The 115,343-nt window shown below is 55.4% G+C and carries 106 protein-coding genes and 4 pseudogenes (2 of these 110 only partly in view); 55 read left to right on the forward strand and 55 right to left on the reverse strand.

Translation table 11 applies throughout. The annotated features are described in order from the left end of the window. From BUB69_RS03375 to BUB69_RS03400, 6 genes are all read left to right on the forward strand, one after another. Positions 1-365, forward strand: partial view of a microcin C ABC transporter permease YejB gene (locus BUB69_RS03375; protein ID WP_024688285.1) — the end only. It extends 700 nt beyond the left edge of the window; the window shows 365 of its 1,065 coding nt (coding positions 701-1,065); the start codon falls outside the window, past its left edge; its stop codon occupies positions 363-365. After that, positions 365-1,387: an ABC transporter permease gene (locus BUB69_RS03380; protein WP_073162355.1), complete on the forward strand. Its 1,023-nt coding sequence runs from the start codon at positions 365-367 to the stop codon at positions 1,385-1,387. The genes BUB69_RS03375 and BUB69_RS03380 overlap by 1 nt, the downstream gene beginning before the upstream one ends. A 1-nt stretch (position 1,388) precedes the next feature. Further along, positions 1,389-2,972, forward strand: a complete 1,584-nt coding sequence (locus tag BUB69_RS03385; RefSeq protein ID WP_073162357.1) for an ABC transporter ATP-binding protein — start codon at positions 1,389-1,391, stop codon at positions 2,970-2,972. A 59-nt stretch (positions 2,973-3,031) separates the two neighbouring features. Continuing rightward, the gene (locus BUB69_RS03390) at positions 3,032-4,447 is read left to right on the forward strand and encodes a sigma-54 interaction domain-containing protein (protein ID WP_073162359.1); all 1,416 of its coding nucleotides are present in this window, start codon (positions 3,032-3,034) and stop codon (positions 4,445-4,447) included. Positions 4,448-4,701: 254 nt separating this feature from the next. Continuing rightward, complete coding sequence (locus tag BUB69_RS03395; protein ID WP_073162362.1) at positions 4,702-6,093, forward strand: GntP family permease; 1,392 nt, start codon at positions 4,702-4,704, stop codon at positions 6,091-6,093. 10 nt (positions 6,094-6,103) lie between these two features. Further along, on the forward strand, positions 6,104-6,862 hold the full coding sequence (locus tag BUB69_RS03400) for a 3-hydroxybutyrate dehydrogenase (protein WP_024688290.1): 759 nt from the start codon (positions 6,104-6,106) through the stop codon (positions 6,860-6,862). Positions 6,863-6,872: 10 nt separating this feature from the next. On the opposite strand, the gene BUB69_RS03405 is transcribed toward BUB69_RS03400, so the two are convergent. After that, a complete protein-coding gene (locus tag BUB69_RS03405) occupies positions 6,873-8,039 on the reverse strand; it encodes a PilT/PilU family type 4a pilus ATPase (RefSeq protein WP_073162364.1) in 1,167 nt (388 codons plus the stop codon). A 111-nt stretch (positions 8,040-8,150) separates the two neighbouring features. Here BUB69_RS03405 and BUB69_RS03410 point away from each other — a divergent pair, with 111 nt between their 5' ends. Further along, entirely contained in the window at positions 8,151-8,426 is a 276-nt protein-coding gene (locus tag BUB69_RS03410; protein WP_073162366.1) for a peptidylprolyl isomerase, read from the forward strand. A gap of 55 nt (positions 8,427-8,481) precedes the next feature. Here BUB69_RS03410 and pgm read toward each other — a convergent pair whose 3' ends face one another. The 5 genes from pgm to BUB69_RS03435 form a co-directional block, all read right to left on the reverse strand. Next, positions 8,482-10,128, reverse strand: a complete 1,647-nt coding sequence (pgm, locus tag BUB69_RS03415; protein WP_073162368.1) for a phosphoglucomutase (alpha-D-glucose-1,6-bisphosphate-dependent) — start codon at positions 10,126-10,128, stop codon at positions 8,482-8,484. Positions 10,129-10,235: 107 nt separating this feature from the next. Beyond that, positions 10,236-12,548, reverse strand: coding sequence for an ATP-dependent DNA helicase (locus BUB69_RS03420; protein ID WP_073163209.1), 2,313 nt, complete (start codon positions 12,546-12,548; stop codon positions 10,236-10,238). A gap of 120 nt (positions 12,549-12,668) precedes the next feature. Continuing rightward, on the reverse strand, positions 12,669-14,075 hold the full coding sequence (locus BUB69_RS03425; protein ID WP_073162371.1) for an aminotransferase-like domain-containing protein: 1,407 nt from the start codon (positions 14,073-14,075) through the stop codon (positions 12,669-12,671). A gap of 94 nt (positions 14,076-14,169) precedes the next feature. Continuing rightward, positions 14,170-15,672: a hypothetical protein gene (locus BUB69_RS03430; RefSeq protein WP_073162374.1), complete on the reverse strand. Its 1,503-nt coding sequence runs from the start codon at positions 15,670-15,672 to the stop codon at positions 14,170-14,172. A 560-nt stretch (positions 15,673-16,232) separates the two neighbouring features. Continuing rightward, on the reverse strand, positions 16,233-17,261 hold the full coding sequence (locus tag BUB69_RS03435; protein WP_073162376.1) for a zinc-dependent alcohol dehydrogenase family protein: 1,029 nt from the start codon (positions 17,259-17,261) through the stop codon (positions 16,233-16,235). Positions 17,262-17,580: 319 nt separating this feature from the next. Between BUB69_RS03435 and BUB69_RS03440 the strand changes: the two genes are divergently transcribed. Together BUB69_RS03440 and BUB69_RS03445 are read left to right on the forward strand one after the other, a co-directional pair. Continuing rightward, complete coding sequence (locus BUB69_RS03440; protein ID WP_024688297.1) at positions 17,581-18,495, forward strand: LysR family transcriptional regulator; 915 nt, start codon at positions 17,581-17,583, stop codon at positions 18,493-18,495. Between the two features lie 153 nt (positions 18,496-18,648). Continuing rightward, positions 18,649-19,917, forward strand: a complete 1,269-nt coding sequence (locus tag BUB69_RS03445; RefSeq protein ID WP_073162379.1) for a tyrosine-type recombinase/integrase — start codon at positions 18,649-18,651, stop codon at positions 19,915-19,917. 417 nt (positions 19,918-20,334) lie between these two features. Here BUB69_RS03445 and BUB69_RS29450 read toward each other — a convergent pair. The 7 genes and pseudogenes from BUB69_RS29450 to BUB69_RS03475 all read right to left on the reverse strand — a co-directional run. Next, positions 20,335-20,853, reverse strand: a pseudogene (locus tag BUB69_RS29450) (methyl-accepting chemotaxis protein); the annotation flags it as partial. A gap of 339 nt (positions 20,854-21,192) precedes the next feature. Beyond that, positions 21,193-22,443: pseudogene (locus BUB69_RS29455) on the reverse strand (cache domain-containing protein); the annotation flags it as partial. Between the two features lie 149 nt (positions 22,444-22,592). Continuing rightward, positions 22,593-24,029 carry an NAD(P)(+) transhydrogenase (Re/Si-specific) subunit beta gene (locus BUB69_RS03455; protein ID WP_073162384.1) on the reverse strand — a complete coding sequence of 479 codons (1,437 nt, stop codon included), beginning with the start codon at positions 24,027-24,029 and terminating at the stop codon, positions 22,593-22,595. Further along, positions 24,029-24,349, reverse strand: coding sequence for an NAD(P) transhydrogenase subunit alpha part 2 (locus BUB69_RS03460; protein WP_003220416.1), 321 nt, complete (start codon positions 24,347-24,349; stop codon positions 24,029-24,031). The genes BUB69_RS03455 and BUB69_RS03460 overlap by 1 nt, the downstream gene beginning before the upstream one ends. A 15-nt stretch (positions 24,350-24,364) precedes the next feature. Continuing rightward, on the reverse strand, positions 24,365-25,486 hold the full coding sequence (locus tag BUB69_RS03465; RefSeq protein ID WP_073162386.1) for a Re/Si-specific NAD(P)(+) transhydrogenase subunit alpha: 1,122 nt from the start codon (positions 25,484-25,486) through the stop codon (positions 24,365-24,367). A 685-nt stretch (positions 25,487-26,171) separates the two neighbouring features. Then, positions 26,172-26,774 (reverse strand): NAD(P)H:quinone oxidoreductase, encoded by a 603-nt coding sequence (wrbA, locus tag BUB69_RS03470; protein WP_073162389.1) that lies wholly within the window; start codon positions 26,772-26,774, stop codon positions 26,172-26,174. A gap of 133 nt (positions 26,775-26,907) precedes the next feature. After that, complete coding sequence (locus BUB69_RS03475; protein ID WP_073162391.1) at positions 26,908-27,606, reverse strand: pirin family protein; 699 nt, start codon at positions 27,604-27,606, stop codon at positions 26,908-26,910. Between the two features lie 357 nt (positions 27,607-27,963). Here BUB69_RS03475 and BUB69_RS03480 point away from each other — a divergent pair, with 357 nt between their 5' ends. Then, the gene (locus tag BUB69_RS03480) at positions 27,964-28,515 is read left to right on the forward strand and encodes a cytochrome b (RefSeq protein ID WP_073162393.1); all 552 of its coding nucleotides are present in this window, start codon (positions 27,964-27,966) and stop codon (positions 28,513-28,515) included. 263 nt (positions 28,516-28,778) lie between these two features. Here the strand turns inward: BUB69_RS03480 and BUB69_RS03485 are convergent, their stop codons facing one another. The 18 genes from BUB69_RS03485 to BUB69_RS03570 all read right to left on the reverse strand — a co-directional run bounded on the left by BUB69_RS03485 (position 28,779) and on the right by BUB69_RS03570 (position 49,851). Then, entirely contained in the window at positions 28,779-30,359 is a 1,581-nt protein-coding gene (locus BUB69_RS03485) for an aldehyde dehydrogenase (NADP(+)) (RefSeq protein ID WP_073162395.1), read from the reverse strand. A gap of 92 nt (positions 30,360-30,451) precedes the next feature. Continuing rightward, entirely contained in the window at positions 30,452-32,206 is a 1,755-nt protein-coding gene (locus BUB69_RS03490; protein WP_073162398.1) for an FAD-dependent monooxygenase, read from the reverse strand. 151 nt (positions 32,207-32,357) lie between these two features. Continuing rightward, on the reverse strand, positions 32,358-33,617 hold the full coding sequence (gene mhpT, locus BUB69_RS03495; RefSeq protein ID WP_073162400.1) for a 3-(3-hydroxy-phenyl)propionate transporter MhpT: 1,260 nt from the start codon (positions 33,615-33,617) through the stop codon (positions 32,358-32,360). Between the two features lie 177 nt (positions 33,618-33,794). After that, positions 33,795-34,814, reverse strand: a complete 1,020-nt coding sequence (dmpG, locus tag BUB69_RS03500) for a 4-hydroxy-2-oxovalerate aldolase (RefSeq protein WP_064595055.1) — start codon at positions 34,812-34,814, stop codon at positions 33,795-33,797. Positions 34,815-34,824: 10 nt separating this feature from the next. Beyond that, the gene (locus BUB69_RS03505; RefSeq protein ID WP_073162403.1) at positions 34,825-35,760 is read right to left on the reverse strand and encodes an acetaldehyde dehydrogenase (acetylating); all 936 of its coding nucleotides are present in this window, start codon (positions 35,758-35,760) and stop codon (positions 34,825-34,827) included. A gap of 25 nt (positions 35,761-35,785) precedes the next feature. Next, a complete protein-coding gene (gene mhpD, locus BUB69_RS03510) occupies positions 35,786-36,580 on the reverse strand; it encodes a 2-keto-4-pentenoate hydratase (RefSeq protein ID WP_073162405.1) in 795 nt (264 codons plus the stop codon). 113 nt (positions 36,581-36,693) lie between these two features. After that, on the reverse strand, positions 36,694-37,563 hold the full coding sequence (locus tag BUB69_RS03515; RefSeq protein WP_017138687.1) for an alpha/beta fold hydrolase: 870 nt from the start codon (positions 37,561-37,563) through the stop codon (positions 36,694-36,696). A gap of 72 nt (positions 37,564-37,635) precedes the next feature. Beyond that, a complete protein-coding gene (locus BUB69_RS03520) occupies positions 37,636-38,583 on the reverse strand; it encodes a 3-carboxyethylcatechol 2,3-dioxygenase (RefSeq protein WP_065896227.1) in 948 nt (315 codons plus the stop codon). A 271-nt stretch (positions 38,584-38,854) separates the two neighbouring features. Further along, the gene (locus tag BUB69_RS03525) at positions 38,855-39,973 is read right to left on the reverse strand and encodes an alcohol dehydrogenase catalytic domain-containing protein (RefSeq protein ID WP_073162408.1); all 1,119 of its coding nucleotides are present in this window, start codon (positions 39,971-39,973) and stop codon (positions 38,855-38,857) included. Between the two features lie 65 nt (positions 39,974-40,038). Further along, positions 40,039-41,004 carry a VOC family protein gene (locus BUB69_RS03530; RefSeq protein WP_073162410.1) on the reverse strand — a complete coding sequence of 322 codons (966 nt, stop codon included), beginning with the start codon at positions 41,002-41,004 and terminating at the stop codon, positions 40,039-40,041. A 56-nt stretch (positions 41,005-41,060) separates the two neighbouring features. Further along, the gene (locus tag BUB69_RS03535) at positions 41,061-41,378 is read right to left on the reverse strand and encodes an NIPSNAP family protein (protein WP_017138683.1); all 318 of its coding nucleotides are present in this window, start codon (positions 41,376-41,378) and stop codon (positions 41,061-41,063) included. A 20-nt stretch (positions 41,379-41,398) separates the two neighbouring features. Further along, positions 41,399-42,298, reverse strand: coding sequence for a 4-hydroxy-tetrahydrodipicolinate synthase (gene dapA, locus BUB69_RS03540; protein ID WP_073162413.1), 900 nt, complete (start codon positions 42,296-42,298; stop codon positions 41,399-41,401). A 47-nt stretch (positions 42,299-42,345) separates the two neighbouring features. Beyond that, positions 42,346-43,098, reverse strand: coding sequence for an SDR family oxidoreductase (locus BUB69_RS03545; RefSeq protein ID WP_073162415.1), 753 nt, complete (start codon positions 43,096-43,098; stop codon positions 42,346-42,348). Continuing rightward, entirely contained in the window at positions 43,095-44,873 is a 1,779-nt protein-coding gene (locus BUB69_RS03550) for an acetolactate synthase catalytic subunit (protein WP_073162418.1), read from the reverse strand. Before BUB69_RS03550 ends, BUB69_RS03545 begins: the two co-directional genes overlap by 4 nt. Before the next feature lie 186 nt (positions 44,874-45,059). After that, positions 45,060-46,400 carry an MFS transporter gene (locus tag BUB69_RS03555; protein WP_073162420.1) on the reverse strand — a complete coding sequence of 447 codons (1,341 nt, stop codon included), beginning with the start codon at positions 46,398-46,400 and terminating at the stop codon, positions 45,060-45,062. A 49-nt stretch (positions 46,401-46,449) separates the two neighbouring features. Then, positions 46,450-47,724 carry an OprD family porin gene (locus BUB69_RS03560; RefSeq protein ID WP_084537040.1) on the reverse strand — a complete coding sequence of 425 codons (1,275 nt, stop codon included), beginning with the start codon at positions 47,722-47,724 and terminating at the stop codon, positions 46,450-46,452. 74 nt (positions 47,725-47,798) lie between these two features. After that, a complete protein-coding gene (locus tag BUB69_RS29460) occupies positions 47,799-48,299 on the reverse strand; it encodes a flavin reductase family protein (RefSeq protein WP_017138676.1) in 501 nt (166 codons plus the stop codon). An 85-nt stretch (positions 48,300-48,384) separates the two neighbouring features. Next, on the reverse strand, positions 48,385-49,851 hold the full coding sequence (locus tag BUB69_RS03570; RefSeq protein WP_073162425.1) for a 4-hydroxyphenylacetate 3-hydroxylase family protein: 1,467 nt from the start codon (positions 49,849-49,851) through the stop codon (positions 48,385-48,387). Between the two features lie 450 nt (positions 49,852-50,301). Here BUB69_RS03570 and BUB69_RS03575 point away from each other — a divergent pair, with 450 nt between their 5' ends. Then, on the forward strand, positions 50,302-50,979 hold the full coding sequence (locus BUB69_RS03575) for a GntR family transcriptional regulator (RefSeq protein ID WP_073162427.1): 678 nt from the start codon (positions 50,302-50,304) through the stop codon (positions 50,977-50,979). A gap of 18 nt (positions 50,980-50,997) precedes the next feature. Here BUB69_RS03575 and BUB69_RS03580 read toward each other — a convergent pair whose 3' ends face one another. The 6 genes from BUB69_RS03580 to BUB69_RS03605 all read right to left on the reverse strand — a co-directional run bounded on the left by BUB69_RS03580 (position 50,998) and on the right by BUB69_RS03605 (position 57,900). After that, entirely contained in the window at positions 50,998-51,804 is an 807-nt protein-coding gene (locus BUB69_RS03580) for a SphA family protein (protein WP_245825254.1), read from the reverse strand. A gap of 158 nt (positions 51,805-51,962) precedes the next feature. Beyond that, positions 51,963-52,478, reverse strand: a complete 516-nt coding sequence (locus BUB69_RS29075) for a cupin domain-containing protein (RefSeq protein WP_245825255.1) — start codon at positions 52,476-52,478, stop codon at positions 51,963-51,965. Between the two features lie 71 nt (positions 52,479-52,549). After that, the gene (locus BUB69_RS03590) at positions 52,550-53,662 is read right to left on the reverse strand and encodes an alcohol dehydrogenase catalytic domain-containing protein (protein ID WP_175561646.1); all 1,113 of its coding nucleotides are present in this window, start codon (positions 53,660-53,662) and stop codon (positions 52,550-52,552) included. 430 nt (positions 53,663-54,092) lie between these two features. Next, positions 54,093-55,460 carry a glutamine synthetase family protein gene (locus BUB69_RS03595; protein ID WP_084537041.1) on the reverse strand — a complete coding sequence of 456 codons (1,368 nt, stop codon included), beginning with the start codon at positions 55,458-55,460 and terminating at the stop codon, positions 54,093-54,095. Between the two features lie 70 nt (positions 55,461-55,530). Beyond that, on the reverse strand, positions 55,531-56,931 hold the full coding sequence (locus BUB69_RS03600) for an aspartate aminotransferase family protein (RefSeq protein WP_073162434.1): 1,401 nt from the start codon (positions 56,929-56,931) through the stop codon (positions 55,531-55,533). A gap of 183 nt (positions 56,932-57,114) precedes the next feature. Further along, positions 57,115-57,900, reverse strand: coding sequence for an SDR family NAD(P)-dependent oxidoreductase (locus tag BUB69_RS03605; RefSeq protein ID WP_073162437.1), 786 nt, complete (start codon positions 57,898-57,900; stop codon positions 57,115-57,117). A 95-nt stretch (positions 57,901-57,995) separates the two neighbouring features. Here BUB69_RS03605 and BUB69_RS03610 point away from each other — a divergent pair, with 95 nt between their 5' ends. Next, complete coding sequence (locus BUB69_RS03610; protein ID WP_073162439.1) at positions 57,996-58,901, forward strand: LysR family transcriptional regulator; 906 nt, start codon at positions 57,996-57,998, stop codon at positions 58,899-58,901. A gap of 242 nt (positions 58,902-59,143) precedes the next feature. Here the strand turns inward: BUB69_RS03610 and BUB69_RS03615 are convergent, their stop codons facing one another. The 4 genes and pseudogenes from BUB69_RS03615 to BUB69_RS03630 all read right to left on the reverse strand — a co-directional run bounded on the left by BUB69_RS03615 (position 59,144) and on the right by BUB69_RS03630 (position 61,461). Further along, a complete protein-coding gene (locus BUB69_RS03615) occupies positions 59,144-59,800 on the reverse strand; it encodes a VOC family protein (protein WP_073162442.1) in 657 nt (218 codons plus the stop codon). Positions 59,801-59,833: 33 nt separating this feature from the next. Further along, positions 59,834-59,998, reverse strand: a pseudogene (locus tag BUB69_RS29080) (transposase domain-containing protein); the annotation flags it as partial. A gap of 113 nt (positions 59,999-60,111) precedes the next feature. Next, positions 60,112-60,537, reverse strand: coding sequence for an IS66-like element accessory protein TnpA (gene tnpA, locus BUB69_RS03625; protein ID WP_084537042.1), 426 nt, complete (start codon positions 60,535-60,537; stop codon positions 60,112-60,114). Positions 60,538-60,594: 57 nt separating this feature from the next. Continuing rightward, positions 60,595-61,461 (reverse strand): LysR family transcriptional regulator, encoded by an 867-nt coding sequence (locus tag BUB69_RS03630; protein WP_058422003.1) that lies wholly within the window; start codon positions 61,459-61,461, stop codon positions 60,595-60,597. Positions 61,462-61,548: 87 nt separating this feature from the next. On the opposite strand from BUB69_RS03630, the gene BUB69_RS03635 reads away from it, so the two are divergent. The 3 genes from BUB69_RS03635 (at position 61,549) to BUB69_RS03645 (ending at position 65,183) form a co-directional block, all read left to right on the forward strand. Beyond that, positions 61,549-62,793 carry an alpha-hydroxy acid oxidase gene (locus tag BUB69_RS03635; RefSeq protein ID WP_084537043.1) on the forward strand — a complete coding sequence of 415 codons (1,245 nt, stop codon included), beginning with the start codon at positions 61,549-61,551 and terminating at the stop codon, positions 62,791-62,793. Between the two features lie 54 nt (positions 62,794-62,847). Next, positions 62,848-64,194 (forward strand): TRAP transporter large permease subunit, encoded by a 1,347-nt coding sequence (locus BUB69_RS03640; protein ID WP_073162450.1) that lies wholly within the window; start codon positions 62,848-62,850, stop codon positions 64,192-64,194. A gap of 311 nt (positions 64,195-64,505) precedes the next feature. Then, complete coding sequence (locus BUB69_RS03645; RefSeq protein ID WP_073162453.1) at positions 64,506-65,183, forward strand: RraA family protein; 678 nt, start codon at positions 64,506-64,508, stop codon at positions 65,181-65,183. A 354-nt stretch (positions 65,184-65,537) separates the two neighbouring features. On the opposite strand, the gene BUB69_RS03650 is transcribed toward BUB69_RS03645, so the two are convergent. From BUB69_RS03650 to BUB69_RS03675, 6 genes are all read right to left on the reverse strand, one after another. After that, positions 65,538-66,296 (reverse strand): SDR family NAD(P)-dependent oxidoreductase, encoded by a 759-nt coding sequence (locus tag BUB69_RS03650; RefSeq protein WP_073162456.1) that lies wholly within the window; start codon positions 66,294-66,296, stop codon positions 65,538-65,540. Between the two features lie 365 nt (positions 66,297-66,661). After that, positions 66,662-68,272, reverse strand: a complete 1,611-nt coding sequence (locus tag BUB69_RS03655) for a gamma-glutamyltransferase family protein (protein WP_073162458.1) — start codon at positions 68,270-68,272, stop codon at positions 66,662-66,664. A gap of 22 nt (positions 68,273-68,294) precedes the next feature. Next, on the reverse strand, positions 68,295-69,074 hold the full coding sequence (locus BUB69_RS03660; protein ID WP_073162461.1) for an amino acid ABC transporter ATP-binding protein: 780 nt from the start codon (positions 69,072-69,074) through the stop codon (positions 68,295-68,297). A 2-nt stretch (positions 69,075-69,076) separates the two neighbouring features. Then, the gene (locus BUB69_RS03665) at positions 69,077-69,853 is read right to left on the reverse strand and encodes an amino acid ABC transporter permease (protein ID WP_073162463.1); all 777 of its coding nucleotides are present in this window, start codon (positions 69,851-69,853) and stop codon (positions 69,077-69,079) included. 12 nt (positions 69,854-69,865) lie between these two features. Continuing rightward, complete coding sequence (locus tag BUB69_RS03670; RefSeq protein ID WP_073162465.1) at positions 69,866-70,675, reverse strand: ABC transporter substrate-binding protein; 810 nt, start codon at positions 70,673-70,675, stop codon at positions 69,866-69,868. 77 nt (positions 70,676-70,752) lie between these two features. Then, entirely contained in the window at positions 70,753-71,421 is a 669-nt protein-coding gene (locus BUB69_RS03675) for a GntR family transcriptional regulator (protein ID WP_073162467.1), read from the reverse strand. A gap of 714 nt (positions 71,422-72,135) precedes the next feature. Between BUB69_RS03675 and BUB69_RS03680 the strand changes: the two genes are divergently transcribed. The 11 genes from BUB69_RS03680 to BUB69_RS03730 all read left to right on the forward strand — a co-directional run bounded on the left by BUB69_RS03680 (position 72,136) and on the right by BUB69_RS03730 (position 81,824). Beyond that, a complete protein-coding gene (locus tag BUB69_RS03680) occupies positions 72,136-72,885 on the forward strand; it encodes a hypothetical protein (protein WP_073162469.1) in 750 nt (249 codons plus the stop codon). A 115-nt stretch (positions 72,886-73,000) separates the two neighbouring features. Next, positions 73,001-73,225, forward strand: a complete 225-nt coding sequence (locus BUB69_RS03685; protein WP_017530164.1) for an AlpA family transcriptional regulator — start codon at positions 73,001-73,003, stop codon at positions 73,223-73,225. A 5-nt stretch (positions 73,226-73,230) separates the two neighbouring features. Then, on the forward strand, positions 73,231-74,076 hold the full coding sequence (locus BUB69_RS03690; protein WP_073162471.1) for a ParA family protein: 846 nt from the start codon (positions 73,231-73,233) through the stop codon (positions 74,074-74,076). 84 nt (positions 74,077-74,160) lie between these two features. After that, complete coding sequence (locus BUB69_RS03695) at positions 74,161-74,370, forward strand: hypothetical protein (protein ID WP_064594984.1); 210 nt, start codon at positions 74,161-74,163, stop codon at positions 74,368-74,370. Between the two features lie 14 nt (positions 74,371-74,384). Beyond that, on the forward strand, positions 74,385-75,974 hold the full coding sequence (locus tag BUB69_RS03700; protein WP_073162473.1) for a ParB family protein: 1,590 nt from the start codon (positions 74,385-74,387) through the stop codon (positions 75,972-75,974). Then, positions 75,971-76,519 (forward strand): DUF2857 domain-containing protein, encoded by a 549-nt coding sequence (locus BUB69_RS03705; protein ID WP_017530160.1) that lies wholly within the window; start codon positions 75,971-75,973, stop codon positions 76,517-76,519. Before BUB69_RS03700 ends, BUB69_RS03705 begins: the two co-directional genes overlap by 4 nt. Beyond that, a complete protein-coding gene (locus BUB69_RS03710) occupies positions 76,516-77,703 on the forward strand; it encodes an STY4528 family pathogenicity island replication protein (RefSeq protein WP_073162475.1) in 1,188 nt (395 codons plus the stop codon). Before BUB69_RS03705 ends, BUB69_RS03710 begins: the two co-directional genes overlap by 4 nt. Positions 77,704-77,924: 221 nt before the next feature. Then, complete coding sequence (locus BUB69_RS03715) at positions 77,925-78,680, forward strand: PFL_4669 family integrating conjugative element protein (RefSeq protein ID WP_073162478.1); 756 nt, start codon at positions 77,925-77,927, stop codon at positions 78,678-78,680. Next, the gene (locus tag BUB69_RS03720; RefSeq protein ID WP_073162481.1) at positions 78,677-79,195 is read left to right on the forward strand and encodes a DUF3158 family protein; all 519 of its coding nucleotides are present in this window, start codon (positions 78,677-78,679) and stop codon (positions 79,193-79,195) included. The genes BUB69_RS03715 and BUB69_RS03720 overlap by 4 nt, the downstream gene beginning before the upstream one ends. Next, positions 79,192-79,647: a single-stranded DNA-binding protein gene (locus tag BUB69_RS03725; RefSeq protein ID WP_073162483.1), complete on the forward strand. Its 456-nt coding sequence runs from the start codon at positions 79,192-79,194 to the stop codon at positions 79,645-79,647. The genes BUB69_RS03720 and BUB69_RS03725 overlap by 4 nt, the downstream gene beginning before the upstream one ends. A gap of 227 nt (positions 79,648-79,874) precedes the next feature. Then, positions 79,875-81,824, forward strand: coding sequence for a DNA topoisomerase III (locus BUB69_RS03730; protein WP_073162486.1), 1,950 nt, complete (start codon positions 79,875-79,877; stop codon positions 81,822-81,824). 60 nt (positions 81,825-81,884) lie between these two features. Here the strand turns inward: BUB69_RS03730 and BUB69_RS03735 are convergent, their stop codons facing one another. Beyond that, positions 81,885-82,142, reverse strand: coding sequence for a hypothetical protein (locus BUB69_RS03735; protein WP_073162488.1), 258 nt, complete (start codon positions 82,140-82,142; stop codon positions 81,885-81,887). Positions 82,143-82,350: 208 nt separating this feature from the next. Here BUB69_RS03735 and BUB69_RS03740 point away from each other — a divergent pair, with 208 nt between their 5' ends. From BUB69_RS03740 to BUB69_RS03795, 12 genes and pseudogenes are all read left to right on the forward strand, one after another. Then, positions 82,351-82,692: a helix-turn-helix domain-containing protein gene (locus BUB69_RS03740; RefSeq protein ID WP_003235829.1), complete on the forward strand. Its 342-nt coding sequence runs from the start codon at positions 82,351-82,353 to the stop codon at positions 82,690-82,692. Positions 82,693-83,603: 911 nt separating this feature from the next. Then, positions 83,604-84,185, forward strand: a complete 582-nt coding sequence (locus tag BUB69_RS03745) for an STY4534 family ICE replication protein (RefSeq protein WP_073162491.1) — start codon at positions 83,604-83,606, stop codon at positions 84,183-84,185. 71 nt (positions 84,186-84,256) lie between these two features. Beyond that, positions 84,257-84,514 (forward strand): hypothetical protein, encoded by a 258-nt coding sequence (locus tag BUB69_RS03750; protein WP_073162493.1) that lies wholly within the window; start codon positions 84,257-84,259, stop codon positions 84,512-84,514. A gap of 120 nt (positions 84,515-84,634) precedes the next feature. Continuing rightward, positions 84,635-85,129 (forward strand): RadC family protein, encoded by a 495-nt coding sequence (gene radC / locus BUB69_RS03755; protein WP_073162495.1) that lies wholly within the window; start codon positions 84,635-84,637, stop codon positions 85,127-85,129. Between the two features lie 52 nt (positions 85,130-85,181). Next, a pseudogene (locus BUB69_RS03760) lies at positions 85,182-85,939 on the forward strand (DUF5983 family protein). A gap of 94 nt (positions 85,940-86,033) precedes the next feature. Continuing rightward, positions 86,034-86,576, forward strand: a complete 543-nt coding sequence (gene pilL2, locus BUB69_RS03765) for a PFGI-1 class ICE element type IV pilus protein PilL2 (RefSeq protein ID WP_073162498.1) — start codon at positions 86,034-86,036, stop codon at positions 86,574-86,576. Beyond that, a complete protein-coding gene (locus tag BUB69_RS03770; RefSeq protein ID WP_073162500.1) occupies positions 86,573-87,244 on the forward strand; it encodes a tropomyosin in 672 nt (223 codons plus the stop codon). The genes pilL2 and BUB69_RS03770 overlap by 4 nt, the downstream gene beginning before the upstream one ends. A 9-nt stretch (positions 87,245-87,253) precedes the next feature. Beyond that, positions 87,254-87,973 (forward strand): TIGR03759 family integrating conjugative element protein, encoded by a 720-nt coding sequence (locus BUB69_RS03775; RefSeq protein ID WP_073162503.1) that lies wholly within the window; start codon positions 87,254-87,256, stop codon positions 87,971-87,973. Next, entirely contained in the window at positions 87,955-88,503 is a 549-nt protein-coding gene (locus BUB69_RS03780; RefSeq protein ID WP_073162504.1) for a lysozyme family protein, read from the forward strand. Before BUB69_RS03775 ends, BUB69_RS03780 begins: the two co-directional genes overlap by 19 nt. Beyond that, the gene (locus BUB69_RS03785) at positions 88,500-89,015 is read left to right on the forward strand and encodes an integrating conjugative element protein (protein WP_073162506.1); all 516 of its coding nucleotides are present in this window, start codon (positions 88,500-88,502) and stop codon (positions 89,013-89,015) included. Before BUB69_RS03780 ends, BUB69_RS03785 begins: the two co-directional genes overlap by 4 nt. A 9-nt stretch (positions 89,016-89,024) precedes the next feature. After that, complete coding sequence (gene traD, locus BUB69_RS03790) at positions 89,025-91,130, forward strand: type IV conjugative transfer system coupling protein TraD (RefSeq protein WP_073162508.1); 2,106 nt, start codon at positions 89,025-89,027, stop codon at positions 91,128-91,130. A gap of 91 nt (positions 91,131-91,221) precedes the next feature. Further along, on the forward strand, positions 91,222-91,953 hold the full coding sequence (locus tag BUB69_RS03795; RefSeq protein ID WP_073162510.1) for a TIGR03747 family integrating conjugative element membrane protein: 732 nt from the start codon (positions 91,222-91,224) through the stop codon (positions 91,951-91,953). Between the two features lie 77 nt (positions 91,954-92,030). On the opposite strand, the gene BUB69_RS03800 is transcribed toward BUB69_RS03795, so the two are convergent. Further along, positions 92,031-93,200, reverse strand: coding sequence for a hypothetical protein (locus tag BUB69_RS03800; RefSeq protein WP_073162512.1), 1,170 nt, complete (start codon positions 93,198-93,200; stop codon positions 92,031-92,033). 210 nt (positions 93,201-93,410) lie between these two features. Here BUB69_RS03800 and BUB69_RS03805 point away from each other — a divergent pair, with 210 nt between their 5' ends. Genes BUB69_RS03805 through BUB69_RS03845 form a run of 9 tightly spaced genes read left to right on the forward strand, consistent with a single transcriptional unit; the run spans position 93,411 to position 100,881 of the window. Then, positions 93,411-93,746 (forward strand): integrative conjugative element protein, RAQPRD family, encoded by a 336-nt coding sequence (locus BUB69_RS03805; protein WP_073162514.1) that lies wholly within the window; start codon positions 93,411-93,413, stop codon positions 93,744-93,746. Beyond that, positions 93,743-93,982, forward strand: coding sequence for a TIGR03758 family integrating conjugative element protein (locus BUB69_RS03810; RefSeq protein WP_073162517.1), 240 nt, complete (start codon positions 93,743-93,745; stop codon positions 93,980-93,982). Before BUB69_RS03805 ends, BUB69_RS03810 begins: the two co-directional genes overlap by 4 nt. A gap of 17 nt (positions 93,983-93,999) precedes the next feature. Beyond that, positions 94,000-94,371, forward strand: a complete 372-nt coding sequence (locus tag BUB69_RS03815; protein ID WP_073162520.1) for a TIGR03745 family integrating conjugative element membrane protein — start codon at positions 94,000-94,002, stop codon at positions 94,369-94,371. Positions 94,372-94,378: 7 nt separating this feature from the next. After that, complete coding sequence (locus BUB69_RS03820) at positions 94,379-94,792, forward strand: TIGR03750 family conjugal transfer protein (protein ID WP_053136445.1); 414 nt, start codon at positions 94,379-94,381, stop codon at positions 94,790-94,792. Further along, entirely contained in the window at positions 94,789-95,430 is a 642-nt protein-coding gene (locus BUB69_RS03825; protein ID WP_073162522.1) for a PFL_4703 family integrating conjugative element protein, read from the forward strand. Before BUB69_RS03820 ends, BUB69_RS03825 begins: the two co-directional genes overlap by 4 nt. Then, positions 95,427-96,239 carry a TIGR03749 family integrating conjugative element protein gene (locus tag BUB69_RS03830; protein WP_073162525.1) on the forward strand — a complete coding sequence of 271 codons (813 nt, stop codon included), beginning with the start codon at positions 95,427-95,429 and terminating at the stop codon, positions 96,237-96,239. The genes BUB69_RS03825 and BUB69_RS03830 overlap by 4 nt, the downstream gene beginning before the upstream one ends. Continuing rightward, positions 96,229-97,746 (forward strand): TIGR03752 family integrating conjugative element protein, encoded by a 1,518-nt coding sequence (locus BUB69_RS03835; protein WP_053136454.1) that lies wholly within the window; start codon positions 96,229-96,231, stop codon positions 97,744-97,746. The genes BUB69_RS03830 and BUB69_RS03835 overlap by 11 nt, the downstream gene beginning before the upstream one ends. Then, complete coding sequence (locus tag BUB69_RS03840) at positions 97,709-98,125, forward strand: TIGR03751 family conjugal transfer lipoprotein (RefSeq protein ID WP_073162528.1); 417 nt, start codon at positions 97,709-97,711, stop codon at positions 98,123-98,125. The genes BUB69_RS03835 and BUB69_RS03840 overlap by 38 nt, the downstream gene beginning before the upstream one ends. Further along, on the forward strand, positions 98,125-100,881 hold the full coding sequence (locus tag BUB69_RS03845) for a conjugative transfer ATPase (protein WP_053136462.1): 2,757 nt from the start codon (positions 98,125-98,127) through the stop codon (positions 100,879-100,881). The genes BUB69_RS03840 and BUB69_RS03845 overlap by 1 nt, the downstream gene beginning before the upstream one ends. A 39-nt stretch (positions 100,882-100,920) precedes the next feature. Here BUB69_RS03845 and BUB69_RS03850 read toward each other — a convergent pair whose 3' ends face one another. Further along, entirely contained in the window at positions 100,921-101,178 is a 258-nt protein-coding gene (locus tag BUB69_RS03850) for a LasR-specific antiactivator QslA (protein WP_073162531.1), read from the reverse strand. Positions 101,179-101,335: 157 nt separating this feature from the next. Between BUB69_RS03850 and BUB69_RS03855 the strand changes: the two genes are divergently transcribed. The 5 genes from BUB69_RS03855 to BUB69_RS03875 all read left to right on the forward strand — a co-directional run bounded on the left by BUB69_RS03855 (position 101,336) and on the right by BUB69_RS03875 (position 105,898). Then, a complete protein-coding gene (locus BUB69_RS03855; RefSeq protein WP_053136465.1) occupies positions 101,336-101,590 on the forward strand; it encodes a helix-turn-helix domain-containing protein in 255 nt (84 codons plus the stop codon). Between the two features lie 105 nt (positions 101,591-101,695). Next, entirely contained in the window at positions 101,696-102,652 is a 957-nt protein-coding gene (locus BUB69_RS03860; protein ID WP_073162533.1) for a TIGR03756 family integrating conjugative element protein, read from the forward strand. Continuing rightward, positions 102,649-104,031, forward strand: a complete 1,383-nt coding sequence (locus BUB69_RS03865) for an integrating conjugative element protein (protein WP_073162536.1) — start codon at positions 102,649-102,651, stop codon at positions 104,029-104,031. The genes BUB69_RS03860 and BUB69_RS03865 overlap by 4 nt, the downstream gene beginning before the upstream one ends. A 3-nt stretch (positions 104,032-104,034) precedes the next feature. Next, complete coding sequence (locus tag BUB69_RS03870; protein WP_073162538.1) at positions 104,035-104,343, forward strand: hypothetical protein; 309 nt, start codon at positions 104,035-104,037, stop codon at positions 104,341-104,343. A 10-nt stretch (positions 104,344-104,353) separates the two neighbouring features. Next, positions 104,354-105,898 (forward strand): conjugal transfer protein TraG N-terminal domain-containing protein, encoded by a 1,545-nt coding sequence (locus BUB69_RS03875; protein WP_073162540.1) that lies wholly within the window; start codon positions 104,354-104,356, stop codon positions 105,896-105,898. A 20-nt stretch (positions 105,899-105,918) separates the two neighbouring features. Here BUB69_RS03875 and BUB69_RS03880 read toward each other — a convergent pair whose 3' ends face one another. Continuing rightward, complete coding sequence (locus BUB69_RS03880) at positions 105,919-106,284, reverse strand: DUF3742 family protein (RefSeq protein ID WP_073162542.1); 366 nt, start codon at positions 106,282-106,284, stop codon at positions 105,919-105,921. Between the two features lie 454 nt (positions 106,285-106,738). Here BUB69_RS03880 and BUB69_RS03885 point away from each other — a divergent pair, with 454 nt between their 5' ends. After that, positions 106,739-107,065 carry a hypothetical protein gene (locus tag BUB69_RS03885; RefSeq protein WP_073162545.1) on the forward strand — a complete coding sequence of 109 codons (327 nt, stop codon included), beginning with the start codon at positions 106,739-106,741 and terminating at the stop codon, positions 107,063-107,065. Positions 107,066-107,198: 133 nt separating this feature from the next. Next, positions 107,199-108,158: an ArdC family protein gene (locus tag BUB69_RS03890; protein WP_073162547.1), complete on the forward strand. Its 960-nt coding sequence runs from the start codon at positions 107,199-107,201 to the stop codon at positions 108,156-108,158. A gap of 130 nt (positions 108,159-108,288) precedes the next feature. On the opposite strand, the gene BUB69_RS03895 is transcribed toward BUB69_RS03890, so the two are convergent. Further along, positions 108,289-108,486, reverse strand: coding sequence for a DUF7740 domain-containing protein (locus tag BUB69_RS03895; protein ID WP_073163219.1), 198 nt, complete (start codon positions 108,484-108,486; stop codon positions 108,289-108,291). 222 nt (positions 108,487-108,708) lie between these two features. Here BUB69_RS03895 and mobH point away from each other — a divergent pair, with 222 nt between their 5' ends. Next, positions 108,709-110,430 carry a MobH family relaxase gene (gene mobH / locus BUB69_RS03900; RefSeq protein WP_073162549.1) on the forward strand — a complete coding sequence of 574 codons (1,722 nt, stop codon included), beginning with the start codon at positions 108,709-108,711 and terminating at the stop codon, positions 110,428-110,430. Between the two features lie 267 nt (positions 110,431-110,697). Here mobH and BUB69_RS03905 read toward each other — a convergent pair whose 3' ends face one another. The 3 genes in view from BUB69_RS03905 to BUB69_RS03915 are tightly spaced (each overlapping or abutting the next) and all read right to left on the reverse strand, a layout consistent with a single transcriptional unit that may run on beyond the window. Further along, a complete protein-coding gene (locus BUB69_RS03905) occupies positions 110,698-113,826 on the reverse strand; it encodes an AAA family ATPase (protein WP_073162551.1) in 3,129 nt (1,042 codons plus the stop codon). Beyond that, the gene (locus BUB69_RS03910) at positions 113,807-114,355 is read right to left on the reverse strand and encodes an ABC-three component system middle component 1 (protein ID WP_073162554.1); all 549 of its coding nucleotides are present in this window, start codon (positions 114,353-114,355) and stop codon (positions 113,807-113,809) included. The genes BUB69_RS03905 and BUB69_RS03910 overlap by 20 nt, the downstream gene beginning before the upstream one ends. Next, a protein-coding gene (locus tag BUB69_RS03915) for an ABC-three component system protein (RefSeq protein WP_245825257.1) crosses the window boundary here: on the reverse strand, positions 114,339-115,343 show its 3' portion. 216 nt of this gene lie beyond the right edge of the window; the window shows 1,005 of its 1,221 coding nt (coding positions 217-1,221); the start codon falls outside the window, past its right edge; it ends in the stop codon at positions 114,339-114,341. The genes BUB69_RS03910 and BUB69_RS03915 overlap by 17 nt, the downstream gene beginning before the upstream one ends.

Raw genomic sequence — 115,343 nt, forward strand, 5'->3', positions numbered from 1 at the left:
TGACCAAGCATTCGTTTCTCAACGAAGTCACTCGTCAGTACGTGATCACCGCCCGAGCCAAGGGCATGAGCGAACGCCGCGTGCTTTACGGGCACGTGTTTCGCAACGCCATGCTGCTGGTGGTGTCGGGTATTCCTCAAGCGTTCATCAGCGTGTTCTTTGCCGGATCGCTGCTGATCGAGGTGATTTTCTCGCTGGACGGCCTGGGGCGCATGAGTTACGAGGCCGCCGTTTCACGAGATTATCCAGTGGTGTTCGGCTCGCTGTTCATCTTTACTCTGTTCGGGCTGCTGATCAAACTGGTGGGTGATATCTGCTACACCCTGGTCGATCCCCGAATCGATTTCAGCGCGAGGAATGCATGATGCACAGCCTTTCTCCGCTGGCACGTCGCCGCCTTGAACGCTTTCGCGCCAACCGCCGGGGCTGGTGGTCGCTGTGGCTTTTCTGCGCGCTCTTCGCCCTGACGCTGGGTGGCGAACTGATCGCCAATGACAAGCCGTTGGTGGTCAGCTACAAGCATTCGCTCTACTTCCCGGTGTTCAAACGCTACACCGAACAGGCGTTCGGAGGCGAGCTGCCCTTCCAGCCGGATTATCGCAGTGAGTATGTGCATGGCCTGATCACCAAAGGTGACGGCTGGATGCTCTTCCCGCCCATTCCGTTCAGCGACGACACTCCGAACTATGAGCTGACCATCCCCGCACCCAGCCCGCCGTCTGCCACTAACTGGCTGGGCACCGATGACCAGGCGCGTGACGTGCTGGCCAGGGTCATTTTCGGGGCGCGGGTGTCGATCCTGTTTGCGCTGGCGCTGACCTTCATCAGCGCCTTGATTGGTATCACGGCGGGCGCGCTTCAAGGCTATTACGGTGGCTGGGTGGACCTGCTCGGCCAACGGCTGCTGGAGGTCTGGTCAGGTCTGCCGGTGCTTTACCTGCTGATTATCCTGTCGGGGTTCGTCGAACCTGATTTCTGGTGGCTGCTGGGCATCATGGCGTTGTTTTCCTGGCTGGCGCTGGTCGACGTGGTGCGCGCCGAGTTCCTGCGCGGACGCAATCTGGAATACGTGAAAGCCGCGCGTGCACTCGGGCTGAGCGACCGAACCGTGATCGTTCGCCACATCCTGCCCAACGCCATGAACGCCACACTGAGCTACCTGCCGTTCATTCTTACCGGTGCCATCTCGACGCTGACGGCGCTGGACTTTCTCGGTTTCGGCATGCCCGCCGGCAGTGCATCGCTGGGTGAGCTGATCGCCCAGGGCAAGCAAAACCTGCAAGCGCCATGGCTGGGTCTGACGGCGTTCTTCGCCCTGGCCCTGATCCTGACCCTGTTGGTGTTCATTGGCGAGGCGCTGCGCGATGCCTTCGACCCGAGGTCCTGAAATGACTGACAACCTGATTGAAATCCGCAACCTGAGCATCGCGTTCAGCGGCCAGAAGGTGGTGAGCAATCTGAGCCTGGATGTCCGTCCGGGCGAGTGCCTGGCACTGGTCGGGGAATCCGGTTCGGGCAAGTCGGTCACCGCGCATTCGATCCTGCAGTTGCTGCCTGAAAGCGGCACTGTCACCACCGGCAGCATCACCTATCGCGGCCGGCAACTGGTCGGCGCGGATGACCGAACCCTGCGTGAACTGCGCGGCAACCGCATCGCAATGATCTTTCAGGAGCCCATGACCTCGCTGAACCCCTTGCACACCGTGGCCAAACAGATCGGTGAAACCCTGCTGCTGCACCGAGGCATGGGCGGTCGTGCAGCGCAGAGGCGCATCATCGAGCTGCTCGAACTGGTGGGCATTCAGCAGCCGCACAAACGCCTGAAGGCCTATCCCCATGAACTGTCCGGCGGCCAGCGACAACGGGTGATGATTGCCATGGCGCTGGCCTGCGAGCCGGAACTGCTCATCGCCGACGAGCCCACCACGGCACTGGACGTCACCGTGCAGCGCAAGATCCTGCTGCTGCTCAAGGAGCTGCAACAGCGTCTGGGCATGTCGCTGCTGTTGATCAGCCATGACCTCAATCTGGTGCACAGCGTTGCGCAGCGCGTCTGCGTGATGCGCGCAGGCGAGGTCGTCGAGCAGGCCGACTGTCAGTCGCTCTTCAAGGCACCGCAACATCCTTACAGCCGCTTGCTGCTCGATGCCGAGCCTGCGGGAGAGCCCCTGCCGCGTGATGCCCGGGAAAAAGTGCTGGAAGTCGACCATTTGAAAGTCTGGTTCTCGCTGACGGGTGGCATCTTCAGGCGACACAAGGAATACCTCAAAGCGGTCGATGACATCAGCTTGAGTATCGAGCGCGGAAAGACCCTGGGCATCGTTGGTGAATCGGGCTCCGGAAAGTCGACGCTGGGCCAGGCGATCCTGCGCCTGCTGGACTCACGCGGCAGCATCCGTTTTCGTGGCCACGCGCTGGACGGTCTTAGCCAGAAGCAGATGCGGCCATGGCGCAAGGAAATGCAGGTGGTTTTTCAAGACCCCTACGGCAGCCTCAGCCCGCGGATGTCAGTGGCGCAAATCGTCGGCGAAGGCCTGGAGATGCACGGCGGGCTGAACCCGGTCCAGTGCGACGTCGAGGTCATACGCGCACTTGAAGAAGTGGGCATCGATCCACAGAGCCGTCATCGCTACCCGCACGAGTTTTCCGGTGGCCAGCGCCAACGCATTGCCATTGCCCGGGCGCTGGTGCTCAAACCTGCGCTGATCCTGCTTGACGAGCCAACCTCGGCGCTGGACCGCACGGTTCAGAAACAGGTCGTGGCGCTGCTACGCGAACTTCAGGAGAAACACGGACTGACCTATCTTTTCATCAGTCATGATCTGGCGGTGGTCAAGGCCTTGGCCCATGATGTAATCGTGGTCAAGGATGGCAAGGTCGTCGAGCAAGGGGCCAGTCACGCGGTGTTCGATTCGCCACAGCACCCCTACACACAGGAGCTGCTGGCGGCAGCGCATCCAGGTTTTATCTGATCGCGTAAAAACGCAGCAGTCTGTGCGGCCAGGCGTCCGCTCCCTGACGGAACATCCCCATGAAAGACAACAATCTGAACGACCATCAGAGCATCCAGCGCCTTGCGATCCGTTCGTTGTTCGAGATCATCGAGCAGTCGAGCGAAGGCACAGTCATAGTCGACAAGGATGCGCGCATCGTCTGGATCAACAAGCGTTATGCGCGACGCTTCGGGCTGCAGGACCCGACCCTGGCCATCGGCCAACCTTGCGAAAACGTGATCCCCGGCAGCCTGCTACGGCAAGTGGCAAGGGATGGACAACCGATTCTGCTGGACATGATGGACACCGCCAGGGACCCGCTGGTGGTCATGCGCCTGCCGATCCATGACGGTTCAGGTGTATTGATTGGCGCCATCGGCTTTGCGCTGTTCGATCAGTTGCAGACGCTCTCGCCGCTGCTCAGTCGCTACCTGAACATGCAGCAGGAACTGGCGAATACGCGCTCGCTGCTCAAGGCGCGTCAGGCCAAGTACAGCTTTGCGCACTTTATCGGTACCAGCGAGGCGTCGCTGGAAGTCAAACGCCGCGCCAGACGCAGCGCCAGCACTCAATCTCCCGTGCTGCTGCTCGGCGAAACCGGCACCGGCAAGGAACTGCTCGCTCATGCCATCCACAATGCCTCGCCCCGCGCCAACAAGCCGTTCGTGAGCATCAACAGCGCAGCCATCCCGGAAACACTGCTGGAGGCAGAGTTCTTCGGCACCGCGCCGGGTGCGTTCACCGGCGCAGACCGTAAGGGCCGCCCCGGAAAACTGAAAATCGCCCAGGGCGGCACGCTGTTTCTGGACGAGATCGGTGACATGCCCATGGCCCTGCAAAGCAAGCTATTGCGTGCGCTGGAGGAGAAGGAATACGAACCTGTCGGCTCCAACGAAGTCCTTCAGAGCGATGTGCGTCTCATCGCTGCCACCTCGACCGATCTGGAAGCGGCGATCAAGCGTGGCGAGTTTCGCGCCGACCTCTATTACCGGTTGAACGTGCTGCCGATCAACGTGCCGCCGCTGCGTGAACGTCTGGAAGACTTGCCAGCACTCAGTGAAGCGATACTCGAAGAGCTACGCAGCCATCACGAGTTGGAACACGAAGCCCTGGGCGTGCTGGCAAGGCATGCCTGGCCCGGCAATATCCGCGAGTTGCGCAACGTGCTGGAACGGGCGGCGCTGCTGAGCGATGAGGCGCTGCTGACGGCCAAAGACGTTCATGCCGCGATAGGCACGTCGACGCCCTTGACCTCACCTCTGCCCAGCGCGAGCAGCCCGATCCTGCAGCAGGAGACATTCAGCGAGGCGCGTCAACGTTTCGATCGGCATGTGATCGAGACCACGTTGCGTCAATGCGCGGGCAGCGTCGTGCAAGCGGCCCGGCAATTGGGGCTTGGACGTTCGACGCTCTACAAGAAGATGGCGATGCTGGGCATCGCCGAGTCTCAATAACGGGATATCAAGTCTCTTTTCAGAGACAACCCTGTAACCTCGTATTTTCAGGTCTCTTCATGCAGTTTTCGGCGCTGCAGCTGCCGCACGGAGAACCTGATGTCTCTCTTTGTGGACAATAGCCTGCTTCGCCGTCCACCCGAATAAAAATTTACCTTTAATTTCAATGCGTTGAACACATGGCACGAAACCCGCTATGTCGATCCCAGGGCACGCTGATGCCCCGTAAAAACAATAACAACAGGAGACACCTGATGAGCGTTCTCATTGCACTGGCAGCGCTGGCGCTGCTGATGTTGGCCGCCTACCGTGGCTACAGCGTTATTTTATTCGCGCCCATTGCTGCGTTGGGGGCCGTGCTGCTGACGGATCCCTCGGCGGTGGCTCCTGCCTTTACCGGCGTGTTTATGGACAAGATGGTCGGCTTCATCAAGCTGTATTTCCCCGTCTTTCTGCTGGGTGCGGTGTTCGGCAAACTGATCGAGCTTTCAGGGTTCTCGCGCTCCATCGTGGCGGCTGCCATCGGCGTACTCGGCACACGTCAGGCCATGCTGGTGATCGTGCTGGTCTGCGCGCTGCTGACGTACGGCGGCGTATCGTTGTTCGTTGTGGTGTTCGCGGTCTATCCGTTCGCCGCCGAAATGTTCAGACAGAGCAACATTCCCAAACGTCTGATTCCGGCGACTATTGCCTTGGGCGCGTTCTCGTTCACCATGGATGCCCTGCCCGGCACGCCGCAGATCCAGAACATCATCCCGACCACGTTCTTTAACACGACAGCGTGGGCGGCGCCCTGGCTGGGGCTCATCGGCACGGTATTCGTGTTCTGCGCCGGCATGCTCTATCTGCAGCGCCAGCGCAACAAGGCCCAGCGTGCCGGTGAAGGCTACGGCACCGAGCTGCGCAACGAACCGGAGACGGCTTCGGATCTGAAATTACCCAATCCCTGGCTGGCGCTCTCACCGCTGGTGGCCGTGGGCATCATGAACCTGCTGTTTACCTGGTGGATCCCACAGTGGTACGGCAAGACCCACACCCTTGCGCTACCGGGAATGGCAGCACCTGTACAGACTGAAGTGGCGAAGGTCACGGCTATCTGGGCTGTCGAGGCTGCACTGCTGGTCGGCATCCTGATGGTGCTGGTCTTCGGTTTCCGCGCCATCCAGTGCAAGCTGGCCGAGGGCACCAAGAGCGCCGTGAGTGGTGCGTTGCTGGCAGCCATGAACACTGCCTCCGAATACGGCTTCGGTGCGGTCATCGCGTCGTTGCCGGGCTTTCTGGTGCTCGCCAATGGCTTGAAGAGCATCCCCAATCCTCTGGTCAACGAGGCGATCACCGTGACACTGCTGGCCGGCATCACCGGCTCCGCTTCCGGCGGCATGAGTATCGCGCTGGCCGCCATGTCGCAGAACTTCATCGCCGCCGCCAACGCCGCAAACATTCCACTGGAGGTCCTGCACCGGGTCGCCGCCATGGCCAGCGGCGGCATGGACACGCTCCCGCACAACGGCGCGGTGATTACCCTGCTGGCCGTGACCGGGTTGACCCACCGCGAAGCGTACAAGGACATCTTCGGCATCACGCTGATCAAGACGCTGGCGGTGTTCGTCGTGATCGCAACGTTCTATGCCACCGGCATCGTGTAAGGAATTATTTATGAGTCTGCAAGGCAAAACCGCACTCGTCACCGGCTCCACCAGCGGCATCGGTCTGGGCATCGCACTGCAACTGGCTAAAGCCGGTGCCGATGTGATTCTCAACGGCTTTGGCGACACAACCGAGGTCATCAGGCAGGTCGAACAGGCAGGCGGCAAGGTCGGGCATCACCCCGCCGACGTCAGCGACCCTGCACAGATCGCGGACATGATCGAGTACGCCGAGCGTGAGTTCGGCGGTGTCGACATTCTGATCAACAATGCGGGCATTCAGCACGTGAGCAGCGTCGAGGACTTTCCTGTCGAACGCTGGGATGCAATCCTTGCCATCAACCTGTCCTCAGTGTTCCACACCACGCGCCTGTGCCTGCCGGGCATGAGCAAAAAGGCCTGGGGCAGGATTATCAACATTGCGTCGGTACACGGGCTGGTGGGCTCGACCGGCAAGGCAGCCTATGTGGCTGCCAAGCATGGCGTGATCGGCCTGACCAAGGTCGTTGCGCTGGAAACCGCATCCACCCAGATCACCTGCAACGCCATCTGCCCCGGCTGGGTGTTGACGCCTCTGGTGCAGCAACAGATCGACAGCCGAGGCGGCACCGAGCAGGCGCGGCACGACCTGTTGGCCGAAAAGCAGCCGTCGCTGGACTTTGTCACACCGCAACAGCTGGGAGAACTGGCGCTGTTTCTGTGCAGCGATGCCGCCGTTCAGGTACGTGGCGCCGCGTGGAACGTCGACGGCGGCTGGCTGGCGCAGTAGTCGTCGGAGCTCAGGCTTTGGACGGCGGCTCGTCGCCGACCAGGCCCCACTCGGACATGTTAGGTTTGCTCGACCCGACGGGGGCGGCAGGCGCAGTGGTCACCTGTGTCGCGCTGCCCTCATCATGCAGTTTGAGGCGCAGGCGAAGGTTGTTCTGCGAGTCGGCGTGCTTCAGGGCCTCCTCTTCGCTGATAGCCCCTTCGACCGCCAGTTGAAACAGCGCGGTATCAAACGTCTGCATGCCCAGACTGCCGGATTTTTCCATGATGCCCTTGAGCTCGTTGAACTCGTTGCGCTGGATCAAATCGCGGATCGTCGGTGTACCCATCATCACTTCCACCGCCGCGCGACGCTTGCCATCCGGGGTCTTGACCAGGCGCTGGGACACGAACGCCTTGAGGTTGTTACCCAGGTCGTGCAGCAATTGCGCACGACGCTCTTCGGGAAAGAAATTAATGATCCGGTCCAGTGCCTGGTTCGCGTTATTGGCGTGCAGGGTCGAGATCGCCAGATGCCCGGTGTCGGCGAACGCCAGCGCATGCTCCATGGTTTCCCGGTCGCGAATCTCTCCGATCAGAATCACATCCGGTGCCTGACGCAGCGTATTTTTCAGCGCAGCCCTGAAGCTGCGGGTGTCGACACCTACTTCACGCTGATTGACGATGGATTTCTTGTGCCGATGGATGAACTCGACCGGGTCTTCGATGGTGATGATATGGCCGCTGGCATTGCGGTTGCGGTAATCGATCAACGCCGCCAGCGAGGTGGATTTGCCCGAACCGGTTGCGCCCACGAACAGCACCAGGCCGTGCTTCTCCATGATCACGTCAAGCAGGATCGGCGGCAAATACAGGTCTTCGAAACGCGGGATGTCCAGCTTGATGTTACGCGCGACGATGGACACTTCGTTGCGCTGCATGAAGATGTTGATGCGGAATCGCCCGATGCCGGCCAATGATACGGCCAGATTCATTTCCAGCTCGCGCAGGAATTCGAGTTTCTGCTCCTCATCCATGAGGCCCTGGGCGATCTTCGCCACGTCACCGGGTTTGAGTGTTTCAGTACCCACTGGCTTGAGCACACCGTTGAACTTGGCGCAGGGCGGCGCTCCGGTGGAAAGATACAGGTCCGATCCGTCCTGGCTGGCCAGAATCTTCAACAACGCCGGGAAATCCATAATCACTACCGTACGAAATCAGGGTGGAAAAACGTTTGCCTGTCGCCTGAGCGCCAGATGCGACAAGGACAGGCATAATGGCAGGCTTTTACAGTTGCTGGGTATCGAGACATGAAAACACAGGCCCGCCATATCCTGGTGAAAACCGCCGAAGAGGCCGAACAGCTCAAGCAGCGTATCGCCAAGGGCGAAGCGTTTGACGTATTGGCCAAGAAGCATTCTAGCTGCCCGTCCGGCAAACGCGGCGGCGATCTGGGCGAAGTGCGGCCTGGGCAAATGGTGGGCGCCATTGATCAGGTGATTTTCAAGAAACCGCTGCGCACCGTGCACGGGCCGATCAAGAGCAAGTTCGGTTACCACCTGGTGCAAGTGTTTTACCGGGATTGACGAAAACGGCCCGCCTGCGCAAATCGCAGGCGGGCCGTCGCCGTGACCTCATGGATTACCTGGCAGCAATCGCGCCGTCCACCAGCACCTGAGCCTCTGCCACCAGACGCTGAAGGTGATCCTCACCCACGAAGCTCTCGGCGTAGATCTTGTAGATGTCTTCGGTGCCCGACGGGCGCGCGGCAAACCAGCCATTTTCAGTCATGACTTTCACGCCGCCGAACGCCTGATCGTTGCCCGGCGCGTTGCTCAGCACCGTCTCGATCTGCTCGCCCGCCAGTTCAGTGGACGTGACCTGATCCGGCGACAGCTTGCTCAGCAATGCCTTTTGTTGCGGATTGGCCTTGGCATCGACGCGGGTCGAGTATGGCTTGCCCAGTTGCTCGGTCATGGTCTGGTAATGCTCGCTCGGATCACGTCCGGTGCGTGCAGTAATCTCGGCCGCCAGCAGCGCGGGAATCAGACCGTCCTTGTCGGTGGTCCAGACCGAACCATCACGACGCAGGAACGAAGCGCCCGCGCTTTCCTCGCCACCAAAACCGAGCGAGCCGTCAAACAGGCCTTGCGCAAAGTACTTGAAGCCCACCGGCACTTCGTACAGGCGACGGCCCAGACGTGCGGTAACGCGGTCGATCATGCCGCTGCTGACCACGGTCTTGCCCACGGCCGCATCCGCGCGCCAGTCCGGGCGATTCTGAAACAAATAATCAATGGACACAGCCAGGTAGCTGTTGGGCGTCATCAGCCCGCCGGTCGGGGTCACGATACCGTGGCGGTCGTGATCCGGGTCACAGGCAAAGGCAACCTGATACCGGTCCTTGAGACCGATCAGGCTCTGCATGGCATGGCTGGACGACGGGTCCATGCGGATCTGACCGTCCCAGTCGACGCTCATGAAACGGAACGTCGGGTCGACGAACTTATTGACCACGTCCAGGTTCAGGCCGTAATGCTCGCCAATCGCGGTCCAGTAATTGACCCCTGCGCCGCCCAGCGGATCGACGCCAAGGCGCAGTCCTGCATCACGAATGGCGTCCATGTCGATGACATTTTTCAGGTCTGCCACGTAGGTATTGACGTAGTCATGACGATGCGTGGTGTCGGCACGCAAGGCTTTTTCATGGCTTATGCGCGATACGCCCTGAATCTTCTCGGCCAACAATTCGTTGGCCTTGTTCTCGATCCACTTGGTGATGTCGCTGTCGGCCGGGCCGCCATTGGGCGGGTTGTACTTGAACCCGCCGCTTTGTGGCGGGTTGTGCGACGGCGTGATGACGATGCCATCGGCCAGACCGGAGGTGCGTCCACGGTTGTAGCAAATGATCGCGTGGGACACCGCAGGCGTCGGGGTGTATTCATCGCCCTGGGAAATCATCACCTGCACGCCATTGGCAGCCAGCACTTCAAGCGCCGTAGCCGCGGCAGGGGTGGACAGCGCATGGGTGTCGGCACCCAGAAACAGCGGGCCATCAATGCCTTTGGCCTGTCGGTACAGGCAGATGGCCTGACTGATGGCCAGAACGTGCCATTCATTGAAGCTCAGTTCGAAAGAGGTGCCGCGGTGCCCGGAGGTGCCGAACGCAACGCGCTGGGTAGCGACCGAAGCATCGGGCTGGCCGGTGTAGTAAGCCGTGACCAGTCTCGGGATATCGACCAGTAACTGCGCAGGTGCCAGCTTGCCGGCGAAAGGACTGAGACTCATACAACCTCCGTGGATAGAAAATGGGATGTAAACAGAAAAAACCGAACAGACCGCAAGCGATGCGGCAGTTTACTGACAGTTCGACAGCGACGCTTGGATATCGATCCTTAAGTCTTTGACTCGGCGAGCCGCCACCAGGCGGGAAACAGTTGCGTCACCTTGCGTTCCGCAAAGCGGTCATCAATCAGCATCACTACGCCTTTGTCACTCTGGCTGCGAATCACACGCCCGGCCGCCTGAACCACTTTCTGCAGGCCGGGGTACAGGTAGGTGTAATCGTAGCCAGCGCCAAACAAAGCCGCCATGCGCTGCTTGAACTGTTCATTGACCGGATTGAGCTGCGGCAGCCCCAGTGTTGCGATAAAGGCGCCAATCAAACGCGCGCCCGGCAGATCGATACCTTCCCCGAATGCCCCACCCAATACGGCAAAACCAATGCCCTGACTGCTTAACGTGAAGCGGTCGAGAAAAGCATGACGCTCGCCCTCGCCCATGCCCCGGGCCTGCTGCCAGAGTGTGATGTGCGGATGGGTAAGCGCCATCAAACCGGCCACCTGCTGCAGATAATCGAAGCTGCTGAAGAACGCCAGGTAATTGCCGGGCCGGGCCTGGAACTGTTCGGCCATCAGTTCGACGATGGGTGCCAAAGAGGCCTGGCGATGGGTGTAACGCGTGGAGATGCGGCTGACAATGTGCACCGCCAGTTGCTCATGATGGAACGGCGACTCCACATCAATCCACACGGTATTGGCGGGGAGCCCGAGTAAATCGCGGTAGTAATGGCTCGGATTGAGCGTCGCGGAAAACAGTACGGTACTGCGCGCCGCCGTCAGACGCGGCTGGATAAAACGCGCCGGCACCACGTTGCGCAGGCTCAGGCGCGACAGGCTACCTTTGCTGCCGATGTCTCGCTTGGCAATATCAAACAGAAAGTGCTCATCGAACAGTTCGGCGATGCGAACAAAGCTGATGGCCTCCAGATAAAAGCCCTGCAGGGCAACGTCCACCGCATGTGGATGCTCGTTGAAATGATCCCCGATGGCCGAGATACAGAGATTGAGGCTGTTGAGGAATTTCTCCGGCAGCCGGGCGTAGGCCTGATAGGCACCCACCTGCTCCTTGTGCAGCGCAGTCCATTGTCGACTGACGCGCTGCAGGGCTTTTTTCACGGGCTCCGGCGCCGTCTGAATCAAGGTCTTGATCGTGCCCTGATCGAGGCTGGCGCTGTACATCTGTCGGGCGCGCTCGACCATGTTATGGGCTTCGTCCACCAGCGTAGCAACGCGCCACTGATTCAACTGGCCGAGACCGAACAACAGCGCGCTCAGGTCGAAGTAATAGTTGTAATCGGCAACCACCACGTCGGCCCAGCGCGCCAGCTCCTGGCTCAGGTAGTACGGACAGACCTGGTGCTGCAGCGCAACCTCGCGCACGCCTGCCTGATCCAGCCAGGGCGACAGCAACGCTGCCGCACGTGCGGCAGGCAAGCGATCATAAAAACCCTTGGCCAGCGGGCAGGAGTCGCCATTACAGGCCTTGTCCAGATGTTCGCAAGCCTTGTCCCGTGCCACCAGCTCCAGCACCCGCAGCCCCAGGTGCGGAGCGCTGTCGCCAATGACCTGCAACGCATCCAGCGCCAGCCTGCGACCGGGGGTCTTGGCAGTGAGAAAAAAGATCTTGTCGAGTTTCTGGACTGGCAGCGCCTTGAGCAGCGGAAACAGCGTGCCGACGGTTTTGCCGATACCGGTCGGCGCCTGCGCCATCAGGCAGCAGCCGGTGCTCACGGCTTTGTAGACAGATTCCGCCAGCGTGCGCTGACCGGTACGAAACGATGCATGAGGAAACGCCAGCGTGCCCAGCGTCTGGTGCAATCCTTGAGTGTGCGCCAGCTCCTGTCGCGCGTGGCTCAGGAACACTGCGCACTGCTGTTCGAAAAACGCATGCAGCGTCTCGGCGCTGAAGGGTTGGCAAATAAGGGTTTCCTGCTCACTGACAATGTTGAAATACACCAGCGCCAGCGTGACCTCCTTCAGGCCTAGCTGCTGACAGAGCAGCCAGCCATAGACTTTCACCTGCGCCCAGTGCAACTGACGATGATTGGCAGGCATGGCGTCCAGCTCGCCGCGATACGTCTTCACCTCTTCGAGCTGATTACGCGCAGGGTCGTAGCCATCTGCCCTGCCCCGAACGGTCAGTTCATGGTAGTCGCCGCTCAACGCCAGCTCGGCCTGATAATCGGCGCTGCGCCGCGAGGCGACCGTACGATGTCCGGCGATGCCTTCCTGTGCGGTCGGCGACGGCGTGAAACGCAGATCCAGATCACCGACCTTGGCCGTGAACTCACACAACGCCCTGACAGCAACAGCATAACGCCTGGTCGGCGCTCCGTCGGGGGCAAGTGTTGAGGAAGGACTGGCGATGGTCAGAGAAGTCACTGCGCGAGGAAACCATGGGTTACAGATACTGGACAGGCGTCCAGTTAACAACCTTGTAACGAACCTGGCAAACACAAATGGATCGGCGGAAGGATGAACGCCTCATCAAGGTGTACGCGCCTGCTCGAATGCAGTCCTCAAGGTGGCAAGCAACCGCTCGGTGTCCTGACTCCAGTCAATGGCGTAACCGATGCGCAGATGCTGTCGATGCCAAGCGTGCGCGCTGAACAACTCACCCGGCGTGATCACGATCCGCTGTCCAAGCAAGTCATCGAATACTCGCCGCATGCTCACCGGACTCAAGCACTCGGCCCAGAATGCGCTGCCCCCCGTCGGTCGTTCATAGCGCAGGATGCCGGCCAGATGACGGTCCAGCGCCTGATTCATTTCCAGCATCCGCTCGGCCAGCGCCAGGACAAGGCTATTGAGGTGCGTATCCATCTGCCCGCTGGCGTACAACCGGGCGATTGCCTTCTGACGCATCGGCGGCAGCTCGAACCCGTGGACCAGAAAATAGCGCTGCCACTCATGCTCGCCGCCCTTGCACAGCACATAACCAAAAGGTGCCTCGGGCCCGAGGGTTTTCGCGAAGCAACCCATGATAATGAGACGACAAGGGTCAATCATGTCGCGCAATCGGCCCTGTTCGCGGGTGAATGACAGATCACCATGACTGTCATTTTCAAGCACCCGAACCTTGTATCGCTCAAGCCGCTCCGCCACGGCTTGCGTGTTGCTCCAGGGCCTGACGCGGCCGCAAACCGGATTGAGCAGCGACGATAGAAGCGCGAGGCTAAAGGTGTGCTCTTCAAGCACCTGATCCAGCACCACCAGATCCACGCTGCCGCTCTCGTCCAGCGGCAGTTCGACAATCCGTATGTCATACGCTTGCAGCAGACGCAGCAGCCCCCATGAACAGGGAGACTCAACCAGCACGTGGGTTTCGCGCAGGCCCAGCGTCTCGATCACGGCCTTGAGCATGCTGGACAGATCCGCGGCTATGTAGACGTCGTCGGCATACCAGCCATGTCCTGCATCTCGGGTATAGCGGGCTGCCAGCGCAGTGCGCAGCTCGACGTCTCCGAATGGCTGAAAACCAGCACTGCCGAATCTGGGATAATGACGCGCCAGCTCCCGCTCCATGGCAATCAGCGGACTGGCCTGAAGCTGCACCACGGTGGGCTCGTCATCACCGATCACCCACATTCCGGGCCGACGTGCGCTTCTGCACATTGCATTCAGAAGATCATCGTCGTGACGATTCGAAGGCCGCTCTACTTCACCGCGCTCGGCAGCAATCGTGTAGTAGCCCGATTTGGGCACGGAACAGATGCGCCCTTCTTTTTCCAGCAACGAATAGGCGCTCTGTACCGTGGAGATCGATACCCTGAGCCGTCGCGCCAACTGGCGCAACGAAGGCAATTTGAAGGGTGACGTTTCTTGCGCGTCGTTGACCAGACGCAACAGATAGCGATACACCGCCTGATAGGCGAAATCCGTTTTGTTTTTCATGGAAAATTACCCGGCACTCAGCCAATAAAAGTCCCAGGCAGTCGCGACATGACAGGTGCCCGCAACGGCAACGATCACGCCGCACACAGCAGGTTCAGCGCCCGGAGACAATCTGCAGAACGGATTCACCGGTTGAGGGGTCGATGGTCATGATACGGCGCTTGTCAGGGTCTGCAGCGCGAATCCTGGCGATGATCGAGCGCTCGTCATTGAAGTCCACGCGCTGCTTGGCATAGAGCTTGCGCGCGCCGTCGATGGTCAGACCGCTGATATCGACCAGCCAATTCAAGACCTGATCAGGTGCGGTCGAGCCGGACAACACCTTGTGCAGGTCCGGCAGCGCGATCAGCATCCCCGGATGACACCGCCGTAAAAACGCTTCAAGCCCTCGCCCGTTGTCCACGAAAGGCGAAAAGAGCATGCAGACCAGTTGGACTTCGTTGAGCCCATAGCCTTCCTGAGCGAAACCCTCGGCCAAGCTTCGACGCACGGCGATACGTTCAGGCCCGTCATAGGCGCTCAAGGCCTGCTCGATAAGCCGAGCCGGCATTCCCTTGGCGCGCATGAGCGAAGTCGCCAGCGTCAGGTATTCGGCAATGCCGTCGGCATAACTGCGCTCCTGAACATACTGCGCCGCCAGTCCGCGCATGTGTGCCATCAATAGCGGGTTTGCGCAGTCGGATTCGCTGAAACTGAATGACAGGTCATCAAAACGAAAATTCAGGAACTCGCTCAGCAGGCCCCAGTGCTCATCCGCTTTGCAACTGACCAGATCGGCAATGCCGATAAGCGCAGGGGCGCTGGACTTGAGGGGTGGGGCAACAGGCCGAACGGGCTTGTCTACGTCAGCCTGTTCTCCATACAGTTCGTGGTAGAAGGCCTGCCCGACATGATCCAGCGCCCTGAGCACGCTGTTGGCGTTATGGTTTTTCCACTGGCCAGTCCCCTGCCCTGTGCGTTGTGCCAAGCGCATGATCCAGGTGATGTACTGCTTCTGGTCCTTGCGCGAATCGCCACTGACCAGCGCATCGACACCCTTGCCCCAAGACGAGGCTCGCCCCAGAAACTCGGCCAGCCCCAGATAGCAGCTGTTGCAGAAAGTCGTGCGTGCATCGCCAGCGGACAGATGCCCGGCCACCAACATATCAGAGCGGTTCTGCTCGCGGCCCGCACTGGAAAACGGTAGGTCCGGCTCAAACGGCTGAGTGTACTGGTTATCGAACACCAGCATCTCAACCCGCGGATCATCGTAGAGAAACAACGCCGCATAACTGCGATCGATGTTATCCATGACGGCAGACGTCATGCCCGCATGGCGCCTGTTGGCCACGCGCAGGTTGAATGTTCCGGGGGCGCGACACGCGATGCTCAACTGCGCCGCCCGCACAAATGCCAGCGTGTAGGCACTGTCCTTGCCACCGCCGAACGCCACCAGCACCTTAAAAGTGGAGATTCGCTCGATGCCGCCTGCGGCAACGATAAGGCGCTGAATCAACAGTTGCAGCGCGGTGCGCTCCGCCCGCGAAAAGTAACTCAGCAGGCGCTGCAATACCTGCTGGTATACATAATTCATTGCCTGTTCATGGATGGCGCTCATTGTGTGCTCCCTGCCCGCTCAACCCGGCAAAACACCGTATTGGCACGGCATTCAACATCGGGCTGATCATCGAATTCATAATCGACCATGACTCATTCCCTGAGTAATAATTACCAAACTATTATCAGTATCCTTGAAACAATTACAAGGCACAGAATGGCGTTAAAAACAGTGCAGTTAAGTTGCCCATTCATCGGCTTTAAACATCGTGTTTATAGGCCGGACCCAAATTCTGAAGACATAGAACCTGCGACGACTGCGTACACAAATCGCTGGAACCCCCTAAAGCCCTGACCTTCAGCGACTGACCATCACGCTGACTGCCTAAATGCGACATTTAGCGTAGGAAAGTTAGTTGGCGGCGCGTCTTTTCTGAAAGCTTGATTAAACACTATTAAACAGCGCCTGACCGACACAACGCGTCATCGCGACAGGTTCAGTGATCCCTGACATGAATCAATAGAGCGATCCTCAGAGAGTGTTGATCATGACCAAAAAAAAGCCTTCCACACAGGGAAGGCTTTCAGAGATTCGTCAACTAGCGAGGCAGGACTGCGTATTCAGTCGGCTTCAACCTCAAGCTCCAGAACCGCCCGCCCGCCAATCGGGCAAGTGTCCATGTAGCGGTGCGCCTGCACGACCTGCTCGAACGGGAAGCTGCGCGTCTGCAAGGGCGCCAGCACCCGGTCGGCTGTCAACTGATTGATGTCCTGCAGGGCTCGTTTGAGCGCTTCCTCGTCCTGGGTAATCCCAAGCTCCGGTTTGCCGGTGAAGTTGCCCAGGCAGTGCACATAGAACTGGATGTTCTTCTGAAACGCCGCGCAGGCCGGAAATGGCGTCTGATTGCCACCTTGCAGACCATAAAGCACCAGGCTGCCACGTGGCGCCAGCACATCCCCCATCAACGACATCTGCGGACCACCCAGGCCATCGAACACCGCATCGACGCCGCGGTTCTCGGTGTACTTGTTGACCGCCATCAGCAGGTCCTGCTCTTCAGTGACGACGACCTTTTCGGCCCCCAATGACAGCAGATAGTCGCGAGCATCGGCCGTCTTGGTGGCGGCAATCACACGAACACCGAGCGCTTTGCCCAGTTGCACGAACGAAGGTCCTGCGCAATGACTGGCATCGGTCACCAGCACATACTGCCCGGCTTTGACCCGCGCCAGATCGACATAGGCAAAATAAGCCACCAGATAAGACGTGTAATGCACGCTGGCCTGAACCGGCGTGAGCACGTCCGGGTAACGAACCAGTGCCTTGCGCGGCAGCACGATGAACTCGCCGTATACCGGGTGCTGGTTGGCATCCGCTGCCGGAAAGCTCGCCACCTTGTCACCGACGCTCAAGTCATCGACGCCTTCGCCGAGCGCTGTGACCACGCCCGCCATTTCATAGCCCACGCCAGCCGGTAGCCGTGCCTGGGTCGATGCAAGATTTTGTCGCCAGAGAACGTCATACCAGCTGACGCCGATCGCCTGGACGCGCACTTGCACCTCGCCGGGTGCAGGCAGCGCGACGGGATGCTCTTCGATCTTGAGCACCTCGGCCGGGCCAAACTGGTGAAAACGGATCATGCGGGACATTGAGAACCTCGCCTCGTAAACCTTGATGCCACAAACTCTATCCGGGCATTGCCGGTAACACTATCAGTGGCTATTAATAGTCGACATGCCTGCCATCGATTGTCTCTTCCAGGCTGCACAGCCTGTAGGACAAAGCCTGAGCGCCGATTGCAAGACTGGCGGCCATTGTTCGCATGTCGACGAAACATTGCAACCCGTGTGGGCATTTAACGCAGGTCAATGATCTTTCTGTTAATTTTTGATTCGTGAAATCAACGTTTGCTCGTACTATCGCACCCTGCTCCCGCTTCCCATCGACAAATGGCCCGAGATCCTTCGTATGAATCGCAACGACCTGCGTCGCGTCGACCTCAATCTGCTCATCGTCTTTGAAACCCTGATGCATGAACGAAGCGTCACGCGTGCTGCGGAGAAACTGTTCCTCGGCCAACCGGCAATCAGTGCCGCGCTGTCGCGCCTGCGCGGACTGTTCGACGACCCGCTGTTCGTGCGCACCGGACGCAGCATGGAGCCCACCGCGCGCGCCACGGAAATCTTCGGCCTGCTGTCCCCTGCACTGGACTCCATCTCGACCGCCGTCAGCCGCGCGTCGGAATTCGACCCGGCCACCAGCACCTCGGTGTTCCGCATCGGCCTGTCTGACGACGTCGAATTTGCCCTGCTGCCGACCCTGCTCAAGCGCCTGCGCTCCGAAGCACCCGGCATCGTGCTGGTGATCAGGCGAGTCAATTACATCCTGATGCCGCCTCTGCTGGCCTCAGGGGAAATCTCGGTCGGCGTCAGCTACACCCAGGACCTGCCTGCCAACGCAAAACGTAAAGTGTTGCGCCGCAGCAAGCCGCAACTGCTGCGTGCCGACTCGATCCCTGGCCCGCTGAGCCTGGACGACTTCTGTGCCCGGCCCCACGCGCTTGTCTCTTTCGCAGGCGACCTGAGCGGATTCATTGACGAGCACCTGGAAAAACTGGACCGCAAACGCCATGTGGTACTGGCCGTCCCCCAGTTCAACGGCCTGGCAACGCTGCTGACCGGCACCGACATCATCGCCACCGTCCCGGACTACGCCGCACACGTACTGACCGCTGCAGGCGGCGTGCGCGCTGAAGAACTGCCTCTTGAAACCCGTACGTTCGAACTGCACATGGCCTGGCGTGGCGCGCAGGATAACGATCCGGGGGAGCGATGGTTGCGGTCGAGGATTCAGATGTTCTTTGGGGACCCCGATAGCCTGTAACGGAATTCCACTAAATTCTATAAAACCATTTAATAACAACAAGTTATTGGATTTTTAAGACCATAGCCGTCTGTCTAAATCCAATGGATTCCACGACTCATGGGGGCATAATTGGGGGCAAATTTCGGTTCCTTAAAAAGGATGCCCCCACCGATGCCCCCAGATAATGCGGTTGTTTTCAAACGAAAACTCAGCGATGCCTTGATCCGCTTACTGACCGAACCTGGCAAACACGCCGATGGCGAAGTTCCTGGCCTCTACTTGGAGGTGAGGGCGTCGAGTAAGGTCGGCAAATCCCCTTCCAAGGTTTGGCGATTGAAGTATCGGCTGCATGGGAAGGAAAACCGCTTCTCCATCGGCGCTTACCCCGACATTAGCCTCAAGGAGGCACGCGACATTGCCCGCGGCGCACGCCGCGACGTGGCTAACCACACCGCTCCGCTCAGGGCCAAGACCGCCAAGATCGAGGCACAGTTGCTCAATGAAGAGCGCACCTTCGCTTACGTGGCCGAGCAATGGTTGGCATTCAAGTCTGCCGAACTGGTGACAAAATCCATCTCGGGCTTTACCGGAGCGCTGAACAACCACATCTTGCCTGCCATTGGCAAAAAACCGATCAGCGAGATCAAGTTGGAGCACATCACTACGATCATCACTGAGTTGCGCCGCCAGCGCACCATGGCCATGGCCCGGCGCGTGCGCACCATCATACGTGCCGTTCTGGGCTTTGCCGAAGGTCGCGGCTGGGTGGAGCGCAACGTGGCACTCAGCAACATTGAGGAGTTGAAGATTCGCCACATCGTGACCAGCAACCCGGCGATCGAAAGGCCATCCGACTTGGGCAGGTTTCTTCTACGCCTTGATGACTGCAACGACGGCAGCGTTGCCACCGCAATGCGCCTGCTGGTCATGTTGCCGGTCCGCCCAGGCGAACTGGTGCAGATGCGCTGGGAAGATGTCGACTTGGCGGGCGCCGATTGGCGTTATGTGGTGAGCAAGACCAAGCATCTGGACAAGAGCAAACACATCGTGCCGTTGCCTGAACAAGCCTTGGTTCTGTTACGCGAGCTACATAAAACCCGCGTGGTGGATGAAGAAGGCAAAGGCTGGGTGTTCGTCTCGCCGGTCTATCCGGGACGTCCCATAAACCCGACCTCCATGCTCAAGTCCTTTCAGCGTATTTGGCCGGAGTACAACATCACTGCTCACGGCTTTCGCGCGACCTACAGAACCATTGCACACGAGCACTTGGGCATCGATCCAATTGTGCTCGAACTATCGTTATCCCACAGAATGCCAGGTGCACTAGGGGCTGTTTATGCGCGTGCGCAACTGCTAGCGCAACGCCGGGAAGCGGCTCAACGATGGGCTGACTATTTAGATCATCTACGGCAAAACGCTTGGCGAGTGACCACAGATTGACGATATACGAAAATCAGGAGATTGGAGCAGGAAACGATACTCGCATCTAACGCCCGCCCCATTGAAATCTAAAGATTTTCTTTTCTTGCCTAAGCAGGGAAGGACTTAATTATAAATTTTATTGAGGTACATCAAGAGCCAAGTACAAGTGACTCCATGCTACGCCATTTAATTCTATTTATCGCCAATCGACGAACTCTCCGTAATTGACGCTCTTTTCGCATCACCACAGAGAGCTATGAATGAGAGAGCGCGGGGACCCTCTGACTGAAAAAAAGGATCAGGATGCGTAAAGATATTCACGGGCTTCTTATTTACGTTATATCGACCTATGTTAGCTGAGCGCCCGCTTGAAGCGGGCCACCCATTAACAAGTATTAATTAAAAGGTCGGCATCCAGCCGTGACTAATAGCTAGTTAGACCTTGAATTGGGTGACTAACCTACACTGCTCAGCCGATAGAGCATTAAGGGTTGATCCCGACTCCAACGCCTTCTTCGCCGCTGTGGCGACTTGATCCGTAATTTGTCCCATTCCTGTTATTGTGAAGTTGATTTCTTCAGCCACCTGGCTTTGCTGTTCTGCAGCTGCAGCAATCTGATTATTCATCTCATTGATGATGTTTACGGACGCCGTGATACCCAAGAAGGTATGCGCGGCCATCTGCGCTTGCTGTAAACATGATTGAGTATGGGTATGACTTTCAAGCATTGATTGGGTCACCGACTGACTCCCGCCCTGCAAACGTTCGATGATTAATCTAACCTCCTCAGTCGCAAGCTGGGTTTTTTGCGCCAAGCTTCTAACTTCATCAGCCACAACAGCGAAACCACGGCCATGATCTCCGGCTCGAGCGGCTTCAATAGCGGCATTGAGTGCGAGCAAATTGGTTTGTTCTGCGATGGCACGGATCGCAGTTACAACAGCTCCGATATCATTGCTGCTTTCTTCGAGTACTCTCACCGTCTTGACAGAATCTTCCATGCGAATAGCGAGCGAGTGAATAGCGGCGACGGCGTCCTCCATCGCTACTTTCCCATCACTTACCGCTTGTTCCGCACGCCCTGTTGCTCTTGCAGCATTCATAGCGTTTGCTGCGACATCCTGCGAGGATGTAGTCATCTCGTTAATTGCTGTTGCAATCTGCTCAACGTCACTCTGCTGACTCTGCATCCCTTTATGAGTTTGCGCCGCCATAGCGGCGCCGTCGGACGTTGAGTCAGCAATCATTTTGGTCGAATCTACGACCTTAATAATTAACATCTGTAACTTCTCTAAAAATACGTTAAACTCTTGAGCAATAAGCCCTAATTCGTCCGCCCGCGAACTACTCAGTCGCCGAGTTAAATCCCCCTCCCCTTTAGCGATATTTTTTATCATCGCCAGCATACTGCGAAGTGGACGAACGATTCCGCGCGCCACGAATCCGACAATCAGAATTCCGAAGCCACTCACCAGTAAACCAACTAATCCCATTGAGCGCGCTTCAGAAATGTAGTGCTGCTCTAAGAGATTTTTTAGATCGCTAACGCTCTTGAAAACGACACTTTCTGGAAGTCGTACCAATAGTGTCCACTTCGTAGCTGTGTTGGCAACGGCAAAACGAATTGCCAGTTGAATCATACCTCGTTGATCAAGATTATACCTCTCATCTGAAGTGCTTAGCGTTGAAAATGAGCTAACCAGTTCTGTTCCAAACATATCGCTAGCAGATTTCCCTACTTTACTAGCGTCCCCAGTGTACGCTACGAAACGGCCGTTGCCGGAAACCAGGGCCATGTCACCCACCCCTCCATACAACTCACGATTTGCTTTTTCGAGGATTTTTTGGACAAACTCCAAATCTAGCGATGCACCAGCAATACCTTTGAATTTATCCTTTACGAGAATCGGAGCGGTAAACGCAGTCAACTGCACTGTTTTCCCGTTAATAGTATAAATTACAGGATCGGTTGCACAGGCAGAGCGACTTTCCTTTGGACACAAATAAAACTCGCCCTCTCTTACACCCGTAGGTAGCAGAGCCTCACTTTCCATAGCATATAGCTTTGATAGAGTGTATTTGCCGCCTTCAGCACGAAACCACAAGGGCAAGAAGCGCTCTAGCTCGCTCAAACCCCTATTAGCACTTTTTTCAAAAATACCTTCTGGTTCCCAGGCTATGTAGGTAGTCACTAGTTGTGGGTTTTGAACGAGCGCATCAAGGGCAAGATCACTGAGCAATTTCCCTTCTGCGTCACGATCACCATCAGGCTTGGATCCAGCCAAAACATTGGCTCTTGCAAGATTTTTTGCGACCGCAATTGGCTGATCCAACTGCCTCTGAATTTCGCTAACTTGATACTTTGAAAGGCCTACCAAGTGCTCTTTAACCTCGCCCCCCAAAACCTCTCGGGTTTTATCGCCGATCCAGTTCTGGGTTTTCTCTCCAGAGATTAGCGCATACAGCACTAATACCGCCACTACGGAGAGAATCGCAGCCCCTGCGTAAAACATAATGTTCAACTGAAGAGATTTTATTTTCATTATTTTCTCACTCTTGCTTACGAAGCTAAAGGCGATATTATTTTTCCACAACTACTAGAGCACATGACCTGAACATTAATTTTTTTCTGACGCCGCGCGCGTCTTCAGTGCACAGGCGTTAGGATGATGGCCATCCTTGGCCATTAGTTTCAATCGACTGCCTTAACCATATCTTCGATGACCTTCTTGGCATCACCGAAGACCATCATGGTCTTGTCCAGGTAGAACAATTCGTTATCCAGACCGGCGTAGCCGCTGGCCATCGAACGCTTGTTGACGATGATCGTCTTGGCCTTGAAGGCTTCGAGAATCGGCATGCCGGCTATCGGTGAGTTCGGGTCGTTCTTGGCGGCCGGGTTGACCACATCGTTCGCGCCCAGCACCAGCACCACGTCGGCTTGGCCGAACTCGGAGTTGATGTCTTCCATCTCGAACACTTGGTCGTAAGGCACTTCGGCCTCGGCGAGGAGGACGTTCATGTGGCCAGGCATACGGCCCGCGACCGGATGGATGGCGTATTTCACCGTGACGCCGTGGTGAGTCAGCTTCTCGGTCAGTTCCTTGAGCGCGTGTTGCGCCCGCGCCACCGCCAGGCCGTAGCCGGGGACGATGATCACGGTATCGGCGTTCGTCATCAGGAAGGTAGCGTCGTCAGCCGAGCCGGATTTGACCGGGCGTGCTTCTTTGGAGCCAGCCGCTGCACCGGCATCCGGCGCATTGCCGAAACCGCCCAGCAGTACATTAAAGAAGGAACGGTTCATCGCCTTGCACATGATGTACGACAGGATCGCGCCGCTGGAGCCTACCAGTGAGCCGGCAATGATCAGCATCGAGTTGTTCAGCGAGAAGCCGATGCCCGCCGCCGCCCAGCCGGAGTAGCTGTTGAGCATCGAGACGACCACGGGCATGTCCGCACCGCCGATCGGGATGATGATCAGCACGCCGAGCACGAAGGCCAGGGCCAGCAGCAGCGCGAAGGCGGTGAGGTTGCCGGTGAACATGAACGCAAGGCCCAGGCCCAGTGTTGCTAGACCAAGCACTAGGTTCAGCTTGTGCTGGCCGCCGAACTGTACCGGCGCGCCCTGGAACAGGCGGAACTTGTACTTGCCCGACAGTTTACCGAACGCAATCACCGAACCGGAGAAGGTGATGGCACCGATGGCTGCGCCGAGGAACAGCTCCAGGCGGTTGCCGGCAGGGATCGAGTCACCCAGGTGTTTGACGATGCCCAGGGATTGCGGCTCGACCACGGCGGCGATCGCAATGAACACCGCGGCCAGGCCGATCATGCTGTGCATGAACGCTACCAACTCCGGCATCTTGGTCATTTCTACGCGCTTGGCCATGATGGAGCCAGCGGTACCGCCGACCAGCAGGCCGACAATCACATAGCCAATGCCAGCGGTTGCCAGCTCGGCCCCCAACTTATAGATGAGGCCGACGGTGGTAAGGACGGCCAGCGCCATGCCGAGCATGCCGAACAGGTTGCCGCGCCGCGAAGTGGTTGGGTGCGACAGGCCCTTGAGCGCCTGGATGAAGCAGATCGACGCGATCAAGTAGAGCGTCGTGACGAGATTCATGCTCATTACTTAGGCGCCTCTTCTTTTGCTTTCGGGGCTTTCTTCTTGAACATCTCAAGCATCCTGCGGGTTACCAGGAAACCACCGAACACGTTGACCGCTGCAAGTGCCACGGCCAGGGTGCCCATGGTCTTGCCCAGTGGCGTGACGGTGAGGGCTGCGGCCAGCATGGCGCCGACGATCACGATCGCGGAAATGGCGTTGGTCACCGCCATCAACGGCGTGTGCAATGCTGGTGTCACGTTCCAGACCACGTGGTAACCGACATAAATCGCCAGCACGAAGATGATCAGGTTGTAGATACCGGGGGAGATAAGCTCTTCCATTGTCTGAATCCCTGCTTAGGCGTTTTTACGGATGACTTGGCCGTCGCGGCACATCAGGCACGCGGCGACGATGTCGTCTTCCAGGTTCACGTCGAACTGACCTTCCTTGGTGAAGACCAGCTTCAGGAAGTCCAGCAGGTTGCGTGCGTACAGCGCCGAAGCGTCAGCCGCGACTTCACCGGCCAGGTTGGTCGGGCCGCAAATGGTCACGCCATTCTCGATCACGACCTGATCGGCCACGGTCAGCGGACAGTTACCGCCCTGGGCTGCCGCGAGGTCGATGACCACCGAGCCAGGCTTCATCTGCGCAACGGTTTCGGCGCTCAGCAACGTCGGCGCCTTGCGGCCCGGGATCAACGCCGTGGTGATGACAATGTCGGCCTGTTTGGCGCGCTCGTGCACGGCTTGGGCCTGACGCTGCATCCAGCTCGCAGGCATGGGCCGGGCGTAACCGCCGACACCAACGGCGCACTCACGCTCCTCGTCGGTTTCGTAAGGCACGTCGACGAACTTGGCGCCGAGGGATTCGATTTGTTCCTTCACCGCCGGACGCACGTCCGAAGCCTCGATCACCGAACCCAGGCGCTTGGCCGTGGCAATCGCCTGCAGCCCGGCCACGCCGGCACCGAGTATCAGCACGCGCGCCGCTTTCACAGTACCCGCAGCGGTCATCAGCATCGGCATAAAGCGTGGGTAATGATGCGCAGCCAGCAACACGGCTTTATAGCCGGCGATGTTGGCCTGGGACGACAGCACGTCGAGGCTCTGGGCCCGTGAGGTGCGCGGCGCCGCTTCGAGGGCGAACGCGGTGATCCCGCACTCGGCCATTTTGGCGATGGTTTCGTTGTTGAACGGGTTGAGCATCCCCACCAGCACCGCGCCGCGCTTGATCAGCGTCAGTTCGGCGTCGCTGGGGGCGACCACTTTGAGAATCAGCTCGGCACCGAACGCATCGTTGGCACTGCCAATGGTTGCGCCTGCCGCTTCATAGGCACTGTCGACGACGCTGGCTTTTAGGCCTGCCCCGCTTTGTACAGTGACCTTATGGCCCTGGCCGATCAGCTTCTTGATGGTTTCCGGGGTGGCAGCCACCCGCGTTTCACCCGTCAGACTTTCGAGAGGAATACCGATTTTCACGTATATCTCCATACCAAGATAAGAACGCACCATGCGACTGGATGAGCAGCCACCGCGTAGATATCTTCTGGTTTAGGTGAACAGGACTAGAGAGGAAGCAGAGGCCTGGCTAGGCAAATATTTTCGAGGGCTTGCGGGGGCAGTTCGATCGACCTTTCGTGCGAAGTGCTGAGGTAATGCAACGCTGGCTCAGCGTTCCATAAAGCACAATACACAGTGGGGGACTTTACTAATGTCGTGAGTATGCAGCGAGCGTTGTGAGACGTCATCTGTAGACACCTTGTACGGCGCAGTTGGAGCGCTCTAGGTTCTCTCTGAAACGCATGAAAAGACGATCCACTCACAGGAGTTGTGTGGAGTGCTGAACCGAGTCCGTTGTCTCGCGAGTGAGACAATCTTTAGCTAAAGAGGATCAGAAACGGCACATCTCTCATACGATCTATTATTTTTATACGCCATGATGATGCACCACTAATATGCTAGCATGCAAGCACGCCATTAAGAAAAAATTGCGGCCGTCCGTCCTCCTCAGCTATCTGATCCAAGCCATTAGGGCGAAGGCATCCACCTCTATTTTGATCGCGTGTAAAGCCTGCGGTTGACTGAAGCTAGCAACCTGCGCCTACGAACACGCTTGAGCTTAAGGCGCATGCTGATTCAGCACGACTAGACTCCGATTGAATCCTTAAGCTTTAACAAGTTTCGAAGCAAGCTTGGCAACGTATTCGCCTTGATGACGAGCGATTTCCAGCTCGCGTGTATCAGGCTGGCGCGAGCCGTCGCCGCCGGCAATGGTAGAAGCACCGTAAGGAGTGCCGCCGCCAACTTGCGACACATCGAACAGCGCAGGCGTGCTGTAGCCCAAGGGAACGATGATCATGCCGTGGTGAGCCAGAGTCGTCCAAGTGGACGTGATAGTCATTTCCTGGCCACCACCGGTACCGGTGGAGGTGAAGACGCTGGCAATTTTGCCAACCAGAGCACCTTTGGCCCACAGACCGCCTGTCTGATCCAGGAAAGTGCGCATCTGTCCGGACATGTTGCCGAAACGGGTCGGGGTGCCGAAGATGATCGCATCATAGTCGCTCAACTCGGATGGACTAGCCACCTGAGCTTGCTGATCGACTTTCCCGTAAGCAGCTTTGAACGCTTCCGGATCCATGGTTTCCGGCACACGCTTGATAGTGACCTCAACGCCGGGCACTCCTCGCGCTCCTTCGGCGACTTGTTGGGCCATGGTCTCAATATGACCGTACATGGAGTGATATAGTACCAGTACCTTTGCCATTTTTACTTCCTCTTGGTTTGGAACGGGGGAATTACCGCCAACAGTCTTGGCGAATAAATTGCTGAGCCAACCCATGCTGGAACCTCTGTCATAGAACTGATCGTGTATGACCTGATTTCGACGGTGGCCCGTCTTATGCGACGTCCACCATCACGATTTCACTGAGTTCAAGCGCGTTGAACTCCAGCAAATTTTCATCTCTTACGGCCGCGCCATCACCCACCTTCAAGGTTTTACCATTCAACTTGATGCTGCCTTGGGCCACGACCAGATACGCTTTGCGATGGTGTTCGATTGCGTAATGGGTGCTCTGGCCTTCTTGCAGTGTCGCCGCCACAAGACGTGCATTACAGCGGATAGGCAACGCATCCTCATCCCCTTCCATTCCGCTGGCCAAGGTAACAAAACGCCCTGCGGAGGCACCGCTGGGAAACGGACGGGTACCCCAGGATGGCGGCATACCGGTTTGGTCTGGCTGGATCCAGATCTGGAAGGTCTTGGTAATACCCGGCTCGAGGTTGTATTCGCTATGGGCGATACCAGTGCCGGCGCTCATGACCTGGACGTCACCAGCAACCGTACGCCCCTTGTTACCCAGGTTGTCCTGATGAGTGATTGCCCCTTGGCTAACGTAGGTGATGATTTCCATGTCTTTGTGGGGATGAGAAGGAAAGCCTGAGTTGGGAGCAATTATGTTGTCGTTCCAGACAAGCAGGCGCCCCCAGTTCATACGATCCGGATCGTAGTAGTTCGCGAACGAAAAGTGATGTTTCGCGTTCAGCCAACCGTGATGATCGCTACCAAGTTGTTCAAATGGGCGCAGCTCAATCATGTCTGTTTTCCAAGTTAAGGCAGGAATTGCCAGACATCATCCATTCAACAACGCATCGAAAAAAGCGCAAATTACTGTCCAATGCGTACAGTATTTTAGATAGTTGATGGGATCAGCAGTTCACTACCCATGCCATGCTGCTAGGCAACAGCTGAGACAGGCAGCCATCGCGTTGCTGACAAGCTGTCTCTGCCAGACACTTGCCGTTAATCACGGACTAGCTCAGTCCCTGAGCCCATGACCCACGGGATCGAAATCTACTTTTTAGATCGATTTGAGCGAAAAATTTCGCTTTTCCAGGCAGGGTTTTATGAAGATAATTTCATCTACAAATATTAGGATTAAAGGTAAGTGGGTATGGCAAAACTTCCAGGCTATACAAGCACAGCTAAGTGGCTTCATTGGGGCATGGCGTTAATTTGGATTTTTGCTTGGTGCGTAGGGATTCTCGCAACCCAATGGCGCGATGAACTCAACGCACATCATGAGTTGACCTTCCTGCATAAAGCGGTAGCCAGTACGATTATCATCCTGGTTGTCGTGAGACTTGGTTGGCGTTTGGCTAACCCTGCCCCAGCATTACCAGAAACCATGAGTCCGCTGATGAAGCGTGGCGCCTTTATAGGCCACGTCCTGCTTTACGTGATTGCTCTGATTGGCCTGCCGCTGTCGGGTTGGTACTGGAGCTCAGTTGCCGGCAAACCAATTATGGTAGCCAGTCTTTTTGCGCTGCCAGCACTTGTTGCTCCGGACCAAGGCCTTTATGACTTGGCCAAAGCGATCCACACCTATACCGCTTGGTTTTGCGGAGCTTTGGTGGGTGGACATGTCCTCATCGCACTCAAGCATCACTTCATAGAACGAGACGACGTGCTCAAAGGCATGTTGCCCAACACGAGAAAAGCATAAAAGAGTGATCGCGTCCGCTAAAGATAGGCGGACGCAATTGCCCTTAATGCTGAAGTTCGGAAGTCTAATCCTGCGTAGCCATTTGCTAAGCAAGCACGCCTGCTCCAGCCTGGCGGTAACAAGGGGGGCCGACAGTCAAACGATACCGAGCAACCTGCTCGCATATCAGTTGATATCTGGCGAAATCACGCAAGGTGACTTGGCTAAAAACTTACGCCTCTGCGGCACGCCAAGGGTGTAGGCGTACCTATAGAGTCAAAGTCTTAGCTTGTGGCAGATGACCACACGCCATCGACCAAACGATTTATGCCCAAGGGATTCGCGTTTTTTAGCGCGTCGGGCAATAGAGCATCTGGATAATTCTGATAGCACACTGGTCTCAGGAATCGATCTATGGCGGCCGTCCCTACTGAGGTTCCCCGAGCATCTGATGTAGCAGGGAATGGCCCGCCATGTACCATCGCATCGCATACCTCGACTCCCGTAGGATAGCCGTTAACAAGAATACGCCCCACCTTCTCTTCGAGCATTGGCACCAACCACTCATGCTCTGAAAGGTCAGAACCTTCGGCGATCAGGGTGGCTGTTAGTTGCCCCCGAATCGCTTTTAAGACAGATCGGAGTTCATGAGTATTTGCGGCTTCCACCAATATAGTGGTCGGCCCAAATACCTCTTCCTGAAGTAAGGAGTCGTCGTCTATCAACAGCGTCACATCGGCCTTGAAAAGTTGGGCTTCAGCCACACCGCCGGTTTGAGGTCTACCAGCAAGATGCGTGACTCCTGAGTGGGCGTGCAGCTTATGGACGCCTTGGCTATAGCTGCTTAATCCTCCAGCGTTAAGCATGGTCTGGGCGGGAGCTTGGCTAAGCCGATGTACTAAATACTCAATGAAGCGCGAGAACTCTGGCGATTTCAAACCGATAACCAAACCAGGATTAGTGCAGAACTGCCCTGCCCCCAGCGTCACTGAATCACCAAGCTCATTGGCGATTGCTGCGCCACGGACCTTAAGTGCCTCAGGAAGTACGAACACAGGGTTGATGCTGGACATCTCGGCGAACACCGGAATAGGCTGGGCACGTTCAGAGGCAATCTTGCAGAGTGCGGTACCACCTGACAGTGAGCCGGTAAATCCCACTGCTTGAACAGCCGGGTGCTTAACCAGGGCTTCTCCGACCCTTGAGCCGAAAATCATATTGAAAACGCCCAGGGGCATTCCCGTGCGCTTTGCAGCACGGTCGATCGCGCAACCCACAAGATCGGCGGTGGCCATATGTCCACTGTGAGCTTTTACGATTACCGGGCAACCTGCTGCTAATGCCGCGGCCGTATCTCCACCGGCTGTTGAAAATGCCAGCGGAAAGTTACTTGCTCCAAATACCGCAACGGGCCCGACCCCAATTCGGTATTGCCGAAGGTCAACTCGAGGGGCGGGCTTACGTTCTGGCAAGGCGTGATCGATACGAGCGCCGAGGTAGTCGCCTCTACCTAAAAGCTTCGCGAACATCCGCATTTGATTGCTCGTACGGGCTCGCTCGCCGTGGATTCGCGCTGCTGGCAATGCTGTTTCCCGGCTCACGAGGGAGATGAAGTCGTCGCCCAGCAAATCGAGCTCTTGTGCGATTGCTTCCAAAAACTCGGCCCTTCGAGATGGCAACAGGTTTCGAAAAATCGGAAAGGCGTCCTGTGCTGCACGTGCCGCTTCGTCCACCTCTTCAGGTGTTGCCTGGAAGAAAACGCAATCCAATTCCTGGCCGGTAGCGGCGTCGATACTGCGTAATGAAGCAGGGCCTTTACCACTCCGAGTTCCTGCGATGAAATTCTTACCAAGGATATGCTGCATACAATCGATTCCCTCACTGTCTCTAGCGATAGCTCTTAAGCATTAGGTCTGCGAAAAGCCGATAAAGGGGGCGCATCACACCCCCTTCAAAATCAGACTGTACCCAGGACTTTCGCCAAAGCATCCTGAAGTTGGGTAATCGCGTCCTCAACGCTCCAAACTGCCTCCGATTGGCGCCATGCAATGTAGCCATCAGGGCGGACAAGGATCGCTCCAGCCTCGTTGATCTCACGTATGCGCTGCCAATCGAAATAGGCGTCAGCAGTACCCTTTTCACCTGTCACGACTGTGCGTAGATAGGGAAGATTGAGTTCCTTCACCGCGCAGACCCAGGCCTGGCCTGAAAGACCGGTGACCAGAGAGAATTTGCCCTTACCTGTGACATCGAGCGTTGACGTTCTCAGTCCGTTTTTGTCGACGAGCCAAGCATGGGGAATCTTCGCACCAGGTCGGGTAGTCGCCTGTAGGAAGAGTTGCTTATCTTGAGCCCAAACCTCCTCGCCCGCGGCCTCGTCAACAACAACTGCATTGGACTCATAGCGCTGATTGAGCTCTACGCCCTGAGCGTTGAACTCGAAATCCTTGAGCTCGAGAGCCTTCTGAAGAAGCTCGCGTGTTTTCGCGCCTTCTGCAGTCGGTTCGCGCATACGCTTCAGCAACTTTTCGACTGTGTCCACACCTTGGTTCATTTTGAAGCATTCTTTGAAAGGCCCGTAATCCACTCGTGATTGGTTGGCCCGCGTTACGATTTGTTTTCCTACGGGCTGACGCTCGAGGGAGTAGGAATCCAACAGGGATTGGTTCGCATAGCCCTTGATAACGTAAGCCAGCTTCCAAGCAAGATTGAAGCCGTCCTGTACCGAAGTATTCGAACCCAAGCCGCTTGATGGCGGATGACGATGCACGGCATCACCGCCGCAATGCACCCGCCCGTTGGAGTAGTAAGAGGCGTATGCCTGATTAACGTACCAGGTACTGTTCCTAACTATCTCTACTTCGAGTTCAGGATCGCCCACAAGAGTACGAATACGCTGCAAAACATGTTCTGGTGAGAAATCAGGTTCGCCTTTCGCCATGTCGAAGCCCCAACCGGCGATCCACTGATTCCAAGGCTTGACCGCGCGAAGCAGGCCCATGCCAATCTCACCAAAGCCAGCAACAGGATTCGCAATCCACTGCAGCACACTCGGGCGGTGGGCAACGTAGCGGCTTAGATCAGCGTTAAAAACGACATAGGCAGTACCTGCCCGAGCCATTTCCCCTTCGATCGGCAGGCCAATTTGCTCGACTATCTTCGAGCGCGCACCATCTGCCCCAACCAGGTAACGTACACGCATCGTGTACTCGCGCTCTGTGAGCAGGTCTTTGAGGGTGACAGTAACGCCGTCCGCATCCTGGACGTGATTGAGGTACTCGGTGTTAAACGAGAATTGCGCGCCACGCTCAGCAGCGTGCTGAACCAAAATAGGCTCCATGAGCGGCTGGACGATATCAGCCATTGGGCATGGGCTGCCTTTGATGTAATCGCCTTTGCGTGCATCACCTGACCCCCAGGATCTCATCCGGGCGATTTCCTCACCAGCCAAACTGGTGGTGATCAGAGCATCTCCCATTTGCTCCCAAGGCGTTGCGTGTTTCTTCACTACATCTTCAACACCCAGGTCACGGAAGACCTCCATGGCGCGCTGATTTGTAATGTGCGCACGAGGGGAGTTGGCAAGGTAATTGAACATGGTGACAACTCGTACTCTGACTCCATATGTGGCGAGAGCGAGTGCCGTGGTAGCGCCGGCAGGCCCTGTACCCACAACCAAAACGTCAGTATCGAAGTGCTGGGAATTGTTCATTATTGTTGTCTCCATTACGACAGGCTTGTAGTTATTGTCTGATAGAGCATCTGGCCCATCCTAGAATCAGCTTCAGGATGGGCCGCGATCACTCTGCACCCTGATAACTAGAATGCTAGCATGCTAGTTATCAGCGGTAAATCAGATTTAACTAGCCGGGCATCTGAGTTTTTAGTGAGTGAATAGGTTCTGCGTTCGGGCCCTGCGTCGCCAGTGCCGTACGATTTTTCACCGCCGACAGATAGCAAAGGGATACGGCCGCCACCACTATCCCTGGCGCACAGGAGAGCATCACTCCAGCAGTGCCAGTGCCAAGTGCAAGCATTTTACCAGCGACCAACGGGCCGCTCATTGCGCCTAGCCTGCCGATTGCCACGGCGGTGCCAACTCCGGTAGCCCTGCCCCGCGCGGGATAGAATAAGGGTGCCAGGGCATACAACACACTTTGGCCCCCCGTGGTAAAAATACCCGCAAGAAAACCAGCAACGAGCATTCCGAGCAATGTAGTCGATACGTACAGACCCATTAGCGCTACGAGAATGCCTATGTAGATAATGATTGACATTACCCAGGTCGGCACCCTATCCATCAGCACCCCGAGCATCAGCGTGCCGATTGTGGCCCCAAGCTGCATCGTGAGGACAACCCAACTCGCATTTTTGCCCGAAAAACCCTGAGCGACCAAAAGGCTCGGCAGCCAGTTGATCAAGATGTAAGTCACCATCAACGTAAAGAAGAAGCTCGCCCACAGCAGTAGCGTAGGCTTAGCATTGCCTTCTGCAAACAGTAGCGTCGAGACCGGTAACGTGTCCGGCATCGCTCCAGAAAAAGCTTTCGATTCAGGAAGGAAAACGCCTAGTAAGGGCACGATCAGCAGAGGAACGATACCGCCGACATAGAAGACCAATTGCCACCCCAGGCCGAAATCGTTAACGCCAATTAGCGCGGCTCCGGCTGCACCCAAAGGTACGCCGCAATACATCATGCTTACTGCAGTGCCACGAAACTTGGGGCCCGCGACCTCTGAGGTCAATGCGATGAGGTTGGGCAGAGAAGCCCCTAGACCCGCACCGGTGAGGAACCGCGCCGCAATGAGCGAGTTGTAGTCCCACGCCTGCGCTGTCACCAGAGAAAAAACGCCAAATAGGGCAACAGAGGCCATGAGCACATACTTGCGCCCATAACGATCAGCTAACCTTCCACCCAGAAAAGCACCTGGCAGCATTCCCAGCACACCCGCACTGAAAACCCAGCCCATATGGAGTTTGTCTATACCGAATGCAGACATCATTCCCTGGGCTGCAATCCCCGGAGCCTGAAGATCCAAACCCTCCATCAGAGCTACCATGAAGCACAGTGTGATAGTGATAACGAGCCCGCCACGGGCTGTGTTATTCGGTAGATTAGACATCACCTGCTCCCCGGTGTGGCGTCGCCAGTACAGCTGTTTTTACGAGGCAGAGATGCGGTCGGAATGAAACACGTTGACGGTCTTTATCAACAATGAATGGTTGGCAGGCGTTCATATCAGTAACCCAATTGTTATTGTTGTCATTGAGCAAAAGGCCGCTTTGAAAGCGGCCAATTCTTAACGTTTCAAGAGATCCAGAGCGACATCGACAATCATGTCTTCTTGACCACCGACCATACGGCGCTTGCCAAGCTCGACGAGGATGTCGATGGTCTTCAAACCATACTTTGCAGCTGCCACCTCGGCGTGTCGCAGGAAGCTGGAATAGACTCCGGCGTAGCCCAGAGCCAAGGTCTCACGATCTACACGTACTGGTCGGTCTTGTAGAGGGCGGACGATATCGTCTGCAGCATCCATCAAGGTGTAAAGATCAGTGCCATGGTTCCAGCCCAATCGCTCAGCTGCCGCGATAAAAACTTCTAACGGCGCGTTGCCTGCGCCTGCACCCATACCAGCAAGACTGGCGTCGACTCGGTCACACCCCTCTTCGACTGCGGTAATGGAGTTAGCTACGCCCAGTGAGAGGTTATGGTGAGCATGCATCCCGGTGTGAGTCTCAGGTTTGAGCACTGCTTTGAAAGCACGGAACCGGTCGCGGATATCCTGCATATTCATGGCACCGCCGGAATCAGCCATGTAAACGCATGTCGCACCGTAGCTTTCCATCAGCTTTGCCTGCTCGGCCAATTTTTCCGGCTCGATCATGTGGCTCATCATAAGGAACCCAACGGTATCCATCCCTAGCTCACGCGCAAACTCGATATGCTGCTTGGATACATCCGCTTCGGTGCAATGGGTGGCCACGCGAACGACACGAGCGCCAGCGTTGTAGGCTGCTTTGAGATCATGGACAGTCCCGATGCCTGGTAGTAACAGGGTCGCGATCTTCGCGTGGGTGATGACGTCAGCTGCAGCCTCGATCCACTCAAGATCGGTGTGCGCCGCAAAACCATAGTTAAAGCTTGAGCCCTGAAGACCATCACCGTGCGCCACCTCGATGGAGTCGACCTTGGCTTTATCCAGCGCCCGGGCAATGTCCTGAACATTCTGGATGCTGTACTGATGACGAATCGCATGACTGCCGTCGCGCAGAGTAACGTCAGATATATAGAGTTTTTTATTCAGATCGATGCTCATTGAATATTCCTCAGACGCTCGTCATTGAATGGGCCATGCGCTCTGCAGTTGCCAACGCGGCGGATGTCATGATGTCGAGGTTGCCCGCGTAGGACGGCAGGTAATGCGCAGCGCCTTCGACTTCCAGAAAAATGGAAATCTTGAGGCCGTGAAATTTTCCTAGCCCAGGAATGTTCAACGGCGCCTGTTCCGAAATCTCATCGAACTGAACCTTCTGCTTCAAGCAATAGCCGGGAACGTATGCTTGTACCGCAGCGACCATCTCCTCAACCGACGCTTCGATCTGGGCTTTATCCGCGGCTTCCGAGAGAACGAACACTGTATCTCGCATCATCAAAGGCGGCTCTGCCGGATTCATTACGATGATGGCCTTGCCGCGAGCGGCCCCACCGACAGCCTCGATAGCCTGAGAGGTGGTTTCAGTGAACTCATCAATGTTCGCACGCGTACCCGGCCCAGCGGACTTGCTAGCGATAGATGCGACGATCTCGGCGTAGTGAACCTTTGCCACTCGCGATACCGCCGCCACCATCGGGATGGTCGCCTGACCGCCGCATGTCACCATGTTGACGTTGAGCGCATTGAGGTTCTGTTCAAGGTTCACTACGGGAATGCAATAGGGCCCGATGGCGGCAGGCGTCAGGTCGATCAAACGGATACCTGGCTTGATGCTACGCAGGAAAGCATCGTTCTTCACGTGAGCACCGGCACTCGTCGCATCAAAGACAAAGTCGATCTCGGGAAATATCGGAAGCTTAGTCAGGCCCTCTACGCCCTCGTGCGTAATGGCGACGCCTAGACGTGCCGCTCGAGCGAGGCCGTCAGAATTAGGGTCGATACCTACCATAGCGCCCATTTCCAGGTACTTCGCATTACGCATGATCTTAATCATCAGATCCGTGCCGATGTTGCCGGAGCCGACAATGGCTACTTTGAGCTTTTTCATGTTTTTTGCTCTCTCAGGTGCGCAATCAACAAGCGCTGAATTCCACCGCGACTTTTCCGATGCCGCTAATCGTTGCTTCAAACCGATCACCGGCAGCCACTTGCACCATCGGCCCTAGGGCACCCGTAAGAATGATGTCACCTGCTTTCAAAGGCTCACCAAGTCGAGCCATAGTGCGAGCTAGCCATACCGCAGCATTCAAAGGATGTCCGAGACATTGCGCGCCGCTACCTACTGAAACTGACTCACCATTTCTAGTCATTTCCATTTCTGCTTCACGCAAATCCAAACCGTCTAATCGCCGTGCTGGGCCGCCCAATACGAAACATCCACTTGAAGCGTTGTCAGCCACCGTGTCGACAAAGCGGATATTCCAGCCTTGAATACGACTACCTACAATTTCGAGCGCAGGAAGCACCCACCCGGTAGCGGCCAGGACATCCGCAAATGTGGTATCCACTCGAGGCAGGTCAGACTCCAAAACCAGAGCGATCTCAGCTTCAATTTTTGGTTGCAGTAGGCTTGCGTAGGGAACGACTTCGTTATCGCCATAACACATGTCGGCGAACAACGTGCCAAAGTCGGGTTGATCGACCCCTAGCTGGGCCTGAACCTGTTTATTTGTTAAGCCGATCTTGCGACCGATGACCCGCCGACCAGCTGCAATGGCGTGGGCCACGTTCAATCGCTGAATGGCGTACGCCGCTTCCCGGTTATCAAGACCAATCTGATCACGTAGAGGCTCAATTGCCTCACCACTGCTTTCAGCCTGGCGCAAAGCTCCCGCTAATTGCTCTAGAGTCTGCTGGGTCACATTCATAAGACACCTCGTAATTGCGCGCTGTACGAATCACCCGATGCTGTGCGTGTGGGACATCGGGGTGTTGGGTGTCGGGACTGAAGGAACCATAGTCACCGACACCAGGTAAGCGATTAATGGGTGAGGAAGTCCAAAACCATGCGGTTGAACTTGTCAGCATGCTCCCACTGCGCCCAGTGCCCGCAGTTGTTGAAAACGTGCAATTCGGAGTTCGAAATACCAGCAATCAAGCGCAGTCCGGTATCCATCGGAACGAAGCGATCGTTACGCCCCCAAATGACGAAGGTCTCGGCTTTGATTTCACCAAGGCGATGGCCGAAGTCTGGAAATTGCTTAGGGTTTGCGTCGATACTTTTGACAAAGTTGTCCAAGTGCTCGCGCTGGCTCAGCATATTATCCAGGCGGCCTTGGAATAGTTCGTCAGTCAGCGCACTGCTGTCGTAGACGAACACCTTCATCATTTTTTTGAGGTTCTCGATATTGGGCTCGCGGTAGACGCTCTGGATCAGCTTGATGCCCTCTGTGGGCATTGGCACAAAGGAACTCGCTCCACCAGTACCACCGCCCATCAAGACCAACTTGCCCACCCGCTCAGGGTTGTCCAACGCAAAAGCGACTGCTGTGTGGCCACCCATCGAATTGCCTACCAGGTGGACGCGGTCAAGCCCAAGTGCGTTGACAAACCCTTTAAGCGCAGCAGCATTAAGATGGGAGCGTGAGCCAGTGCAGACCACGGGATCGCTTTTGCTCCAGCCCGGACAGTCCATCAAAATGACGCGAAAACCTGCGTCTACAAACGTGTCGATGTTGCGATTGAAATTTGCCCAACCGCTGGCGCCAGGACCCGAGCCGTGGAGCATGATGATTGTTTCAGCCCCGTCACCAGCATCGTTATAGTGCAGTTGAAACTCATGTTCGCCTTCTTTGACGCGAACCAGTTTGCTGGTGTTTTCATTGGTGAAGGTTTGCTTGGCAGACGTCATCTCTTCTTCCTCATATGATCAGGAGATGGGCTCTTGCGATAAGACGCAGGAGAGGAAAAAACTCAAATTCGCTTAATCCGCGATTGGACGAGCGCTCAAAGCACCGAAGCCCGCAATCCACTCTGGGATCGGTCGGTAATAGCGGTTACTCGTTTGATAAGAGCCATAAGCCGTCATGGCGGCGAATGCAGCCACCCAGGCTTTGACCTCGTGAGTGGATTTGCCCGCTATGGCTGAGAGTTCGTCATCACCGATGCCATCAAGCTCATGCAAATCGCCGGCTTGAAGGGTGTCGAGAAAATAGCGATCCCATGTCGGGTTTAGCGGATGCAGGGAATTCTGATCATCGATAAAGAGCAGGGCCGCGTTGATAACCCGCTGCGTGCGCGCCTCCCGCTCATCTAGCGGCAGGTTCCTGCCTCCACCTAACAAACGCTCTCGTAAGTGCGAGTTTGCAGTTGCCAGCTCGGGTACCGGGGGCTGATGAGACAAACCGCCAGATCCCAGAAACAGAACACGCTTGTCGGTTTTGGCGGCATAAGCCCCCACTGCTTCACCGAACATTCGAACCCGCTGAAAACTCGGCATGGGGCGCGCAAGGCAATTGATGAAAATCGGAATCGTGGGATACCGATCTAACCCGCCTAGCAGAAAATCGAGTGGTTGGGCGAAACCGTGATCGACCTGCATGCGATAAGAAACTGCAGCATCTACTCCCGCAGCTAACACCGCAAAAGCGAGTTCCTCAGCTTCCCGAGCTGGCACTGAGATGACACCCGCAGCAGATCCAAAATCGCCGATGGCTTCTGCAGCAGTACCGATGCAAAAGGACGGCATGATGTCGTAAAAGAAACCGTTGTAATGGTCAGGAGCAAACAGAATTACAAGTTCAGGATCGAAAGCTTCGATCTGCTGACGGGCCGAATTAATCTCGGCATTAATTTCTGCCAGAACATCGGGGGAAGGGTCGACTAGGCCGACCAGAGGTGTGTGTGACAGACAGTGGAGGAAAACGCTCATAGCCATGCACCTTGTCATGCGCTAAAAAACCCGAAGGTTTTCGGCACACTAACGACGGCCCAAGTCGAATGCAGTGAAGGCTGCATCGATACCCTAAAAAGGGCGAGTAGCGCTCGTCGTCATGCGTACGCTTTTGTTGTTGGTTAAATCATCATGCCCTCTCGCATACTAGCATGCAAGCACAATATTCACCTGCGGCACAGCCATTTTCTCGTCCACGATTGTTCTGGAATCCCTGCGGCCGATGCCGAATCGGCCGCAGGGAGCGCACTTACGCTTGCGGGTTTATAACGAAATTAGTGAATCCACCATGTCGCCCGGCGATGGAATCCAGAGCTTCGTTGATGCGACTCAGCCCAAAACCAGTCGTCTCAAATACCGACAGATCGAGAACGCCTCGCTCCGCCATGTCAGCAAGATCCTGCCCCTGGCCAGCTGTGAACCAATTAGAACCCAGCCACTGAACCTGGGCTGCCATGAGCTTGAACAGATTCATCGGAACCAACTCAGACACACCACCCACATGCACTGCCTGAGCACCACGATGCAAGCAATCGATCGCATCAGTGACGGCGCTTGCGGGCGCTCCCGGCCCCAGGGTGTCGACAACAAGATCAACCCCCGCTCCATTGGTATTAGAAAAGGCCCACTCTGACAAGGAGTTGCCATCAGACGTGGAGAATGTTTCGATTCGCAGAGGGGCTAACTGGCGAACTTGCTCCAGAAGCGCCTTATCCCTGGCGACTGCGAAAATACGAGTGACACCAAGTGCTAGCGCCAATAGCACAGCACCCAAACCAAGAGTCCCGCTTGCACCGTTGACCAACACAGTCATTCCAGGACCCGCGTTACCACGCTTAAGAGCAGCGTATGCCGTTCCCAGATACCCGAACCGCGCAGCCTGATCGAACGTTACATTGTCCGGCAGCTTCACAAGGCTATATTGAGGAGCCGTCATAAACTGCGAGAAGCCACCGTAGGGGTAATGCTTCAAAAGATCATTCGCTTCCGGCGAAAAACCGAAATAGCCCGAGTAGCCGAAGCGCTCGCAGCTCAGGGGATCACCCTTGCGGCAGCAGCGGCACGTGCCACAGAACCGGGCCGGATTTACATAGACCCTGTCGCCCTCTTTAAAGTTGAAAACGCGCTTTCCGACCCCGACAACGGTACCGGCAGGGTCCAAACCGAAAATGGCAGGTAACTTCGGCAGCGGCAGATCTGGAAACCAGGTTGGATAGTTCTTGATCACGTTCCCAAGGTTGGGCACGACACCACAGGATTCTACTCGTACAAGCACTTCATCGCTGTCAGGAGTAGGAATGTCGATTTCGTCCACACTCATCGGGGAACCGATATCGTGAAGCCGAGCGGCACGCATTTTATTAGTCATTTGAATTCTCCATTTTGTTATTGGTAGCGGAGTTATTTTCTACTCATGCTGCACGCTGACACGGATCACTTTCGCGTCGCGTTGTACAACCCTTCAATTACGTTTACGTTGGCACGGGCGCCATCTTGAGCGGCGGCCATCCTGATACGTCTAGCCTCCTCCTGGCCTTCTGGAGGCAGCCAGTTACGATCATGACCCCAGAAACTGGGCCCATGGACAACCTCATAGGGCTCCCAGGTTTCGGGATCGATAACCAGCCCGCCCCAACCGCACTCCACCAGAAATCCGGATGGGCTCTTTGCATAGAACGAAACCACCTGATCGTTCGTATGTCTCCCCAAGGTCGTTGCAATTCGCCCTTCATCCACCAACGCCAAGTCATAAGCTTGTCCGACGTCATCAAGACTTAAGGTCTCAAACATGAGGTGGTGGATACCAACCTTGCCCGTTTCCAGAATTGCCAGACTATGGTGACGTTGGTTTAGATGCAGAAAGATCGCCTTGAACGGTCGCTCGAAATAGTCACTCAGATGAAAACCCAAAAGGTCACGGTAAAACGGCAAGATATCCTTGGCGCTTGGTACGGTGAGTACCACATGGCCAATGCCCATGTCCCCAGTCCGGAAACCTTGCATCGTACGTCCTGGAATGAAGGGCGTTCCTGCCTCAGCCAATCCGTGATAGACCTCAATGCGATTGCCAATGGGATCTGAAAAAACAATCAAGTCCCGAACCTGCCTTTGCTCACAAAGGGAGCGCGACCCGCGATTGACGCGTATCTGTGCCTGCTTCAAACGCATTGCGAATTGGTCCAGAGCCGCAGCGTCGGCAACCTCCCATCCCATGAAGCCAAGGCCGTTGCGGTTCGCTTCGTTGACTGTCAAACGTTGTTTACGGTCATCCATCCTGAAGGACATACCATCACTCACCGTTTCGGTAAGCTGAAGCCCAAGAAAGCGAGAGCCGTAATCCTTCCAACCAGAGGAGTCGGTAGTATCGACTCCCAAATAACCCAGAGCTTTAAGCATCATTTCTGCATTTCCTCTGTCGTCGCTGTTGCATTTACCGCTATAGCGAGTCGCCTCGTTTAGAAATGAGATGGGGAAAATGCAGTGGGTAGCAGGATTTTGCTTTCTTGCTTCTGCATCACGCTAATGGTCGATTTGGATGGATCCGTCCACTCTGGATCAGACCAGAGCGCCTTACGACGGGCTTCACGATCAGCGTAATTTTCGTACGCCCAGAGCTGAACGATTTGATTGAGTTCACCCGTGTCAGTCGTGTAGTAACCAACCAGATTACCTAGATGTTTTTTCTGAATCGGGAAGCGCTCTTTCTCAAAAAACGGCAACCATTCACGAAGTTTTCCAGGCAGAAGCGTGTAGGTCCGCATTTCTACGATCATTGGTTAGATCCTTATTGTAATTAGGTGATGTGATTAACTTTCACGATCCCGGCATCTCGCATCGCAGATGCGAGAACCGGCCTTGCCTTTTCAGAAAGAGGAACCAGCGGTAGTCGGCAGTGGGGCTTGATTAGCCCTAGCTCCCCCAAAGCCCATTTCGTCGGCGATGGACTGCTCTCAATAAACAGTGCTTGGTGAAGAGGCATCAGTTGCAAGTTCAGCGCCGACGCTGCTTTAGCCTCTCCTGCCAATGCGCGCTCACAGAGCTGAGCCATTAGACGGGGGGCAACGTTCGCAGTAACGCTTATCGTCCCCTCCCCTCCAAGCAGCATTAGCGCCGCAGCTGTAGGGTCATCACCTGAATACAAGCTAAAGCCGCTAGGTCTATAGCGAAGAATTTCAGAAGCCCTCTCGATACTGCCGGTAGCATCCTTGATACCAATAATGCTTGGCTCACATGCAAGCTTCAGGGTTAGCTCAAGCCCAATATCTACCCCGGTTCGCGCAGGGACGTTGTAGAGCACGATAGGAAGGTCTACCGCCTGAGCGACGGCTCGAAAATGTTGAAACATGCCTTCCTGCGTAGGACGAACGTAGTAAGGAGCTACATGTAGCGCAGCGTCCGCACCAATTTTCTTAGCGAGCGCCGTCAACTCAATAGCTTCGCTAGTTGAGTTCGCGCCTGCCCCTGCGATAACAGGTACGCGACTAGCCACCTGGCGAACCGCGAAGGCACATACGTCAATGTGCTCCTCGACGGAAAGCATGGCGGACTCGCCAGTAGTGCCCACGACGCAAAGGCCATGTGTTCCCTCGGCAATATGCCATTCAATAAGCCGCGCGAGGGAGTCATAGTCGACGCCTCCGTCCTCGAGCATGGGTGTCACAACAGCGACGATACTGCCAACTGGGCTAACCATCACATACCTCTTCAGAAGCGACTGGCAACACAATCCATCAAGTTCACTTAGAGCTGCGGGGCGCCATATGCCCCGTTCCAAACGGGTGAAATCACCAACTCGTTAACACAGACATGGCGCGGCATATTGGCGACAAACCTAACGGCAGCGGCGATATCCTCAGGTTTGAGCATCTTCGACAAAGCGGCCTCGGTGGGTGGCACTTTGCGGCGCGACATGGCAGGTGTTGCGACCTCCGCAGGAGACAGCGCACAGGCTCGGATACCGTGTTGGTATTCAGAAGCATTGAGGCTTGTAGTCAATGCGATCACCGCGGCCTTGGCCGCGCTATAGGACGGCCCTGGCTTAGCCGATACAAACCGACCGGCCCACGAGGCGATGTTGATTACCAACCCGCTCTTAAGCGCTCGCATCGATGGGAGCACCGCGTCGATCGTGTAGTAGACGCCGTTCAAATTGATCTGCGTGACCTGATCGAAATCTGAACTAGAGAGCTCTCCCCATGCGCGAGCCGCCACGTTCATCCCAGCATTCGCCACTAGGATACTTACCGGCCCGTAGTCAGATTCGATTTGGGCTACAGCACTACGAACCGCATCGAAAGATGTCACATCAACGCTTACAGCAGCAGCGTTCGGACTTAGGGTGTGCAAGCGTTCTAGCGCTTGCGCAAGCGCAGCTTCACCCCTGGCAGAAATCACAACAAAATGCCCGTCTTGTACAAGTGCTTCCGCTATTGCAAGACCGATTCCGCTCGACGCCCCCGTTACCCAGCAAACAGTTCGATTCGTGCTGCTCATGACACACCCCCGACTTCCAGGAACTCATCGCTTCCTGGATTCACGTCACCGCAGAAAAGCGAGAGCGGCGGGAACGCGTGGGGATCAATCATGACGTCCAGCAAAGCAGGAACACCGGCGGCGAGTGCTCGCTCCAATGCACCCGCCATTTCGGCAGGATCACTTACAGTTTCGGCCCAGCAGCCAACAGCCCGAGCAATACCCGCATGGTCTACCGCCTGGAATCTGCAGGCAGTACTGTGCACACCGTAATGCACATGCTCGGCATGAAGCTCATAGCCCAGAATGCTGTTATTCAAAACAATGAGAACCACAGGAATATTCATGCGCCGCGCTGTTTCAAGCTCCGACCAGCAGTGACCGAACCCACCATCGCCCTCAAGGGCGATCACTCGTGCATTGGGATGTGCCACCTTGGCACCCAGCGCCATTGGATAACCCCAGCCCAAACCTGCGAGCCCTCGTGGAGTCAGAAAGCGAGATCCCGCACGGCGGGACGTGAGGAAGCTAGTGACCCAGTTGGTGGAGTAACTCGCATCTGCCACCACGATGTCATCTGGGCGCAGAATCTTGTCCAGTTCGGCCATCAGCGCCTCCGGTCGAAGCGCCCCACTGCGACCACTACCTATTGCAACACGTGCTTCTCGCACACGCGGTCGAGCAGCTTCAATTTCCGCTTTGACCGCTGCAGTCCGTTCAGCGCCATGACTAAAGTCATGCGAGGCCAATGCCTGGATGAGCGAATCAACGGTGAGTCGCGCGTCGCCCAGTAAGCGCACGGAATCATAGTTGCGCCCGATTTCCATCGGGTCGATATCGATATGGACGATCGTCGCGCCGTTTGGAACAATTTTCCAAGTATCCGTCCCATTCTGATTGGTACGAGTACCTACCAGCAGAACCAGATCGGCGTCAGCCAGATGGTGGCCGAGCTCATGACCTGGTGTGCCAGGCCCCATGCAGTTGCCAAAGACGCCCAGAGACAGCGGGCCGGTTTCGTCGGCTGTCCCCTTACCCATATTGGTTGTAGCAACGGGGATACCGCACAGCTCGCTCAAGCGATTGATGCTAGCCGTAGCTCCAGAGAGATGCACACCGCCACCGGCTACGATAATCGGTCGCTTGGCGCCTGCGATCAGCTTTGCAACGTGCTGCACAGCCTCCGGCGATGGAGCGAAGCGATCCAGTGGGAAATGCCCAAGATTGGAGGTGCGCGCCGGACTGGATGTAGCAGGCTTGCGCAGCAAATCCATTGGCAAAATAAGCACAGCAGGTCCTGGTCGGCCGCTGGATGCAGCAGTGAAGGCTTGGTCAATGTAATCGTCCAGTCGGCTGACCTCTGTCAGACGTCTAACCCATTTTGCACAAGACTGAAAAAGGGTGAGGTGGTCAAACTCTTGAAACGCGTTGCGGTCAGTCATGCCCATAGGCACGTCTTGAACGATCGCCACCATTGGAACTGATGCCTTCAATGCTTCCGCCAATGGCGCGACCAAGAGGGTCGCTGCCGGACCATTTTGTGCAGCCACTACACCCACTTTGCCACTCACACGAGCATAGGCATCAGCCATTGCACCGCCTGCGTTTTCGGTACGGTAGCCAACCTGACGGATACCATATTCATGAGCAATAACGAAGAAAGCGGCAGGAATGGCTTGACCGAACACATGAGTGACATCGTGACGGCGCAGTGCAGCGGCAAGGACGTGAGCGGCAGTGGTGTTGGATTCTGTTGCGGCAGCTTGAGACTTATCCGCTTCTTGGGATTGTTTCACTTCGACCTCCTGAGTGCATTGCCCTAAGGCATTTGTGCGGTCCGCGTAGACGAACCTTTTTATTGGAATGCTAGCATGCAAGCTAAGCTTATACGGTTAGCGAGTCAATGCTTGGTACGTGCTAATAACTGAATACATCGCCGCCAAAACCATCGAATTGTTAGATATATACTCCCGGTGTGACTATCAAACAGCAGAAGGCGAGTCGATAGATTTCTTGACCGTTACCACTGCCGGGGACAGTGCAAATAGCGTGAGCACCGCGCCGGTCAGCCCCAACATCGCGATGCCGATAATTCCAAGGTTCAAGCTCCCGGTTACCGTCTTGATGTAGCCCAGAACCGGAGGACTAACGAAGCCTGCGACGTTACCCAGCGTGCTGATGAATGCGATCCCCAATGGGGCCGATTTACGATCCAGATATCCAGGCGGTAGTGACCAAATCAAAGGCCCGCTCGCCCCCGTGCCGAAACTCGCCACGGTGAAGAAGAACAGCATCCAGGGAAGCGTTTGAGCGATGGTTCCTGCCACTAAACCAAAGCTGATCAAACCAAAGCAAAACACGAGATGCCACCGTCGCTCACGTAACACGTCTGAGCTCCAGCTTAGTGCGATAGCCCCCACAAATCCGAAAAGCAGGGGAATCGCAGACAGGAAACCGACATCCACAAGGGAGTTCACACCAGAGTCCTTAACGATCGTGGGAAGCCAAAAAAACAACAGGTAGTTGCTGCATGCCGCGGTAAAGAACAGGTAAGCCACTAAATAGTTAACGGGGTTACAAAGAATGTTCCTCATAACGCCCTTGGAGTGCTGCTCCTCAGGGATTTCGTCCTTTGCCAGGTCTTCCTTCACCAGTCGTTTTTCATCATCCGTCAACCAGGTCGCGTCGTCGGGGCGATCACGCAGTACGAAAAAACATAGGATACCCAGCAAGCAAGCCGGCGCACCTTCGACGACGAACACCCATTTCCATCCTGATAGCCCTCCCACCCCGTCCATATAAGTGATGATCCAACCGCTTAATGGAGACGCAATAGAGCCAGCTACTGCGTTGGCAACAAAAATAACTGCCGTGACACGAGCCCTCATAGATGAAGGAAACCAGAACGTCAGATAGAGAATGATGCCGGGTAGAAAGCCCGCCTCAAAAGCTCCCAGCAGCAGACGCAGGGTGATGAGGTGAGAAACGCTGGTAACAAATGCAGTGGCGACCGTCGCTAGCCCCCACAAGAACATGATGCGCAAAAAAGTCCGTCTGGCGCCCCATCGAGCTAACAGTGCATTACTCGGCATTTCACACAATGCATAGGTAATGAAGAAAGCACCGGCTGCAATCCCGAACCACGTAGCATTGATGCCAAGCTCCTCACTCATCTGCAGCTTGGTGAAGCCTAGATTGATTCGATCAATGAAGGCCACGCCGTAGCAGATAAACAAGAAAGGTATTATGCGCCACCAAATTTTGCGGTAAGCGGTTTTGCGCTTGATCGCTATTTCAAGCTGCAGCTCAGTTGACACGGTCATAACCTTCTCCACTTATTATTTTTAAATTGGGCTGGTACAGGTCGCGCTGCTACCAAAGGCTCATCGTGTAATCGATATTGATTCGCGTTTCATTGTCATCGCGCACGCTGGCGGCGCTAGAGAAGTCATTTCGGTATAGAGAGTGCCTTGCACGCACACTTACGCCCTTTAGGCTGCCTTGAAACGCGTAGCTGAGTTCAAGGTATCGCTCACTTTCAGTAAGACCTTGACCACCGAGAGTGGGCAGCTCGATATTGGAGCCCTTGATGTATCGAGTGGTTGCTTTGAGACCCGGCATGCCGAATGAGGCGAAGTCATAGCTGTAAAGCGCCTGCCAAGAGCGTTCTTTGGGGTTGAGGAACTCAGAACTAAGAAACCCCTCACTTACAACCAGCGGCTCAGTACCCGCCAGATAGGGCATCGCGGTATCACCATTAAGTTGCATGTATCCAGCACCGAAGCTTTGCGCACCGTAGGTATACGTGAACATGATCCCGGTATTCGTATTATCGACCTTACCTGCGCGCCCCTGGCCGCTTTCATCAGTCTGGTAAAACCGAAAATCCGTTTTCAACTTGCCCCCGCCGACTTGCCAAAAATGCTCAAACCCGAGGTAGTTTTTCTGGTAGATATCCTCCAGGTCGGCATAGAAATACTTCAAGTTCAGCGCAGGGGTGATTTGGTAGTCCCCCCCCATGAAAATGAACTTGTCTGACTCTGCGGTGGGTATGAAGCGGCGGTTCGGTGAAGCCACTGACATTTTCTGGTAGTCAGTTGAGTCCCGATAGTTGATGCGATCCAGATACCCTGCATGCAGACTAAATTTATCAATGTCGGTGGATCGGATGTAGGCCCCTCGGAATGTCTGAGGAAGAAGCCTTGTTGGGCTGGCGAAAGCAATGGGGAGAAACGTTGAGATTGAGCCTACCTGCAGCTCGGTCTTCGACACCTTTGCTTTAGCGGTAAGGCCTAACTCTGAATATTCGTCAGGCGCTCTGCGGGTGACCGCATCTCGAGGTAAAAGCCCGGTACCAGAACGATCAGGCGACGAGTCCAGTTTGATGCCCATCATTCCAACTGCATCAAGCCCGAAGCCAACGACGCCAGGCGTGAACCCAGAGGTAAATCTCATTATCCCCCCCTGCGCCCATTCCCGAGCGGCACTCTGTGGGGTTGTTCCTTTGTAATCTCGATCAAAATAGTAGTTACGCAGCGTAACTGTGGCTTTGCTATCTTCAAAAAATCCCTGTGCGCTGGCAATGCCGCAAATCGAAAATGCGATGGGTAACGATGTCCACCCAAGAACGTTTTTATAATTGTTCATCTGACGCCCTATCTTGTTTTTATATTATTCATCGTTTCAGAATTTTGGCACCCATACTGATTTCAACCGTAAGGCTACGCCTCCAATGGAATGTGCTTCCCCCTCCAATGCAGTAAAGGGCCTTTGTCGAAGACACGACTTCTGAGAACCCGACCAATGAAAATTGTGTGATCCCCGCCGACGACCATTTCTTCTACCTCGCACTCCAGCCACGCCAGACAGTTGTCTATGAGCGGTAAACCGTGTAGGCCAGATGTGGATGAGACCGTCGCAAAACGATCTATTGGCTTGCAGAAATTTCTCGAAACATCCTCTTGATCAGAGGCGAGAATATTTATCGCGAAATACTTCGACCTCTGAAACTTCTGGAATGAAAAGGACTCGGTCGTAATGCTCCATTGAATCAGTGGAGGATTAAGAGAAAGAGAGCAAAAAGAACTAGCGGTCATTCCATATGGTCGCCCCTGCTCATCAAGAACCGAAACTACAGTTATTCCCGTGACAAATTGACCCACAGCGCCTCGGAATTCAGTTGTACTAACTCCAGGCGCCACTCCGATATTGAGCTGCGTCATATCCGACCTCGTATAATAAAGTCTTGGATTTTAAGTAAGTAGCTAGCTGCGGACACTTTTGCGCCCGCTTACAGTGTCATCACAGTCACGAGGCCGATTCTGGATTGCCCGCCAACTGCAACGCTTGGTTCACCAGGCGAATAGGATTCGGATCCTTGGAGCTCAGGTAGTTCATGGCAAGGTTTCGTACAGGGTCGCCAGCGTAATAACGCTCGTACTGCACAAGCCTCTGACCGAACGCCTCCCCTGCGAGATCCCAGGCCAACTTAAATAGCTTCACGCGCTCCAGGGACGGCATGCCATCAGCGCCTTGGTAGTAAGCATGCAGATCATCTGCAATTTCCGGCGCCTGGAAGTCCGCAGCGCTCGGCATCAGCATGAAGCCACCTGCACCGATCGTTTGCAGCACCTCAATCACCCGCGGATAGGCAGTAGGCAGCATGGTTCGAATGGCCTGTAGTGGTGCGAGATTAGGCTGGAGTGTTCCACGAGACGTCCGCTGGGCCTCAACCTCTGCACGCACCAACGCACTCTTGACCTGCTCAATATAACCAAGGCATTCGCCCAACATTTGTTGAACGTGAAGGAATTGGTCAGCTTTGATGGAGCGCGCTACGGCCATCGCAAGCCCGACGGAAAACTGCATCTTAACCAATGCACGGGTATTGGTTTGATGTGCCGTGTGATTACGCACGCCGGTAGTGGCGTAGAGACGGTTAGAGAGCTCAACATTTCGGTAGCAGAAAACACGCCCCCAAGGCACAAACACATTGTTGAATACCAGCAGAGAATCGTTTTCTTCAAAGCGCGTTGAAAGCGGGTGATCGAAGCTCGTGCGCCCTTCAACATAGTAAGGGTCGCGACAGATTTGTCGAAGGCCCTCAATGTGGGTCGGCACCGCAAATACCAACGCATGATCTTCGTCACCTGCTTTGAAGGATGGCAGGTTGTACATAACCATTTCGTCTGACACCGGCCCCAGCGTGGCAATCATCCGGGCTCCGCTTACGTAGATGCCTTCAGCACTTTCGCGTACAACCCGAAGGTGCATGTTGCCCATTTGCGAAGACTGCTTAGAACGATCATTTTGCGGCGTAATCAGTGCATGACTTAAGAACAGATCATTGTCACGGATATATTCGTAGTAACGCTCGACGTTGTCAGCGTACTGCTGCCCACCCTCGGCGAAAGTATCGCGTGCCTCCCAGAACGCCAAGAGAGTAACGTTCATAAAATCAGGAGAGCGGCCCATTAGCCCAAAATTGGTTTCAGCCCACACTTTGTATGCTTCACGACGCTTAGTCAGATCCTCGACGTTTTGCGCAGGATGAAACGCCATCCCCGCACGTTGTCCGGTGGAGGGGACAACATAAGTCACCTTATCTTGAAGCTCGGGATCATGCTGCGTGTCGTAAAGCTCGGCTAATTGCTTGACTGCGCCGCGGAATGCAGGGTGGGTCGTAACATCACTTACTTGAACCCCATTCACCCACACGTCGCGACGATTCTCTTTAAGGCCAGCTATAAACTCTTTACCTGAACGAATACCCATTGGACTTTCCTTATTCTTATTAAGTCGAACGAAACTCTGCAAAAAAAGGCGGGCCTTTGTGCATACACGTTATTTAGAGACATTGGCGCGCAATTAACTTGACGTTCGGGACTGCCTTGAAGGAAGTGGGATTTGGATAAGCACGTTTACGTAAGCTTCGTGCTCAAAGGTGGGCGGCGATTGAGCCGTAGCTAGGGCAGCTATATGGGGCAGTCGCAAGGCATTTCTCATACCTGAATACTCCGCGTGGCAGTTCATCTGCTTTTATATTTCTTATTTGGCATGCTAGCATGCAAGCTGATGTTGTCAACCGATTTACGCTCAGTTACTCGACCGTTGCTCGCCACGAAAGCCGTCATGGATCTGCGTCCCTTGTAGATCAAGACTTTGCGCACTAAAGTGGACGAATGAGCATTCCCCCCTCGATTGCACCTCACCTACCGAAGACCTATGCACACGCCAAACAAAAAAGTCGCGATCTATCAAGAAATTTTGCAGCGCTTGCTCACCCGCCGTTATCGCTTTGGTGAAAAAATTTTCGTGAAGGAAATTGGTGAATCGACGGGAGTCAGTCGGCAGCCCATAATGACGGCATTGAACAGCCTGCAAGAGCGGGGATTTGTTCAAATCATTGCGCAGGTTGGCTGCCAGGTGGTGCAACCAAGCCCGGACGAGGTTGCTGATTTCTATCGAATGTTCGCCAATACCGAAGGCCTGATCGCAAGCCTTGCAGCAGAGCGCGGAACGCCTATGGAGGTCGCAAGGCTTCAAGAGTTAAATGAACAGATCGCACGGATCAACCCAGCCCACAGTGATGCCTCGGAGAGCTATAGAAACCTGAACGTTGATTTCCACCGGCTTCTCCATGCGATGGCACGCTCACCTATCGTGTCGACACGGCAGATGGCCAATTTCGAGTTGTCAGACTTTTTCATTGTTCAAAGTTGTGGCTTTCAGGCGCACCTCCATGACGTGACAGGCGAGCATGATGAGATAATTGCAGCATTGAGCACTCGCAACCACAAACACTGTAAAACGGCGGCGATGGCGCACATTGAGAGCGTATCAAGGCATGTTATCGAGGCAATGCAACGCCTGCACAGCGAGGAGATGGCTGCCACGGTGTGAGCCGTAGCAGCCTCATGCCTATAGTGGAAACGCAGCTTCCAGCCAGACTGAGTCACCCTGGGGACCATTTTTCACATTTGTTTCATGAAGCCATTTGAGCACCACACCGGTGTTCTGGTTGAATGAGTAAAACAGCTGAGGGCCCACACCCACCTTTCTCAGCCGATTGCCCCCAGGTAAGTTGTCGCCGCTGACATTGTCATCCGACATCTGCGTGGTGTAGTACCCAGCCAGACCAAACTGAAGTTTTGGCATAGAGGGAAAGCGATACCCCAATAAGTAGTCGACATTGAACACGTTGCCGGAGCGGTAGTCTGTATCCTTGTTTCGCTCATTGAATGAATAAGTGGGCGCCAGAGAAACTTCCCAGTCCGGATGTGGGAACCAGGTCAGCGCAAACTCTGAAATATAAGTTGTATAATTCGGCGTAGTGTTGGCCAAATCATTCTTGTCATAGCCTCCCAAGGGTTTAAAGACACTGACGCCGGCGAGCAGATGAAGATTAGGGGCCGGAGAGTAAAGCACGTTCAAAGGACTGATATAGGTCTGCCGCATCCCCGTTTTAGAATCAGACGCTCCTCCGGCCTTTATATTTACGTGCCCCCCAGTCCCAATAATTCCGCTTGTGAACCGAACACCTGATTCAGTTTGATAATCCCAGGTATGAACGAGGCGTATCGCCTGAATATAATTTTCCAAATTGAACCCTGGAACGCTGGAGCGTCCGGAGTTATCTTTGTAATTGCCAGCATGATAATAAACAGTATAACTATAGAACTCGGTTTCGCCTGGGCCCGGCATCAAAGCGGGTACAACGGTTTGCACACCCAACGGCCAGGTTGTATCACCCCGCTCCGTTGCTATGGCCAAATTCGCTGCGCAAGTAGCAGCCACAGATAAGCACAGACATGCATACGCTTTCATAGTCAATCTCACTTTTTTGTTATTGGATGTGGATTGTTCGGACTTCTAAACAGGAGTATTTATTGCTTATTGGTACCTACCAAGACAAACGCTAACGTAGCAGGCACATCACCTTGGTTTCTCCAGGCGTGAATATTCCCTTGTTGAATGATGACGTTATGCTTTTCTAGCTTTACTGTGACGCCATCGTCGAGCTCAAGCCAAATGGTACCTTCAAGCACGACGCCATAATCAACTGTCGGGGTTGAGTGCATTCCTGGTCGATCGGGATCAAAATGATCCACCATCCCTGTCAGATGCTCTTGTTGCTCGGCAAAAGCAGCCTGATGACTGAAATCCGGATGAGCAAAAATCGAGTCCGGAGGAAAGGTGACGATTTCAAGTCTCGTTTCCCCAGGCCCGGGAACAAACGAACTGCTCACCGAGATTGTTTCATCTCTACCACTAGAGAGTTGCTCTGATGTTGTCGTACCCCAAACCAAGGCGGTAGAAAAACCAGGTACATGTTCGTAGTCGTGAGAACGTGGTACCGGTCCATCATTCAGAACAACCGAACGGCCATCGACCGTTCCCACCACTAAACGCCTAATTGTCATAGATCACCTCTGAAATAAGACTGGCGCAGCTCGATGCCGCGCCAGTTCGATTAATGGCCTGGCGTTACAACAACGTTCGTGAAACCACCTTTACGGTTTTCCAAGGCGTCCAAAGCGTCATTCACTTCAGATAGCGGGAAAACCTCTTGATCAAATTTTGTCAAATCGAGCGTGCCGGCAGCCGCCATCTCCGCCATGTCCTGACCTTCTGCAACCGTGAACCATAGCGAACCGATGATGCTGATCTGGTAGCACATCAGCTGGAACATTGGCACGGGCAAGTCTTCAGACATGCCCCCAATGTCGACCATACGCCCTCCCCTACGGAGCGATTTGATCCCGTCGACGGTGATTTGATGGGGAGCTCCGGGGCCGACTGCATCGATGAAAACGTCGGCGCCCAGGCCTTGGGTATGCTCGCGAACCCATTCATCAACCGGCCGTTCTCCGAGAGAAAGTACGTGCACGCGAGACGGATCCAACTGACGGACTCTTTCGAGCAGTTCGCGGTTACGGGCCATGCCGAGCACTTTCGTTGCTCCCATAGCGAGCGCGAGCATCACAGCTCCAACCCCCAACGTTCCCGAAGCGCCATTGATCAAGACCGTCTGCCCAGAACCTACATTCGCTTTGCGCAATGCAGAGTAGGCAGTGCCGAGATAACCGAAACGACAGCCTTGTTCAAAACTGATGGATTCCGGGAGCTTCACGAGCCCGTTGACAGGCGCCGTCATGAACTCGCAGAAGCCACCATAAGGGTAATCTTCAAACACTCGTTGCGAGCCAGCACCGAAGCCAAAATATCCTTGGAAGGTGAATGCGGTGCAGTTGAGGTGCTGACCTCGCAGGCACGCGTGGCAAGACCCGCAGCTTCGGCCTGGGTTGACGTATACACGATCGCCCGGCTTAACCGCGTGCACTTGGCTACCTACTGCCTTGACTACCCCGGAGGCATCTAAGCCATAGATGGCTGGTAATTTAGGCAGGGGAAGGTAGGGGAACCACTCAGGATAACGCTCGATAACGTTACGCAGGTTAGGGACAACGTTGCAGGCTCTAACATGCACCAACACGTCCGTTGGCCCAATGGCAGGAATGTCGATTTCGTCGATCACAAAGGTCGGGCCGACATTGTGAAGTCGAGCTGCTTGCATTTTGCCCATGATTTTATCCTTATTAGGTGAGCACACACATGTACTCCTGCTAGCCACAGAAGGAGCTGTAGGTTGGTACGGAACTGATAAGAGTCGTTCGGAGACAAGCCCAGAGCACTAGGGCTGTTGATCTGGGGGGCGCATTCGCGCCTTGGGGATGGTTACTGCACAAGCCAATGGAACGTGGGTATACGTTTTCATTAGGGGCATCTTCAATTTGTTGTTATGCCCAAATACTGCACCTTTGAATGCTAGCATGCAAGATCAATTTGAGACTTTTCTCACCCCGTTCGTATGCGTGATTCGATCCGAGCCGCGGGCATACGACCTGCGGCTCATAATGATGAGTCACTGCCAAATGCGCAGGATGTGCTGTAGGGATCTTAGTTGTCAGCTAGTCTCCAGCAATCCATTTTAAGACGCGTTGACGGGCTACCATTTATGCGTGAGTGAGGTACCAGCGCCAGTCCTGCTCTCCGACCTCAGCATTGAATTGACGGAACTCGCGCCACTTGATCGCCAGGAACACCTTGAGGAATTCAGCGCCCAGCGCCTCGCGTGCCCAGGTCGAACGTTCCAGCGCCTGCAACGCTGTCAGCCAGTCGGTGGGTAGAAAATCGGTCGCCTGTTCATAGCCATTGCCCACAATCGCCGCACCGGGATCGCTTTGCTGAGTGATGCCGTAGTGGATGCTCGCAAGTACTGCCGCGGCGGCAAGATAGGGGTTGGCATCCGCACCGCAAATGCGGTGTTCGATGTGCCGACTTATCGCGGGGCCGCCGGGCACGCGCAATGACACCGTACGGTTGTTGACGCCCCAACTTTTGGCCAGCGGCGCGTAACTGCCGGTCTGGAACCTGCGATATGAGTTGGCATGGGGGCAAAATATCGCCAGCGAGTCAAACAGGGTTGCCATCATCCCGCCGATGGAGTGACGCAACAGCGGCGTGCCCTGTGGATCTTCGCTCGCATACAGATTGTTGCCCTGCTCGTCGGCCAGGCTGACGTGCAGATGCAGACCGCTACCGGCCTGATCGCTGAATGGCTTGGCCATGAAGCACGCTTGCAGCCCGTGTTTGTTGGCCACCCCTTTGACCAGGCGTTTGTAACGCACGCCTTCATCAATGGCCTGGAGTGCGTCGAAACGATGCTCCAGCGTCAACTCGAGCTGGCCCGGCGCATACTCGGAGATCGCCGTACGTACCGGCAGCCCTTGCAGCGCGCAGGCAGCATAGAGGTCATCAAGAAACGGTTGAACCTGCTCCAGTTCGTAGACGCCGTAAACCTGCGGAGCAACCGGACGTACGCCATTGGTTTGCGTCGCAGGCTGCGGGCGACCATTGATATCGCGCTTCTGGTCCAGCAGGTAAAACTCCAACTCAACGGCCATGACCGGATGGAATCCATCGGCTTTGAGCCGCTCGATGGTGTTCACCAGTACATGGCGCGGGTCGACGGGCGCGGCGGGAAGCCCTTGGGTCGGGTGCATGCTCACTTGCACTTGACCGGTAGGTTGAGTGCGCCAGGGTTGCAGGGTCAGGCTGCCCGGCAAGGGATAGGTCCAGCAATCAGCGTCAGCGACATCCCAGACCAGGCCAGTCTCGTCAACGTCCTCACCCTGCACAGTCAGGGCGAGAATGGAACTTGGCAGCGGCCGACCATTTTCGTAGATCGCCAGTAGCTCATCGCGATGCAACAGTTTGCCCCGTGGAACACCATTGGCATCAATAAGAAACAACTCGATGCTCAGCACTTCAGGGTGCGCGGCCAGATAATCTACGGCCTCTTTTTTATCAGCAAATTGCATGTCAAACCTCTTAGCGCTCATTAAGGCGCCTCGGCAGTACTTGAAAGAAGTGAAGTTTTCAAACGTGCAGTTATGATCTGGCGACCCGAGCCCCAGGCAGGGCAAGCAGCGTGGCTAACGCGTTATCCAACTCTCCGATCAGCCTGTCGACATCCGATGAACTGGTCTGTGGGCAGCACAGGGTCATGTTGTGAAAAGGCGTAATAAGGATGCCGCGATTGATGAGGTACAGGTGCAACGCCATCTGGAGGCTGTCATGAAAAGCCGCCTCGGCTTGCGCGCCTGTTCTTGGCGCAGTGGCACAGAATTGAAATTCACAGCGCGCACCCAACTCGGTTACCGACCAGTTCAGTTGATGCTGCTTGAACAAATACCGAAACCCCTCAGCCAGCCCTGATGCCAGGTGCAACATATGCTGGTAAGCCGACTCGGTCATGACTTCTTCGAGATTGGCCCGCATGCACCGCATCGCCAGCGCGTTGGCGGACAGCGTCGTCCCCATACCACTGTGGCCATGCCCGCCGCTCTCTTCGCTAATGGTCTTCTGCACACTCCTCATTGCTGACGCGACTTGCTCGGTCACGCCAAATACTGCGCAAGGCACACCACCGGCGATGGGTTTACCCACCACGAAAAAGTCGGGGTCCAGATCCCATTGACGCGTGCACCCGCCGATACCCGTGGAAATGGTGTGAGTCTCATCGATGATCAACAAACTGCCGTACTGGCGCGTTAGTTCGCGACACTTTTGCATAAACCCCGGATCAGGCAGGACCATGCCTATGTTCGTCATTGCCGGCTCGCACATCAGCGCGCATACATCGCCCTGGGCCAGAGCAGCCTCCAGTGCAGCAACATCATTGAAGGGGATGGATCGACTGTACTGGCTCAAGTCATAGGCCTGGCCCACAAGACCTGCACGGGGTACTGTTTTACCGTCGCGGTAGCGCACCATCACATCATCCACGGTACCGTGATAGCAGCCGTCAAACACCAGCAAGACGTTGCGTTTGGTAATCGCGCGCGCCCAGCGCAACACATAACGGTTGGCGTCCGTCGCAGTGGCGGTCACCTGCCAGTAAGGCAGCCCGAATCGCTCAGCCAGCAACTCGCCGCAGACCACCGCGTCTTCGCCAGGCAGCATCGTGGTCAAGCCATTATCCGCCTGCTCGGCTATGGCGCGGGCAACAGGATCAGGTGAATGGCCAAACATGGTGCCGGTGTCGCCCAGGCAAAAGTCTATGTATTCATGATCGTCAACATCCGTGAAGCGTGCACCTTTGGCACGCTTGACGAAGAGCGGCGAAGGCATGGACCAATCGCTCATCCAGTGCATGGGCACACCGTTGAACAGATTCGCCTTGGCGCGTTTGGCCAGCCCCATTGAAGTGGGGTTGTTTTCTATAAATCGGGCACGCTCGGCGACGGTAAAAGCAGCAATCGCTGATTCACTAATTCCACTTTTCGACATGATCAACACCCTATGTTAATTACAGAAATCAGTTAAAAACCCGTGCCGCTCAGAGAGGAACTGTCCAACACCGCGTTCATGCTTGTCGGCGCATGACGGTGCATTAATACGGTTCGGCGAACTTACTCATTCTTCGAAAACATCGCGCTTTTATGGCGCGCAGTGACAGCCCCGTTCTTGACGTCAGGCGTGAGGGGATTTGTTCTCGACCAGACAATTCCCGCCATCCACCACCAGGACTTCACCGGTGATGTAACTGGCGTCAGGCGACGCCAGAAATGCAACCGCCGCCGCCACTTCGCGGGGGCCGCCTGCTCGCCCAATCGGGGTAAAACGCCCCGCCTCTGTTTCGGCCGGCGTGGTGGAGCCGGTGGTGATCCATCCCGGAGCCACGCTGTTTACGGTAATTCCCTGTTTGGCGACTTCAAGTGCGAGCCCCATGTTCATACCCACCATCGCGGCCTTGGCGGCGCTATAAGCGGCTTCACCAGGATTGCTGCACCGGGTGCCCGTGGTGGAACTGATATTGACAATGCGCCCATAACCTCTCGCCTTCATGCCAGGCAAAACAGCGCGGGTCAGAAGAAAAGCTGTAGTTAAATTTCTGGCCAGTGAAAGATTCCACTCATGCAGTTCCATTGTTGCCAATTCCGAGAAAACCTCAGGGCTTCCTTGCATGGCCATACCGGCGTTATTCACCAGAATATCGACCCGCCCCCAGACTGACTCTGCCCATAGGCCGAATTCACGCACCTGACTTTCATCAGTGAGGTCAGCGGGTCGGCCTTCAACGTCGAACCCTTCAGCGCGCAGCTCTTTCACCCGATCCAGAATACGAGCGCTGCTCGCAGTGATGATCAACTTCACTCCGGATGCACCTAGCCTGCGAGCGATGGCCATTCCGATCCCGGCTTCACTTCCGGCACCGCTGACTAGTGCAACATGCCCTCTAAATTGCGTATCCAACATGGTGTGCCCACGTATTTAATTTGAAAGAGAGTAGAAACTAGGCGAATAAACCTGATACATAAAGACGATCATCATCAGAAAATTTGACAACACCTATGGCGTTTACCAGTGAGTCACTTAAAATTTTCCTCTCGGTCATCGACAGCGGATCCTTTTCGGCGGCGGCGCGAAAATTAGGCCGGGTGCCATCGGCCATCAACATGGCGGTGTCGCAGCTTGAAGCCGAGCTGGATTTGTTGCTGTTTGACCGATCAACCCGCAAAGCCATTCCTACGCCAGCCGCCAAGGCACTCGAGCCCCAGGCACGACAGGTCGCCAGCCAACTGAACCTTCTGGACGCCCATGCGCTGCAGCTTCATCAGGGGTTGGAAGAGCGCTTGGTCCTTGCGATGGCGCCGGAGTTGCAAACAGGCATCTGGAATCGTCCGCTGTCCACTATCGCCAGGGAGTTTCCCACGCTGGAAATCGAGATTCGCTCCGCATCCCATCCAGAAGCGATGCGCATGCTCCATGAAGGGCGTGTGCAATTGGCACTTGGGTTCGAACGACCAGGGCTTGACGAGCGCGAGACATTTCTTGAGGCGGGGAGCCAATTGTTAATCGCGGTTGCTGCTCCGGATCACCCTGCGGCCGCCGGCAAAAAAAGCCCCTTGAGTGAGGAGCAACTGGTCAATGTTCGGCAGATCATCGTCGCGACCGGAGGACCTGCAGACTCTGACCCACGTGTTGTGCTGTCGCGCCGGATTTGGCACAGCGACAATTATCTGGCCACTTTGGACCTGGTGCAGCAAGGATTGGGTTGGGCATATCTTCCAAAATCGCTGGTACACCCTCTCATCACGTCAGGTGCATTGACGGAGGTGGTGTTTGACTATATGCCGAGTCAGATGCGGCTATGGGTCGATATCATCTGGGTAAAAAACCGGCCCCTGGGACTGGGCGCGCTTCGTTACCTGAGCCTGATACGCGAAATTGCAGAGGGCGAGCCTCGTCGTGTTTGACAGGTGAAAATCTTTGGCCCGTTTGTCGATAGCAATTCGCTGGATCGCATTTTCAATTTGCAGAGCTCTGGCCGACATCGCTGGAATCGGGTAGATGACTTGTAAGCGTCCGGTTGAGGCACGTTGCGATGAGTAAGCGCCGGGCCAACACCCCTTCTGAATCCAAACCTCGACGACGCACACGCCAGAGCCCCCACATTGGGATGAGAACGAGATGTTGGCTGAATGGTTAGGTCAATACATCACCAGTTCATAACCATGGGCAATCCTGGACGGAAATCTTGTGTCTGGCCACTTGCGCCATGATCGATTTCCAATACGACCAGATGCTCATCACCATGAACAATTTCAAATCCTTTCAGCTGGTTTGCGCAATTTGCAGGGGTAGAAAAAGCTTGGCTGTTGGGAGTGGTAACTCGCACAGATGTAATTTCGCGAAAGCCGCTGGAATGTTCAAACGGCTGCGCTCGCTCAATTGGAGCCTCATCTGGTCTCTTGGCAAACGAAAGAAAAAACCACATCGGTTCGGATATAGGCGCATATCCCACTTCGACTTTCAGGGCAGTTGGCAGGTAAACAGGTCGATACTCCCAAACTGGAAATATTGGCTTCTCCCCTACGGTGGATGGCCTGAAGCAAACTCCAAAGGGCGCGGCGATTCCATCTGCGCACTTGAGGCGGTCAAAGAGTCGGGTTGGCGCTGTTAACTGGCTTTGAGCTTCTGATTCATCGGTGAGATGTAAAAGCTCGATGAAAGAATTTCGGAAGAAGAACCTTCTATTCGCAGTGCCTTGGCCTGGGTGTACATTTGGCGTCCCTTCAACGAGCCCTAGGGCTTTCAGTGCGTCAGCGCCTCGACCGTCATCATTTACACAAATAAAAATATGATCTATTTCCATCGTTAATTTCCTTCAATCCTGTGATTTGATTGCTCAATTATTCGGCAACAGGTCAGTAACTTCACTCACCCGCTGCGTCGGCAGGCGAGTAAGAACATCCTTCGAGTAAGCATACGGATCATGCCCGTTGAGCCGCGCCGACTGGATCAAACTCATGATCGCCGCCGCACGTTTGGCGCGGAGATTGGCGAACAGATAAGCACAGTGCGGCTTCGCCGCACCGAACACTGCGATCACCATAGCCAGCACAGTCTCGGTACCGGCGCGCATATCCATGGGCTCGGTGGCAAGCCAGATTTCGTCGATACGGATCAATGGGCAAGCTCACGGATAAAACGAACGCTTCCTTCAAGGTTTGAAGATGGCCAGTGCACGTTCAATTTTTGCTGCCCGAAAGGGATCTCGATACTGGCGGGCATTTGCTGATCGAACTGGATGGCGGGCGCTAGTTTCATCGGAACGAAAGCGGGCAACGCCGACGCCTGATGATCACGACATGCGGGTATCCACTTCCGAACTAAATTGGCGTTGATACCGTGCCGCAGGGCTACGCTGGCCATAGACACGCCAGGTTGCAGGCATTCTTGGACGACTTGAGCTTTAAAGGGTTTGGGATAGGAATTTTTTGGCGCATGGTAATCCTGACAATAAAGGTGATGGTGTCCATGTATTTTTAGGTGGAGAACATCGCCCTTATCGCTGGGATCGGATAGGTGACTTCGCTGGACGCTTACGATGACTTGGCCGAACGCATACGATCAACCTTCGGTGAAGTCGAGACGCCAATAAAGCGCTTAGCGGCAAGCCAATTCGAACGCTTGCTCAATAATGCGTAGTAGCGCGTTTTCTGAATCCTGTTTGCGGCGAACCATGGATAGCTGGCGAGTCGGCGCAGCGGGGCCAAGAGAGACCTCGCGCACGGGGTATGCCCCCAAATGCTCCTTGCGCAGACGAGGCAGTACAGAAACACCCAGTCCTATACCTACCATAGCAATGATCGCGTCCGCACTTGGCACATCTATAAGGGCTTCGCAGTGGGGAATAAGATTATCAACGTATCGGGCTGCCATCCTGCCAACCACCAGCTTCCGATCCAGACGAAGCCATGAGTATCGCCTGAGGTATTGTTCTGGTTCCAGGCTCTCCAGGTTTGCCGGCACTACGAGCACCAACGGCTCGCATAGCAGATCCTTCCAATGCAGCCGAGCCGATCCACCTCCCGGCGGCCTGACTAGGATCGCAGCATCTAAACGATCTGCCTTTAGCGATGAAAGCATTTCAGGCGTATTCGCACGCTCTAGCTGCAAAGTGAGCCCCGGCGCTCGCTTCTGCAATTCAGCAACCGCTCTGGGCAATAAGGTAGTTTGAATGGAGCCGGTAACTCCTAGCCTCACTCGACCAGAAAGCGATGGGTCGCGCTGCGTTCGTAATTTTTCCAGATCTGAGAATGTACGGGACACCGTATCAATCACCAGCAAAGCAAATCGCGTTGGACGCACAGTGCGCCCCGATCGGTCAAAAAGCGACTGCCCAAAATAAGCCTCCAGTTGCTTGATCTGAAGGCTGACCGCGCTTGGGGTGAGGTTTACTGCTTCTGCTGCGGCAGCAAACGAGCCTCGCTCCAGTGTTGCTTGCAGGGTCAAAAACGCCTCAATTTTCATAAAAAATCCTCGTCTTTGGATCGACAAAGAATAACTTTTATTTGAGGGTCGGTCGCCTATGATGGCCAAAACAAGAAGGAATTGTGTATGGCTCAATCAACGCGGCTACAAGATTACCCACTGGCATCACACACAGTGCCACGCGGGTCTGCTACCTATCAGATACCTAAGCGCCTCAAGCGGATCCTCTCTTTGGACGATTTTGAGGCTGTAGCGCGTCGGCATCTTCCGAAGCCAATTTTCGCCTATGTGAGTGGAGGTTCGGAAAAAGAAAGGTCGTTGATTGCAAACCGTATCGATTTTGACCGCTACGAATGGATAGGACGCGCTTTCACAGATACCTCAAAGCGCAGTCTGGAGACCACGGTTCTGGGCCACTGTTATAGCGCCCCCTTTGGTATCGCTCCCATGGGCATCAGTGGCCTTACCGCTTTTGAAGGCGATCTCATTCAAACGCGAGCGGCGGCCGAGGCAAACATACCGGCCATAATGAGCGGCTCATCGCTCCTCCCTATGGAGAAAATCCTTCAAGCGAATCCAGATGCATGGTTCCAAGCTTATGTGCCTGGAGAGGAAGAAAAAATCATCGCGCTCCTTGAGCGCGTGGGTCAGGCAGGCTTTAAAACGCTTGTAGTTACAGCCGACGTGCCCGTATCCGCAAATAGAGAAAACCTTATTCGGGCACGATTTTCTACGCCTTTGAAGCCAGACCTTTATTTAGCTTGGGAAGGCCTAACACATCCCAGGTGGCTGATAGGCACCGCATTGAGAACTCTCCTTCGCCACGGAATGCCCCATTTTGAAAATTCCGGAGTAAAGCGCGGAGCGCCTATCATGTCTGCTAACGTGATGCGCGATTTCGGAGCCCGTGATCATCTGAGCTGGGAGCATTTAAAGCTTATCCGCGAACGGTGGAAAGGTACGCTAGTCGTCAAAGGTATTCTTGACCCGATCGATGCCCGAAAAGCCATGGAGGCAGGCGTAGACGGAATAATTGTTTCTAACCACGGCGGTCGGCAGCTTGATGGTTGTGTTTCCCCTATTTCCGTTTTACCAGAAATTGTTAAAGCAGTAGGCCCTCAATATCCTGTGATGATCGATAGCGGTTTTCGTCGCGGAACTGACATCCTTGTAGCGCTTGCCCTCGGAGCCAAATTTGTCTTTATAGGCAGACCTATGAACTACGCGGGTGCGGTCGGAGGTCAGCCAGGAATCAAACATGCCATCGGCATATTGGCTACTGAATTATCGAGAAACATGGCGCTATTGGGAGTTTTACGCCCAAGTGATGTAAGCCACGAAAGATTGCGAAAACGCCACAGCCAGGCCTAAAAACTTAATACCGACTAACGTCTCCAAACCCAATAATAAAGATGGAGTACACCTATGGGTATCGCAGTCATAGCACTGGCGAGTTATATTCTGATCATCGTCATATGGAGCACAGTACTTAAGCGAGGAATCGCTGAAGCCATGGTGGTCGGGTTTCTGCTGATTTGTGCGTTCGGTCAAGAACAGTTCTTTGATATCGCTACGGAGGGTATGAAAGCCGCGTTTTCCGAGCAGGTAGTATTTTCCGCGTTAGCATTTACATTTGTAGGCACTCTTTTAGCCAAAACTGGAATAATAGACCGACAAGTCGCGATGCTGAACTCCTTTCTTGGACGACTTCCGGGAGGGGCAGGTTACGTATCGACTGTCGGCGCCGCGTTGTTTGGGGCAATCGCTCACTCAGGCTCCTCTAATGCAGCGACAGTGGGCACTGTTACCATTCCCTGGATGAAAAAATCGCAATGGCCTAGTCATATTGCAGCCACCCTCGTAGCGGGAAACGCGGGTATGGGTACTGTAATACCACCCAGTGCATCATTCTTCATTCTGGTTGGCCTAGGTACGGTTGCCCCCTTCATTACAGTTGAAAAACTTCTTTTGACCATGTATGGGGTTTCAGCATGGTGTTTGGCATGGCGCCTTATCGTGGTTTACATGTTTGTCCGACGCTTTAATATTGGCAAGGGAAAAGACAATGAAGTAGAGCCATTCCGAAAAACGTTCGCCGAAGGGTGGTGGACTGTTTTGATTTTCATGGGGATCGCAATTCCGATTTTGTTGACGCTGGGCCCGTTAAGTGATCACTTGAAGGGCAATCTGGGTGCGCAAGCTATTAAATCTGTTTCGATCATGGTGTGGATGCCAGTCATGTTAGGTATGTTCACCCTTATTTTGGGGTGGCGCAAGCTTCCGAAATGTGGAACTGCCTGGTACGAATTGATAGCGTCTACGGCCCCGCGTTATCGCGAGATTGGTACCACTATTGTATTTGCCTTCGCTGGAGGGGCAGCTCTTGCAGCTCTAGGACTCGCAGAGCAGCTATCGGAAGTTCTCAACGGGCTAGACGCCTCGCCCTTGGTCGCATGTATCATAGTTGTGGTGCTTGTTATTCTCGTAGCAGGCCCACTTAACTCTACGGCGACGGTCGCAACCATTGGCGGAATAGGTTTCACTGTCCTAGTGTATGCCGGTATAAACCCCTACCTTGCTGCCGGGCTGATTCTAACAGCGTCCTCAACCGAAGGCGCCTCTCCGCCCGGTGCCGCAGCTATTTACATAGCATCCGGAATTGCACAGGTACCCCCTAGCCAAACATTCATTCCACTCATAATGCTATACGTATTGCCATTTATCCTAATAGGGGTGGGTGTAGGCATGGGTTGGCTACCAGTTCCAACCTGAAATAACAATAAAAATGAGGTGTACTTTATGCTTGGCTCTACTAGACGTGCATCGTTATCACGGCTGATGGTAGCAGTATTTGTAGCATTGCTTAGCGCAATGCTGATCTTGGCAGGGATAATAGTAGGACTGCAGTCGTTTGGTTTTTTGATTCAGAATAGTGTCTGGATTACGCAGGCCGCCGAAATACTGAACCCAATACTGTTCACCCTGTCAGGAATATTTGGAATATGGACTCTGTTATTAGCCTATGTGTCAGGTTGGAAATCAGCGGACTGACATAAATCAAAATGTCTATCAGGAGGTTAAGTATGAGTAGCGGCTTTAGGGTTTTGAAGCGGCATCAAAAAGTGTCGGCGGAGTGGGTAACTGCGGCGCGTTCAGTTCCTGTTGCAAATATCAGCGATTCAATGAATCGAATGTTCGCGGGTGGCGTCGACCTACGTCCGTTGCATAGTGGACGAGTGATGAGTGGAATAGCTCTTACGGTGAAATGCCGGCCAGGTGACAACCTGATGCTCCACTATGCTTTGGACATCGCCGAGCCTGGTGATGTAATCGTAGTCGACGGCGGCGGTGATCTAACCAATGCCCTAACAGGTGAGTTGATGATCTCCTATGCCGTTAAAAAAGGCTTGGAAGGGTTTGTGATCAACGGCGCGATACGAGACTCCGCCTATATTCGAAACGGTGACTTCCCGGTTTTCGCAGCAGGCGTCACCCATCGGGGGCCTTACAAAGATGGCCCTGGAGAGGTGAACGTTCCTATATCAATTAACGGAATGGTTATTCATCCAGGGGACCTTGTGGTTGGAGATGACGATGGATTCCTAGCCATTCCTTACGAGGATGCTGAATCGATATTGGAAAAGGCAAGCGCAAAACACGCTACGGAAACTCAACAACTTCGCGATATTGCCAGTGGAAATAATAGTCGCGCATGGGTGATAAAGGCACTCCAAACCAAAGGATGTATTTTCGACAACTGATCCAGATTCTCTAACTATAAACTTACCTGATCTAAAAAGTAATGTAATGAAGGCGCCCTATGGCGCCTTCGCAAAAATTTATCCCAGGGTGAAGTTTAGCCCTGTCTAAAGCGATAAGCATGAGTGGCATATTTTTGCTCACTCTCGGAGTTTTCTCTTGGTTCCTCATCTTTCGCCCGAAAGGCCTTACAGACGATCTCATTAATGAACTTGGTTGTGGAAGCAGCCATCCACGCAGGGTTTGGGATCGTTTCAAAGCGCACGAAAGTAGATCAATTCCACCGTCGACTCACTAATTCCACCTTTCGACATAATCATTACCTCTTGTCAAATATCGGCATCAATGGGCCACTGTTAGTTTCCAGCGGAGACGCCGCAATCAATCGCCATGTCCGCGCCAGTGATGGATCGCGCACCGGGTTGGGACAGGAAAAACGCCAGCTCGGCAACCTCTTCCGGCTGGATAAATCGGGCTCGGGCACCTTGGGGGTACTTGTCCAATAGATCCTGATAGTAGGCCTGAGGGTCTCCCTGCCCATATTGAGTGGCTTGAAATTTGAGCATTGGGGTTTCGATATCACCTGGGGAAATAGCGTTGCAGCGCACGCCAAAGGGTGCCAGGTCCAATGCCAGGGTTTTTGTCAGCAGGGTCACGCCGCCCTTGCTTGCGCAATAAGCTGCGGCGTTTCGGTTGCCTTGCCGGCCGGCATCGCTTGAAATATTCAGGATGGAACCCTCTGATAATTTCAGATGGGGAATAGCGGCTGAACACATGAAGAACGTTGCCTTCAGGTTTACGTCCAGAACAAGGTCGAAATCCTGTTCGGTAAAATCTTCAACCGGACCTTCGCGCCATACTCCCGCAGCGTTAATCAATACATCCAGTCGGCCCATCGCCGTAACGGCTGCATTAACGGCTGCAGCACACACAGCGGGTTGGCGGATATCACCGCAAAAAATGCCTGACACCTGATATTCAACCTGTAAGTCTGCGAGCTTTTTCGCATCCAGATCTGTCGCGAAAACCTTGAAGTCTTCATTTAAAAAACGCTCAACCAGCGCGCGACCAACACCACCTGCTGCGCCAGTGATCAGTACAGTTCGAAGGGCCATGGAACCTCCTGCCAAGATAGAGTTTAAGAACGTATAGGGTTCATCCAGACTCAAAGAGTCTTGTTCTCGACCAAGCAATTTCCACCCCCGGGCTCCCTTGCATGGACATGCCGACGTTGTGAAGGTGGAATTTAGGCGCTTTTAGCTGATTGAAAAAAGACGATTATTATCAGAAAAATTGACAATTACATGATATTTACCAGCGAGGTAATAAGGATGTCGAGAATCAGATAGCAGATGGAACAGAGGCCTGAGTTGTGAGGTTCAATCCTTGCTCCAACGAGCACCAACCCGCCGCAGCGAAGATCGAACAACTCATCAACCCCATCGTTACTATCCGTCTGGCTCAGCGCTTGTGTAGCCGCTCACCAGACCGCGATATGCGAATCCGCCCGTGGCTCAGTGCCCCCGCACAACACGCCGGTGACCGGGTCACGCAGGATGATCTGCCCACGCCCGTAGTCGGTCAGGTCGCTGTCGGTCTGCACCTTGTGCCCGCGCCGTGCCAGCGCATTGACCAGGTCGCGCGAAGCTCCATGTTCGATGCCGACCTTCATGTCGCCCAGCCATTGCCAGCGTGGCGCGTCCAATGCCGCCTGGGGGTTGAGGCCGAAGTCCACCAGGTTCATCACCATCTGTACGTGGCCCTGGGGCTGCATGTAGCCGCCCATCACGCCGAACGGTCCAAGGGCCTCACCGTCCTTGCTGAGGAAACCCGGGATGATGGTGTGGAAGGTTTTCTTGCCAGGCGCCAGGCAGTTGGCATGCCCCTCATCGAGGCTGAATTCCTGCCCGCGATTCTGCAGTGCGATGCCGCTGTCGGGCAGTACTACGCCGGAGCCGAAGCCGTGGTAGTTGCTCTGGATGAACGAGACCATATTGCCTTCGGCATCCGCGGTGGCCAGGTACACCGTGCCGCTGGCGTGAGGGTCGCCAGGCTTGGGTGGCTGGGCCTGCTCGCCGATCTGACCACGGCGGCGGGTGCTGTAGTCGTCGCTGAGCAAGTCGGCCACTGCCACGCGCATGTGCGCCGGGTCGGTGATGTAGTGCAGGCCATCGCTGTAGGCGAGCTTCATGGCTTCCAGTTGGCGATGCCAGGTTTGCTGGCTGTCGCGGTGATCGAAGTTGAAGCCTTCGAGGATTTTCAGCGCCATCAATGCGACCAGGCCCTGACCACTGGGCGGGATTTCCCAGACATCCACGCCACGGTAATTGATGTGGATCGGCTCCACCCACTGCGCTCGATAACCCTCGAGGTCGCTGGCGCGCAGGTAACCACCGCTGGCCCGCGAGTGTGCATCCAGGCGCTCGGCCAAGGCACCGCGATAAAGGCTTTCGCAGCGGGTGGCGGCGAGTTCTTCCAGGGTACGAGCCTGAGCCGGGTTGCGGAAGATCTCGCCCGCCCGGGGCGCGCGCCCCTCAATCAGGAACGTGTCGAACCAGGCTTGCAGCACTTCGTCGCGGTGCGGGCTGAATTCGTTCAAGGAAATCTGCCATTGATGGGCAACCACCGGCGACAACGGGAAACCGTCGCGTGCGAGGCTGATGGCCGGCTGCAGCAAATCGGCAAACGGCAATTTGCCGAAGCGTTGCGACAGTTCGGCCCAGGCCGATGGGCAGCCCGGCACAGTGACCGGGGTCCAGCCATACAGCGGCATCTGCGCATGCCCGGCCGCCTTGACTGCCTCGATGCTCAAGGATGCCGGTGCGTGGCCATTGCCGTTCAGGCCATGCAACTGCCCCTTGCACCACACCAGGGCAAACGCATCGCCGCCAATGCCGCAGCCAGTGGGTTCGACGACGGTGAGCGCCGCCGCGGTGGCGATGGCGGCATCAATGGCGTTGCCGCCTTTTTGCATGATCTCGATACCGGCCTGGGCTGCCAGCGGCTGGGATGCCGCGACCATGCCGCGACGGGCAAACACGCTTTGGCGTTGCGACGCATAGGGGTATTCGTGTGCGGAGAATTTCAACATGGCAAAGGCTCTTCAAAAAAGGTCATAACACGCGGCTGAGAAACGCCCGGGTCCGGGGATGGCTGGGGTGGCTGAAAATCTGCTCTGGCGGCCCTTGCTCGATTAATTCGCCCTGATCAAGCACCACCACACGGTCGGCCACTTCGCGGGCAAAGCCCATTTCATGGGTGACCACCACCATGGTCATGCCCTCCTCGGCCAGCTCCTTCATCACCTGCAAGACCTCGCCGACGGTTTCCGGGTCGAGGGCGCTGGTGGGTTCGTCGAACAGCATCGCCTGAGGTTTCATCGCCAGCGCACGGGCAATCGCCACCCGCTGCTGCTGGCCCCCGGAGAGCATCGACGGGTAGTGGCTGGCCTTGTCCGCCAGGCCGACCCGCGCCAGCAAGCCCCGGGCCTGTTCCAGCGCCTGGGCACGGGGCACGCCCAGCACCTGAATCGGCGCTTCGATGATGTTTTCCAGCGCAGTCATATGCGGGAACAGATTGAAGCGCTGAAACACCATGCCGATGTCGCGGCGCTGGCGGGCGATATTGCGCTCCGAATCGCGCACCAGGCTGCCATCGGCGCGCTCTAGAGAACCCATGGCACGGCCGTTGACCCGAATGCGCCCACCCTGGATATCTTCGAGCAGGTTGATGCAGCGGATAAAAGTGGTCTTGCCGGAGCCGGAAGCGCCGATCAGCACCACCACTTCGCCGCGCCGCACTTGCAGGGAGATGCCTTTGAGTATCTGCAACTCACCGAACGACTTCTGAACATCCAGTGCCTCGATGATCAGCTCTTCACTTTGGTGCGCCATGGTTAACGTCCCCTCAGCAATTTCAGGGTGCTGCGACCGAACATACGGCTGGCTGCCGGAGGTGGCGCCGAAGGTCGATCGGACTGGCCGAAGCGGCGTTCGAGCCAACTCTGGAAAAAGCCCCACAGGGTGGTCAGCGTCAGGAAGTAAATCGCGACGACCAAGTACAACTCGAAGACGCGAAAAGTCGCCGAGGTCACCATCTGCGTGCTGAGCAACAACTCCTGCACCCCGATCACACTCACCAGCGTGGTGTTCTTGAGCATCACGTTGAACTCATTGCCCAGCGGCGGCACGATCACCCGAAACGCCTGGGGCAACACGATGCGCCGCATCAATTTGCCGAACCCCATACCCAGGGAACGCCCGGCTTCGTACTGGCCCTTGTCCACCGCGCCGATGCCGGCGCGGATGATCTCGGCCATGTACGCACCTTCATTCAGACCCAGGGCAATGATCGCCGCCTGGATATTGCCGGGGATGATCAGCCCGAACAGCTCGATGTCCTCGAAGCGGAAAATCCCGCCCGCCGCCAGCGCCGTGTACAAAAACACGATCTGCACCAGTAACGGCGTGCCACGCATCAGCCACACGTAAAGGCGCACCGGCATGTGCAGCAGCGGGTTAGTCGAAAGACGCAACAGCGCCGCCGCCAGGCCCAGCGCACAGCCCAGCAGCATCGCCAGTACGCTGATAAGGCAAGTCAGCCACAACCCGGTGAGGTAGACCCCACTGGGCTGCAGCAGGTATTGCCAGAACACATCCCAATTGAAATTCATCGTTTTAGAGCCTCAGTCGAGTGTGTCGCTGCTGACGTGCCATTTGTTGAGCAATTGCACATAGCTGCCGTCGCTGCGCATGTCGCTGATGATCTGCTGCACGGCGGCGGTCAGTTGCGGGTCGTCCTTACGTATGCCCAGGCCGGTGAGGATGCGGCTGAATGCTGGCACCCCTTCCTGGAACAGGTCCGGCGCCATCGACGCGTAGTAACCCGCGGTTTCTACAGTGGTGCCGTAGGCATCGGCCTGACTGATGCGCAGCGCCTGGAAAGCATCAGTGTCGGTGTTGTAGACCACCAGCTTCATCGGTGGCTTGCCAGCCTTGACGAGGTTTTCGTTCTGGGTGTCCAGCAGGGTTTTGATGGTGGAGCCGTTGAGCACCGCCACTTTGCGTCCGGAAAGGTCATCCAGGGTCTTGATGCCTTTGGGGTTGCCCTTGGGCACCACCACCGACTGGCTGGAGTACATGTAGTTGACGATATCGATGACTTCGCGCCGCTCGGGCTTGTCGAACAACTGATCGACGATCATGTCGCACTGTTGGGCAAGCAACGCCGGTAGCAGGCCGGAGAACGGAATCACCCGCCACTGCACCTGCTTGTCGCCCAGCCGTTTGGCGATCTCAAGCCCCAGGTCAACCGTGAGCCCGCGCGGTTTCTGGGCTTCGTCGAAGGACACCAGGGGCGGTGAATCCATCCCCGAGCAGTAGGTGAGTTTATTGACCTTTTGCAGGCGCTCCGGCACTTGGGGCGTGGCAGACGCCCATTGAGTGCAGAGACCAAGGGTTACAGCCACCAGCAAGGCGCGGCGTTGTTTATGCATGACCAGACACTCCACTTCGTTAGATAAAGGGGGCAGGACTAAAGTCAAAACACGGACGGGTCAGGACCCCGTCTCTCTTATTTTCTCGATTGCAGAAACTGAATCAGTAACGGGACGGTGCTTTCGATATGTTCGCGCACCACGGCTTCGGCACGATCGGCGTCACCGGCGCGAATTGCGTCGAGGATCACCGCATGTTCTTCGCGCGCGCTGAGGGGTTTCTCACTGTGCTGCAGCCACAGGCGCATGGGCGCTTCGACCAGCGAATACAATGCGGAAATCTGCTTGAGCAAGCGTGGCCGGCCGCTGAGCCCGCACAGGTATTCGTGAAAGGCACGGTGATAGCGGACCCACGCAGTGCTCTCGTCGCGGTAATCATCCATCGCGTCCAGGAGGCGCTCCAGAGCCGCCATCTGACGCTCGCCAATGCGACTGACCGCGACACGAACTGCCAGGCCCTCAAGTGCGCTGCGCATCTCGAACACCTCATGCAGCTCATCAATATCCAGACCGCTGACGATCGCACCGCGATTGGGCCGCAGCGTCACCAAACCTTGGGCATCCAGGCGGCGGAATGCTTCGCGCACTGGCATGCGGCTCATGCCGATCTCGCTGGCGATATCCTCGGCGATCAAGCGATCACCTTTGCGGAAGCGGCCACCGCAGATGGCGTCGAGGAGGAAGGTGTAGGCCTCCTCCTCTGCAGTCAGAGGCTGGCGATCAACATAAGCGGGGGCAAATTGCATGGGACAGCCTCTTTGAATTTTTGTATCCAATTATCCATGAATTCGATAAAGCATAAAACGCGCCAATATCTCCAATGGAACATTAATCGTTGATTTAAATGAAGTCTTCCATTCGGGTGTGTAGAAATGCGGGAAGCAGGTAAAGCGATTTGCTACTAAATGACGCAGTAACTTTCCATTTCTGCGCAAGAAAGTAGCGGATGTCCGATGAAGGGCCTGGTCACGCCTAATGATCTACAAATGGCCTCAGAGCTCATTATGAAACAGCTGATACGCACCTCCTTCACGAAACCTTGAGTGGAATGTCCGGTCTCTCAATGACGTTACCGGCAGTTTGGATGTATTCCGCGATAAGAGGCCGTTGAGGTAGTACGCCGCTCTTAACCGTGTATCGAACAACATCCGATGACGGGAAGCTTGAACGCCGCGTCATTACGAAATAACAGGCCCACATAGGGTGGTGCAGGCAATAAACGCCCTGTTTTGGGTTGGATGTTGTCCGCCGCATGGCGGTGAAATCGGCCGTTATCAGATTCTTGGCCTAGCTCACATCCCCTGAGATATCTCATGCATCGAAAAGTTATTTGCTTAGCTGAAAACAGAATTACCGCAGTGAGTTGATGATCCGAAGAAACAGCTAGGGTGATTAGCTAGTTTTGAATTATGGATAGTCGGTGAGAGGCCTATCCATTGGGACTGGAGGTCCGCCACAATATGCCCGCTCATGTTTTCAATCCGTATGCAAAAACTTTCTATCGCCCTATAGATGCTGCATTACGCTGGTGTAATCTCACTCGCTATGAAGCCCAAATAGTAAAGGCGGACTGGTCTCGTCCAGAGAACCTTTCAGCCCTATTTCCCCAATGGCCCAATCTTCACATTGCTACCGAAAGGATTTTCGACGCCATACGCAACGGAGAACTGCCTTATGGATGTCTCGGGATTTCTGTTCCTTGCGGAAGCTACGTAGAGCCCTTTCAGCTAACCATCCGACACTCTGACTTACGTCGTTGGATGGAGACTCATTACCCCGACCACAAACCCAGCTTTTTATTCGAGGCCGGTGAAGACGCACCTGCAAAGGTCAGTCTCGGAACTTTTCTCTCATTGAAAGCAGATCGAGACGAGCTATCGAGGGAGCTAAAAGCTCAACAGAAGCGCCTTCAAGAAGTACTTGCAGAGCTCCAGTCGATTGGACTTGAAAGAGATGATCTCAAAGCCTTGGCCAAAACGAATGGCCAACTCAGCGAGCGCAGCGAACTGACCTATCACAACATCATTGGGGCATTGGTCAGCCTTCTCTTGGACCATTCGCCCGCCGGAAAACCTCTTTCGGTATTCACGAATCAAGCAGCCATCGTTGATGCCATTGTCGCTCGTCACAAAGATGTGCCCGGCCTCAGCAAGCGCACGCTGGATGAAAAGTTTGCCGTGGCCAATCGTAGCCTCAAAAAAAATACCTGATCGAGCCAATTGCGTTGCAATAGGGTTGATTGCAATGCAATGACTCATCCGACTTAGTGCGATTCAATCCATGTCACTTACCAGCACGCGCCAACTGGCGCCAGGAGTGACTAGCATGTCCAGCCAATCTATCCCCTCAGTTGAAGCCACTCAACTCCAACGCCACATCATGCGACGTGATGAGGTTGAGCAAAAAACCGGTTTCAAGCGTGCGCACATTTACAACCTGATGAAGGAAGGTAAGTTTCCACAGGCCAAGCGCATCGGACTGCGCGCAGTTGGCTGGGACTCACTGGAAATCGAGCACTGGATTGCAGAACGCCTTTCGCGACAGGAGTGAGGGTGATGCACGTGGTCTCGGTGGTTTCCACCAAGGGTGGGGTAGGCAAAACTACAGTAGCAGCGAACCTCGGCGGCCTGCTGGCAGATGCTGGCCTGCGTGTTCTGCTGTTGGATCTGGATAGCCAGCCCACCCTCTCCAGTTATTATTCATTGAGCCAGAAAGCGCAGGCAGGTGCGTACGAGCTCATTGCACTCAATCTAACAATATCTGAGCGAATAATTTCCAGGACTGCAGTCGTCGGTCTCGACCTGATTTTCTCCAACGACGATCAAGGTCGACTGAGCACCTTGTTGCTGCATGCACCTGATGGGCGACTACGCCTGCACAAGTTACTCAACGATTTGCATCTCAATTATGACCTGCTTTTGATTGATACTCAGGGAGCACGCAGTGTACTGCTGGAGATGGCCATCCTGGCCTCCGATCTCGCCCTATCTCCCATCACACCAGAAATGCTCGCTGCCCGCGAAATGCGCCGTGGCACCTTGAAGCTACTGAGTGAGCTCGAACCGTTTCGCCACCTAGGCATTGACCCGCCGCCCTTACGGCTCTTACTGAACCAAGTGAACGTCAATCGAGTGGACACCCGGATGATCATCCGGAGCCTGCGCGAGACTTTCGCAGAGGCTACCAATATCTCGGTGCTAGACACCGTAATCCCGGACCGCGTGGCATATCTCAATGCCGCCTCCCTCGGCTTACCGGTCCACCGAATAGATAAGTGCCCGTCGAGTAAACGCCGACGCTCGCCGTGTGCGTTAGAAATCATGCAAGCGCTGGCCATCGAATTATTTCCTGAATGGCGCGAAGCGATCTCATCGGTAATGAGGTGTGCGGAGCCTCGATAAAACAAATCGCCCAATCAGCATTTCACCAATTTATTTTTGTTTGATCAGCCCTGAGCCCAGCAGGGCTTGGTAAGGAGTTTTCTAATGTTGGATCAGTTTCCTATCGTCGTTCAGCCTTCCATTCGAGCACGCGACGCGGCTTGCGAGGAGTACTGCACCGTGGTTTTTCGTCTGCAAGGGGGGCGCTCGGCCATGGTGTGGTTCCTCGCAGAACTCTCCCAACATTTCGAAGGTTCAGGGACTGCCGAAATCGTGAAGTTCGAGGTCGGTGACCATTTACGTAGCCGACGTTAACCGAGGCGGTTGCGATGAAGAAGCTCAGTCAGGAGGAAATCACCGACAAGCTGCACCAGGACCACTTCACTCAAGGTCCTGGACTGGAGCGACTGTCCGATCCAGTCATCGACACTCCCATGCTGGTCACTCTGGAAGAGTTACGCCCCTACGAACACAATCCCCGCTTCATCCGTAATCCGCTGTATGAAGATATCAAAGCCTCGATCCGTGAACGCGGGCTAGATCAACCGCCACCGATTACCCGCCGCCCGGGTGAAACCTCTTTCATCATCCGCAACGGCGGTAATACGCGATTAGCAATTCTCGGCGAGCTGTGGCAGGAAACTCGCGACGAGCGTTTCTTTCGGATTCACTGCCTGTTCCGACCTTGGAGCAATGAAACCAACGCCCTACTCGGCCATCTGGCGGAAAGCGACCTGCACGGCCAACTCACGTTCATCGAAAGGGCCCTGGCAGTAGCCAAACTCAAAACCATGCTTGAGTCGGATGGCCCAGAGCTCTCACAACGGGAGCTGTCTCGACGTCTTGCCGCTGGAGGCTATCCGGTTTCGCAGTCGCATATCAGCCGGATGCTGGACACCCTCGAACACTTATTACCCGCCATTCCACAAACTCTGTATGCCGGCTTGGGTAAGCCTCAGATAGAACGTCTGATCGGTCTACGTAGTCAGGCTGAGCGAACCTGGAACCGCTATCCAACCGCCACAGTCGCGTTTGCAGAGTTCTGGCTGGAGACCATGGGCTACTTCGATGGCGGTCCTGAATACTTTGATCTTGAGCAGATCCAGGACGAATTGCTCGAACGCATGAGCCACTTGCTCGGACGGTCCTACCGTATGCTGGCCCTGGAGCTGAGCGATACCCAACGGGTCGTCTCCACGCCTGGGGCTGTCACCACCACGCCCTCAGAAAGCAGCCATCGGCCAAGCGTGCATGAAACTGCGGCAGAGTTGCCCTCCTCCGACACTAACCCCGAATCAACTGATGCCAAGAGCAAGATAGAGCCAATTTCAGAAGAACAGCTCAACGCACCCGAAACAAATACTTTACCTGCGGTCAGTCGCCTATCACGCGTTCAACAGATTCGTGAGCAAATCGATCGCGAGATCATTACCGAAGCGGAGTCTTCATTCGAAACCTGCGCAATCGACGACCTCTGGACCATCGCACCAACGCTGGATACGCCCGAACAACTGCGTTTAAGCATTGCAGGACTGGCCCGGGAAATGGCGGCCTATGCCGGAGATCCCGAGTGCATCATTGATCAAAAGCTTGGCTTGGGCTTCGCGTTGGACATTGAGCGACTTGATCTTTCAGCACCTCGCTCGACCGGCGTTCACCTAATGCTCCTGGCCCTGTTACGGGCTCAAGACGAGGTGAACTGGGAGGACCGCAAGCAAATCCCCTCCGCACTGTTCGGGCAGTTGCTGCTGGGGGTCTATCAACTCCCTCTACCAGATAGACCCGTCACGGACGTGGGTCTGGAACGACTGCCTGACAGTCTGTTAATCAAACTGTTTCGCCTGATCCGCCTGGCCCGGCGTCTAATCGACTTAACACTCATCTCTGAAGACAAAAACTCACCGGAGGAGCTGAGATGAACTTGTCCTTCAATATGCTCAATCAAGCCATGCTAACCCAGGTACTGCACGAACTGCGCCTGGGCAACCTGCAACGCTGCAAGGCACTTGGACTGAGTGAGGATGACATCTTCGTGCTTCAATCCTTACCACCGACCACGTTATCGCGCCTGGCCCATGCCACAGTCCCTTGGCTTGAGGTCAAGATTGACTCGCCAGTGCTGCATCGTTTGATTGAACAAGCTGAACGCGACGAACAGAACGAACGGTTGATCAACCGAGCGCTCAAACTCGGCGCAAGCAGCACCATTATGTACCAGTGTTTTGGCTTGGCGCATTCGGAAACAGCCATGCGTCGGCGTCTACTCAAGATAGAAACTCGTAAAGGCCGCCCCCAACATTTAAGCGAAGCGCAGGAGCATGCGTTGTGGCAACGTTGGTGCCAAATACGAACAGAGGACGGCACCGAGGATAAACTCGACGCCATGATGATGCTTGCCGAAGAACAGCAGATCAGCTTGACCATCGTTTGGCAGCAAATCGACCAGTACAGCAACAAAACATGAATGCTGTTCCCGCCAGTCGCTGGCAACGTGTCCTGCAGCAATGCACACAGCAGCTGCATGAGCGCTGGCCAGCACGCCCTACCACTGAACAGCCCTCCAACCAGGCTCTACAGGCTGGTTTTCTGTTTAGTGGCCAATCACACGAAGTCGTGCCACGTCGGCTGCTGTTGGATAATCGGCTGACGCCATTGGAGCGAAATGCTTGGCAGGTATTTCGGCTCATGCTGCAAGGCCAGGGCGTGGTCACGCCGCGCTATGATGATTTGCAGCCTTACCTCTCGAGCGTGCCCTACGGTGCGTCAGCCTCACGTGAAACCATTGCACGCGTGTTGACGATGCTCAGGCTCACTCGTTGGATCAGTTTGGTTAGCCGCGGTCGCGATCAAATCAGCGGGCAGCTACAAGGTTCTTTGTACGTTCTGCACGATGAGCCGTTAACCCCCGCCGAAGCCATGGAGCTCGATCAGGACTACCTAGAACTGGTCGGACATGCCCTCGGTCACGCGACAAAGGCCGTGCGTATTGTCGCTCAGCACATTGTGGAGGAGCTCCGACAGGACACGAATATCGATCAGGGTCGGTTACCGACGCGGCTGGACAGTTGGGGCGAACAGTGGGCGCAGCAAGGCTTGGATCAGCCACCCGGTGATGCATTCCACGATTCCGAACGTGGGGAAGATCACCACGTTCGGAATCGTGCAGGCCCTCGTTCGGATTCCGAATCAGGCTCGAACCCTAACGTTTCCAGCACCGTTCGGAATCCGAACGCTGCCTGTACTGTATTAAAAGAAAGTAAATGTACAGTACCGCGCGCGACCTCTACTGTGGACAACCTGCACTGGCCCACTTCGCTGCGCCTGAACCCAAGCGAACGTCAGGCCATCGCCGTGGCGCTGAACAAGCTCAACCCAGCGGATCAGCAGGCGGTGCTTAACGAAGCGGGGGCACGCTGTGCGGCCGGTGGTATACGCAAGCCAGCTGCCTATCTGATGGGCTTGGCCCAACGTGCGCTGAAGGGCGACTTTCGTCCTTGGGCAAGTCAGGCCGAACCGTCCCCCGTCGCAGAGCCGCCCCCACCCGCCCCGTCGCGGCCCTCTCGAAAAAAGGGCGAACCTGCATCAGCCCTCGCCCAAGCGTGCCTAAATGAGCTGCGCCAACTGCGTGGAGGCAGTGGACGTCAGTAGATTTGATGCCAGTGGCATCAAATCCAGAGAGCTCCAGTCTACGAAAATATCGGACCGAACCATGGAGCGTTTAGGGAAACGCCTGGGCGTAGTTCCAATAAACGTAGACGTCAGGCATTTGCCCTCTCTCACCAAACCGAATAGACCGCATTCAGCTTTTTGGCTGTCCTTGACCCTCATCTGACGCAACGTCCCGTCCAAGCCAATGCGAGGACAACACCATGGCCGATCACTATCAACTCAATCTAGGTTCATTGCGCAGCAGCATCACCCTGACCCTGCATACCCACCATGCAGCCCGTATCTGGCAAGGTCGAGCCGCACGCGAAGGCGTCCACTCGATCATGGGTATGGCCGGTTACATCAGTGTCACCAACCTGATCAAACAAACTGCGGCCCAAGACGATCCCTATGCAGATTGGGCCATCGTGCAACTCGAAGAAAAATTGATGCAGGCAAAGGCTGGGATGCTGGAACTGACTCAACAGTTAGACCGAATAAGACAGGACCTGCCGACACAGATCGACATGGGGGACAACCTCAACATCCACCCCGTCACTGTGCCATTGTACATCGGCAGTCAGCTGGGTTTTCTGGCGGTTTACCTGCTAACCGACTACGACACGCTGGTCCGCCATACCCTCTTGGCCCATCACACGGCTTTGATCGGCCGAAGAGACATGGAAGCCTGGATCGACGACGGTGCCCACCTGTTACGCAGCCTGTTCGGTCAGGCGCAACGTTATCGACATGCCGGCGTTACACGCGATGATATGGCCGCAAATAATGCCCGCGCCCTGGCGGCCGTGGAGAAGTATGGATTGCCCCCGATGGACATCCTTGAGGGTCATCGCCGTTCTCAGTTTGCGCCGCCGATCATTCGCCGTGGTGCTGTAGCAGTGGATGACGCTGACGCGTTGGCAGAGGACGTGGATGGTCCGTCTGTGACCGTGAATGAGCCGGAGGCTGACGCATGAATCCCATGACCCCGATTCAACCAATGCCCTTCGAAGCGTTGACACCGGATGCCTATCGGCAGCTCGAACACGCTGCCTCCCTAAAAGGCCTTTTAAAACCTTTTAAGGGTAAGGGGGAGTTGGAGCACCTGGCGCAGGTGGCGAGGGAAATCGAGGCGCAGTTATGTCGCCTGATGGAGGCTGTCGTGCAGCAAGCCGGGGATCCGCCGTACTCGCTATTGAAGATACGATTGGTGCTGCAGAAGACCAGTGCGGGCAGCACCTTTTTGCGTTGGCGCACCCGTGATTTTTCTCGCATGGGTGTGGCGGTTTGGGAACGTCAGATCTCCAACAAAGCATTGCCGCAGATCGTACGAGAGGAATTGCACCGTTTCGAATGCGCGCGTATCGCACTAAACCTTCAAATGAGTGTAGTGCATTCGCTCTACCGCCAGGCTACGACCTGCGCGATCAAAATGGCCAGTGCCGAACAGTTGCTGCGCCAGTTCACACCCGCAGTGGAGACAACACGATGAGTACTTTTTTCGTCGGCGAAGGCAATATCGGCAGTGCGCCAGAGTTCCAGGAGTTCGCCTCAGGCAATGACGAGCCACGGCGTTTGCTAAGGCTGAATGTGTACTTCGACAACCCCATCCCACGCGAGGGCAGCTATGAAGATCGGGGCGGCTATTGGGCGCCGGTTGAGCTCTGGCACCGTGAGGCTGAACACTGGAGCACGCTGTACCAGAAAGGCATGCGCGTGCTGGTCGAAGGTCGTACGGTGCGCGATGAGTGGGAGGACAGCGAAGACAATGCACGGGTGACCTTCAAGATCGAGGCCCGTCGAGTCGGCATCCTGCCTCACCGGGTGCACAGCGTGGTCATGCGGGAACGCTCCAGTGAACCGACGGCCGCTCAAAATACTGAACAGGTCAGCTCGTTGACGTCGAAACCCAAGAAACACAGAGGGCAATCGCCTAAGGCCTGAACGACTTCAGGCATAAAAATTGCGCCTTTGCGCGAAGTGCCTGGCCTGTCATTACTCGCTGCTCATGAAGCCCCCACCCAGTTACGAACGCTCCAATGAGGTAGCAGCTTCAGCCCATTCAAGGCCGCCCTCACCGACTAATATGAGGAACCTGCCATTCAGGTTTCTCATATCTCGCCCCTGCTACTTCGAACAACGCTGCTCCGGACTCAATCCGGAGTAGTTATATGCGCCTCTTCCTCTGCGAAAAACCTTCCCAGGGTCGTGACATCGCCAAGGTTCTCGGAGCCACTCAGCGTGGCGATGGTTGCTTGATCGGCCCCGAGACAACTGTCACATGGTGTATCGGCCACCTACTGGAGACGGCCCCGCCTGAAGCCTACGGAACTCAGTACAAGAACTGGTCGTTGGATCATCTACCGATCATTCCGGCGCAGTGGCAAGTGGAGGTCAAACCCAAGACTGCCGCGCAGTTCAAAATCATCAAACGCCTGCTCAGCGAAGCCACCTCCGTTGTCATCGCAACCGACGCCGACCGCGAAGGTGAGATGATTGCCCGCGAATTATTGGAGCTCTGCCAGTACCAAGGCACTGTTCAGCGCCTCTGGCTGTCCGCACTCAACGAAGCATCGATTCGCAGGGCACTGAACTCGCTGAAGTCTGGTCAGGAGACCTTCCCGCTCTATCACTCGGCCCTCGCCCGCAGCCGTGCCGACTGGCTGATCGGCATGAACCTCAGTCGTTTGTTTACCCTTCTTGGTCGGCGGGCAGGCTACGACGGCGTTTTGTCAGTGGGGCGCGTCCAGACACCCACCTTACGTCTGGTGGTCGATAGGGATCGTGCGATTGCCGGCTTCGTCCCGGTGCCTTACTGGAACATTGAGGTACACCTATCGTCGATGGGCCAGCGATTCATCGCGTCGTGGTTACCACCATGCTCAGGACGGGACGAGTCGGGGCGTTGCCTACAAAAAGTGCTTGCCCATCACGCGGTCCAAACAATCACCGACGAGAAGTCCGCCACGGTACTCTCGTTACATACTGAGCATTACCGAGAACCGCCGCCCCTGCCCTTCGACCTGAGTACATTGCAGGAAGTCTGCTCGCGTAAGCTGGGGCTCGGCGTCCAGGAAACCCTGAACATCGCCCAAGCCCTGTATGAAACCCACAAAGCCACCACCTACCCGCGCAGCGATTGCCGCTATTTGCCAGAGAATATGTTCAACGAAGCTCCCGCGGTACTAGACGCCCTGCTCAAAACGGATCCTGCACTCAGACCTGCATTCGAGGACCTCGATCAATCATTGCGCTCCCGCGCATGGAACAATGCCAAGGTCACTGCGCACCACGGCATCATCCCCACCATCGAACCGGCAAACCTGGTGCGGATGTCCGAACAAGAACGCCATGTCTACGAACTGATCCGTAGCCACTACCTAGCGCAGTTTCTTCCGCATCATGAGTTTGATCGGACCCAGGTCGAACTGGCGTGTGGCGAAGAACGATTGACCGCTGTGGGCAAACTGATCTTGGTCCAGGGCTGGAAAAGCTCGCTCTCCGAAAACACCGAGGAGGATGAGCCCAGTCACAAATCCCAAGTCTTACCCATCTTGCAACAGGGCACGCAGTGCGCAGTGGACAATGTCGAACTCAAATCCATGCGAACTGCCGCTCCTAAACCTCTCACCGAGGGTGATCTGATCAAGGCGATGAAAAACGTCGCCAAGCTTGTCAACGACCCACGCCTGAAACAGAAACTTCGGGACACCACCGGTATCGGAACCGAAGCCACACGAGCTGGCATTATCAAAGGGCTCATTGATCGCGGTTATTTGATGAAGAAAAAACGCGCCTTAACGGCCACGGCGGCGGCCCATACCCTGATCGAGGCGGTACCCTCTGCAGTCGCGGATCCTGGCATGACTGCGATTTGGGAGCAGGCGCTTGACGAAATCGAAGGGGGACGCCTGACCTTGGATGCGTTTGTCACAAAGCAGGCGAAATGGATCGCGCAATTGGTCGAACATTGTGGTGCGCTCACCTTGTCGATAGCGGTCAAAGCCGGACCGGCCTGCCCCATTTGCAATGCCTCAATGATCAAGCGAAAGGGCAAATCTGGGCCGTTCTGGTCATGCTCGCAGTATCCGAACTGCAAGGGTACTACGCCAATTAGATAAGACACGTGACGCCCATGACAGTTCGGTTGAGATCAACAGGACGTTGGATTGGTGCACAGCTCAGTGCATCATCAGCGGCGCCTGATCCCGCTCCAAGTCGATCAAAGGTTGTCCGACTTCACGGGCCAAAGCGATGCCTGTCGAAATCCATATCTGCCCCAGCTCGTTGAAGGCTTTTAGGTGGGCAGGATCTTCGTTGAGCCAAAGAACAAGGCTTTCGAAGTGTTCGGGGTTATCCGGGCAATCATGAATCTTGATGAACAACTCCATTGTTCGATCCCAAATCAGATCCATGACGTCCTTTCTCTCATCTTCCATGTTCAACCATCCCTCAACATGGTCCTTTCAGACCGTCCCTCTTACTAACCAATCTGGACTCTGATCCCTGAAGGGACAGAAACCACGTCGCGATACTCAGCTGTTTCAGTCACTATAACAACCCAATGAGTCGATACTCAACCTTTAAGGATGTTCATGTCAACGGGTCTTTGCTCAACCATTCGGGTTGAACTGGAGAACTCATCACTTGGCACATAAACATCCAACCCAAGCCCAAATCGGGCGCATGATCGCGAAGCACCGCAGCGAGCGTAATTTGACTCAGGAAGAGGTGGCTGAACGTTTAGGGATCGGTAGCGAAGCTATCTCGCGCCTGGAACGGGGTGTAGTGGAGCTTTCAGTGGTCAAGCTGATGCAACTGGCTGATATTTTCGATTGCCGGATGGATGAACTCCTGACAGCATCGAGTAATCGCCCCAATGACCAGGGTCAGATGATCGCGGGTCTGCTGAGTGGACTGAAAGAAAGCGACCGTGCCTTTATCTTGGCAACCGTCGAACAATTAGCCGCACATCTCGGCAGTAAGTGACCTCTTTTATCGTGCTAAATGTAGTGTCCTATGAAGGGGACCTGCAGGCTTGACGTCTTATTGACCTCTCTGCTGTAGTAACTTCGGATAATCGCCAACGGCGACCCAAGACCGATTAGCTCCGGGCAGCTCGGTCAAACTCTTCGAGTTCGGAGCCTCCTCTTCTGCGGGATCTCGTTCCCGTTCTGTGCTCGACCTGATTGTGGTGGCGGATGACCACTGTTGCCTCTACCCGGCAATAGCGGTCATCCGCTTCGGCGATCGTATTCAGTCCCGGAGCCCACCGGGGAAACACAGGGCACCCTTTGTGCGCGGATGCGTGCCAGCATATTCCGACCCAGGCCACGACAAGGGTCGGTTGGCGAATCATTGCGCAGTTCAACCAAGTTTTGCGAGGAGCTTGTCGACTGCGTAAGACCGTCAAAGGTGGTTTTTCTCTTCCTCGCCTGGCACACCACCAGGCCCACTTTTCTTTTTTTCATTTTCTTAATTCCAGTGACTACCACCGTATTCCGGCCTAAAAAAATCGGGTTGTAGCGTCTTGACGCTCCCCTGTGACAGGCTTATACAAAGGGCGTGGTTCGCTGTCGTTGACAGCCCAGCCCAGGTAGCCAAAACCTTCAAGGCTACGCCACGTTCGTGGTGGTTTACCCAAGTGCGATCAGCGTTCGGAAGCTCGCGCGGTTACCGCTTAAGCGGTGATGAATGCCGACTACTCCATCCCTTCGGATTACCACCGCAGACGTCCCTCTGCTGCACAGCTATTCCCCCAGAAGCATCATTCTGATGGTCATCGGCTTGCCGGTGACGAGTCGTTCATCGCTCGACTTCACCTCACCCACCCTGACGGGGGCTCACTTTCCCGTCAGGGGCTGTGCGTCGCCGTTTTCCCTTGAAACAGGAGAACAACCATGGCCTACGCCAACCAATCCCAAGAAGCGACCTCTTACTTCAACCTGCACACCGCCGGTATCGGCTACCTCAACCGTGTTCGTGAAGTACAGGTCCGCCGCGGTCAGCCATTCATGGCCTGCGATATCGCAGCCTTGCATGGTGCCTCCGATGCAGTGGAGTACACCCGCTTTGATTGCAAAGTCGCTGGTGGCGAAGCTGACCGCTTGATTCGTCTCTATATGGACGCCGTCAGAGCCGAGAAAAAGGTCTTGCTGTCGTTCCGTATTGGTGACCTGTGGATCGACCCATTTCTCTATGAGAAAGGCGATAAACAAGGCCAACCTGGCGCCAGCTTGAAAGGTCGTTTGCTGTTCATCGACTGGATCAAGGTCAATGGCAAGTTCGAATACAAAGCGCCCGCCAGGCAGGAAGCAACAGCACCTGCTGAGCCAGCGCAGATCAATGAACCCTCTCCAACGTCGGCTGATGCCGAAGCGGAGGATACCGACAACCCTACAGAGGCCAGGATTGAACCTGAATCTCCAACCACTCCCCGCACGGCCCGCCGTGTCGCCACACGTGCTGTTCAGTCCGCCTGAACAATCCATGATGTTTTACATCAAGGCGCTCAATCGAGCGCCTTTTCTTCAACTAGCACAGGAGAACCAATATGGAATCCTTCTGGCTTTGCGACGACTGCCTGTTCGGTGCGGCTTACGAGGACTACAGCACGTTATCGCTGTATTACTCGCCGGATGAGATCGAACAACGCATCGCCGCGATACACCGTAGGCTGGTTCGTTTATTGCCCATCAGTGCCGACTTCGATCCCGAAACCGGCTGGGGCATAAGAGGCTTTTCTCCATTGCCTTGCGACGGTTGTGGTTCACCTCTACACGGTCAACGCCACCGATACACTCGGCTGTAAACCCTACATCACCTGCAAACGCCTGCAAACGCCTGCAAACGCCTGCAACTCTACACCCACCCTGGGGATACCACTCCCCTCGGGCGTGTACCCCTGATTATTCCCTTCGGAGGTAGCGCCATGAGCACACCACTCAAACTGATTGAGACCTCGGATTCCGAGGCAGATCGCATTGTCCACGAAAACCAGCTGATCGACGAAGCGCTGCATATTCTGGATCGTCGGCTTTTCGTCCGCGGGCCTATCCTGACGTCGCCGGACACCGTAGCGGCTTACCTAAAACTGCGTCTTGCGCACCAAGACCATGAAGTCTTTGGTGTGATTTTTTTTGACGCCCAGCACCGGGTGCTGGCGTTCGAAATCCTCTTTCACGGCAGCATTGATGGCGCCAGCGTTTACCCCCGCCAAGTCGTTAAGCGTTCCCTCGCGCATAACGCTGCGGCCGCCATTTTTGTTCACAACCACCCCTCAGGGTGTACGGAACCCAGCCAGGCGGATCGCGTCTTGACCGCTCGGTTGAAAGAGGCCTTGGCCTTGATCGACGTGTGCGTACTGGATCACTTCATCGTGGGTGAAGGTCGCCCGCTCTCCCTTGCCGAATACGGCTGGCTTTAACCCTCACAGGCGCCTACGGGCGCCTTAGTCATTTTCATTCTGGAGCACGGTCATGAACCCCACACACCAAGCCACCGCCCTGCTGATCGCCTCAAATCCATTTACTCGCGGCTACGACAAACTTTATATCGAACGGCTGTTAATGATCGCCTACGAGGACGGTTGTCCTCCCTGCTTTCGGCCTATGCACGACTCCCAGGCGCATCTGCCCGACGATACGTTGCAACTGGTCCCCTGCATCTTCAATGATGATTTCGCCTTGATCAGCGAAGGCCAATCCATTCTGAATGAATTGGATGGTTGCTGCCCGTCCAACGGACTGGTGCACCAGGTGGTCTATGCCGTAATAGGCGAAGTGTTCAACGAGCAGTGCCACGTCGCGGACTTTGACTCCTTGAAAGAAGCCAAGTCCGTGGTCCTTCGCTTGAGTTTCGAGACTGGACACTACAGCCGAGCTTGGGAGATCAGTACCGCACACCTCACTGAAGAAGCATTGCGCTACTTGGAACACCGGGCGGGCTATTTCTACTCTAGCCCAACCGGGCTGCTGTTCGAACCCTTTGTCCTGAAGGACTGCAATGGCATCGGGTGTAGCTGATCGGCACGCCCTGGACAGACGATAACCTGTTAAAAATCGAGGGCTGTTCTTATTCATCGCTGAGGCAAGAGCAACTCGATGCTGGTACGCCGGCAGCCTTGGCCAACGTACTGTATATGGCGGCATTGGCGGATGTGCGATTGTTGATCTTCGACCCCGACGCTGCTGTCTTGGATGGACTAGCTATCTATGATGCAGAGCAAAGTATTTAGCGTTAACACGACCTGCCATAAATCGGATTTCTCACTGAATCGCTCCTTCACCTCATGTCAGGTTCTGTACTGAATCTGACATGAGGTTTTTTTCATGGAGCGTTTTTTTACGCCTGTCTGTCTGCTGGTTTTTTTGAGTGCCTGCAGCGCGCAAATTCCAACCCCATTGCCGACTAATCCAAAGATCGACAGTGGCTCCAATCGGACCCAATTATCGAGGAGCCCGGCCGAAGCAAACCATCCGGCGGAGATCCGTTATGGTCGCTATACCCTGGTGAGTACAGAGCCCACTACGGAGCAACGTGATCTTCTCGCTCAAATAATTGATCTGAGCATACCGTCCAACCTTAATCCCTCGGTACAGGAGGCGATGCACTACGTGTTGCAGCGCTCGGGTTATTCGCTCTGCCCTACCACCGAACCAGTAAAGACACTTTTCACTCGGCCTCTGCCCGCTGCCCATTACCGGCTCGGCCCGATTGCGTTACGCAGCGCACTACAGGTACTGGCGGGCTCCGCCTGGCAACTCACGACCGATGAGGTCAGCCGTTCGGTCTGCTTCGAACAGCAGAAAGCTGATGTCGGCATCGTGCGGGCTACACCAGACTCGTCCCATCAGGCGGAGGCACGTCCATGAAAGCCTCGACGTTTCAAACCATCATTGTTGGCTTACTTTACCTGGCAGTCGCCGGGCTGAGCGGCGGTTTGTTTAACCAGTATCAGCGCATGGCAGAGCTACAGAGTACGAACACCAATCGCCTACAAACTTTGGACACCTTGCAACGTAATTTAAGCGCGCTCAAGGACGCACAGGAGAAACTGCAGTACGCGCTGAAAGACTTGAAGCAGATGGTCGATACCGGTGAACAACAGGCCAATACCCTCGATCCGATGCTGGATCAGTGGGCGCAAGAGATACAGGAGATGCGCGACGGTCTGGCAGACCGCGCCACCGTGAAAGACCTGACAGCTCTAAGCGGACGCTTTGAGCACGTCGAACAGCAGCTACTGGAGCTCAAGACTCAGCCAACCCTCCCACCGCCAACCTCTTCCGCGAACAAGCCGAAAAAGACGGCTCGCCCAAAACCCGTCCCGCTATCGCCACCGTTCTCAGTGTTGGGTGTCGAGTCCCGCGGGGGTGAGCGCTTTTTGGCAGTCGCACCTCATGACAGTAGCTCTCTCATAGATATTCGGCTGCTGCATGCCGGCGAGCAGTTCGGAGCCTGGCACCTGAAAGTGCTTGAGCCGCACTCAGCCATCTTCTCGGTGGCCGCTCAGCCAGATCAGACCGTGCAACTCCCTTGAGAAGCGATCATGAACAGAGTGCCACTACTCCCCGTCGTTTGTCTCGCGTCGCTACTGGCCATAGGCACTGCGATGGGCACCCCTGCCACGACACGGTCACGGATCCAGGACACACAATCCACTCCGCTGGGACACTCGCACTCTGAACAGGCCGCAAGCTGGGGGCTCACGGAGCAGGAGTGGACACACTTCGAACAGATCCAAGCCGGCTCACGCGGTTTCTGGAGCCCGAACCTCGATCCGTTGACCGCCCTCGGGGTTGAGGCCCAGACCGACCAAGAACGCCAGCGCTATGCCGAATTACAGGTAGCACTGGAAGCCAAACGCGCCGAGCGTGAATTGGCCTACCAAGACGCTTACACCGCGGCCTGGACCAAGCTGTTTCCCGGGCTGCTGCCGATCCAGGGCATGGCATCTTCGCCCCCTACCAGCTCATCAGTCGCCCCGCGCCCAGCCCTGTTTGTAGAGGACCGCTGCCCTGCATGCACCGCTGAAGCACAACGTTTGCAGAACAGTGACACGGCGTTCGATATCTACCTGGTGGGCAGCCAAGGCGAGGATGAACGCGTCCGCAGCTGGGCTCGCCAGGCAGACATCGATCCGGCCAAGGTTCAACGCCGGCAGATCACCCTGAACCATGACAGTGGTCGCTGGTTTAGCCTGGGTGCCCCAGGACCATTGCCCACCACATTTCAACAGGTGAACGGACAATGGCAACGCCTAAACTGAGTGGTCTTGCGCTCATGTTGACGATGCTCGCAGTCCAGGCTGACGAACTTCCGCCTCCGGCGTATCAATTGGCGGCGCATGACGCCAACATCCCGCCTACGGTGCTGTTCGCAATTACCTTGCAGGAGAGTGGTATCCATGTCCGTGGTCGACTGCTGCCCTGGCCCTGGACCCTTAACATCGCCGGAACACCCTATCGCTTCGCCACGCGCCAGGCCGCCTGTAACGCATTGCTTAAGGCACTCGCCCGGCATGACGCCAAACGGGTCGACGTCGGCCTTGGACAAACCAACCTAGGTTCCCACGAGCAACGTTTTTCCAGTCCCTGCGAAGCCCTTGATCCCTACCGAAATCTCGCCGTGACCGCCGCGTTGTTACATGAGCATCACGCCGCCACCGGTAATTGGGTTTCAGCCGCAGGGCGTTATCACCGCCCTGCGGGAGGTTTACCCGCCGCGCGCTACCGCGATGGATTCTCCCGGCAACTCGCACGGCTACAGGCTTTCGCTGAACAAGGCACACCACCATGAAACGAATTCCTATTGCCTATTACTTCCTCCTGCTCTTGGCTGCTTTCGCCCAGTCGAAACAATCCGTTGCAGAGGACCAGTTTGGCGGCTTCACCCGTCCCCATTTTCAAGTTGCCAGGCCGCCCATGAACAACAATCTCCAGCCTGATCGGGCCATGCATGCGGACCTGTCCATTTTTGCCGATGAAACCTGGTTACTACCCGTCCGCAGCTCTCTCTTGAGCCCCGGCCAAATCACGCCTCGCGCCTTGAACATGCCGGGCTTACGGCCATTTTTCCTGGTCGGTGAGGATCCCCACTCACTGGCTTGGTTGCGTCAACGCGCGACTGAATTGCAGGAAATGGGCGCGGCTGGTCTAGCGGTTGAAGTAACCGATGCCGAAGCTTTGATCCGGATTCGAGCAGCCGCCCCGGGCATCACCATCCTGCCGGTCAACGGTAACGACATCGCCACCCGCTTGCAGATCGAGCACTACCCCGTCTTGATCACCGCCACCTCACTGGAACAATGAGTCCAGGTCATGGCCGAACATGCGATGGAGTCCAAGCTCCGGCCGGCGGTGGAGTTGTACACCGTAGCGATCTGCATCGCCGCCGCGGTGTTGTGCGTGTACTCGCCCTGGGCTGTGGCCCTGTCACCCGAGATCGGGCTGGTTGCGGCGCTGGCCTATGCCCTGTTCGGCCTTATTCGGCTTCGACAAGCCTGGGAGGTGCTGCGCTATCGGCGCAATATCCGTCGGCTGCCCCGTTACGAGCTGACCAGTCGACAGATTCCGATCAGCCGCAAGCGTCTGTTCATGGGCCGCGGATTTCGTTGGACCCGCCTGCACACCCAGCGCCTGGTCGAGGCCCAGGATCCGGCGGTCGCCCACTATGTCGACCAACCTACCTGTTACCGTCTGGCCCGTGGACTCGAACGGCGCCTGGAGCATGCACCGTTCCCGCTCTCGACATTGGCCCGTGTCACCGCCTGGGACAGTGCCTTCAATCCCTTGCGCCCTTTGCCCCCGGTAGGTGGCTCGCCACTGTTGCATGGGGTCGAGCCCGATGAGACGGAAGTCAGTCTACCATTGGGCGAACGCGTCGGACACACCCTGGTGCTAGGCACTACTCGCGTCGGCAAGACGCGACTCGCCGAGGTGTACATCACCCAGGACATTCACCGCGTCGAACACGAGGTAGTGATTGTCTTCGATCCGAAGGGTGATGCCGACCTGCTCAAGCGCATGTACGTCGAAGCCAAACGCGCCGGTAGGGAAAAGGAATTCTATGTTTTCCATCTAGGCTGGCCAGAGATCTCCGCGCGTTACAACGCCGTAGGACGTTTCGGGCGCATTTCGGAAGTGGCGTCGCGTATCGCCGGGCAGCTCAGCGGTGAAGGTAACTCGGCGGCCTTCCGTGAGTTCGCCTGGCGCTTCGTCAACATCATTGCCCGGGCTTTGATCGAGTTGGGTCGACGTCCGGACTACCTGCAGATCCAGCGACATGTGGTCAATATCGATGCGCTGTTCATCGAATACGCTCAGCAGTTTTTCGCCAAGACCGACCCGAAGGCCTGGGAGGTGATTGTCCAACTTGAAGGCAAGCTCAACGAGAAAAACATTCCCCGGCATATGGTGGGACGCGAAAAGCGTGTGGTGGCCATCGAGCAGTACCTGGCGGCCAAACGGGTATTTGATCCAGTCATGGACGGACTGCGATCGGCGGTGCGATATGACCGTACTTACTTCGACAAAATCGTTGCCTCGCTACTGCCGCTGCTGGAGAAACTTACCACCGGCAAGACCGCCCAGCTACTGGCGCCCAACTACACCGATTTAGATGATCCGCGGCCAATCTTCGATTGGATGCAGATCATCCGAAAACGCGGCATCGTCTACGTTGGCCTCGATGCGCTGACTGATGCCGAAGTGGCCGCCGCCGTGGGCAATTCAATGTTCGCCGACTTGGTCTCGGTCGCGGGACATATCTACAAACATGGCATTGACCATGGGCTGCCTCAATCTGGCAACGCTGGTGACAAACTTCCAATCAACCTGCATGCCGATGAGTTCAACGAGTTGATGGGCGATGAGTTCATTCCGCTGATCAACAAGGGGGGCGGTGCCGGTATCCAGGTAACCGCCTACACCCAAACCCTCAGCGATATCGAAGCACGAATCGGCAACCGGGCCAAGGCCGGCCAAGTGGTCGGCAACTTCAACACCCTACAGATGCTGCGGGTGCGGGAAACCGCAACCGCGGAACTGCTCACCCAGCAGTTGCCCAAGGTTAATGTGCTCACCAAAACCTTGGTCTCGGGTGCAACCGACACCTCCGATCCGGAGGCCAACACGGACTTCACCTCGTCCTCACAGGACCGTGTCAGCAGCACCAGCGTGCCGCTGATCGAGCCTGCTCACATCGTCAGCTTGCCCAAGGGGCAAATGTTCTCCTTCCAGGCCGGGGGGCAGCTCTGGAAAGTCCGCATGCCGTTGCCAAAACCCTCCAACGACGATGCCATGCCCAAGGACCTGCAGGAATTAACTCAACGGATGCGGGCGGCCTACAACGCGCAGGCGGGGCAGTGGTGGAGCGCCAGTGGTGGCGGCCCAACTACCAACTTCGATTTGGATCAGGTGGGGTAGCCCGGCCCCACCACAGGTTTCGATTAAGCAAATACGCACTCGGCAGGAGTCATACCTAAATCAAAATCTGCAGAGCGTAATGGAGTGAACGATGGCGACTTTCGCTCAGAAACAGCCACCACAACCGATCCAGCGTCCGGGATTGATTATCTCGGCAACCAGCCTGGCTCTGCGCATCATCGGTGTGCTGATGGCCTCGTTGCTGTTCTCGGTCCTCATCGAGTTCGCCGGTTTGCTGCTAATCTGGGGCGATCAGGGTTGGCGTCACAGCGAAACCGTGTTGAGTAGCGAGCTGGGCTGGTTCAGCGAGCACTTCAAATCTTCTCTCATCCTCCAACAACCTGGGCAGACGATTGTCCAGTGGCTGGATTTTCTAAATCAATGGTTATTGGTTAAGACCGGTTTTGCGGATTTTGCCCGGCAGGCGAGGGTGTCGAACCAAGGCAACGGCTTCTCGAGCTGGATCAACCAGCTCTACGTGAGCATTGAGGACTTCGTACTGGCCGCAGTTTATGTGATCTTTACCTACGTGGTGCGCCTGACCATTCTGGTCCTGGCCGCCCCCCTGTTTCTGATGGCCATGTTTACTGGTTTTATCGATGGTCTGATACGCCGCGACCTGCGCAAATTTGGCGCAGGTCGGGAAAGTAGTTTTGTTTATCACCGTGCAAAACGGACTGTGGTACCGCTATTGACTCTGCCCTGGATCGTTTACCTATCATTACCCATTACACTCAATCCGCCGGCCGTTTTTATCCCTTGCGCCGTGATACTCGGGGCAGCCACCGCATTGACAACAACCACATTCAAAAAATACATCTAAACAAATCACCTGAAGCTCAACCAAGCAACTAGCAGCATATCTATCCAAGAGAGCCAAAAGCCAGAATGATATGCCACTTAGCAAGCTCTCAGCTTTATGAGAAACCACCATTTAAAAAATATTACTCTCATCGCGCGCAACAACCAAGAGCGCGACTTCATGTTACCCTCTCCTATTATTGATAATGACGCTGTTGCAGCCTTGCCACCGGCAAGAAAAGAAATAATACAAAAGAGAAAATACTTCAGATTTTCGTGTTCTCGACTCAGTTTAACCTTATCCACTAACCTTCCAAGTTTTTCATAGAGCTTACGTACACGCTCCCCATGGGCAGTCAGTGGAATGTAATCTTTGCTCCCAAACTCCTGACTATTTATCATTAGATGAGTAGGTGTTTCATGGCACGCGCCGCTATTATTGGCACGAGAGCAAAAATAAGCATTTATTCTGGCTATGGCATCGGGGCCTGGTAATGATTGCAACCAGGAATCTCCGTAGCGTCTCAATTCCGGCTCATCCCCGACGCTGTTGATCGATAATATCGAATACACTTTGACAGCGGATTTACAGACTGCATTTTCAGCCGCTGAAAATGAGGTATCGGTTAGACAGCTCTCCTTCAAATCTTGATACCGATCTTTATAAAACCGCAAATAGTCACCCAGCAATTTATTGGTATCTACCATTTGGTCACGATCAAACTTTGCTTGAGAGTCAACCACCAAATACATGCATCCCACCAGGCTTAGCATGCACCACAGATGGTCATAGCCATGCTTAAATTTCGGACTCTTAAAAAAATTCGCAAAAATTAAAATAATCGACCAACCCAAGACAAATGCAATTAAAAAATTTATCCCACTGTTCCAAAAGCCACCTATATACCCCGACCCCAGATTAAAGTCCTCAGGAATAAGCAACCACCAACTCGGTGCGAATCCGGCCAGTGATAAAAATCCAGGAAAAAGCACGATCAACAAGCCCGCGGTGCCCGGCTTACGCCCTAGAACATAAGCCCCTCTGACAAATACAAGGCCCACTAAAACAAGGAACATAAAGAAAAACAAAGAAATTATTTTTACGCCCGCGACGGGACTAAGATTCAACAGCGGGTACGGTATACCTGGCTCGTATATGTCATTAAAATAACCAAACCAACCGATTCCTTCTAGGTTCTGTGCCACCCCGTAAGAGGCAATGAACGATATCCAATAATATGGTTTTATAAACAGATAAAGCCATTGCATAAAAACTGCTCCCTAAAAAACAAGCTCATGTTCAAAACTGAGGGGGTAGCCCCTCGGTGTAACCCTACCGTCGGCGCATGTGGACCGTGCCAATCAAGAATACCCAAGAGGTCAATCGCCCTCAAAAACGATTGTCTCTGCTTCAGTTTTTCTAGGGATTTAACTGGTCATTTTCACAATCCTGAACGTGAGAATCCAGAGCCAATCGCCATGCTTACGCCCTTCATCTCTAGCCTTCTGATTTCCATATTGTTGGTAGCGTGCAACTGCGCCAACGCAACACCCATTCAAGAACCGGTTGATATGGAGCTCATCCAAAAACAGCTTGAGGTTACTGAGCACATCGCGAATCGCGCAAATATAACCAATACGCCAGACACGTCCGAACGATATCGCTTCGACTATCCCCGTCTAATTCATGACATCCAGCGCATTCGTCAAGGTGTACAGGGCTATTTGTCCCCCTCTCGCGCTCAACCTCGCGATCCCCGTGAAATGGTCGGTGATTACCGACTTGATACCCCGTCTGCGAAGCCTTCGCCATGAGTATGACTGACGCTCAGATCGCGGCCTTCCAAAACGCCTCCGGCTTTTCGGCACAGAGCAGCTCGACACTGTGGCTTTCCCTGGTTCTCGTCCTTGCTTTGCTGTGGTGTGCCTGGGTGATGTGGACGGCCTACCGGGGCTGGGCGACAGGAAGCGTGCGCTTTGGTGCCTTTGGCGGCAGCGCTGCGCGCGTACTGCTCGCCTTGCTGATTTTGATGTTCTTCACCCTGTCCTAACATCGGAGATCGCCATCATGCTCAAGTGCCTTGTCCCTCTCAAAAACAACCTGCGTGATCGTGCAAACCAATGCTTGATAGGTCTGATGCTGGTCCTTGGTCCAGGCCTAGCTTTTGCCGAGCTACCGACCATGGAGGCGCCTTCCCGAGGCGAAGGTTCCGGATTGATCGAAACGATCAAAAACTACGCCTACGACGCCGGCATTCTACTAGGCCTGCTGATTGCCCTTCTCGCGTTTCTCGGCGTGGCTTGGCATTCCCTGACCGTATTTGCCGACGTCCAAAACCAGCGCAAGACCTGGAAAGACCTCGGCGCGGTAGTCGGTATCGGCGCCCTGTTGGTGGTGATCATCATCTGGTTTCTCACCAAGGCTGCCGCGATTCTGTGAGGTCGACATGAACGACACTATCGAACGCCTTGCCGACGGCACCGTGGCCTTTCTGCCGGAGCGACTCAATCGTGATCCAGCCGTATTGCGCGGTTTAACCAATGATGAAATGTGGGTAGCCCTAGGCACAGGCGCCGTCATTGGCCTCCTGGTCGGCGTTCCTCTGGCGATCGCCACCGCCTCGATTGCCGTGGCGCCCACCAGCATGATCGCAGGCATGACAGTGGTGTTATTGGTCGGGGGCACGCTACTGCGTCGGGCCAAACGTGCTCGTCCCGAGACCTGGTTGTACCGCAAGCTCGAATGGATACTCGCCAGCCGTTGGCGCCTGGGGCGTGGAAGTTTGATTCTCCACTCCGGCGCCTGGACAGTTCGCCGTTCGCGTCGACTTGGCCACGCCCTGTCCCGGTGGCAGCCATGAGTCGATTTCGAAACAAGGTCGATGCCCAACAGGCACATATCTTCAGCCTGCGTTTGGCGATAGTGATGCTCGCTCTACTAAGCGCCGGGCTATGGTATGGCTGGCGCTCAGCACCGACCGATCTGACCGTGCATGTCCCCCCTGATCTGCGCGCGGGCAGCACGCGCAAGTGGTGGGATGTCCCCCCAGAGAATGTGTATGCCTTTGCCCTGTACATCTTTGGCCAACTCAACCGCTGGCCCTCGGATGGCGAGCAGGATTATCGCCGCGCCATCTATGGCTTGCAGTCCTACCTGACACCTGCCTGCAAGGCCTTCCTCGACGGAGACTACGAGTACCGCAAGGCCGCCGGCGAGTTGCGCCAGCGGGTGCGTGGCGTCTACGAAATTCTGGGCCGTGGCTACAGCGAAGATCCGGAACTCAGGGTCAAGCAACTCGACCGCGACAGCTGGCTGGTCACGCTCGACCTCAACGCCGATGAGTATTACGCCGCCGAACCGGTAAAACGGGTGGTGGTGCGCTATCCATTGCGCGTGGTGCGTTTTGACCTGGATCCCGAGCGCAACAAGTGGGGGCTGGCTCTGGACTGCTACCAGGGCACTCCGCAAAAAATCTTCCTGCCTGGAGGTGAACCATGAAGCGGATGTCGACCCTGGGACTCACCGTCGCACTAACGCTGTGGGGAGTCGCGGCACAGGCCGTCGAGCTGATGCATTGGGAACGCCTCCCCCTCGCGGTCCCGCTGGTGATCAATCAGGAGCGAGTGGTATTTGTCGATGAGGCTGTTCGCGTCGGCGTGCCCTCAAACTTGACGGGCAAGCTGCGCGTGCAATCCACCGGCGGCACGCTGTACCTGCGCGCGTCGGAAGCCATTGCCCCGACCCGACTGCAACTGCAATCAGTCGCGACGGGTGAGATCATCCTGCTGGATATCGCGGCCACGCCTGGCGATCAACCGCTGGAGCCGGTGCGTATTCTCAAGCATGCTCCGGTGCAGGCTGCCGAGACTGAATCGAGCACCGCCCCTGTTCAAGAACGTACGCCGATCCCGGTCGCGTTGACCCGCTATGCCGCACAGAGCCTGTACGCGCCGCTGCGCACCGTAGAATCCCTACCCGGCGTCCGCCGCGTCCCACTCAAGCTGCGCAGCGTACTGCCGACCCTGTTGCCGAGCGAAAACGTGTCCAGTACGCCCACCGCCGCCTGGCGACTCGGTGATTACTGGGTGACGGTGGTGAAGTTGCGCAATCGTGGTTCAGAGACGGTGCAACTCGATCCACGTCGGCTTCAGGCCACGCTGTTCGCCGCGACCTTCCAGCATGCTTTCCTCGGGCCGGTCGGCAGTGCGGAAGACACCACTATTGCCTACCTCATCACGCGCGGTGCCGGCCTCGAACACGCCCTGATGCTTCCGCCCGTTGCGCGAGGTGCTGACGATGAAGGCTAACGCCTTGCTCAAATGGCTAGTACCAGCTGCGCTGCTGGGCGTAGTGCTGATCATCATGAAAAGCTGGGTCGCGGGAGGCAGTACGCCTTCTCCAGAGCACCCAGTTGATCAGGGCGATATTCAATTATCTGCCGAGCAAGCCAAGTCGCTCGGCATTGCGGGCGATACCCCACGCGACACGGTCGCCACCTTGGTAGGCCAAGTGAAGGCCATGCGCAGCGACATGCTCGGTTTGAAGAAACACAATGATTCACTGCAAACGGAAAACAACCGTCTACGTGAGCGGGAAAACAGCGTCGACTCGCGTATTCAGACGGCACTTGGCAGTGTGACCCAGCAGGTAGACGAAGGCCGCCGACAAGCCAATGAAGCACGCCTCAAAGCGGAACAAGACAGTCGTCAGGCTCGCGGTCTGCTGACGCAATTGCAGGAACAGTTGTCGGGGCTGACCGGCAAAAGCAAGGATATGCCGATCGGACTGGGGCTTGAACCGGGCGATGGGGACCAGTTCGAAGGGCGGCATTCTGCCAACGATGCGCTGCAGTGGATTGAACCCTCGGATGCTCCCTCCACCGAAGCCCGAGGCAAAACCAAGACCTCTTCCGCACCGAGTCTGCCTAATGCCTTCAACTCGCTCGAGGGCTTGAAGGACAATGCCATCGACCGCAGCCAAAAGCAGTTACGCGAGGTCACCAAGGGTGAGCGTGACCTGACGCGATCCGGTGATCGTACCGAAGGTGCGAAGCCGGTCTACACCATTCCCGAAAATGCGACATTGATGGGCTCGGTCGCCATGACCGCGCTGATTGGCCGAGTCCCGGTGGATGGCACCGTGAATGATCCCTATCCCTTCAAGGTGCTGGTCGGTCCGGAAAACCTGACGGCCAACGGCATCGACCTGCCAGACGTCGCGGGGGCTGTGATGAGCGGCACGGCGTCCGGTGACTGGACCCTGTCATGCGTACGCGGACAGGTCGAGTCGATCACTTTTGTGTTTACCGATGGCACCATCCGCACGGTGCCTCAGCCGAAAGCGGTATCCAGCCGCAATGTCTCCACCACCCAGAGCTCAAACACCGACAAGATCCGCGGTGGACTCGGTTACCTCTCCGATCCGTATGGCATTCCCTGCATCGCCGGCGACCGCCGCTCGAACGCCCAGCAGTACCTCGGTAGCCAGAGCCTGATCACTGCTGCCGGCGCGGGTGTCGCTGCCTTGCTCGGGAATGAGCAAAACAACAGCAGCGTGATCAGCTCTGGCGGCAGTGCCTTCGGGGTCACCAGCAGCAGTGGCAATAGCACACTGAACTCAATTCTCAGTGGTGGGGTCAGCGACATTCGCGAGTGGGTCAACAAACTGTATGGCGAAGCCTTTGCTGCCGTGTATGTACCACCTGCAGCACAGGTCGCCCTACACCTCGACCATGAGATCACCATCGACTACGAGCCCAAGGGCCGGAGCGTTCGCCATGAAAAAGATCCTACGTCTCTATCTGATCTGGATTAGCTTGCTCTGCTGGGTCCTGACGGGGTGTTCCACCGACAAGGACACACTTTTGCCGCATGGCGAGCAAACCATGCTGGACATCTGGAACGGCGCCGGCTCACAGGGTACTCAACAGCAACTGTTGGATGCTCGGCAACAGTTGCGTCGCCCGTTGGCTCAAACAGATCTCTCCGCTGCGCTCCAGGAACCGTATACGCGTACAGCAGCGAATGAAATTCGCAACCTGTTCCCTCGCCTGCCCAATCCTGATTTGGTGATGTACGTGTATCCGCATCTGAGTGGTACCGAGCAGGCACCAGTGCCGGGGTACTCGACCGTCTTTCCATTCTACCAACGGGTGCAGTACGCACTGCCGGGTGAACGTCAGGAAAACCTGTAATGTGTAGCGACGATACGGGCAACTGCACGTCTGCATGGAAAGCCTGGCGCAACCCATTGCGCGCCCGCGCCACACTGGCCGATGAAGCTGCGCTCTATGCGCACAATCCCAGCTTCACCGATCATCTGCCGTGGGTCGAATACCTCGAAACCGAGCAGTGTTTTCTACTAGATGACAATCGCTCTGTGGGTGCGGTTTTCGAGCTACTGCCCATCGGCACCGAAGGGCGCGAACCCGATTGGCTAATGGCAGCCCGCGATGCCCTCGAAGATGCCCTGCAGGATAGCTTTGATGAGCTGGATCAAGCGCCTTGGGTGGCGCAGTTTTTCTGCCAGGACGACAATGACTTCACCCCCTATCTGACTTGGCTAACAGATTATATTCAGGACAGCGCCCGAGGCACAGTTTTCACCGAAGCATACCTGGAACTTATTCGCCGACATCTGAAAGCCATCTCCAAGCCTGGCGGCCTGTTCGAAGATAAGGCAATCACGCGCCTGCCCTGGCGAGGAAACAACCGTCGGGTGCGATTGGTGATCTATCGCTGGCTTGAGTCTGACGGTGAGGAGGCGGGACTCAACCCAGTGCAATCGCTGCAACAAACTTGCGAACGTGTCGCTGTTTCGTTGCAGGCGTGCGGGGTGCAATCGACGCGAGTCGATGGCCGAGGTTTGTATGCATGGTTGTTGCCCTGGTTCAATCCAGCCCCCAAGCTCACAGATGAATCGCCCGAAGACTTTTACCGCCGCGTGGCCTATCCGGGGTCTGACGAGAGCGAGTCGCTGGAACTACCTTTCGATCATGACTTTGCCGAACGGTTGTTCTTTAACGAACCGCGTTCGAACGTGCAGCATGGACTCTGGCTTTTTGATGATCACCCCCACCGGGTAATGGTCGTGGACAAGCTGCGCCGGGCGCCATTGATTGGTCAACTCACTGGCGAAATCCGCAAGGGCGACGCGGTGAATGCCCTTTTCGACCAGCTACCCGAAGGCACGGTGATGAGCCTGACCTTGGTGGTCAAACCGCAGGATGTACTCGAGGATCAGTTGAACCGTTTAGCCCGCAAAGCGATCGGTGAAAACCTTGCCTCGACCCAAGCCCGTCAGGATGTTGAAGAGGCTCGTGCGATCATCGGCCGTCAGCACAAGCTGTACCGCGGCACGATGGCGTTTTACGTGCGCGGTTACGATGAACAGCAACTGCGCCAGCGCTCGGTCAGCCTAGCCAATGCGCTGCTGGGTGCGGGCCTGCAGCCGGTACGCGAAGGCGATGAAGTCGCGGCCTGCAACAGCTACCTGCGTTGGTTACCGATGGCTTACAACCCAGCCCGCGACACACGTAACTGGTACACACGTCTGATGTTCGTCCAACACCTGGCAAACCTCGTTCCAGTCTGGGGACGCAGCATTGGCACCGGCCACCCGGGTATTACGCTGTTTAATCGTGGTGGGTCGCCTTTGAGCTTTGATCCGTTGTCACGTTTAGACAGGGCAATGAACGGCCACCTGCTGTTATTCGGCCCCACCGGCGCCGGCAAGTCAGCGACCCTAGTCACCTTGTTGATGCAGATCATGGCTATATACCGCCCTCGCCTATTTATCGTAGAGGCTGGCAACTCGTTCGGCCTGCAGGGTGACTACTTCGCGACCCAGGGCTTGTCGATCAACAAGGTCCAATTGAAACCTGGTGCCCCGGTCAGTCTCGCCCCATTCGGCGATGCCTGGCGCCTGGTCAAACAACCGGATCAAGTGGCGAGTCTTTCCATTGATGAGTGGGACGATGAAACAGTCGCCAGTCGAGAGGACCAGCGCGATGTGCTCGGCGAGTTGGAAATCACCGCTCGCCTGATGATCACCGGCGGCGAGGCCAAAGAAGAGGCGCGACTGAGTCGAGCTGATCGTAGCTTGATTCGTGAGTGTATTCTCGATGCGGCGCAAACCTGTGTCGCAACGAACCGTCAAGTACTGACCCGCGATGTGCGCAACGCTTTACTGCGCGTCGCCAAGGACTCGCGCTTACCGGAAAAGCGTCGCGAACGTGCACAGGAAATGGGCGAGTCCATCGATCTCTTTTGCCAGGGCTTCGAGGGTGAGCTCTTCGACCGTGAAGGCACTCCGTGGCCGGAGAGCGATGTGACCATCGTTGATCTCGCAACTTACGCTCGCGAAGGCTATGAGGCTCAGATGTCTATTAGCTACATCAGCCTGATGAACACCGTAAACAACCTCGCCGAGCGCGACCAGTACTTGGGCCGACCGATCATCATGGTCACCGACGAGGGGCATATCATTACCAAGAATCCGCTGCTGGCGCCTTTCGTGGTTAAGGGCACGAAGATGTGGCGCAAGCTCGGCGCCTGGTTCTGGCTAGCCACGCAAAACCTTGCGGACTTTCCCACGGCTGCGCAGACCATGCTCAACATGATCGAATGGTGGATTTGCTTGAATATGCCGCCCGCGGAGATTGAGGAAATCGCAAGGTTCAAAAAGCTCACGCCGGCGCAGAAAGCCTTGCTGCTTTCCGCTGGTAAGGAGCCGGGAAAATACACTGAAGGGGTCGTGCTATCTCAAAAAATTGAGACGCTGTTTCGGGCCGTACCACCCAGCCTTTATCTTGCCCTGGCGATGACGGAACCTGAAGAGAAGGCCGAGCGCTGGACACTGATGCAGGACCTCGGCTGCTCAGAACTGGAAGCAGCGTATCGAGTAGCTGAACGGATCGATAGCGCACGAGGGATAAACCCGAATAGGTGAGTCTATTTTGATCGCGCGCGCCCTAAAGCCAACGGCGGGTTATCGTGATGTTCCTTGAAGCCGCTGCTGAATCCTCAATAAGAATCCAGCCTCAAAAGCGTCTTGGCAGCAACCTGCGGGAAAGGTCTTGCGTGTTTGCGCTAGCTCCCACCACAGTGGAACGTCGCCGGGCGCATCTAGCCAAGCCTGAGCGCATTGCACGCCACGCTCAATCATTGAGGAAAATTCGCTACCCCACGGAGTCAGAAGACTTGGGCAACCATCCGCCGCTGGAATTGAAACGTAGTTTTCGTCCATACACACCTAAATTTCTGATTTATTTTCAGACGCAAAGTCCAGCTTCGAAAACTTTTAAGCGCTCGCTTACAGCCATAAGCCTTCAAATGGCATAGATCAGCCCTAATGCAGACTATATCCCGTGGATTGAGAGTCCCTCAAGGCGCAATTTGCGCGCATGACTCAAGACTACGAACAGCTGCGTCTGCAACTGGCGGAAAACATCCGCTTGATGCGGCGCGTGAAAAACCTTTCCCAAGAGCAGCTCGCGCTAATGGCCGAGGTCGATCGCACCTACGTTAGTCAAATTGAACGATGCACGGGCAATCCGTCGTTGTTAGTTCTTTGTAAGCTCGCGAGCGTTTTCGAAATTACCGCAGATCAGTTACTTGTGGAACCCGAGGTACTGCGTAGCTCCCTTCACGCCAAATAATAGTCTTACGTATCACAAAGCCGATAGATTGGCCTTCATAATTTCCGCTGACAATCTCCAGCCCCTCACCGATTCTGCCCAGGCCATACATATTGAGCCTGGATTATGACTGCCGTCTATTCGTCAATATCGCCCGCAAGACTACGCCCCTTGGCGCTGAGCATCCTACTGGCATGCGGCCCAAGCGTGGCGCTGGACACCGGAAGCATCACGTCCTCCGTGCTTTCGCCAGAGTGTCTCGAATACAGGGTCGTCGGCATTTGCTTCTGGCTGCTCTGCACGCCATTCGGCTGCACAATCAAAACCTCGACCAAGGTTCGTCATTTCATTCCTGAACTGGTGGTCTCAAGCTACACCGCTACGGGCAATAACCCATGGACCGAGATGGCCACCCTCTCCTCTCCTATCAGCGGTGCGGAAGGTGGCGGCAATCTGATCACGCCGAGCGCTCAGCGCAACAACCTGCCCCGTTTCAAGAACGTTGATGGTATCGGCCACCCTGGCGGATGGGCAGCCACGCAACTGGCTTCGCAATCCGGCTACGCCTGCGCCAGCGGCGCAACTGCGTTTATGCCTTACTACTTGAGTACCTTGGACTCACTGGCTTGGCGCCATGGGATACCGGAAAATTTCTACCCCGAGTCACTTGTGACTGGGATCCGCGAAGTCGGCAGTCAAGTCTTAGGAAGCATGTGGGGTAACATTTATCCCCGGCAGGGTTTTCTGGTACAGCCCGACGATTTCAAGGCAGCCGCAGTCATGGCACAACGGGCCGGTGATGTGGTTACCCGAAACTGGCAGCCGCATGTGTACTTACCACTCACACCAGCCAAACGCGACGGCTACTGGCCACCTGGCCCGATCGTCGAAAACGACGCTTCGACCCACAAATGGCAATTGCTCTCCCCCCAAATCCAGCCCACGTGCGCCATCTTCCCCAGCAATCCAGTCCAGAGCGCGGATGGCGGCTACGCCTGGTCGCTTTGGCGTCCCTATAGCTGCTGCAAACGTGAGGGACAGAAGTTTCTATTCAGCATCGACTTCGAAGGAGGTGCTTCATGAGTCGGCTTCTCGCACGACCATGGTTGGGCGCGATGAGTCTGTTGTTCTGTGGACTGTTTGCCATGGCCACGCATGCCCACTCCGCCGAAGGCGATTACCGCCTGGGCACTCAAGGCGAAGTGCTTGATGACCGCGTGATGTACACCATTGGTGGCGGCTCGGCAGTCGGTTCACCGAGTTCGCTCTATCGACCCAGTGGTCTCGGTGTCGGTGGTTCTTGGCGAGCGAACATGATGTGCGGAAACATGAGCCTCACCAACACCCTGCAAAACCAGCTGAACGGCGTCACCGAAGGTTTCCAGCAGATCATGGGCAGTATCGTACAGAACGCGACCCAAGCCGTTATGTCGCTGCCGGCCTTGATCATACAGCGCGCCAACCCAGGTCTCTATGAGTTGCTAAGTAACGGGGTGATGCAGGGGCGCATCGACTTCGACCGCTCCAAGCTGACCTGCCAGGCCATGGCCGAAAAGATGGCGGACAAGGTCGGTCAAGCTGGCTGGGGCGCGCTGGCCAAGAACCAAGAAATGCAAGGCAATCTGGAGCAAACCGGCGGTGATGCGGTGGCCGCGGTGAAAAACACCGAGGCCCATAACGGCAACAATGGAGTGGCCTGGGTCGGCGGTTCAAAGGCCGGAGGTGATGGGCAGACGCCCATTCGTGTGACTTCCGACGTGGTGCGCGCGGGCTATAACCTGCTGCATAACCGGTCAGTAGATGACAGCACCTCAATCAATAGCAGCGACTGCTTAGGTGGGACTATTTGTCAGACCTGGGCTTCGCCCCAAGAGGAAGCCGAATGGGCCGTTCGCGTACTGGGCGAGAGCGAAGTCGCGACCTGTGACAGCTGCGAAACCCTGCGCGCGACCGCGGGTAGCGGATTGACGCCGTTGATCCAGGAGGCCTACAGCGAGCGACTGAAATCCTTGCAAGGGTTGCTATCGGGCTCTCTGCCGCCTACCCCTGACAACCTTGCGAAAGCCTCGAGCCCAATGCTGCCGGTGACCCGTGGCGTGGTTGAAGCCCTGCGCGACGATCCCGACCAGGATCTGCTTGCACGACGCCTGGCCAGCGAGACAGCCTTGTCCAGCGTACTCGACAAGGCGCTCCTGCTACTGCGTACGCTGCTGGCGGGCAGTCACGAACCGAACATCGCTTCCGCCGAGCCGGCGCAAATCGCCTTAACGAAAAACATCGACGCCCTGGAGCGCGAAATACGCCTGCTGCAGACCGAACTGCAGGTTCGCCAGCTGCTGGCTACCAACACCGCCAGTCTTGTGCTCGATCGGCATGCCGGTGGTGCCGATGCTTCGCGTAAAGTCGAGCAAGGCGACCCCGAGCCCGGTCGACTCAATGATGCTGACGCCAGACGAAAGTAAGCCATGAAACGTTCACGGCTATTCACTTTGCTTTCAGGTCTGGGCATTACCGCGGCGATGATCCTGAGCGTCGCACTGGTCGCCTGGATCGGCCTCACTGCACTGGGTAGTTTCGAGGCCTGGCAGCAGGCATTCGCATCCGTAAGACCTTATCTGCGGTGGTGGCGTGCCTTGCTATACAGCGCCCTCTTTGCGATCTGGTGGGATCTACTTCGACGCTACCGACATCGACCACAGGATCGATTGCGCGTGAAGTGCATCGGAGCATTAGGGCTCGTGCTCGTTACTTGCGTCGAACTCACCCGACTGTGAGGCCACCACCATGCTCATGAGCACCAACAGCTACCTCGAGTTTTACCTCTCTCTGCTGGCCTGGATCATCAATAACGGCCTCTGGAGTGTCCTGTCCGACACCGGGCTATTCGCCGCGCCCTTTGGTGCAATCATCTTGCAGGAATGGTTGTCTGCCCGTCAGCAAGGCGCGGATGAAGGCAACAAGGGACTGCTCTCGGTACCGCGGATCGAGAACCGGTTGTGGCTGGCCTACATCGTTGTGTTGTTCGGTTGCGCGCCTGTGTTTCCGTTGAGCCTCTCGTCAATGACGTTCGATGATGCGGCGAGTCAGCGCTGCGGCGTGAGTGTGGCCAAACCAGAAGAAACTGCCTGGGGGACGACCTTCAATACCATTGGCGGACGCTCTGCCAATGTGCCGATCTGGTGGTTCCTGGTACATGCCTTAAGCAAAGGCGTGACTGCGGCGGCCACCGCCTCCATCCCTTGCGCACCGGATATCCGACAAATGCGCATGGAGATCGACAGCTCGCGCATCGACAGTCAGGTCCTGCAGCAGGAAGTTGCCGACTTCACCCGCGACTGCTACGGCTATTCCCGCTCTCGGCTGTTCACCAACCGTCCGCAGTTGGACAAGGCACAAAGTCACGACGCGTCCTGGATCGGCTCAAGCTATTTTCTCGACACTCCGGGCTACTACGACACCGATCGCTCACGTACACCGCGCGTCAACTGGCCGTATGACGACAACCGCGATGTTTCCTTGCCGCGGTTGGAGAATGGCGCGGGCTACCCCACCTGCAAGCAGTGGTGGAGCGACAGTGGTGTTGGGCTACGCGAGCGCTTGATCGAGCAGGTCGATCCTTCGCTGCTGACTCAGCTGAAAGGTTGGTTGACTGGCCGTTCGAGCAACGAGATCGAAGATGCCACCCTGCGTGAGCTGGTCAGCCCGCGCCAGCAATCGATGTCCATGTCGCCCGGACAGGTGTATCAGGACTACGGCTCCAGCGCTCGTGGAGGTTCGATCAATCAGGGTCTCAATAACCTGGCCACCAATACTGGATTGGCACTGGGTTCCTTCAGTAATTTTCCCGCAATAAATGCGCTACGCGCCGCCCTGCCAATGGTGCAGGCGTTCCTGATCATGGGCGTCATCATCAGCTTGCCGTTGATCCTGCTGGTCAGTACCTACCAGCTGAAGACCGTCATGACGGTGACGTTCGCGCTGTTCACCTTGCACATCCTGACCTTCTGGTGGGAGTTAGCACGCTGGGTCGACTCCAGCATGCTCGACACCTTGTACAACCAAGTTTCGGCTTCCAATCAGGTACTGTTGTCGCTGCCAACATCCGGCTTCATGGATGGGACTGTCACCGCGCAGGTGATCGAGTATGTGATGGGGGCGATGTTCATCGTGCTACCGATGCTGTTTCTCGGGGCAATGAGTTGGGCCGGATATAGCGTAGGTTCAGGCGTAGAAGGAATGCTCACCAGGGGAACCCACGCAGCACAGACAGCGAGCTCTAACGGGACCTCTCAGTTGATGAGCGGTGCAAGAATTGTTTCGCGTAAATAGAGCTCAAAATAACCAATAGCCTACTTCAGAGAACCCCATTTATCGTAACGCTCAGGCCGAGACGGTCTATGCATTGGATCGTCGAGATCGTCACTACCTGGAGCGTCTGAACCCTGAAATGGGATAGCTGCTAATACGACAATTGTGCACATCAGCATAAACAACCAGAAGCTGACAAAAAGAAATGCTCCGAACAGAGCGAGCTTGGCAGTCAGAAAACTCCCGCGAACAAGAAATTTACTTGCGGGCACACCTGCGGCCTCCGCACGCTCAACCACGTGGGATTCAAAAGTTTTCAACCTAAGGTAACCACGCTTCACCGACAGACCACAGACATACGCCCAGCGGTGGGCACGTGAACTCTGAACAGGTTGTTGAGTCGGCATGGTCTCGCCCTCTTCTGAGCGTTTTCATGGTTGAGCCTTGAGGAATAGCCTACTACCGAAAACGGCCCATGCCTGACCGTATATCAGTTTCCCCGGTCGAAAAATCCTCATTGGAAGCCAGAAGACAAGTCCCGTGAACCAGCGTCTCTACAGTGATTGACCCAGATAAATCGTACGATTAAATACAAGGTACGGATCGCTGTTATCGACAGCACTTTCCCAGGTAGCCAGAACCTTCAAGGCTACGTCACTTCGATGATGGTTCTTCCCAAGTGCGATTAGCGTTCGGTGGCTCGCACGGTGACCGTTGCCGCGGTGATGAACGCCTACTCCTCATCTAAGTGCCTTCCGAGCTTCGCTCGCCAGGCAAGCTTCTTGTTTTTCTTCAACCCACTGCAGGGAAATCTTTCCCCGCGCGGGACAGGTTTCTTCGAGTTTTCAACGGAGACATACCATGCCCGACTCACTTACACCGGAAATACTGAACACCCTTCGGTTACCCATCGTGTTCACACCTGGCGCGTGGCAACGTGCTGTACTGCTCGAGCAATCCGATCATGCTGAGAAGCTGCAGGTCGATCGGTTGAGCCACGTGTTGCGCGCAGCCTTCGAAGCCCACCTGGCCTATCCACATAAGTCTTACGTGCTGTTCGAGGTAATGCATATTGAACCAGCCGATCACTTAGACCACGACCCGTTGCTGCAATTGAGTCTGAGCTTACTCCAAGAACCGGGTCAACCTGGCGCCTTGCTGATCGCGCTTGCAGGAGAACAGCGCTAAGCGCAATGGGCGGCGCCCACCTCCACATTCGGACGGCATGCAAGACCTGCATCAATCCAACCCATCACCCAACCGGGGAACCCTCCCCCGACGGGCAAGGCGTTCCTCCGTTTTTTCTCTCGAGGAAATTGCCATGCGCGATATCTACCAAGACGTGACAGACAAGATCGTTACTGCGTTAGACCAAGGTGTTGCACCCTGGATCAAACCCTGGTCCTTAAGTGGTTCCGCTTGCATCAGTCATCAACTCTACCCCGTCAACGCCATCACGCGACGTCCGTATTCGGGCATCAATTTACCACTGCTCTGGGCCGAGGCCAGTTTGCAGGGGTTCACTCAAGATCGTTGGCTGACCTTCAATCAAGCAAAAAAAGCGGGTGGGCACATCCGTAAGGGTGAGCACAGCGCTCTGGCGGTGCTCTACAAGCCGATGGAGCGCGAGGAACAGACCGAGTCAGGCCAACCCGTACTTGATGAACATGGTCAGCCCAAGGTCGCTCACTTCGGTATTCTCAGGACGCATTTTCTGTTCAACATCGAGCAAACGGAAGGGCTCGAAATGCTCAATGACACCCTGCTCGAGACGGAACCGAGTGGTCCCTTCCAGCCCAACAGCGCCGCGGAAAATCTGCTGTTAAGTTCAGGTGCACGCATCGTTCATCGGCCTGCCGACGAAGCCTTTTACCACCCGATCAGGGATCTCATCCAACTGCCGACAAAGGCACAATTTCACGATGAAAGCGGGTACTACGCCACCGCACTGCACGAGCTGACGCACTGGACCGGGCATCACACTCGGTTGCAGCGCGAAGGCGTGACGTCAGCCTGTCCGTTCGGCTCGCCAGGCTACGCGTTTGAGGAGTTGATCGCCGAGATGGGCGCTGCTTTTTTATGTGCCTACGCAGGTATAAAGGGGGAGTTGCGGCACGAGGGCTACATCGACTCCTGGCTCGGCCTGCTCAAGGCTGACAAACGCGCGATCTTTCGCGCCAGTGGTCAGGCCCGAAGCGCCTCGGAGTTTGTACTCAACCTGGAGCAGCAACGGAAGCAAATGATAATGGATGACTCACGATGCATGTACGATGGAGTTTGAACGTTATCTCACCGCTGCAATCGCATCACAGGGCCCGACGCAAGTTGGGCCCTTTTTTCTGACACCCAGAAAACCCATGCCGCGAGGCTCTGATACAACGGGTCAGGGATGGGTGCACACCCGTAACCTGTCATTCCGCATCCAGGTTCTGCGCCAGAAAATCCACCAGATTGAGCGGACTCCGGCTGTCGATCACCTTGTAGATCAGATCGCGTTTACTGCGCGGCAACTTCTTGACCACGCTCTTCGCTGAAGCCCTGACGGCTTCGTCGGTCCCATGGATACGTGCCGCGAGCAGCAGCACGAGCGTGGCGTCAGTAAGGTTCATGGCAAGACCCAAAAAATAGGCACCGTAGTGTACCGACTCTTTTCTTTTTCGTACCAGCCCCAACAAAACGATGTGTAGCAGTATCGATATCCCGATTGCCGCGCAAAGGGACACGAGCCAAAAAGGACGGGTAAGGGTTGGAAGGGAATAGGGACTCAAGGGTAAGAGCTCTATCCGAAAAGGCTAAAAGGCCACTGACCCAGCCACCTCCCGGGGGTCACGATGCTCAGTCTGTTTCGCCACAAAAAGCAGAAGCCACCTCCGCCACCGACCGTCAACGTCGCCGAAGGCTACCTACCCGTTGAGTCGGCCCACAGCCTGTTAGCGGCGGACCACCGCTGTCAGTTGCTTGATCGGATTTGGCAGTACACCGCCCTCTCCCACGCGCAGTTCAGCCAGCTCTATTTAAATCCTATACATCGTTACGCCGAACAGGTCCAGCAACTCCCGGCCAGCGAAACACACCACCATGCGTATCTCGGCGGCATGCTCGACCATGGCCTGGAGCTGGTCGCTTGCAGTTTGAAACTGCGTCAGTCGTATCTGCTTCCCACCGGCGCCGCGCCCGAAGACCAAGCCGCCCAGACCGATGCCTGGTCGGCCGGCATCGCCTATGGCGCCCTGCTGCATGACATCGGCAAGATCGCCGTGGACCTGCAGGTCGAACGCCAGGATGGCCGGGTTTGGCATCCTTGGCAGGGTCCCCTGGATCAGCCCTACCGTTTTCGTTACATCAAGGGTCGTGACTACCACCTGCACGGCGCCGCCGCAGGTTTGCTCTACAGCCAGATTCTTGATCGCGCGATTCTCGATTGGCTCAGCGGATTTTCGCCGCTGTGGGCGAGTCTGCTGTATGTCCTGGCCGGTCAGTACGAACGTGCTGGCGTGCTCGGTGAGTTGGTGATGCAGGCCGACCGCGTCTCCACCGCGCAGAATATCGGTGGTAACCCGAGCAAGGCGTTACAAGCACCCATTCATTCGCTGCAACATCACTTGATCAGCGGACTGCGTCATCTGGTTCAACACGAGCTGAAACTCAACCAGCCGGGTGCCGCGGGTTGGCTAACCCAGGACACCCTGTGGCTCGTCAGCAAGGCAGTCACGGACAAGCTGCGAGCCTATCTACTGTCGCAATCAATTGAGGGCATTCCCTCCTCCAACATCGCAGTGTTCGACGAACTCCAGTCGCATGGGTTGGTCGAGTCCACCCCGGCAGGCAAAGCCATCTGGACCGCTCTTGTCGCACAGGGGAACTGGCAGCAAACCTTTACTTTTCTGCGCATTCAACCGGCTTTAATCTGGGGGAGCGAAGACCGCCCCGAGGCTTTCAGCGGAACGGTGAGCAGTGCAGCCGATGACCATTCGACTGACGCTCCGGCATCACCACTATCCCCCAAGCCAGTTAGTACAAGATCAACTCAAAGCTCATCGCAGCCCGATCCACTGGCGATGGAAGATACTGACTACTTAGGAACACTGCTGGACATGTTCGAATTAGCAGACCTCGAGACCGATGACGCGCCGTCCGAAAACCCTATCGAAATCTCAACCCCCCCTTCGGATAACCCTGGCCAGGCATTCTTGAATTGGGTCAAGGAAGGCATCCAGAGTCACAAGCTGGTCATCAATGACAGCAAGGCCAAAATCCATACGGTTAGTGGCAGCGCATTTCTGGTCACACCTGGTCTCTTCCAACGCTACGCGCAGGAGTTTCCCGGTATCTCACAGGGGGCTGATCAAGAAATTGAAGAATGGCGCTGGGTGCAGAAGCAGTTCGAGAAACTGAAGGTCCACAGGAAGCGTGAAAATGGCTTGAACATCTGGACTTGCCAAATCGAAGGTCCGCGGAAGAGAGCGACACTCAAAGGCTATTTACTTGAAGAATCAAAACTGCTGTTCGAATCGATACCATCCGATAATCCCTTTCTTAAACTCGAAAAATAGCAAATTTCCATAGCTTCTACTGAAGTAATTGGTAGCGGCCAAAATATTTGGACCTGCAGTATCCAAGGATAGCGTAAACCAGCTTACTCAACGGCTAAGCTGATTCGAAACGCTAAGGTAGTTCGCAGCGAACCCGCCAGCTAACAATAACTCCCTCAAGATAAGTAATTAGCAGATACTGTGCAATGTGAAAACCAGGCCCTAAAAGCTCCGTCGCCGAGTGATGTATCACGGAAGGGGAAAATTAATCCCCTCCGCGATAACTTACTAATTCAGGAATGGCTCGACCGGCACTACCACCCCAAATTTTTCCAACTGCAGAAACTTTGCGCCCAAAATCTCAGCTGGAATCTTACGCTGCAAAAGGCCGAAGAAGTTTTCATCGTGTGTAGAGATAATAATTTGTTTATCAAACTGTAGACAGATACTGCGCAAAAGATCAATGGTTGAGAGAATATTGATGGAGTCCATCGACTGGATAGGATCATCGATCATCACGACATCGATCGAATTACCCTGATCATCCTTGGCATGAAGCGCGCCGGCCAGAAACACACTGAGACTGAGGATATTGGACTGAGCAGCGCTGAAGTACAGGATTGGAGAAATCAAAATCCCATCTTCGTCACTCACGACAATATTCAAACCGGGCTTATCAGAGTCAAAATCCGGCTTGAATTCTACCTTCTTAAAGGATGGGTGTGGGTCAATTTTTTTGTAGATAATGTTGATGAGATCTTCATAGAAGAAATTATTAATCATTGTCTTCAGCTGTTCGATCACAGCCGACCGCTCCGAACTCAGGAGAATATCAACTTGACTTCGCTGATCCAGCTGAACTTCCAGTTCAGCCAACTCATCTTGAAGGGATAACCGCTTGATGTAGGGTTTAAAGGAAGCCATCAATTCCAACAACAGTTTGAAACTGTTTTCAGCGGTTTCAAGTTGCTCGATGCGCAAGCGACGGGTCTGGAGTTCACTGCTGATCAGTGCTTTGACTTGGTCTAAACTATCCTCTAAGCGAACAACCATCAAAGCTGCAAGGCTTTCATAGAAAGCGTTGATTGCGGACTGAGCGCGAGCCAATTCCAGATCAAGCCCATCTTTCTGAGATCGAAGCTGGGCAAAACTCACCCACGTCCCATCGGACACCATCTTCTGCTGGAGTGCACTGCACTGAATCGTCAGCTTATCAGTAGCGGCCTTGGCGTTAGCAAGTTGAGATTCAAATTTACTCTTCTCGGCCTGACAATATTCAGCCAATTGAGCTGAATTGATACCGTTATTAACCAGGTACTGAGAGACAAGCAGATAGGACGCTTGAGACTTAAGGGTATCGGCTTCCGTTGTCAGCACCTGCAAATCTGCATCAATCTGTGAAACCTTTCGATTGAGCTGTGCAATCTCTTCAGATAACTCAGTTTGGCGATTTACAAGTCCGGAGCGTTTGAGTGAAAGCTGAGCGATCTCGCCTTGAGCACGGGTCAAGAGCTCATCCAGTGCGAGACTCCATACGGTCTTATCGAGTGTGTTAACTCTGTCCTCTAAGGCGCGTTTTTCCACCTCCAGATCAGACTTTTCTCGTTCAATTAGCTCCAGTCTTGCACTCAACTCCTTGATTGTTCCGCGAAGGTCAGCCAACTGCTGCCCATGTGCCTCTTCCGCCACTCGCGTGATAGATTTCACTTCATCCAGCAGCTGCTTACGACGTGTTTCCGACTGTGCGAGAAGTTCCGCGTTTTCCTGACTAAGCCGCGATAGCAGAGTCTGCGATTTAACTTTCAGCCTGAGCTTGTCGGCATCCTCGTGGGGGGCGCTGCACAGCGGGCAAATATTTGACGGCCATGCGCTGAGGTAGTCAAGGCCGGTGGAAATCAAACGTTCATGCACACCCATCTGGTTAGCCAAGGCTGCTTGAGTCGCATGCACAGTTTTGTCATGGAGATCAATGGATTCCAACTCAGTAAAACACTTTGTCAAGCGCTCAATATTCTCTTGACCTAAATATTTAGTGCCTTCAACCGCAGACAAGATAAAGTTTGCAGTAAGTTTGAAACCTGACACTTGCTTCAAGTTGGCTTGAAGGCCATCCAACTTTGCTGTGTCCAGACGAACCGAAACCTCTTTCTCAGCAATTTGCTGAGCGATCAAGTCTATTCGCGCACGATGCGATGTTAGCTCTGCATATATCGGCCCCGCATTATCGATAGAGTTCCTAAGAAACGCAACGCGATCATCAGCCTCTTTGAGCTCCTGAGTGAGATCGCTCATGGCCCTTGCAAACCCTGACAACTGTGCCGCATGACCTGATCGGCTATCTCCCAGCGCTATTTGACGTTTGGCGATCTCATTGAGGCGTGATTCAGACAGAAAGAACCCAACGGAATGATTGATTATGTCAAGAATATTTGTCGAACGCTGACTCGCCTCTAGGACATCGTTTGTGCTTTTTTCATGAGCGTTCAGCAGTTCCTGATAGCCGCCAGCATCTTTTACACCCTGATCAAGACGCGCTGAAATAGCTTTCTGATCGATGAAAAATTGGCTATTAAGTTCAATCTCAGGAATCTTTACCAATCTATCAGCAAGAGTGTCAACCGCCCGGACATTAGCTTCACGTTCTACGTTTAATTCATGCTGTCGGGAGATAAGGCTTGCATTCAGTGCATATTCAGCCTGAGCGGAAAACCTCTCGTCCGCAAGCAAGATGTTCTCACCAGCAGCGTTGAGCTGTGTAGCTATTGCATTGAAACTATCAAAGATGGAGAGGTCAACAGGCTGATCCAGCTCGGCGATAATGGCTTCACGCTGAGAATCCAAAGCCAGCAGCTCAGATTTATTATCAAGGATAAGTGCAGTCAACTCCTTGCGGGCCTTTTCAGTTTTCCCGCCAAAATTTTCCATAAACTTCGTATAGCGTTCTTGCGGCTTCGCCTCCCGGAGGAATCTGTCAATCTCATCTTGACTTAAGATGACACGCCGAAAGTAATCGTTCTCGCGTCCTTTTTCTCCGAAGCGTAAGTCCCGTCCATTAATGCGTATTTTTCCCAACTCTCGTGTAAAAGGAGTAGGCAGCGTAGTTGAAACAACCACCTGAGTTTTAACGTCGTCGTCGACGTATTTATTTCGAAGGATCTCCTGCCCCTTGTCCACGTCCTTGGTCGCGCGGGCAGCGCCTTCATAATTAGCTCTATTGTAGTCGCCACCTAAACGCTCCAAATGATTCGTGACCGCCCATTCGACAGCATCATAAAACGAGCTTTTACCAAATCCATTAGGAGCAAATATCGCAACAAAATTAGAAGGAAGATCGTCAGCATTCGTAAAATCGAATGTGCCTTCTGATTTCATTTTGTAAGCACGAAATGCTTCAATTTCAACCTTTTTGATTTTCATTTTTATTCAGAGATTCTATAATTTCATTTATCATTGACGCGCGTTTTTCCTTGGATTCAATCTTTTGATCTAACGGCGCGCCCCGAACGAATTTCTCCAGCGACAATAAGGGTTCTCGGGTTTCCGCAACACGAGGATCCAGCGCCAAATCTGCTCCTAGGAGCTGTTCTTCCAGGCAGCCAGTTAATTGCTCAACCGTGGGCAATTCAGCATACCCATCAATTATCAATTTACGAGCAGAGTATTTGTTGTTCTCGATCTGGTATTTATCCCAAATTGGCACAGTGCCGATCGTCACAAAAGCGATATATACGTTCCACACAGCGAGGTTTCCGGGAGGTTGGTGGTGAACCGAAACCAGGTTTTGGATCACCCGCCAGTTCGCTACGATATCTGACGGTTTTTTACACAGGCAAGCAATACACGAAATATAGGACAGCAAATCATCTGAGCGAAACATTTGAAATTCAATGCCATCAAACTCAGCAGTAAGAAACTCAAAATCATAATCTTTAATTAATAATTTCATTCAACTTTTTCCTGAGTTCCAGCAGTTGAACCTTACCTGGAGCCAAACTGCGATAGTCAAACTCTTTCTCGATTACGCAGCTTTTGCGCAAACCTTCCAGATGAGTGAGCTTATAGCTGTTGTAAATCGCACTCTCAACTTCATCAATAGAGAACGGACCTTGGTTCGGAACGGTTGCAATATTGCTAATTACATTCTCAAGCACAAAGTCTGGAGGAAAGGGTTGCGCTGCAGCATCAGGCGAGGCGACCACAAGGGTGCCGTTTTTGTCGAGCAACTTACGGGCAATTTTGAGAATTTCATCCAAGCGGCCAAGCCAGTTGGTGACATCGCTGGTGTACAGCAGGCGACGCTTCTTATCGATCCCGCCGATATAGTCGTTATCCGCAATTCCAGCACCATCCATGAGTGCGGAGATCACAACAAACTCTAAATATGCAATCCACAACTCTCGTGCTTCCAGCACGCTGGACTGCCCCGTGTCTATCAATAACTGGACATCATAGTGCTTCATGATTTCGTAAGGAGCCGGCATTCCGCTCTCGATTAATGAGTCTGCGAAACCAATTAATGCAGTTTTCAGATGCTGAACATTACTGGGATCAATCACATTGAATGCGAAAATCCTATCCCGCACTCTCGAAAAGCACTCCATATGTGGCGGAATCATTGGTGCACTTGAATGGAGGGTGAGGAGTTCGGTGTATCGAGCTAGGCCATGACAATCGACGCGGCCATACTGGTGATCCAGACAACTGGCCTCCATCTCGAATTCCACTCCCACCAAATACGGATAATCGTTATCTATATGGTATACGCCACCTCCAGACATCCCTTGAATGATGTCTTTACTCGGAATACCCGCCAATTCCAGGGTTATAAGGTCGTTGACCACGCTGGCCGCGTGGCCAGTCCGATGCTTGATTGGTGTTGCACTCGCCCTTTCCGCTTTTGGGAGGCCCACAAAAGTGAGGTTGGCCTGGAGTGG

Origin of the sequence: Pseudomonas asturiensis (assembly GCF_900143095.1) — a bacterium.
Classification (GTDB): domain Bacteria; phylum Pseudomonadota; class Gammaproteobacteria; order Pseudomonadales; family Pseudomonadaceae; genus Aquipseudomonas; species Aquipseudomonas asturiensis.

Bases quoted from the DNA above. Each gene is read 5' to 3' on its own strand.
- BUB69_RS03640 (WP_073162450.1), top strand. From the start codon at position 62,848: ATGGGTATCGCAGTCATAGCACTGGCGAGTTATATTCTGATCATCGTC.
- BUB69_RS03810 (WP_073162517.1), top strand. From the start codon at position 93,743: ATGAGTATGACTGACGCTCAGATCGCGGCCTTCCAAAACGCCTCCGGC.
- BUB69_RS03735 (WP_073162488.1), bottom strand. From the start codon at position 82,142: ATGGAAGATGAGAGAAAGGACGTCATGGATCTGATTTGGGATCGAACA.
- BUB69_RS03575 (WP_073162427.1), top strand. From the start codon at position 50,302: ATGCACACGCCAAACAAAAAAGTCGCGATCTATCAAGAAATTTTGCAG.
- BUB69_RS03895 (WP_073163219.1), bottom strand. From the start codon at position 108,486: ATGAACCTTACTGACGCCACGCTCGTGCTGCTGCTCGCGGCACGTATC.
- BUB69_RS03775 (WP_073162503.1), top strand. From the start codon at position 87,254: ATGAACAGAGTGCCACTACTCCCCGTCGTTTGTCTCGCGTCGCTACTG.
- BUB69_RS03400 (WP_024688290.1), top strand. From the start codon at position 6,104: ATGAGTCTGCAAGGCAAAACCGCACTCGTCACCGGCTCCACCAGCGGC.
- BUB69_RS03840 (WP_073162528.1), top strand. From the start codon at position 97,709: ATGAAAAAGATCCTACGTCTCTATCTGATCTGGATTAGCTTGCTCTGC.
- BUB69_RS03830 (WP_073162525.1), top strand. From the start codon at position 95,427: ATGAAGCGGATGTCGACCCTGGGACTCACCGTCGCACTAACGCTGTGG.
- BUB69_RS03770 (WP_073162500.1), top strand. From the start codon at position 86,573: ATGAAAGCCTCGACGTTTCAAACCATCATTGTTGGCTTACTTTACCTG.
- BUB69_RS03425 (WP_073162371.1), bottom strand. From the start codon at position 14,075: ATGAAAAACAAAACGGATTTCGCCTATCAGGCGGTGTATCGCTATCTG.
- BUB69_RS03395 (WP_073162362.1), top strand. From the start codon at position 4,702: ATGAGCGTTCTCATTGCACTGGCAGCGCTGGCGCTGCTGATGTTGGCC.
- BUB69_RS03820 (WP_053136445.1), top strand. From the start codon at position 94,379: ATGAACGACACTATCGAACGCCTTGCCGACGGCACCGTGGCCTTTCTG.
- wrbA (WP_073162389.1), bottom strand. From the start codon at position 26,774: ATGGCAAAGGTACTGGTACTATATCACTCCATGTACGGTCATATTGAG.
- radC (WP_073162495.1), top strand. From the start codon at position 84,635: ATGAGCACACCACTCAAACTGATTGAGACCTCGGATTCCGAGGCAGAT.
- mobH (WP_073162549.1), top strand. From the start codon at position 108,709: ATGCTCAGTCTGTTTCGCCACAAAAAGCAGAAGCCACCTCCGCCACCG.
- BUB69_RS03885 (WP_073162545.1), top strand. From the start codon at position 106,739: ATGCCCGACTCACTTACACCGGAAATACTGAACACCCTTCGGTTACCC.
- BUB69_RS03555 (WP_073162420.1), bottom strand. From the start codon at position 46,400: ATGACCGTGTCAACTGAGCTGCAGCTTGAAATAGCGATCAAGCGCAAA.
- BUB69_RS03825 (WP_073162522.1), top strand. From the start codon at position 94,789: ATGAGTCGATTTCGAAACAAGGTCGATGCCCAACAGGCACATATCTTC.
- BUB69_RS03440 (WP_024688297.1), top strand. From the start codon at position 17,581: ATGAATCGCAACGACCTGCGTCGCGTCGACCTCAATCTGCTCATCGTC.
- BUB69_RS03845 (WP_053136462.1), top strand. From the start codon at position 98,125: ATGTGTAGCGACGATACGGGCAACTGCACGTCTGCATGGAAAGCCTGG.
- BUB69_RS03430 (WP_073162374.1), bottom strand. From the start codon at position 15,672: ATGAGCGCCATCCATGAACAGGCAATGAATTATGTATACCAGCAGGTA.
- BUB69_RS03405 (WP_073162364.1), bottom strand. From the start codon at position 8,039: ATGGATTTCCCGGCGTTGTTGAAGATTCTGGCCAGCCAGGACGGATCG.
- BUB69_RS03410 (WP_073162366.1), top strand. From the start codon at position 8,151: ATGAAAACACAGGCCCGCCATATCCTGGTGAAAACCGCCGAAGAGGCC.
- BUB69_RS03890 (WP_073162547.1), top strand. From the start codon at position 107,199: ATGCGCGATATCTACCAAGACGTGACAGACAAGATCGTTACTGCGTTA.
- BUB69_RS03570 (WP_073162425.1), bottom strand. From the start codon at position 49,851: ATGGGTATTCGTTCAGGTAAAGAGTTTATAGCTGGCCTTAAAGAGAAT.
- BUB69_RS03460 (WP_003220416.1), bottom strand. From the start codon at position 24,349: ATGGAAGAGCTTATCTCCCCCGGTATCTACAACCTGATCATCTTCGTG.
- BUB69_RS03595 (WP_084537041.1), bottom strand. From the start codon at position 55,460: ATGCAATTTGCTGATAAAAAAGAGGCCGTAGATTATCTGGCCGCGCAC.
- BUB69_RS03390 (WP_073162359.1), top strand. From the start codon at position 3,032: ATGAAAGACAACAATCTGAACGACCATCAGAGCATCCAGCGCCTTGCG.
- pgm (WP_073162368.1), bottom strand. From the start codon at position 10,128: ATGAGTCTCAGTCCTTTCGCCGGCAAGCTGGCACCTGCGCAGTTACTG.
- BUB69_RS03670 (WP_073162465.1), bottom strand. From the start codon at position 70,675: ATGCATAAACAACGCCGCGCCTTGCTGGTGGCTGTAACCCTTGGTCTC.
- BUB69_RS03475 (WP_073162391.1), bottom strand. From the start codon at position 27,606: ATGATTGAGCTGCGCCCATTTGAACAACTTGGTAGCGATCATCACGGT.
- BUB69_RS03530 (WP_073162410.1), bottom strand. From the start codon at position 41,004: ATGATGCTTAAAGCTCTGGGTTATTTGGGAGTCGATACTACCGACTCC.
- BUB69_RS03505 (WP_073162403.1), bottom strand. From the start codon at position 35,760: ATGAAAAAGCTCAAAGTAGCCATTGTCGGCTCCGGCAACATCGGCACG.
- BUB69_RS29460 (WP_017138676.1), bottom strand. From the start codon at position 48,299: ATGACGCAGCTCAATATCGGAGTGGCGCCTGGAGTTAGTACAACTGAA.
- BUB69_RS03690 (WP_073162471.1), top strand. From the start codon at position 73,231: ATGCACGTGGTCTCGGTGGTTTCCACCAAGGGTGGGGTAGGCAAAACT.
- BUB69_RS03835 (WP_053136454.1), top strand. From the start codon at position 96,229: ATGAAGGCTAACGCCTTGCTCAAATGGCTAGTACCAGCTGCGCTGCTG.
- BUB69_RS03785 (WP_073162506.1), top strand. From the start codon at position 88,500: ATGAAACGAATTCCTATTGCCTATTACTTCCTCCTGCTCTTGGCTGCT.
- BUB69_RS03850 (WP_073162531.1), bottom strand. From the start codon at position 101,178: ATGGACGAAAACTACGTTTCAATTCCAGCGGCGGATGGTTGCCCAAGT.
- BUB69_RS03680 (WP_073162469.1), top strand. From the start codon at position 72,136: ATGCCCGCTCATGTTTTCAATCCGTATGCAAAAACTTTCTATCGCCCT.
- BUB69_RS03605 (WP_073162437.1), bottom strand. From the start codon at position 57,900: ATGTTGGATACGCAATTTAGAGGGCATGTTGCACTAGTCAGCGGTGCC.
- BUB69_RS03705 (WP_017530160.1), top strand. From the start codon at position 75,971: ATGAACTTGTCCTTCAATATGCTCAATCAAGCCATGCTAACCCAGGTA.
- BUB69_RS03445 (WP_073162379.1), top strand. From the start codon at position 18,649: ATGCCCCCAGATAATGCGGTTGTTTTCAAACGAAAACTCAGCGATGCC.
- BUB69_RS03720 (WP_073162481.1), top strand. From the start codon at position 78,677: ATGAATCCCATGACCCCGATTCAACCAATGCCCTTCGAAGCGTTGACA.
- BUB69_RS03560 (WP_084537040.1), bottom strand. From the start codon at position 47,724: ATGAACAATTATAAAAACGTTCTTGGGTGGACATCGTTACCCATCGCA.
- BUB69_RS03795 (WP_073162510.1), top strand. From the start codon at position 91,222: ATGGCGACTTTCGCTCAGAAACAGCCACCACAACCGATCCAGCGTCCG.
- mhpT (WP_073162400.1), bottom strand. From the start codon at position 33,617: ATGTCTAATCTACCGAATAACACAGCCCGTGGCGGGCTCGTTATCACT.
- traD (WP_073162508.1), top strand. From the start codon at position 89,025: ATGGCCGAACATGCGATGGAGTCCAAGCTCCGGCCGGCGGTGGAGTTG.
- BUB69_RS03725 (WP_073162483.1), top strand. From the start codon at position 79,192: ATGAGTACTTTTTTCGTCGGCGAAGGCAATATCGGCAGTGCGCCAGAG.
- BUB69_RS03515 (WP_017138687.1), bottom strand. From the start codon at position 37,563: ATGACGTCTGCCAAGCAAACCTTCACCAATGAAAACACCAGCAAACTG.
- dmpG (WP_064595055.1), bottom strand. From the start codon at position 34,814: ATGAGCATCGATCTGAATAAAAAACTCTATATATCTGACGTTACTCTG.
- BUB69_RS03590 (WP_175561646.1), bottom strand. From the start codon at position 53,662: ATGGGCAAAATGCAAGCAGCTCGACTTCACAATGTCGGCCCGACCTTT.
- BUB69_RS03600 (WP_073162434.1), bottom strand. From the start codon at position 56,931: ATGTCGAAAAGTGGAATTAGTGAATCAGCGATTGCTGCTTTTACCGTC.
- BUB69_RS03745 (WP_073162491.1), top strand. From the start codon at position 83,604: ATGGCCTACGCCAACCAATCCCAAGAAGCGACCTCTTACTTCAACCTG.
- BUB69_RS03685 (WP_017530164.1), top strand. From the start codon at position 73,001: ATGTCCAGCCAATCTATCCCCTCAGTTGAAGCCACTCAACTCCAACGC.
- BUB69_RS03710 (WP_073162475.1), top strand. From the start codon at position 76,516: ATGAATGCTGTTCCCGCCAGTCGCTGGCAACGTGTCCTGCAGCAATGC.
- BUB69_RS03805 (WP_073162514.1), top strand. From the start codon at position 93,411: ATGCTTACGCCCTTCATCTCTAGCCTTCTGATTTCCATATTGTTGGTA.
- BUB69_RS03695 (WP_064594984.1), top strand. From the start codon at position 74,161: ATGTTGGATCAGTTTCCTATCGTCGTTCAGCCTTCCATTCGAGCACGC.
- BUB69_RS03480 (WP_073162393.1), top strand. From the start codon at position 27,964: ATGGCAAAACTTCCAGGCTATACAAGCACAGCTAAGTGGCTTCATTGG.
- BUB69_RS03665 (WP_073162463.1), bottom strand. From the start codon at position 69,853: ATGAATTTCAATTGGGATGTGTTCTGGCAATACCTGCTGCAGCCCAGT.
- mhpD (WP_073162405.1), bottom strand. From the start codon at position 36,580: ATGAATGTGACCCAGCAGACTCTAGAGCAATTAGCGGGAGCTTTGCGC.
- BUB69_RS03645 (WP_073162453.1), top strand. From the start codon at position 64,506: ATGAGTAGCGGCTTTAGGGTTTTGAAGCGGCATCAAAAAGTGTCGGCG.
- BUB69_RS03610 (WP_073162439.1), top strand. From the start codon at position 57,996: ATGGCGTTTACCAGTGAGTCACTTAAAATTTTCCTCTCGGTCATCGAC.
- BUB69_RS03385 (WP_073162357.1), top strand. From the start codon at position 1,389: ATGACTGACAACCTGATTGAAATCCGCAACCTGAGCATCGCGTTCAGC.
- BUB69_RS03700 (WP_073162473.1), top strand. From the start codon at position 74,385: ATGAAGAAGCTCAGTCAGGAGGAAATCACCGACAAGCTGCACCAGGAC.
- BUB69_RS03750 (WP_073162493.1), top strand. From the start codon at position 84,257: ATGGAATCCTTCTGGCTTTGCGACGACTGCCTGTTCGGTGCGGCTTAC.
- BUB69_RS03490 (WP_073162398.1), bottom strand. From the start codon at position 32,206: ATGAACAATTCCCAGCACTTCGATACTGACGTTTTGGTTGTGGGTACA.
- BUB69_RS03865 (WP_073162536.1), top strand. From the start codon at position 102,649: ATGAGTCGGCTTCTCGCACGACCATGGTTGGGCGCGATGAGTCTGTTG.
- BUB69_RS03520 (WP_065896227.1), bottom strand. From the start codon at position 38,583: ATGAGCGTTTTCCTCCACTGTCTGTCACACACACCTCTGGTCGGCCTA.
- BUB69_RS03660 (WP_073162461.1), bottom strand. From the start codon at position 69,074: ATGGCGCACCAAAGTGAAGAGCTGATCATCGAGGCACTGGATGTTCAG.
- BUB69_RS03855 (WP_053136465.1), top strand. From the start codon at position 101,336: ATGACTCAAGACTACGAACAGCTGCGTCTGCAACTGGCGGAAAACATC.
- BUB69_RS03910 (WP_073162554.1), bottom strand. From the start codon at position 114,355: ATGAAATTATTAATTAAAGATTATGATTTTGAGTTTCTTACTGCTGAG.
- BUB69_RS03650 (WP_073162456.1), bottom strand. From the start codon at position 66,296: ATGGCCCTTCGAACTGTACTGATCACTGGCGCAGCAGGTGGTGTTGGT.
- BUB69_RS03860 (WP_073162533.1), top strand. From the start codon at position 101,696: ATGACTGCCGTCTATTCGTCAATATCGCCCGCAAGACTACGCCCCTTG.
- BUB69_RS03870 (WP_073162538.1), top strand. From the start codon at position 104,035: ATGAAACGTTCACGGCTATTCACTTTGCTTTCAGGTCTGGGCATTACC.
- BUB69_RS03675 (WP_073162467.1), bottom strand. From the start codon at position 71,421: ATGCAATTTGCCCCCGCTTATGTTGATCGCCAGCCTCTGACTGCAGAG.
- BUB69_RS03630 (WP_058422003.1), bottom strand. From the start codon at position 61,461: ATGAAAATTGAGGCGTTTTTGACCCTGCAAGCAACACTGGAGCGAGGC.
- BUB69_RS03525 (WP_073162408.1), bottom strand. From the start codon at position 39,973: ATGACTAATAAAATGCGTGCCGCTCGGCTTCACGATATCGGTTCCCCG.
- BUB69_RS03655 (WP_073162458.1), bottom strand. From the start codon at position 68,272: ATGTTGAAATTCTCCGCACACGAATACCCCTATGCGTCGCAACGCCAA.
- BUB69_RS03800 (WP_073162512.1), bottom strand. From the start codon at position 93,200: ATGCAATGGCTTTATCTGTTTATAAAACCATATTATTGGATATCGTTC.
- BUB69_RS03815 (WP_073162520.1), top strand. From the start codon at position 94,000: ATGCTCAAGTGCCTTGTCCCTCTCAAAAACAACCTGCGTGATCGTGCA.
- BUB69_RS03455 (WP_073162384.1), bottom strand. From the start codon at position 24,029: ATGAGCATGAATCTCGTCACGACGCTCTACTTGATCGCGTCGATCTGC.
- BUB69_RS03880 (WP_073162542.1), bottom strand. From the start codon at position 106,284: ATGCCGACTCAACAACCTGTTCAGAGTTCACGTGCCCACCGCTGGGCG.
- BUB69_RS03615 (WP_073162442.1), bottom strand. From the start codon at position 59,800: ATGGAAATAGATCATATTTTTATTTGTGTAAATGATGACGGTCGAGGC.
- BUB69_RS03905 (WP_073162551.1), bottom strand. From the start codon at position 113,826: ATGAAAATCAAAAAGGTTGAAATTGAAGCATTTCGTGCTTACAAAATG.
- BUB69_RS03380 (WP_073162355.1), top strand. From the start codon at position 365: ATGCACAGCCTTTCTCCGCTGGCACGTCGCCGCCTTGAACGCTTTCGC.
- BUB69_RS03715 (WP_073162478.1), top strand. From the start codon at position 77,925: ATGGCCGATCACTATCAACTCAATCTAGGTTCATTGCGCAGCAGCATC.
- BUB69_RS03635 (WP_084537043.1), top strand. From the start codon at position 61,549: ATGGCTCAATCAACGCGGCTACAAGATTACCCACTGGCATCACACACA.
- BUB69_RS03730 (WP_073162486.1), top strand. From the start codon at position 79,875: ATGCGCCTCTTCCTCTGCGAAAAACCTTCCCAGGGTCGTGACATCGCC.
- BUB69_RS03545 (WP_073162415.1), bottom strand. From the start codon at position 43,098: ATGAGCAGCACGAATCGAACTGTTTGCTGGGTAACGGGGGCGTCGAGC.
- BUB69_RS03435 (WP_073162376.1), bottom strand. From the start codon at position 17,261: ATGTCCCGCATGATCCGTTTTCACCAGTTTGGCCCGGCCGAGGTGCTC.
- BUB69_RS03485 (WP_073162395.1), bottom strand. From the start codon at position 30,359: ATGCAGCATATCCTTGGTAAGAATTTCATCGCAGGAACTCGGAGTGGT.
- dapA (WP_073162413.1), bottom strand. From the start codon at position 42,298: ATGGTTAGCCCAGTTGGCAGTATCGTCGCTGTTGTGACACCCATGCTC.
- pilL2 (WP_073162498.1), top strand. From the start codon at position 86,034: ATGGAGCGTTTTTTTACGCCTGTCTGTCTGCTGGTTTTTTTGAGTGCC.
- BUB69_RS03535 (WP_017138683.1), bottom strand. From the start codon at position 41,378: ATGATCGTAGAAATGCGGACCTACACGCTTCTGCCTGGAAAACTTCGT.
- BUB69_RS03875 (WP_073162540.1), top strand. From the start codon at position 104,354: ATGCTCATGAGCACCAACAGCTACCTCGAGTTTTACCTCTCTCTGCTG.
- BUB69_RS03780 (WP_073162504.1), top strand. From the start codon at position 87,955: ATGGCAACGCCTAAACTGAGTGGTCTTGCGCTCATGTTGACGATGCTC.